Genomic DNA, 104,730 nt, shown 5'->3' on the forward strand with positions numbered 1-104,730 from the left:
TCCAATCCGGACGAGGCGCGCAAGGCGGGCATCGAGACCGTGCACCAGAACCTCGCGCTGATCGACGAGCTGACGGTGGCGCAGAACCTGTTCCTCAACCGCGAGATCGTGCGCCGCATCGGCCCTTTCGCGCTGCTCGACCGCAAGGCGATGAAGACGCAGGCGCGCGCCATGCTGTCCAGGCTGTCGATCAACGTGCCTTCGGTGACGCAGCGCGTGCGGCGCCTGTCGGGCGGGCAGCGGCAAGCGATCTCGATCTGCCGCGCCGCCGGCTCGGGCGCCAAGCTGGTGGTGATGGACGAACCGACGGCAGCCCTCGGCGTGCAGGAAACGGCCAATGTCGAAGCGCTCATCCGCAAACTGCGCGAGCAAGGGGTGAGCGTCATCCTGATCAGCCACAATTTCGATCAGGTGCGGCGCCTTTCCGACCAGATCTGGGTGATGCGCGCCGGCAAGATGGTGGCGACGGTGCGTGCCTCCGAAACAACCGGCAACGAGCTGGTGGCGCTGGTCACCGGCGCGGCGTGACGATCAATTGTGACATCAGCAGTTGGCCGTCGCGGCCGGCATAGAATGGAAATGCAAGGGAGTTTGCCGTGGCGCTGATCCGTGTCGGAGTTGTTGGACTTGGCGAGGTGGCGCAGTCGATCCATCTGCCGGTGCTGGCCGACCAGCGAGACCGCTGGGTTATCGCCGGCGTCCATGACGTCTCGCCGAGCTTGGTGTCGCTCGTCACGTCGGAATATCCGTCCGCCAAGGCATTCGAGACCGCCGAGGCGCTGATTGCTTCGCCCGACATCGACGCAGTGTTCGTGCTCTCCTCCGACGACACGCACAGCCGCTTCGTGCGCGCCGCCATCGCAGCCAACAAGCACATCCTGCTCGAGAAGCCCGCCTGCCTGACAGTGTGCGAGATCGACGAGCTGCTGGCGCTCAGCAAGGACTACGGGAAGACGATTTTCGTCGGCTATATGCGCCGCTACGCGCCGGCCTATCTGGCGGCACGGGAGGAATTGCCGACCCACGCCGACATCACCCATGTGCGCATCTTCGACCTAATTTCCGAGGGCAGACATTTCCTGAAGAAGAGCCAGAACGTCCTCTACCCGCAAGACATCGATCCGGCGATGCTTTCGCGCGGCGCCAAGGAGCGCGACGCGCTGATCCGCGAGGTGGTTGGCGAGGGTGCTTCCGCCGACCTGGTGCGGGCTTATCGCGGGCTGACGGCGCTTTCCTCGCATCACATATCGGCCATGCGCGGCTTGATCGGCGAGCCGAAGCGCGTGGTTGCGGCGCACCGGACCAATGGCGGCGCCAATACCAGCGTAACGTTCGACTACGGCCATTTCGCCTGCCTCTATGACGCGGTGGTCGACGATCTCGGCCTGTTCGATGCCATGATCGAGGTGCGCTCGAACACCAAGCGGGTGCGCATCATCTACGACACGCCCTATATCCGCAGCCTGCCGACGCGGTTTGAGGTGACGGAAGCCGGTCCGCTCGGCCCGGTGACGAAGGCGTTCGGCCCACTCTATGGCGACGCCTTCTCCAACGAGCTCGAGACTTTTCACCGCCACATCATGGAAGGCACCAAGCCGCTGACTGATCTCGCGGACTCGCGCCGCGACCTCGCGTTGATGGCCGAGATCATCGAGCGGATGAAGGAGAGCGGCGGGAATTGAGGCCGCCTGCTCCGTCATCGCCGGCCGCCGGCATGGCCTTGGGCTGACGACGCGCCAACAGATAGAAGGCGGCGATGTGCGTGATCATCAGCAGAGGCACATAGATGATCGGGATCGCGTAGGTCGCCCCCAACTGCCCGGCCAGCTCGGGCAGTTGAAGGACCGTGCCGTGATAGTAGTCGACGACAAGGTCGACGATTCCGACAAGATTGAAGGCGACGACGAGCGGCCAGAAGATCGACGGCCTCCTCACGGCCAGTAGCGCCAGCATGGCCAGAAGTCCGGTCGCGAAGTCGCCATAGGCGGCAAAGACGGCGAAGCCTGAGGGCAGGTTCGGACCGACGACGCCCGGAAGCAGGAAGACCAGCCCGAAGAAGCGGAAGCTGTGCAGCGTGGCGATGGCGCGCTGCGCCTCGACGTGGTCCATGAGCTTGAGCCTCGGCCAGATATAGGCGCCGAAGCAAAGCAGCCAGGGCACATAGCCCAGGACGAGATGGATGTTGAAGATCGTCGCCGGCGACATTTTAACCTCCTCTCAGCTCTTGGTCGGAACGGCTTCGAAGACGGCGGTCAGGATGCCGAGCCGGCCTTCCATCAGATTGCGTCCGAGGTTGGCGGCAAAATCCGCGAAACCCGGCCCCATGACGACGCCGAGGTTCAGCGAGGGCGGCGGTCCGGACGCCCGCAGCGCCGCGAACCAGGTCTTGGCTTCGGCGGTATCGTCCCGCTGGGCAAGCGTGCGGAACCCCGCTGCCTCGATCGCCTCGCAGGTCGCGGCGGCGGACAGCAGAAAACTCTCCGCCGGCGTCTTCGCCCAGGGAACTGGATAGTGCGGATCGCCGCCGTTCAGCACGACATCGAAGGTGGCGAATTTTCCGCCCGGCTTCAGCACGCGCCTGATCTCGCGATAAAGCAGCGGCCGGTCCGCGATGTTCATCGCCACGTGCTGCAGCAGCACGACGTCGAAACCGCCGTCGTCGAGGGGAAGCGCCAGCGCGCTGCCGGCCTTGAACGAAACGGCCCCGCCCTGCCCCGTCCGTGCGGTCAGATACTGCGCGGCTTCGACGAACGGCTCGCTGAGGTCGATGCCCGTCACCTCGCAGCTATGGGTCGCGGCGAGAAAACGGGCCGGCCCGCCCACGCCCGATCCGACGTCCAAGACCGACATGTCGGCGGCGATGCCGGCCAATTTGGCAAGCTCGGCCGTCGCGGCGAGCCCGCGTGTGTGGAACTGGTCGAGCGTAGCCAACTGTTCGGGCTTGAGCTGCTGTTCCTCGGGTCCAAACACAGCCAGCGCCGTCTTCAGCCGCTCGGTCAGGCCAGTCGCGCGGTAGTGATCGCGCACGCGATCGAAATCGTCTCTCATTGCCACTTCCCGTCAGGTTTCCAATACACGACACAGATACGTCTGCTTTCGCCCGGCAACTATCCGCTATAATGTCGACAGGCTATGAAGCAGAACTTCACAGTCCGGCATAGCGCGCTCGATGGCGTCGAGGCGTTCCTGAGCGTCGCCAAGCACCGCAATTTCCGCAAGGCGGCGGCGGAGCTCGCCGTCACGCCGTCGGCGGTCAGCCAGGCGGTGCGGACATTGGAAGCGCGCATCGGCGCGGCTCTCTTCACACGCACGACGCGTAGCGTCGGCCTGACCGAAGCCGGCGAGCGTTTCTTCTCGCGCGCGCGGCCAGCCTTCGAGGAATTGATCGCCGCGAGCGAGATCGCACGCGGAATCGGCCAGCGGCCGGCCGGGCTCCTGCGCCTCTCGGTACCGCCCGCGGTGGTGCCTATCCTGCTGGAGCCGATCATCGCCTCCTTCTGCCAGGCCTATCCCGAGATCGAGCTGGAGATCGTCGCCGGCGGCGAACTGGTCGACCTCGCGGCCGAGGGATTCGACGCCGGGATCCGAATGGGCGATCTGATCGCGCCCGACATGGTCGCGGTGCGACTGTCGCCGTCCTTCCCGATGGTGGTGGTCGGCAGTCCCGAGTACTTACGCCACCGAACGACGCCGGAGCGCATCGAGGACCTGCGCCACCACGCCTGCCTGCGCCTGCGCCGATCGAATGGTTCGGTCGCGCCATGGCGCTTCGCAAAGGGCAACAAAGCGATCGAGGCGATCGTCGCCGGGCCGCTCATCGCACACGACTACCCCACGCTCCTTGGGGCCGCGATCCAGGGTGCCGGGCTTGCTCAGGTGCCCAGTCCGATCGCCAATTCGGCAATCGCGGACGGACGCCTGGAGACGCTGCTGACGGCATTCGCCGTCACATCGCCGGGCGTCTTTCTCTACTACCCGGAAAGGCATCAGGTGCTGCCTAAGCTGCGCGCATTCATCGATCACATCCGCTCGCAAGGCAGCGGCGGCGCACGCGATGGGAGGCCTCTCAAAGCTGCGCGCTAGACGTGGTTCCGTTCGCCCTCATTGCGGCGTCCGCGGATATTCGAGCTGCATGGCAACGAAGTCCGTCGTGCGCGCACCGTAGCGGGCCGATATATCCCGAAGAGCCTGGTCGAGCGCCATTGCCGGCCGCGGGTCGGCCATGGCCGGGGCAAGGCGCTCCGCCGGCCAGTTTGCCGCAACCTGATCTGGGAGGATGCGGATGCCGTCGCGACTGAGGATCGCGCCACCCCGTCCGGCAAAGGTGACCGCGCCGGAGCGATAGGTTCGCGACCACGCGTCGGCCACCAGCGCCAGCGAGACCTCGTCCATGCCGGGCGTGAGCTGGATGCCGAGCTGCTCGTGATTGAGGAAGGCGAGCGTGTTGCCGATCGCGGTCAGCGCGAAGGGCCGGGTGAATTTGAAGGCGCCGCTGTCGTGCCGCGCATCCCAATGGTCGAGGCCGAGATCGCGGGCGACGGCTTCGGCCTTGTCGCGGCCGGCGATCGCCTCGATCAGGGTCAGCATCATCGGCATCGAGGCGGTGATGCCGGTCGTCGTCGCGACACCTTGGTCGACGACGTAGCGCCGGTCGGCGACGTAGCGGATCGTCGGATGCTTTTTGCGCAGTTCATTCAGCGAATACCAATGCGTCGTCGCACGCCTGCCGTCGAGCAGGCCGCTCTCGCCGACCACCTTGGCGCCGGCGCAGATGCCGATCACCGTCGCGCCCTTGGCGGATTGGCTTCTCAGCCATTCCATCACCTCGGGGTCGTCATCCCGCATCATGGCGGGGACGATGACATAGTCGGCGCCTTCCGGATGCTGCGCGTCGAACGCCGCTGTCGTCGCGTCGGGCTCGACCTGCAAGGCCGGATGCAGCTTGACGGACCCCGGCCACGTCGCCAGGGCGACGACATCGGCGACATCGGCGCGGCGCAGGATGCCGTAAGGCATCAGGTAATCGGTGGTCTCGGTGCCGTCGTTGATGCCGACGATCGCGATCAGCGGACGCTTGCGCTTCGTCGCCTTCAGCGCCGCCAGCGTGGCTTCGGCTTCACCGGCTTCAATCGCGGGCTGCACGGCGGCCACGGATGCCAAAGGCAGGGACAGCAGCCACGCCGCGCCGACCGCAGCGAAAATCAGGACGGCGCCGAGGGCGCTCCACAACACGATACGCAGGATCATGGCTCGTCTTCCTGTCGAACAGCTTGACCATAAGCCTAGCCCCGTTAGGCTTTGGCCGAAATGACATATATCGGGCAAAAACTGCCATGCGACGCACGATAGGCATCATCATCCATCCGGGATTCCAGTTGCTGGATGCCGCCGGACCTGCGGCGGCCTTCGAACTGGCGGAATACTACTGCCCCGGCAGCTACAGTCTCGACATGCTGGCGCCTGGCGGCGGCGAGATCGAGAGCTCGTCAGGCATGCGGCTTGCGGCGCGGCCCCTGTCCGTCGACATGCCACTCGACACCGCCATCATCTCCGGTGGCGAGATCATCCGCTCGATGACGGCAGCGCAGGAAATCGTTGCCTGGCTGCGGCAGGCCGGCGTGCGCAGGACGGCGAGCGTGTGCACCGGCGCCTACCTGCTGGCGGAGGCAGGTCTTCTCGACGGCCGGTCCGCCACCACGCATTGGTGGAGCACGGACGACTTCGCCCGCCGCTATCCGAAGGTGAAGCTCGACGCCGAGCGCATCTTCATCCGTGACGGCAGCGTGTGGACCTCGGCCGGCATTTCGGCCGGCATCGATCTGGCGCTGGCGCTGATCGAGGACGACCTCGGGCCGGCGATCGCGCGGCGCACCGCCCAGCAGCTCGTCGTGCACCAGCGCCGTCCCGGCGGCCAGTCGCAATTCTCAGGCCTGGTCGAGCTCGGCGGACGCTCTGGCCGCTTCGTGGATTTGATCGAATGGATGCGGACCAATCTCGACCAGCCGCTGACCGTCGAGCGCCTTGCCGACCGCGCGGCCATGAGCCTCAGAAATTTCGCCCGTGCCTTTGCGGCGGAAACCGGTACCACGCCGGCCAAGGCCGTGGAGCGCCTGCGCCTTGAAGCCGCGCGCATGGCGGTGGAGACCAGCCACGCGCCGCTCGACAGCATCGCCGAGGAGAGCGGCTTCGGCGACGCCGGCCGCATGCGCCGGGCTTTCCTCAGGAGCTTCGGCCAGCCGCCGCAGGCACTGAGGCGCGGGGCGGTGCGAAGCTGACGGATGCGCCGCTAGAGTTTCACCGATCCGACCCTCGCCGCTGAGGGAGGGCGGCTACCCTCTCCCAGCGGGCTCTTCTTCGCCCATTCGGCAGCGAAAGTCATAAGACAAGCGTTTCAGCGATTCATGGAATCGCCGAACCGCTCTAAGCATTTGTTTTTACGCAACTCCGAACGGAAAACCGTTACACACTTTTCCTGGAATTGGTCTAGGCGGAGCGCGACGCGATCAGCGATTGGATGCGTTCGGCGTCCGAGGCGTTTACGGGATTGTAGACCACCATGCCGAGTTCGGGACGGCCGTCGACCGCGAAAACCGAGAACTCCAGCTCGATCAGCCCGATCCCGGGATGCCGGAGGCGTTTCACGCCTTCGCCATGGCTGGCGACCAAGTCATTGTCCCGCCACAGCGCCTCGAACTCGGGGCTGATCCGGGACAGCTCTTCGACGAGTTCGGCGACCTCCGCTCCCGCGCCCGCGCGGGCGGCATCGGCCCTGAAGGACCCTACCACGAAACGGGCGACGCTTTGCCAGTCGTCCTGCGCGGCGCGCACGCGCGGGTTGCCGAACATAAGGCGCAGGATGTTGCGCTGCTCACGCGGCAGCTTTGAATAGTCGGTCAGCAATGCCGTGGCAGCGCGGTTCCAGGCGACCACGTCCCATGTCGCGGTCTTGATGATGGCCGGGCTGGGGTCCAAGGCGTCGAGCACGCGCTGCAGCCGGGGTGTCACGCTGTCCACATTTCTGTAGCGGACCTCCGGCGGCCTCCCGAGGCCGAGCATGAACAGATGCTCTCGTTCTGGCTCGGTCAGCATCAAGCCGGTGGCGATGCGGTTCAGCACATCCGCCGACGGCGCGCCGCCCCTGCCCTGCTCCAGCCAGGTGTACCAGGTCGGGCTGATGTTGGCGCGCTGCGCCACCTCTTCACGGCGCAGGCCCTGGGTGCGCCGGCGTCCGGTGGCGAAGCCGAAGGCGACCGGATCGAGGCGCATGCGGCGATCCCGCAGGAAATTGCCGAGCTTGTTGACGGTCTCCGCAGGCATGGCGATCCTATTGATAATTATACCATGATAAAGTCACTACTTTAACAGGATGATTTATAGCGCGAAAAGGACGTCCGAACAACATAGGAGATCCCCCATGCGTGTATTCCTTACCGGCGCGACCGGCTTCATTGGTTCCAGAGTCGTGCTCGAACTTCTTGCTGCCGGGCACCAGGTGCTTGGCCTGACCCGCTCCGATGCCGGTGCGCGGTCGCTTGCGTCCGCCGGCGCCGAAGCGCATCGCGGCGACCTCGAAGACCTCGACAGCCTTCGCGATGGCGCCGCAAAATCGGACGCGGTGATCCACACCGCCTTCGACCACAATTTCTCGAATTTCGTCGCGAATTGCGAGAAGGACAAGCGCGTGATCGAGGCGCTCGGCGGCGCGCTCGCCGGCTCGGACCGGCTGCTCATCATCACGTCGGGTGTGGGCATGGGCTCTGCCGAACACGGGCAGCCAGCGAAGGAAGACGTGTTCAACACCGACCATCCCAATCCGCGCATCCTGTCGGAGCTTACCGGCGCGGCGATGGCTGAGAAGGGTGTCAAAGTATCGGTGGTGCGCCTGCCACAGGTGCATGACACGGTGAAGCAGGGCCTGATCACACCGCTCATCGACCTGGCGCGCGCCAAGGGGGTCTCTGCCTATATCGGCGAAGGCCGCAACCGGTGGTCGGCGGCGCATGTGCTCGATGTCGCGAAGCTCTACCGCCTGGCGCTGGACAAGCAGCAAGCCGGCGTGCGCTACAACGCCGTCGCCGAGGAAGGCATCTCCGTGCGCGAGATCGCGCAAGTGATCGGCGCCGGCCTCAACGTGCCGGTGCTCTCGCTCTCACAGGAAGAAGCGGCAAACCATTACGGATGGCTTTCGATATTCGCGGGCCTCGATATGCCGGCTTCGAGCGAATGGACGCGTGCGCATCTCGGCTGGCAGCCGACCGGACCTGGCCTCATCGCCGACCTCAAGCGGGTGGACTATTCACTGGCGGCAGCAGCCTAGCCGACTTGCGGGGCGGTTCGGCAATCCCGCTGTACCGCCTCAATGTTGCAAGTTGGGTTAGGCGCGTAACAAATCCGCCAGGCTGTCCGACTTCTCCACCTTGTCGGTGAGGTCAAGCCCGGACAAAAGATCGACCAGGTGGCTGTTCATCAGGGCGGCGGCATTGGCGCTGTCGCCCGCTTCGATCGCGTCGACCAGCGCGTGATGGGCGTGCTTCTCGCAGGTCGCGTCGCGTCGCTTCCAGTAGAGCGCGATGATCAGCGAGGAATGCGAGACGAGGTCGCGCACGAAATTGGTGAACACCGAATGCGCGGCGATCTCGGCGATGCCGACATGGAAGCGCGCCGACAGCATGATGGCGTCGCTGTCGCGGCCGTCATGCAGCGCCTGATGCTCCTTCTCCAGATGCGCGCGCAGTTGTGCGATGTCGGCGGGCACCGCCGCTTTGGCGGCAAGTGCGGCCACCTTCGGCTCGATGAGCGCCCTGGCCTCGAATACTTCTCGCGCCTCGATCTTCGAGGGCTGCGCGACGAAAGCGCCGCGATTGGGCTCCAGCCGCGCCAGCCGGTCGTGGGCGAGAGCCTGCAACGCGGCGCGAACGACGGTGCGGCTTACGGAATAGATCGAGGCCAGTTCGTCCTCCGGCAACTTGGTGCCCGGGGCGAGACGATGGCTGACGATGGCGTCCCTCAGCCCATAGTAGATCGGCGACCAGCGCGCTGCCGGCCTGTCGTCGCGATCGTCTTCCTTAAGTACCGTCAACATGCTTTCAATGCACAGGCCCGATCCGGCCTGATCTGCCCCCAAATCGCCAGCAGCCGGTTCAATCTAATATCGCTCGCGCCCCGGTCAATCCCGCCGAATCCGTCGTGCTAACCTGGCGAATTGGCGTCGATCGGCGACGCCGAGGCGAAGATGCCGGCGAAACGCTTGCCGCGCGGCGCGGCATAGCCGCCCGCCTTCGATGTCCGCAAGCCGAGCTTGAACAGGCTCTCGGCCAGGGTGACCGCGCAGACGACGCCATCGAGCACCGGAACGCCGTGCTCCTGCGAAAGCTCGTGCGCGAGGTCGGCCATGCCGGCGCAGCCAAGCACGATCGCCTCGGCGTGATCCTCGCGGATGGCGCGCGCGATCTCGTGCGAAATCTTGTGCCGCGCGTTCGAGCCGGGCCGTTCGAGGTCGAGGACGGCGACTTCGGACGAGCGCACTTTGGCGCAACGCGACGCAAGGCCGTATTTCGCCAGATTGTGCTCGATGGCGGGAACCGAGCGGGCAAGCGTGGTGACGACGCTGAACTTGCCGGCGATCAGGCTGGCGAGATGGAAGGCCGCCTCGCCGATGCCGATGACCGGAGCCTCCGTCGCGCAGCGCGCGGCGTCGAGCCCGGTGTCGTCGAAGCAGGCGATCACAAAGGCGTCGGCCGCAGGCGCCTTGCCCATCTCGGCGATGATGCCCGGCACCGCGAAGACCTCGTCGAAATAGCCCTCGATGCTCGGCGGTCCGTCAACCGGATTGACGGCGACGATTTCGGTTCCCGCCGACGCGACGCTTTCCGCCGCCTTGCCGATCTTGGCGGTCATCGACGCTGTCGTGTTTGGGTTGATGACGAGTATGCGCATTTTGAAATCAGCCTCAGATCTCGCCGCCGAGATAAAGACGTTTGACCCGGTCGTCGGTCAGCAACTCGGCGGAGTTGCCGCTCAGCGCGACGCTGCCGGTGGTCAGCGCATAGGCGCGCTGCGAGATGCGCAGCGCCATGCGCGAATTCTGCTCGACCAGGAGAACGCTGACCTTCTCGTCGCGGTTGATGGCGACGATCGAGCGGGCGATGTCCTGGACGAGCTTCGGCGCGACGCCCAGCGACGGCTCGTCGAGCAGCAAAAGCTTCGGTTTCGCCATCAGCGCGCGGCCGATGACCAGCATCTGCTGCTCGCCGCCGCTCATCGTGCCGGCGGCCTGCGAGAAGCGCTCCTTGAGGCGCGGGAAGCGCCCCAGCACCATCTCCAGCGACGCGGCGATCTCGGATTTGCTCGAGCGCGTGAAGGCGCCCATCAGGAGGTTGTCCCTGACCGTCATATAGGGGAAGACGCGCCTGCCCTCCGGCACCATGGCGATGCCCATCTTGACGATCTCGTCGGGAGCGGCGCCGTCGATGCGCTTGCCGTTGTAGTGGATCTCGCCCGACCTGATCCTGTTGAGGCCGGTGATGGCGCGCAGGATCGACGACTTGCCGGCGCCGTTGGCGCCGATCAGCGCCACCGTCTCGCCTTCGTTGACCTCGAGCGAGACGCCCTTCAACGCGTAGACGTGATCGTAGTAGAGCTCGACGCCGGCGAAGTTCAGGATCTGGTTCATAGGCCGATCACCTCGTCTTCGCTGCCGAGATAGGCTTCGATCACCTTCTCGTCGGCCTGGATTTCCGACGGCGTTCCCTCGGCAATCTTCTGCCCGAAATTGAGGACCACGATGCGGTCCGATATCTTCATCACGGCCGGCATGTCGTGCTCGACGAGCAGGATGGTGAGGCCGAGATCGCGCAGGCGCCGCACCATCGCCACCATGCGCATCGTCTCCTCGTGGTTCATGCCGGCGAAGGGCTCGTCGAGCAGCAGGATCGATGGGTTGGTGGCAAGGCCGATGGCGATGCCCAAGGCCCGCAAATGGCCGTGCGGCAGGTTGCGGGCGGTCTCGTCGGCGAGCGAGGCCAGGCCAAGCAGCGCCAGGATCTCGTCGGCGGACTGCCCGAAAGCCGCCTCGTCGGCCCTCGCCGTGCCGGTGCCGAGGAAGAAGCCGGCAAGGCTCGCCTTCGAACGCAGATGGTGCGCGATGATGACGTTCTCGCGCACGCTCATGTTCTTGAATATCGTCGTCTCCTGGAAGGTTCGGACGACGCCCTTGCGGGCGGCGATGTGCGGCGCGAGGCCGGAGATACGCTCGCCCTTCAGGCGCACCTCGCCCGATGTCGGCCTAAGGAACGACGAGATCAGCTTGAACAGCGTCGACTTGCCGGCGCCGTTCGGGCCGATCACCGACAGGATCTCCTTCTCGCGCACCGAAAAGGAGACGTTGTTGACCGCGACCAGACCGCCGAAGCGTTTGCTGAGACCGGAGACTTCGAGCATTTCGGCCATGGCTCAAGCCTTCCTGCGGGTCGAAGCTGCGAGGCTGAGCAGGCCGTTGGGCAGCACCAGCATCAGGACGATCATCAGTCCGGAGTAGATCAGGAGCTGGAGCTCGCCGGTCTGGAACAACAGGTCCCAGCCGAAATAGAGCACCAGCGTGCCGAGCATCGGCCCGAACACGTAACCTAGGCCGCCAAGGAAGCAGTTCAGCATGAAGTTGACGGAATCGGTGACCGTGAAGCTCGACGGATAGATCGACTGCGAGATGGCGGCGAAGATGGCGCCGGCGACACCGCCGAAGAAGGAGGAGACGGCGTAGGCGATGACGCGCAGATAGGCGATGTTGACGCCGATCGAAGAGGCGAGCTCCTCGTTCTGCTGCAGCGACTGGCAGAGCTTGCCGATGCGCGAATGGACCAGCCTGTACATGACGCCGAAACAGACCACCATCAGCGTGACCGCCAGCAGGTAGAAGGCGAGCCGCGAGTTCTGCAGCGTGGCGAAATCAGGGATGATCGTCAGGCCGAAGACCGACAGCGCGCCGGGCAGCGGGATGCTGACGATGCCCTTGGCGCCGTTGGTGATCGGCAACGCCAGCGCCAAGAGCCGCGCGACCTCGGTCAGCGTCAGCGTCACCATGGCGAAGTAAACGCCGCGCAGCCGCAGGATCGGCAGGCCGATCAGCACGCTTGCGGCGGCGCAGAAGAGACCGGCCACGGGGAGCGTCAGCCAGAACGACCAGCCGTGGTTCATCACCAGTATGGCCGAGACATAGCCACCCGCCAGCGCATAGGCGCCCTGGCCGATGTTGATGCGGCCGATATAGAAGGTGAGCCAGACGCCGGCGCTGGCGATGCTGAGCAGCGCCACCGAGGTCAGCGTGTAATAGAGGTCGATGCGGCCGCTTGCCGAGATCGCGGCCGGAACGGCGATGAAGACGATCGCGAGGAAGGCTGCGACCGAGGCGATTTTCAGATTGCGACTGCGGGTCATGGTGCGATCAACCCCACGGCTTGCCCATCAGCCCGTTGGGGCGGATCGACAGGAACACCATCAGGGCGGCGAAGATGACGAGATAGGTGACATCGCCATATTCGCGCAGCACGGTCAGGCCGACCGACTCCATCATGCCGAGGATGAAGCCGCCGGCGATCGCGCCACCGACGACGCCGGCGCCGCCGATCATCACCATCAGGAAAGCCTTGATCGAGATCGGGCCGCCGATGCCCGAATTGACGCCGGTGATGGTGACCAGAAGGCCGCCGACGACGCCCGCCAGCATGGCGCCCATGGCAAAGCCGATCATCGAATAGCGGTCGACCCGCACCCCCATCAGTTGGGCCGCGACGCGGTCCTGGGCGAGCGCCCGCATGGCGCGGCCGACCCGGCTGTATTGCATGTAAAGCACGAAGGCAGCGATGAAGAGGATGGCCAAAGCGCCGACGACCAACCGGTCGTAAGGCATGATGATGCCTGCATCGTTGAAGACGCCCTTGACGATCTTTGGGACGCCGCGCTGCTTCTCGCCGAAGATGAGCAGAATGACCGCGTCGAAGAAGAACGCGGTCGCCGCGGCGAGCAGCATCGTGCTTTCCTCGCGGTGGCTGCGCCTGATGACGGTGCGGAAGAGGAACTTCTCCATCAGCGCGCCGATGACGGCGAGCGTCACGCCAGAGGCCAGCAGCGCCAGAACGAAAGGCAGGCCGAGCTGGCCATAGACGGTGTAGGTGATGAACCCGCCCAGCACGTACATCTGCCCATGGGCGAAGTTGAGCACGTTCATCAGGGCGAAGATCAGGGTGAGCCCAAGCGCGATCAGCGCGTATTGGGCACCGAGATACAATCCGTTGGCGATGACCTGTTCCATGGAGACCTTCGATCTTCCGCGGGGCCCGGGACAACACCCGGACCCCCGGTATGCGGGAGGAAGTAACCTAGGAACCCGACCCTAGTCGACGGAGCCGACGAACAGGGTCTGGAAAGCGCCGTCCTTGTATTCGTTGACCACCATCGGCACCGCCAGCTGGCGCTTCTGCCCGAAGGATGTCGAGCCGACATAGCTCAGCTTGGCGTCGCCCTTCAGGAAGGGATTGGGCGCCGAGAAGGTGTCGATGGTCTTCTTGAATTCGGCGACATCGTTGATGGCGGCGGGATTGGCCTTCAGCGTGTCGAGAATATATTCCAGCGCGTAGACCTTGGTGTTGGACTCGTCGTTGTATTCGCCAAACATCTTGGTGTAGCGGGCGACGAACTCCTTCATCTCGTCGGAGGCGATCTCCGGCGTGGAAGCGCCGCCGACGGAGATGAAGCCGTTGGCGTATTCGCCGGCGCCCTCTTCCAGAACCTTGGCGTCCTGCGCCGTTTCGGTCGAGATCAGGCCCTCGTAGCCGAGCTCGCGGGCGGCGCGGATGAGCAGCGGCGCGTTGGCCGGCGCCACGCCGGACAGCACCAGCAGATCGGGTTTCAGCGCCACGATCGGCGTCAGCACCGGCGTGAAGTCGCGGGTGTCGTTCTGGTAGGTGTCGTTCTGGGCGACGACGTCGAGCCCGAGTGCCTTGGCCGCCTCGACGCCGCTGTCACGCTGGCTGAGCGGGTCGGATTCGTTTGCGGCGACAAAGGCGATCGTCTTCACGCCCTTGTTTTCCTTGAGGTATTTGTAGATCGCCGGGCCCGACTGGTAGTTGGCGATCATGCCGAGCACCGCGTTAGAGGCCGGCTTCTGGTAGAGCGCCTTGGGGAAGGCATAGGGGAAATAGATGATGCCGTTGGCCTCGGCGACGGGGCGCACCGCGGCGGCGCCGTCATCGACATTCGGTCCGACGACATAGTGGATGCCTTCCTGCGCCATCTTCTCCATACCGGCGATGGCGCGCTTGGGGTCCTTCTGGTCGTCGAAGGTGACGATGTTGATGTTGTAGGTGTCGTCGCCGATCTTGACGCCGCCTTTTTCGTTGAGCCAGGCGGCGCGCGTCTGCATCGAGCGCACATTGGAGGTGCCCCAGGCGGCGGCAGGGCCGCTGGTGACGCCAACGAAGCCGATCTTCAGTTCCTTGTTTTCAGCCTGCGCGGACGGAATGCCGACAGCGGCGATGGCCAGGGTCGAGACGGCGCCAAGCACCATCGATTTCAGAGTCGAGCGTCGATTGATCATTTTGCGGTTCCCCTTTGGTTATCGCGCCTTGTGTTTTGCTCTCAGGCTGCGCGGATAGCTAAAGGGAAACCGACTGCGAAAGATTGTCAACATCATTCTTCATTATTGTATACAATACCTGGGCCAAATGTGTGCGATGGCCTATGGCGCGCGCAGGGGGCGGCAGCAACCAGCAGTTGGCCGTCCGACCAGCCAGCCCTCGGCAAACCCGACCAGGATTGACAGGAGTAGCCGTGGTCGCGACTTGTCGAGCGGCCGTGCGGTGTAAAAAGCCGCCCTGAGCGGCAGCTATTTTCCGCAGTGATGATCGTTGATCTTGTTCAACGCATTCGCGTCCGGCCCGGTCCGGTGATAGGAGCAGGCACCCGCCGCCGTAGTGACCAGCATGGCGTCATAGTAGCGAGGTCCGCCGAACAGGATATCGATGAGGTCGCCTTCGGCCGGAACATAGCGTTCCTGCTGGACCGGGTGCCTGTGGTGCCGATCGCCGGCGAACGCCGTGCCAGACACGCCAATGGCCGCGGCTAGAACGAAAGCGGAGATCGCAAGGTTTTTCGTCATTGTCAGCACCCCTTCTGGCCGTCTCGGTACCCAAACATATAGCCAAAATCGTCAACGGGACAAAGGTTCCGACAGCCGTGTTGCAGGTGGGGTTCTCTCCGGTCGCTAGTGCAGATGCCGCAGCTTGTCGGGATTGCGCATCACATAGATCGCCGCGATCTTGCCGTCCTCGATGTCCAGCGCAGTCGTCTGGAGCTCGCCATCGGCCTCGAGCGTGACGAAGCCGGGCAACCCGTTGATGAAGCCAAAGCGGACAAGCTGCGAGCGATTGCCCTTAAGCCAGGCGATGACGGTCTCGTACTGTTTCATCACGGCATCGAATCCGAAGACCGGCTCTATCGCCGCCGGGCGCTTGCCGCCGCCGTCGGCATGGGCGCTGACGTCGGCGCTCAGCATGGCGCCGAGCGCCTTCATGTCGCCGCTGCGCGAGGCGTTGAAGAAGGCTTCCGCAAGCTCAAGGCCGCGCTCTTTCTCGACCTTGAAGCGCGGCCGCGCCTCGCGGACATGGCTGCGCGCGCGGGCGGCGAGCTGACGGCAGGCGGCGGGATCGCGCTCGATCTCCGCCGCGACCTCCTCGAACTGCAGCCCGAACACGTCGTGCAGCAGGAAGGCCGCCCGCTCGAGCGGCGACAGGCGCTCCAGCGCCAGCATCAGCGGCAGGCTGACATCATCGACCTCGTCGTCCTCGACGACTGGCTCGGGAAGCCAGGAGCCGACATAGCTCTCGCGCTGGCGGCGGGCGGATTTGAGCTGGTCGAGGCAGAGGCGCGTGACCGTGCGGCGCAGAAAAGCCTCAGGCTCGCGCACCGCGGCGCGGTCGGCCCTCATCCAGCGGATGAAGGCCTCCTGCACGATGTCCTCGGCATCCGCCACAGAGCCCAGCATGCGGTAGGCGACCCGCATGAGCTTCGGGCGCAGCGGCTCGAACGCCGCCGCCGCGCCCGCGGATGATGCCGGCTCCGTCGTCAAGCTGCGGCCGCCTTGTTGGAGGCCTTCGCGTTGGCAGCCTTCACGGCCGCCGGATCGACAAAGCCGCCGAAGCCGACCGCGATGCGGTTCCAGCCGTTGATGATGTTGATCATCAGGGTGAGCTTCACCCGCTCCTCCTCGGTGAAATGGTCCTTCAGCGCTACATAGGCGGCCTCGTGGGTGTGGCCTTCGCTGATCCGCGTCAGCGCCTCGGTCCAGCCCAGCGCGGCGCGCTCGCGGTCGGTGTAGCATGGCGCCTCGCGCCAGGCCGACAGCAAATAGATGCGCTGCTCGGTTTCGCCGCGTTCGCGGGCATAGGTCGAGTGCATGTTGATGCAGTTGGCGCAGCCGTTGATCTGCGAGGATCGGATCTCGATGAGCTCGGCGAGAGCCGGATCGAGGCTGGATGCGATGGCCAAAGAGGCGCGGTGCCATTCCTTCATCAGCGAAGGGGCGGCGGCAAGGGGATCAAGTCTGGCAGTCATGGTCGGTTCCTTTCGTTGGTTCCGACCTCATGACGAGCGACGACCCGCCGAATGTGACATCGACGCCAATTTTTCTGCGCCCAGCCCCCGCTACTCGAAGGAATAGGTGAACCCTTCCGCCGAGGCGCCGACCGTGACCTTCGTCATCTTCTCGCCGTCCAGCGAGCGGTTGAGCAGGCCGCGGCTGAGTTCCGGGAGCAGCGTGTTGGTGAGGATGGCGTCGATCATGCGACCGCCGGATTCGATCTCGGTGCAGCGCGCCTTGACCAGATCCATGACGCCGTCGCCGATGACCAGCTCGGCATCGTTGGTCGCCTTGAGGCGCCGCGCGATCTTGGCGAACTGGTGGCGGGTGATCGCCTCGATCATGGAATCCGACAGCGGATAGTAGGGAATGGTCACCACCCGGCCGAGGAACGCCGCCGGGAAGACTTTCAGCAACGGGGTGCGCAGCGCGGTGTCCAGATCGTCGATCCCGGTCCGCACCGCGCCGTTCTTCGTACGCTCCATGATGACGTCCGAGCCGACGTTCGAGGTAAGCAGGATCAGCGTGTTCTTGAAGTCGATGCGACGGCCCTCGCTATCGTCCATCATGCCCTTGTCGAAGACCTGGAAGAAGATCTCGTGGACGTCCGGATGCGCCTTCTCGACCTCGTCGAGTAGGATCACCGAGTAAGGCTTGCGCCGCACCGCCTCGGTCAGGATGCCGCCCTTGCCGTAGCCGACGTAGCCGGGCGGCGCGCCCTTCAGCGTCGAGACGGTATGCGCTTCCTGGAACTCGGACATGTTGATCGAGATCAGGTTCTGCTCGCCGCCGTATAGCGTCTCGGCGAGCGCCAGCGCGGTCTCCGTCTTGCCGACACCTGAAGGCCCGCAGAGCAGGAACACCCCCACCGGCTTTTCCGGGGCGCCGAGGCCGGCCCGACTGGTTTGCACGCGCTTGGCGATCATCTCCATCGCATGGTCCTGGCCGACCACGCGCTCGGACAAGGTGGCCGCGAGCTTCAGCGCCTTCTCGGTCTGGCTGGAGAGCATCCGTCCGGTCGGGATACCGGTCCAGTCCTGCACCACGGCGGCGACAGCATTGCGGTCGACCGAAGGCAGGATCAGCGGCGTCTCGCCCTGCGCCGCGGCAAGTTCCGCCATCAATTCGCGCAGCCGCGCGAGATCGGCGGCGGCTTCATCCACCGGCTCAGCGGAAGCTGCTTCGGCCTTTGCAGCCGCCTTGGTTTTCGAAGCCTTGGCTCTCTTGGTCTCGACAGTCTTGCTCTCGGCGAGCTTTTGCTCAGGTGCTTTTGCTGCACCCGCCACGCTCTCCGTTTCCGCGACAGCCTCTTCGGCTGCCGCCGCATCGAGCGGCACCCCTTCGCCGCGCAGTTTGGCGCGCAGGTCGAGGATCTCGGCGACCAGCGCCTTCTCCCGGTCCCAGCGCGCCTGGGCGGCGGCAAGCGTCGTTTCGGTTTCGGCCAGCCCGGCCGCGACCCTGGCCTGCCGGTCGGCGACGTCGATGCCGATCGCCGCCTCGCGGCCGATGATGCCTTGCTCGACCTCCAGCGCCTGGCGGCGGCGCAGAATGTCCTCGACCTCGGCGGGCGTCGCATGCTGCGAAACGGCGACGCGAGCACAGGCGGTGTCGAGCAGGCTGACGGCCTTGTCCGGCAGTTGCCGCGCCGGGATGTAGCGGTGCGAAAGGGCAACCGACGCCTCGATCGCCTCGTCCAGGACCTGCACCTTGTGGTGCTGCTCCAGCACCCCGGCAACGCCGCGCAGCATCAGCACGGCCACCGCTTCGGACGGCTCCTCGATCCTGACCACCTGGAAGCGGCGGGTCAGCGCCGGGTCCTTCTCGATGTGCTGCTTGTATTCGGCCCAGGTCGTGGCGGCAATGGTGCGCAGCTCGCCGCGCGCCAATGCCGGTTTCAAGAGATTGGCGGCATCGCCTGTTCCCGCAGCGCCCCCGGCGCCGATCAGCGTATGCGCCTCGTCGATGAACAGGATGATCGGCACTTCGGATGCCTGGACTTCGTCGATCACCGCCTTCAGGCGCTTCTCGAATTCGCCCTTGACGCTGGCGCCCGCCTGCATCAGCCCGACATCGAGCATGCGCACGCTGACGTTCTCAAGCGTCGGCGGCACGTCGCCCTGCGCGATGCGCAGTGCAAAGCCCTCGACCACCGCCGTCTTGCCGACCCCCGCCTCGCCGGTGAGGATCGGGTTGTTTTGCCGGCGTCGCATCAGGATGTCGACGATCTGCCGGATCTCCGGATCGCGGCCGACGACCGGATCGATCTTGCCGTCGCGGGCGCGCTGGGTGAGGTCTGTCGCATATTTCGCCAGCGCCGAATCCCCGCCAGGACCGCGCTTCATCGGCGTCTCCGTGACGGCTGCGGCGGGAGGTGAGCCGGCTTCGAGCGAGCCTTCGGTGACATCGGCGAAGCGGGAAATGACCCCGTCCGCATCGATCCTGTCGAACTCGGCGCTGATCTTGGAGACCAGGCCTTCCAGCACCGGCGTCTTCAGGCAGGCAAGCAGGATGTGAGAGCTTCGCACCTCCTCGACGCCGAATTCCAGCGTCGCAAGGTTCCAGCCTTCCTGGATGGCGTGGAAGATATGGTCGGAGAATTCCTCCACCGAGGTCGCACCATAGGGCAGCTTGTCGACCGCCCGGGTCAGGTCGGCGGTGAGCCGGCTGACATCCAGCCCGGCGTCGGCGACGATCATCTGCACGTCCGAGCGCTCGGAGAGCACCAACTGCTGGATGAAATGGACGAGCTCGACATAGGGGTTGCCGCGCAGCTTGGCGGTGTCGGCCGCGGCCTTGAAGGCGCGCACCCCCGTGGCGTTGAGCTTGGCGACCAGTTCCTTACGCTTGAAGCTCTGCGATGACCGGCGCTGTTCCATCGAACCTGCTCCCGCAATCTGCCGACCGTACCCTGCCATATAAGCGGCTACTTGACAAAGTCGTGTGACGAATAAGGCGTTCGGATCCCCCCGGGCGGCACCGCCCGGTTACACAAGCCTTGCAAACTCGTCCAACAAACACCGGATTACTGTCCGGGCTATGCGAGCCATTTCACATACCGGGCCCGGCAATCGCGCAATGGGTTTCGCCGAAGAGAACGGTCGCGTTTAGCTTCCGTTAGTTTTTGAGCGGCTGCTCAATTGTGATAAAGTGAGGCCATGTGATAACGTCGCGTCACATAGGGGTCTCAGGGCCGCTGGCTGGGGGTTAGTGTGATTGATCTCGCACTCTGGCTCAATCCTCTGAACGGTGAGAATCCGTCGGGTGAGGATTTGCGCAACGACCCGGCCTTCCACGAGTTGGAGCGCCTGACCGAACCCCAGGTCAAAGTCGTCCATGACGGCAACAACAAGCCTACCTCGCAAGCCAGCCCGGTCGACTGGGCGGCCGTCCTCGACAAGGCGGAAGAGCTTCGCTCTCGCGGCCGGGATCTGCGCCTGCTGGTGATCGTCGCGCGCGCTCTGGCCAACGAAGAAAGGCTGGCCGGGCTCGCCCAAGGCCTGACGCTGATCGCCAGGACCTTCGACCAGCATTGGGAGACGATGCATCCGGCATTGCGGCCCAACGCGCAGCCGCGCGACGCCGCCTTGCGCCGCATCAATGCGCTGCTCGATCTCCAGAACGCCCAGGACGGGCTGGTGGCGAACCTGCGCGAGACGATCTTCTTTTCGCCGCGCCAGATCGGTCCGATCAGCGGCCGCGATCTCGAACAGGGCGCGCTCGACGAGCGCGTCATGCTCCAAGAAGCGGCTTCCGGATTGGGGGCTTCCGAAAAGGCGGCGCTGGCGAGTGCCCACAGCCAGCTCTTGAACCGGGTACGCAGCGGCTGCGCGGCGCAGATCGATCAGGCCGGCGACGCGATGACCTCGCTGCTCGCCGACGCCCGTGCGGCGATCGCCGCCCTCGACGAGGTCGATGCCGCCCTCAACAAGCGTATCGACGGCAACGGGCCCACCATCCCGGAATTGAGACGGTTCCTGCAACGTTTGCTGACGACGCTGGAGCGGAATTCGGCCGCCGGCGCTGCCGCGAATGGGGCCGCAAAGCCAGTCATGCAGCCGGCGGAAACGGCAGCGCCAACCGGAAACGGCTATCAAGCCGGGGGAGCGGAAGCGATGGGAGCCGAAACGATGGCAAGTGTCGCAAGTCATGCCGAACCGGGCGCCAGACTGCCCGACCGGATCACCTCGCGCGACGATGTCGTCAGGTGCCTCGACCTCGTCGTCGCCTTCTATGACCGCACCGAGCCGTCTAGCCCTATCCCGCACCTCGCCCGCCGCGTGCGCCGCATGGTCCACATGGATTTCGTGGAACTGATGGAAGATCTCGCCCCGTCGGGGCTGAAGGAGTTCCGGCAGCTTGCCGGTGTCCCCGATCCCAAGAAGCCGGCCCAGAAGGATGAAAGGTAACTAGCATGCCAGCAGAGAGCAAAGCGAAGGTCATCGAAAGAAACCGCGCGCCGCGCGTGCAGATCGCCTACGACGTTGAAACCTACGGCAGCCCGACGACGATCGAACTGCCGTTCGTCATGGCCGTGATGGCCGATCTTTCCGGCGCCTCACAGACCAAGGAAGCGATGAAGTCGGTGCTCGACCGCAACTTTGTCGAGACCGACGCAAACCGCTTCCCCAAATTCATGGAGGCCATGGGGCCACGCGTGAAGGCACGGGTGAAGAACACCCTGCCGCAGGCCGAGGGCGCCGAGCGCGACGAGGAGCTCGCGGTCGACCTCACCTTCTCGAAGATGGGCGATTTCGCGCCGGACAAGGTCGCCGAACAGGTCCCGCAGCTGGCCGAGATCCTCAAGATGCGCCGCCAGCTCGAGGAGCTGCTCGGCTTCATGGACGGCCGCGTCGACGCCGAGAAGCGCATCGCGCAGCTTCTGAACAACGAGCCGCTGCTGAGCAAGATCGCCAGCCAGGCGATATCTGACGGCAAGGGCGAGGAGTAAGTCATGGCTGAACAGCAAAAGACCGCAGCCGCCACCGCCGAGGCGGAAGCAATAGATCTCGGCGAATTCAGCGGACTCCTGGAAAAGGATTTCAAGGTCAAGAAGGACGACTCGGAAAAGCTGCAGCAGCTGGTGCGCAACCTTGCGCTCGCGGCGCAGTCGCGCTCCGAGACCACCACGATCTCGTCCAACGCGATCAAATCGATCAAGTCCCTCATCGCTGGCATCGACAAGATGCTGACGACGCAGGTCAACGAGATCATGCACGCGCCGGAAGTGCGGGAGATGGAAGGCACCTGGCGCGGCCTCTGGTATCTCATCAACAACACCGAGACGGATGCGAAACACCTCAAGATCCGGGTGATGAACATCTCCAAGGAGCAGCTGGCCGACACGCTCGAAGACTATGAAGGCCAGATGTGGGACCAGAGCCCGATCTTCAAGAAAGTCTACACGGACGAGTATTCGATGCTGGGCGGCGAGCCGATCGGCTGCATCATCGGCGCCTACGAATTCTCCAACCATCCGCGCGACGTCGGCCTGCTGCGCAACATTTCGGGTGTCTGCGCCTCGGCGCACACGCCCTTCATCGCCGCCGCCTCGCCGCGCCTGTTCCGCATGGACAGCTGGCAGGAACTGCCCAACCCGCAAGACCTGCAGATGATCGTGAACAACCCGGCCTATGCCTCGTGGCAATCGCTGCGCGAGAGCGAGGACGCCCGCTATATCGGCCTCACCATGCCGCGCGTGCTGGCACGGCTGCCGTACGGGACGGAGACGGTGCCGGTTAAGGGCTTCACCTTCGAGGAAGAGGTGGGTGGCGACCACAACAAATATGTCTGGATGAACGCCGCCTTCCCGATGGGTGTCAACATCAACCGCAGCCACAAGCTCTATGGCTGGGGCACGCAGATCCGCGGCGTCGAAAACGGCGGCACGGTGCTCAACCTGCCGGTGCATGCCTTCCCGACCGACGACGGATCGATCGCGATGAAATGCCCGACCGAGGTCGCCATCGACGACCGGCGCGAGGCGGAGCTCGCCAAGCTCGGCCTGATGCCGATCCTGCACCGCAAGAACACCGATCTTGCCGCCTTCATCGGCGCCCATTCATTGCAGGACGACGAAACGCGCGCCGGTCGGCTGGTCGATCCAGACGCCCAGTCGAACGAGCGGCTCTCGGCCAACCTGCCTTATCTCTTCCCGGTGTCCCGTTTCGCGCACTACCTCAAGGCGATTGCGCGCGACAAGATCGGCTCGTTCAAGGAACGCACCGACATGCAGATCTGGTTGACCGAATGGATCAACCGGTACGTGCTGGCCAATCCAGCCTTTGCCGACGACAAGGCGCGCGCCAAGCGCCCGCTTGCCGCGGCCGAGGTCCAGGTCGACAGCGTCGAAGGCCGGCCCGGTTACTACAATGCCCGTTTCTATCTGCGTCCCCACTACCAGCTGGAAGGCATCAACGCCTCGCTCCGGCTGGTGTCGGAACTGCCGTCAGTGAAGGGCTGAAATCGTAAGCAAAGTTATCTTGTTTCGTTTGAAAGCGGTGGAGAAAGACAATGTCAGTGAAGATCGATGGTTTTTTGAAAGTCCCCGATATCAAGGGCCCCAGCAAGCGTGACGGCCATGAAGACGAGATCGAAGTCCATGGCGTCGACTACAAGATGGTGGCTCCCTACGACCCCAATTCGCTCTCGCGGCGCGGCCGCGTGTCGATGGGGATGATCAAATTCACCAAGCACTACGACAAGTCCTCGCCGTACCTGAAGAAGGCACTGTTCGAGAACAAGGCGCTCGACGAGGTGGTGTTTTCGGCGCGCCGCACCATCGACGGCGAGACCAGCGACTATCTGGTGGTGACGCTCACCGATGCGTCCGTCATGGAATACGACATGAGGCAAGCGGAGGACGAGGCCGATCTGATCGAGGAAGACGTCAGCTTCGCCTACAAGAAGATCAAGTTCGTCTACAACAAGGACGACGAGATCGAAATGGATGTCTATGTCGGCAAGTGAGGCCAAACGGCCCGGCGCGAAGGCGCAGCTTGCCGGCAGTTCGCGGGCAAAGCGCGAGGCGGTCCAGCCCTCCCTCTGGGACCGCCTCATCAACGACCTGCCGGGCCTGACCTCGGAGATAGACGGGCTGCGTCGCCTGCTGGAAGAAGAACTCGGCGCCGAGCGCGTCGAGGCTCTTCTTGCCGGCAGCGCGCGCGCCATCGATGCCGATGCCGAGTTGACGGCAGACCAGAAGCGGCGCCTGCAGCGGCTGATCTTCCAGACCGAGCACCGCACCGAGATCGAAAGCCGTGGCGTGGTGGTGTCGGCACGCGTGCTTCGGGAAGCCGTGCGCCGCGACATCGAGGCCCTGTTCAACACCGAGCGCTTCGAGTCGGTGCCGATGCTCTCCGATGCCGAGCACGAACAGCCCCTCCACGAGCTGCCGCCGCTGGCCGACTTTCCGGAGGTGCGCCGCAGCGTCGTCAACTATGGCGTGCCGTCCTTCTCCGGCCGCTCGTCGCGGGACTTCGACCGCGATATTTTGGCGCGCGAGATCCGCTCGGTACTCGCCACCTTCGAGCCGCGTCTCAAGGAGAGCGCCACGACGGTCAATGTCACCCTCGGCGACAAGAGCGTCGGTCTGAAGATCGAGATCGACGCCGTGCTGATCATGACGCCGACGCCGGAACGCATGCGCCTGCGCACCACGATCAATCTCGACAACGGCCTGGCACGAACCGAATTCCGGGAGACCTGAGATGGATCGGGTCTTCGTGGAATATTACGAAGAGGAACTGACCCATATCCGGGCGCTGGCCGCCGAATTCGCGGACATGCATCCGGCAGTCGCCCGCAATCTCTCCCTCGACACCGTCCCCTGCCCCGACCCCTATGTGGAACGGCTGCTCGACGGCGTGGCCTTCCTTGCCGCGCGCACCAGGCTGAAGGTCGATGCGGAGCGCTCGCGCTTCTCGCGCGCCGTGCTCGATGTGCTCTATCCGGATCTGGTCACGCCTGCGCCGGCAACGGCGATGGCGGTGCTTAAGCCCGGCCAGCAGGTGCAGTCGATGACCGCCGGCCATGCCGTCGCGCGCGGCACGCGGCTGGTTTCCAGCCTGCGCCCGGGGCTTTCGACGCGCTCGACCTTCACCACGGCGCAAGAGGTGACGCTGTGGCCGATCGCCATCACCTCGGTCAGCTATTACCAGGACCGCAGCGGGCTGGCGGCGGCGGGCATCGGCCCAGTCGGCGGCGTGCGTGGCGAAGCCGCGCTCCGCGTCGCGCTTGCGCGGACCGGAAAAGGCAAGCTCTCCGAACTGTCGCTCGACCGACTCGACCTCTATTTCGCCGGCCGCGCCAAGGCGCCGCTCCTCTTCGACGCCATCTTCGGCGCCTGCTCGGCGGTCGGCGCGCGGGCCGAAGGCAAGACCAATCCGCTCGCCGCCCTGCCCGAGCCCGAAATGGTCGGCATCCGCGACGACGAGGCGCTGATGCCGCGGACCCGACCGACCTTCGAGGGCTACCGGCTGCTGCGCGAATATTTCATGATCCCTGAACGCTTCCACTACGTGCGGGTCGCGGGCCTGCAGCCGGTGGTGCGCAAATGCGATGCCGGACTGGAGATCATCTTCCTGTTCCGGCGCCCGGTGCCCGAGCTCGCCGATGTGACGCCGGGCGATTTCGAGCTCTTCGTGACGCCGCTCATCAATCTCTTCGAGCGCGAATGCAACGTCATCGAGATCGATCCGCGCCGGACGCGGCAGGTGGTGCATGCCGACCGCACGCGCGCGCGCGACTTCGAGATTTTTCGCCTCACCCGGGTCGAGGATGCCGACGCCGAAGGCAGCGAGGCCGAGATTCCCGAGCTGTTCAGCCTGGGGCAGAACCGCGGCAGTGGCTGGGTCTATTCGACCGAGCGGCGCCCGCGCCGGGCCACCGAGGACGAGCGGCGCGACGGCCTGACCCGCACCTCCTACACGGGTGACGATGTCTTCCTCGCGGTGTCGCGCCCCACGGGAAGCCCGGCGAACCGTCCGCTCAAGCGTCTCGACATCATGGCGCTCTGTACCAACCGCGACCTGCCGATCCTGGACGACACGCCGACGCTGACGCTGGAGACGGCCGACCCGGTCGAGACGGTGAAGCTGCTCGGCGCGCTGCGGCCGCCGCAGCCGGCGATCCCGGCCTCGCTCCCGGCAGGCGCCGAAGGCGAATCCCGCGCCGACAATCTCGCCTGGCGGCTGGTGGCGCAGCTCTCGCTCAACTTCCTGAGCCTTGCCAAGGAAGGCCGCGGCGTCGACCCGCTGCATGCGCTGCTCGACCTCTATGCCGATCGCGGCGACCCGAGCCTTGCCCGCAACGTGCATTCGATCACCCGCATCGACTCCCGCCCAGTGATCGAGCGGCTCAAGATCGACGGTCCGATGTGCTTCGGGCGGGGCACGGAGGTGACGCTGCATGTCGACCAGTCGGTGCTGGCGGGCCAAAGCACGCTGCTGCTTTCGGCCCTGCTTGCGCGGCTGTTTGCCCGCCACGCCGGGATAAACGGCTTCGTGCGGACGCGCACGCGGCTGCTGCAGAAGCAGGAGGATGTGCCATGGCCGATGACGCCCGGCAATCGCTACCTGATCTAGCGAAGCCTGCCGCGAGCGAAGCCGCGCTGTCGGAGGGCTTCGACTTCTTCGAGCTGCTGCGCCGGCTGGAGCAGAGAGGCGGGCTGTTCGGCTATTCCGGCCAGGCCAATCGCGAACCGGCGCGGCTCGGCCAGCACGTGCGGCTGAGCTTTTCGGCCAGGGATGTGGTCAAATTCCAGGAGGCGGGCGAGAAGGCCCCGGCGCGGATTACCGTCGCCAATCTCGGTCTGCTGGGGCCGGAAGGTCCAATGCCGCTGCATCTGACGCGCTGGGTGCTCGACCGGCTGTCCCAGCGCTGGTTCAGCGGCGCCGATGCCGAGCAGACCAGCGACACAACCTTCGTCGACTTCGTCAACATCCTCCAGCACCGGATGATAGCCCTCTATTACCGCGCCTGGGCGGACGCGCATCCGGCGGTGCAGGTCGAACGATCGGTCGGCGGTCGCGTCCGCGCCATGCTGGAAGCCCTGGCGGGCATTGGCCTTCCGGGTACCCAGGATCCCGAGCTCGACACGGTGCGGCTGCGCCAGGCGGCATCGCTGGCCAACCAGGTCGACGGCGCCGAGCGGCTGACGCTGTTCCTCGCCACGGCCTTCAAGGTGCCGGTGGAGATCAAGGAGTTCGTCGCCGCCTGGATCACTATTCCGGCGGCGCTGCAGAGCCGCGTCGGCAAGGCCTATGCGGCGCTCGGGCGCGGCGCCACGATCGGGCCGCGCGTCTTCAGCCGCCAGAGCCGGATCGAATTGCGCGTCGGCCCGCTCTCCTTCGAGGATTTCAGGTCATTCCTGCCCGGCGGCCGGCGCCTTGCGCTGTTCGGGAAGGCCGTGCGCGACATGATCGGGGAAGCGCTCGACGTCGATGTGCGGATTGTGCTTGCGCGCGAGGCCGTGCCGCCGCCGAAGATCGGAACTGTCCAGCTCGGCCGAACGGCCTGGCTTCCACGGCCTGCTGAACGGGGAGACGCCGACGACCTCAGGCTGCGCACGGTCGTCGGCTGGCGGCCGGAAATGGCGGAGGTGGCGGCATGAGCCTGCTGCTGACGCTCGAACAGGGGCCACGGTCCCAGGTGGTCAGACAGACCCGCCTGGACGAGGGCGAATTGGTGATCGGCCGCAGCGCCGATGCCGGCTGGCAGATCGACGATCCGGACATGTTCGTCTCGCGCGCGCATTGCAAGATCAGCGGCGGCCGCGATGGCTATTTCGTCACAGACACGTCGAGCAGTGGGCTGTTCATAGACGATTCCGACAGCCCGCTCGGCGCCGGCAGGTCGACACGGCTGCAAAGCGGCATGCGACTGCGCATGGGCGACTATGTGCTGTATGTCGAGGTCCAGCCCAAAGCGGGCCAGACGTCGGTCGGTCAGGCGCCGGCGGCCAACCAATCGACGCCTCAATGGTCATCGCCGGGAGCGCGAACGCCGCCCAGCATCGGCGGCGACGATTTCTTTTCGGCCAAGGTCGAGGAAGAGCCGCGTCGGCCGCGGCCGGCCGACCTGCCCGATCCGTTCGAACAGCCTGTGCCCGGCGCTTACGATCGCGCCTCGAACCAGCGCAGCTCGCCTGCCTTCGACGACCCGTTCAGCCTCGACCCGGTGGCAACACCGGCCTCGACCGACGACGCGGCAGCCGGCCGGTCCGACCCGTTCGGCTTCGGCGACATGCCGTCGCGTGGCGATGCGGCCGAACCCACGCCCAAGCCGTCCAGCTTCGATGACGACTTCAGCTTTGGACCGGCCTCGACGCCTGCTTCACCCAACAGCGGCAATCCGCCCGGTCGTGGCGGGCAGCAGGCAGAAAGGCCTCAAGCCGCCGCTCATCCATGGGATATGCCGAGCCAGGCGGTCGAGCCTCCCCCGCCGCCGCGCTCCGTAGCTGCCCCCAAACCGTCGCGCCCGGCGCACGCGGCACCGGCGACGGAGATGGCGCTTCGCGCCGCGTTCCTGCGCGGCATGGGTGTCGAGGAGGCCGATTTTCCCGGCCGCGACGCCATCGCCGAAATGGAGAAATTCGGGCGCGAATACAGGCTGATGCTGGATGGCCTGATGCAGCTCCTGCGCAAGCGCGCCGAGGAAAAGGGCAGCGCACGCGTCGCCCAGACGATGGTCGGGGCCTCCGAGGTCAATCCGCTCAAATTCCTGCCGACGGTCGAGGACGTCATCGTCACCATCATCTCGGAGCGCAGCCCGGGCTTTCTTTCGGGCGAAGCGGCGATCGGCGATGCGGTGAAGGATCTCGCGCAGCATCACGTGCGCGCCTGGCGCGGCGTGCAGGCGGCGCTGCGGCGCATGATCGACCGCTTCGATCCAGCGGCGATCGAGGAAGAGCTCAAATCCAATTCCGCGCTCGGCAACCTGCTTTCGGGCGGACGCAACGCCAAGCTGTGGGAGCTCTACCAGAAACGCCACCGCGACATCGCCCAGAGCGCGGAATCGAGCTTCCTAGGCGAAATCGGCGCCGACTTCAGGGATGCATATGAAGAGGAGTGAAACATGATCGACAGACGCGAATTCATCGTTGCCCTCGGCGCGACGGGGCTGCTTGCGGCTTGCCAGAGCGGCCCGCCGAAACCATCGGTCATCTCGGTCAATGTGACCGGTGGCGCCGGCATGAATCCGGGGCCGGGCGGCGGCGATCGGCCGGTGACCGTGCTGGTGATGCGGCTTGCCAGCACCGGCAAGTTCAATTCTGCCGATTATTTCGCGCTGCAGGGCGATGCGGGCTCGGCGCTCGGCGCCGACCTCATCGGATCCGACGCGATCTCCGTCGCTCCGGGCAAGACCGCCGCCAAGACCATCACGGTCGAGCCGAACGCGACAGCACTCGGCTTCGTGGCGCTGATCCGCGAGCCCGGCGGACGCAACTGGCGCACCACCAAGTCGGTATCGCCGGGGTCGAAATTCACCATCAACGTCAGCCTCGGCAAGGGCGGTATTTCCGCCTGACGGCGCAATAACGGGTGGCAGTGCAGAGAGCAGTGGCATGAGCGACGCAAACAGGGTGCTGTGGTCCGAGGGTCTGTTCTTGAGGACCCAGCACTTCCAGCAGCAGGACCGGTTCTTCGAGGCGATGGTGCGCGGCGCGCTGCAGGCCGGCCAGCTCCATACGTTCGGCTTTCAGCAGGTGACGCTCGACCAGTCGCTGCTCGACGCCGGCCAGGTCGCAATCGTGTCGGCGCGGGGCATTTTCCCGGACGGCACGCCCTTCTCCATCCCGGAGTTGATGGACGCGCCGAAGCCGCTGCCGGTCACGGCCGACACCGGCGCCGGGTCGGTGCTGGTCGCGCTGCCGCTCGAGCCGCCCGGCGGCGTCGGTTTCGATCCGGCGCATGCAGCGTCGACCGGCGCGCGCTATCACGGCAAGATCGTTTCGGTGCGCGATGCCGTCCAGGGCGGCGCCGACCCGGAGGAGATCGAGATCGCCCGGCCGCAGGCGGTGCTGCTTGCGCCCGGCAAATCGGTCGGCGGCTATACCGCGCTGCCGATCGCCGACATCAAGGGCATTCGCGCCGACGGCGGCGTCTCGCTCGACGAGAGCTTCCTGCCGCCGACGCTGATCACGGGCGCGGTCGCCTGGTATCGGCAACTGCTGCAGGAGGTGGTCACCGGCCTCGAACAGATCGCCGAGGCGCATGGCAAGATGGTGATGGGCGGACCCGGCCGCAGCGTCGAGGACCTGTTGATGCTGCACCTCGCCAATGCGGCGCGGCCACGGCTCGCGCATATGCTGGCGCAGGACGTCTTCCATCCGGCCGAGCTCTACCTCGAGCTTGCCGGCCTCGCCGGCGAGATGGCGACCTACGGCTCCAGCTCGCGACGGCTCGGCGAGCTGCCGCCCTATGACCACATGGCGCCAGGCCCGGCCTATATGGCGCTTGCCGACGCCTTGCGCTCGCTGATTCTCAGCCTGCGCTACATCGAGCCGAAATCACGCGCGCTGCCGGTGATGCGGCATGCGACCAATGTCTGGAAGGTCCGCATCGACAACCCGAAGCTGCTTGTCGCCAGCCGTATCGTCATCCGCGTCGGCTCCGAGCTGTCGGAAGACGCGCTGCGCAAGATCTTCGTCAACCAGGCGACCGTCGGTTCGGCCGACCAGTTCGAAGGCCTGTGGAAGTCGCGCCTGCCCGGCATTCCGCTGAAGCCGCTGCATTCGCAGCCGCGCGAGATCCCCTATGACGGGGACCGGCTGTGCCTGGAACTGGACCAGAAGAGCGAGCATTGGGCTTCGCTGCTCGACGCCCCCGGCTTTGTCATCGGTGTTTCCGGTGTGCTGCCGAGCGAGCCGCAGGTCGACTGCTATTCGGTGAACAGGTGAGGCCATGAGCCGGGATGATCCTTTCGGACTGTCGGAGGATCGCGAACGCACGCGCATCAGGCTGACGGGCGCCGCGCCGCGGCCGATGGCGCCGCTGGCGCCAGGGGCGCCGGTGAAGCGGGCGCGCGCCCATCCCAACACGCTGATCAACACATTCGCGCCGCTGCTCGAATTCGCGCCGGAGCTGGAAAGCGCCCTCGCCCCCGAGAACCCGGAAGTGATGCGCACGCGCCTGCTCGACGAACTCGTGCGGGCGCGCGATGCCGCTGTTGGCGCTGGCTCCTCGCTGGAGCGGGCCGATCAGGCCGCCTGGGCGGTGGCGGCCTTGCTCGACGACCTCGCGCTCAACACGCCATGGGGCGGCGCCAGCGCATGGCCGCGACAGCCGCTGGTGGTCATGCTGCGCGGCGACGTCGATGCCGGCACGCAGTTCTTCTCGCGTCTCGACGAGCTGGAGCGGCATCCGAACCGCGACCGCGAAATGCTCGAGCTGCAATATTACTGCTTGGCGCTCGGCTTCCGCGGCAAATATCGCGTGCCGGGCCGCGCCGGAGACCGCTCGCTCAACGCCGTTCGCGTCGCGGCGGCCCGCTTCCTGCGCAATGCCGACGCCGAAGACGCGCCGCTGTCGCCGAACTGGAAGGGCGTGATCGCCTCAGACGAACCACAGCGTTTCATCGTCCCGATCTGGGTGATGGGGCTTGCCGCGGTGGTCATCGCAGCCGCTGTCTATATCGGCCTGTCGATGGGGCTGAGCAGCCAGGCGGTCGAGCTTTCCGCGCTGGTCCGCACGCTGCCCCCGCCCCAGCGAGGCGACATTACCCGCGCCGCGCCCAAGCCCGATGCCCCCGAACCCGAGCCGCCGCAGCCGGTCGATTTCGCGCTGCTGCCGGAATTCAAGGCAGAGGCGCCGGACAGCCTCAAAGGGGCGCTCAGCGGCACCGAAAGCGTGTCGCTGGCCAAGCTCGTCATCCAGTCCTCCAACCCGGAGCTGTTCCAGTCGTCGCGGCCGACGCTCACACAGGGCTACGAGCCGCTGGTCGAGTCGATCGCCAAGGTGATCCTCGCCAACCAGGAGCTGATCGGAAACATCACCGTCGTCGGCCACACCGACAATGTGCGTCTGCAAAAATCCAATCCGCTTTCGTCCAACCAGCGGCTGTCGGAAGCGCGCGCCGAGACCATTGCCGACCTTCTGGTGCAGGCTGGCGTGCCGCAGGAGCGCATCCATTCCGAAGGCCGCGCCGACACCGATCCGGTCGCCGACAATTCCACGCGCGAGGGCCGCGCGCTCAACCGGCGTGTCGAGGTTCTGGTCGAGAAGAGGCTCTGATGTTCATCCTGCGCTTCCTCTGGGCCGTGCTCACCTCGCGTTTTCTTTGGACGCTGATCGGCATCGCGCTGTTGTCGCTGCTGATCTGGGTGTTCGGTCCGATCGTTCAGGTCGGCCCCTACGCGCCGTTCGAATCCGACAATGTGCGCATCGCCATCATCGCCGGGCTGATCATCCTGTGGCTGATCTGGCTGATCATCGCGCAGCGCCGTGCGATCCGCGCCAACCGCATGTTCGTCGCCGAGATCGCCGCGCCTGTCCAGGAAAAGCAGCTCACCCCCGGCGAGGAGAGCGTGGCCGCTGTCGGCGCCAAATTCGGCGAGGTCATGGCGGAGCTCAAGCGGCGCAAGCTCGGCGGCCGCAAGTTCCTGCGCGAGATGCCGTGGTATGTGATTGTCGGCCCGCCTGCCACCGGCAAGACGACGGCGCTGCGCCAGTCCGGCCTCAATTTCCCGATCGACCTCACCGACGACCTGCAGGGCGTCGGCGGCACGCGCAACTGCGACTGGTTCTTTTCGGAGAACGCGGTGCTGATCGACACCGCCGGCCGCTACGTCCAGCAGGAGAGCCAGCCGGATGTCGACGCGACGGAATGGCTTGGCTTCCTTGATCTCTTGAAGAAGCACCGGGGGCGGCGGGCGCTCAACGGCGTCATCGTCGCGCTGTCGATCGACGTGCTTTCGGAGGGGGACGAGGCCATCAAGGCGCACGGCCGAAAGATCCGCCGCCGGCTGGCGGAGCTGAACGACCGGCTCGAAATCCGCCTCCCCGTCTACCTGATGCTGACCAAGGCCGACCTGATCAAGGGGTTCGAAGCCTTCTTCGGCGGCCTGTCGACGACGGCGCGCGAGCAGGTGTGGGGAACGACCTTTCCGCTCGACGCCCGCGTCGATGCCAAGACCATCGAGAAGGAAATCGCCACGCTCGCCGCGGAGCTGGAGCGGCGGCTGGTGCCGCGGCTGGAGGACGAGGACAAGCTTGGCGCGCGCGCGGAAATCTTCCGCTTCCCGGCCCAGCTCGCGAGCCTCTCCGAACCGATCCAGGTGCTGATCGAGGCGATGTTCGGCGAGAGCCGCTATGAAGAGGCGGCCTGGTTGCGCGGCCTCTATCTGACGTCGGCAACCCAGGAAGGCGCGCCCATCGACCGGCTGACCGCGGCGCTGTCCTCTTCCTTCGGCCTGCCGCCCCGCCGCGCGATGCTGGCGCCGCGCGTTGAGAAGCGCAGCTTCTTCTTGAGGAATCTCCTGACCGAAGTCATCTTCAAGGAAGCCGGGCTCGGCACGTTCGATCCGCTGGCGCAGCGGCGACGCGCCTGGATCTGGCGCGGCGCGGCCGCGGCCTGCACTCTGGCCGCCCTGCTCGCCGGCGGGCTGTTCACCTGGTCCTATCTCGACAACCGCAATGCCATCACCGAGCAGGCCGGCCAGTTCGAGGCCCTGCAGGCGCCGCTGACCGAAGTCGCTGCCGCGCCGGCCTCGGTGGAGCAGCCGACGATGGACGGAGCTCTGGCCGCGATGGACTCGGTGGCGACGGCGCGCACCGCGCCGCCGGACGCAGTCCACAACCTGCTCGGCCCAACCGCCTCGGCGGAGCTCGTGCGTGCGCAGACCGATACCTACGACCACGCCCTGCGCAACGTGCTCGAGCCGCATATGGTGGCGCTGCTGGAAGCCACCATGTGGCGGCAGATCCGCGATCCGGATTTCATGCTCGGCGCGCTGAAGACCTATCGCATGATGACGGGCCTGTCGCAGATGGACACCGACTTCGTGCAGAACTGGTGGGTGAACAGCCTGCCGGAATTCGCGCCCGCCCCACCCTTCCCGACCGCCGACGCCGAAGAGCATCAGCTTGCCGCGATCCGCGGCATGGCGGTCGACGACAGCTACATCGCCCCGGACAAGGAGCTGGTCGCCGAGGCGCTGAAGACGGTGTGCACGATCTCGCTGCCGGAGCGCGCCTACAAGCAGCTGCTCGCCGATCCGGAAGTGGCAGCCGTGAAGGAATGGGTACCCGCCAATTTCGCCGGACCGAACGGTGCGAAAGTGTTCGCGCGCCGCTCCGACAAGACGCTGCGCGTCGGCGTTTCCGGCGCCTTCACCTATACCGGTTTCCACGACGCCGTCCTCGACCGGGTCGAGGATGTGGCGGCGCAGGCGGCGCTCGACCGGGCGGTGTTCGCCGGCGGCTGCTCGGAGAACTCCGAGACTTCCGTGTCGGCGCTGTCCGAGGACATTCTGAAGCTCTACTATGACGACTATATCGCACAGTGGGACAGCTTCCTGCGCGACATGCGGCTGGCGCCGCTGAGCGACCTCAATGTCGCCAGCGAAAACCTCAAGGACCTTTCGAGCGCCGATTCCGCGCTGAAGCGGCTGCTGAAGGCGGTGGTGCAGGAGACGGACCTGACCCGGTCCGACGAAGCGCCGGCCGACGACAAGGGCGGCGCCGCGAAGACCGGATCGAAGCTGCTCTCCAAGCTCGGCAAGCTGGGCAAGGTGGTGAAGACAGGGGCGAAGCTCCTGCCCCGCGCCGGCTCGGCCGATCAGGTCGACATGACCGGCAGCCTGGTCGCCGAGCATTTCAAGCCGCTCAAGGGCACGATCGCCGAGGTCGATGGCCAGCCGCCGGCGCTCGACGCCGCCGTGGTGGCGCTGACCGCGCTGTCCAACGTGCTGCAGACGGTGACCGCCAATCCCGATCCTCAGGACGCCATCAAGAAACAGGGCGGCCTAGCCGAACTGACGGGTGCGGTGGCGAGGCAGGCGCAGATCCTGCCCTCGCCGATCAACGACTGGCTGGGCGGCATCGCCGGCGACACCAGCGGCCTGTCGCAGAAGGCCGTCACCAATGAGCTCAACGCCATCTGGCGCGCCGACATCCTGCCCTTCTGCCAGGCGGCGCTCAACAACCGCTATCCGTTCAGCCCAGAGAGTGCGGTCGACGTCAACGTGCGTGACTTCCAGCGCCTCTTCGGGCCGGCCGGCCTGATCGACGCCTTCATCAACGACCATCTGATCAACTATGTCGACACGGCCAGCCAGCCCTGGAAATGGCGCGCCGATTTCGGCCTCGACCCGGCGGCGCTGGCGGCGTTCGAGCAGGCAAGGCACATCCGCGACGACCTCTTCCCAGGCGGCACCGGGCCGGTGATGAACTTCACGCTGGAGCCGAAGGACCTGTCGCCCAACGTGGCGCGCGTGACGCTCAACCTCGATGGCCAGAACCTCGTCTATTACAACAACGCGACCAGGCCGCAGCCGATGACATGGCCGGGCAAGGACGGCACCGGGGTGATCTCGCTCGCCTTCCAGCCGGTCGACGGCTCGCCCGAGGTGATGCTCAACGAGACCGGCAGCTGGGCGTGGCTGAGGATGCTGCGCGGCGGCAAGTTCAACGGGACAAAGCTCACAGACGTCTACAGCCTGAGGCTCGGCACAAAAGGCATGTATGCCGATTTCGAGCTCAAGGCAGCCAGCGTCGAGAACCCCTACACGCTCGAGATGTTCAAGAAGTTCACATGTCCACCGCAGATCTGATCGTTCCCGGTTTCTACGGCAAGATGCCCGCCGCCGGCGATTTCGTGACGCGGCGGCTGCCGGGCGATTTTGTGCGCCCGTGGGATCGTTGGCTAGCGCAGCATATCGTCCCGCTATTCGGGGCAGAGGCCTGGCCGACGAGCACGGCACTGCGCTTTCTCAGCGGCCCCGGCTCCTTCGGCGCCTCGGCGGGCATCGTGCTGCAAAGCGCCGACCGGGTCGGCCGGCAGTTTCCGTTGAGCGTCGTCGCAAGGCTGTCGGAAGCACCCCTCAAGCTGGCTTATGCAGACGCGTGGTTCGAAGGGGTCGAGAATGCGGCGCTGGCCGCGCAACGCGGAGAGCTGACGCCCGACGAACTGGACGCGGTGCTTGCGGCCCTGCCCGTTCCGCCCGTCGAGGATGAGGGCGATGTCATCGACGACCTCGTCATGTGGACGGCGCATACGGACATCTTCGACGTCGATCCGCAGGCACCGCAAAAGACGGTGGAGCAGATCTTCGCCAGCAGCTGGGCGACGAGCTGACGCAGATCTGGAACCAGATGGGCTATCCGCCAGCTGCGAAGAGCTGTTCTCTTATCGACACAGAAGTTTGCCGCGGATCATGGCTGTTAGAAAAGTACAAGCCCCTGCACGGGCGATGAAGTTGCAGAATGCATTTCACACAATATTTGATGCGAGAAGACATACAGGGGATCCAGAATTCACAGTCTTCACTTGCGACGTCGAGAAAATCGCCTCATCCCTGATCGTTGGAACGGAAGGCCAAGCTAAGCCGCTCAATCTCGGCACTGCGTAACGTCAGTATAGATCAACGCGCCGAATGGCCGCGTGATCGCTCGCAAAGCGATCGAGCATATTGATCAGCACATCGAAGGCCTCCTCGGAGGAGTCGAACCTGTCCACGACGATTTCAATCGAGTCTTCTTCGAAGAGCTGAACGCCGCCGAACACATTGGCGGCAATCTCCGGATCAATATGCGGCAGTACAAACGCTCCGTTTACCAAAGCGTTGGCCCATGGAGTTATCCAGTCTTCGACCGCCGCTATTTCGGTAGGGGACCGAGGGCCTCCCATCGTCAGCACGAGACGTCGCATTCGCGACGTTATCGTAGCGTCGATCGTCAACACGAACTGGAGCTTAATGCGACGCGCCGGGTAAACCGGGCGACCGTCAACCTCGTCGGGATACGGCAATTCGTAGCGGTTGCCGTTCGCAGCGGCCAGTAATTCCAGAGCGATATACGCATCGGTTTTTCCGGACGCCACCAAGCTCGAACGCAGGCACTCCAGGAACCGACCGTCGATGGCGGCCATTTCGAGATCGGCTCGAAGCGTGTGCGTATCTAGATTCGTCCTGTGGACGACGAACTTTGGCGCAATCGCTCCCGCAGTGAAACCACCCCGCGCGCCGATGTCGGCAACGGCGCTCAACATCTCAAGGATCTCGGCGCCGTCGACGGCTTCAACGGCGGTTGCCTGAAACAGGAAACGTCCGTCCAATACGGGCTGACGGGGGAGAATGGCGCGCATCAGCTTGCCGTGTTGAACCGGTTATACCAGCGCTCTGTGGCGGTGCCGTCGTCGGTTTCCACGTCGAAGCTCTTCGCAAGTGACCCAGCGCGCTCGATGAGCGGGCGCAGCAGCCGATCCACCTGTTTGTAGCCGGGAAGAGTGTCACCCCGATTGACGTCGCCCAGTTGCGGCAGCTTGTCGGCTCGAAACACCAGCCCCGTTGGAAGCTCGGTCACGGATACCGGATTGGAAACGGATCGGGCGAGCGTGGAAGTACCCCCAAGCTCGCCGGCCAACTCCGTGTCGATCATGGTCAGCCAGTTCACAGTTTTGACGCCATCGCGGCCAACTGCCCAGAGATCGTTGATTCCCACTAGCAGATCGAGACCATGATGGCGTATCGATTTGGCCCACGCGAACGACTGGCTCTCTTCTTCGAAATAAGGCGACGTCTGCAGAGCATGTCCAGCGGCGGCATATCGAACCGGCAGCGAATGGCACGTGTCGAAAAAGTAATCCTGTATGACTTCATGCAGCCCTTCATCGGCTGGCACAGTCAGTTGAAGAAGCGCAAGGCGGCCGAATTCCGGGTCGGCAAATCGCGCTTCCTCCGAGTGCACCTTGAACATCCAGCGCGGCGTATCATTGTAGGCTTCGCCATCCTTCAGTTCGATCGATATGAATTCTCGCGTGGCGCCAGCTTCCGCTAGCCAGGAAGGCAGCATTTCTAGGGTCTTGGCGTTAACCTTGGCATGCTTGCTCATCGTCTCGGTCGCGTAAAACCGAAAGCGTTTCTCGCCGACGACCGAAATCCAGCGCCGGTAGGCGGCGAGAAACGCGGAGGCCTTTTCCCGCAATGGACCGGCAATGAAAAAATTCATAGCCAATACGTGGCGCACTTCGTGCAGCCCCTCGGATTCAAGTTCCAAACTTGACGGTTCCACGCCTACGTCCTTCCGCAAAGACTATACATTGGTGCAGTCACAATTGCCCTTTTTGGCTTGCGCGTCCTGCGGCGTCATACAACGCACCTTGTCTACTTGCTGGCCGTCGACCTCGAAGTCATTGTAGTCCCCTTTCTCTTTTGCGGTCATCATCGATTTTCCCGATTTGCCGATGGATTTCATTGACAACTTTGTAGCGCGGCCTGCCTGACCGGTGCCTTGTGGATCCAGTTTCTTGTTGAGCGCTTTAGAGTCGCACGGGAATTTGGCGTCGACGATGTCCCATTTTCCGGTCTTGGGATTCTTCACCACGGTGTCGGGGATGCGCATTTTCCCGTTGATTTCCTGCCGGGGTGAGGCGCGCACCTTGTCCGCGGCGCGATTTTTGGTCGTCAGCTTGCCGGACTCCGTCTTTTCGCGCAGTTGGTGAGCAACGCAGGAATGCTTTCTGTTCGCCATTCGCTGGCAGCTTGCTGCGGCGTCCCGCTTTGCTTTGAACGGGTATGCCTTCTCGTCGCAGCATGAGATAACGCATGCGATCATCTGTTCCCCGGTCATGCCTGCAAGCGGAATCTGTACGTTTGGCATCGAAGCGTCCTAGAGGCAGACCGTGTTCTTGTTGTTGCTGGTCATCTTGTCCGATAGCCTGCACGCGCCCTTGCCTTCGAGGTTCACGTCGAACGAGAAGGATATCCATTCGGCGGCCTTCATGTTGACGTTGGATACAACCCCGCCGAGGGTGCCGGCCTCATCACCATTGCTGCTCGCATACTTCGACGGCTGATGCGCACACATGTTGCCGCCATCCGCCTTCACGGTCGTCGTACCGCCGCTGAGCGAGTCCGACCGAGCAATATTCGGATAGGGCACGGGAACGGGAGGTGCGGGAGGCGCGGGGGTCTTGCAGACATCGGGCGCCGTGGCCATCGCAATGCCGTTCGAGCCCTTATGCGCAAGGCTGAGATTGTTGATCGCGACTGTCACGCTCATTATGTTGGTCTTTCTCCCAGGTCCAGCAGAACAGCGGCTCTTGCGCCGCCGGACGTTGCAGATCCGCAAATGCAGGCGAAACGTCCCTCAAGCATACGGGTCCTGCGGCCGACCGCAGCTAGGATCCCTGCCAGCACTCCGAAGGCCGCACCGGTCTCGCCAACGCGATTTGCCGTGACATTGAAGCTTTCGCCCAGTGCAAACCGCGAAGAAGCCCTCATAAGCGCGTTGCCGAAACTGTCCGTACGCCAGATCTCGCCGTTCAAATCCACAAACAGATGTCGGATCGGCGTTTCACGCTCGACAAGGGGGGCTGTCGCATCAAGCAAGGCGCGCGACAATGCCCGGCCGAGATAGGGTCCCGGCGACTCATCTGCGATCTCCCGTCTCAGCCCGCCGCCGATTACCTGCACGCGGTTCCGCGATGTCGCGGGTCCCACAAGCATCGCGGCCGCCGCTTCGCCTGGTATCAAACCGAAGGGGTTGGTAACCGTCTTGAGACGCTGGTGCGCCTCGATCCAGTCCAGCGAGTCGGCGCCGATGTAGCTGTCTGTGGCGACGACGATGCAATGGCGCCGGCCGCCGTTGGCGATCCGGTTCATTGCCGTGGCGATCGCCATGACGCCACCAGCCTGGTCGTATTGGCCCGTCACCACTTCTCGGAGCGAGAATGCAGATTCGACCGAGCCTCTGATTTTCTCTACGAGCGCACGCGCGTCTTCGGGACCAAATCCGGGCCGGTAGGCAGGCAGAGACAGTAGCAGGTCCGCTTCCTGACCTCCCCCATCCGGTTGGGTGAGCATGTCGCGAATGGCGGCCAGGGCGAGTTCCGCCATTCTATCCGCTTCGCGTGTACTTTCGACTGCCTCGACGAAGGCCATGCTGACGCGCTCTCCACCAGTATCGATGAAGCGAGGGTGAAGCTGGATACCCGAAATCTCGCTGAAATACGCAGCGGCGGCTGCCTCTGCCCAAAGACCGATAGGGGTACAGGCCCCCATGGCGACGATTTCGCTCATGAACGGCTCCCGGAAACGGAGATTGCACGAACGATGGGCTTATCCCAGACGTCGATGCTCAAGATGCGTTCGCGGTATCCCTGACAGTTCAGCGATCCTGACCAACTGACGGAAAATCGCCGCTGCGTCGGGAATATCGTAAGCGTTGAGATATGCAGCCTCATCTGCTTGGTGGATCTGTTGATGGTGAGGTCGGCATAGGGGCGGAAAACTGGAAGTTTGAAGCCCAGGAAGCCGGAGTTGGTCATGTTGATAACCCGGACCTCTTCGTTGCCGTTGAGGTAGGGGTAGCATTGTTGGTCCGCGGGTGCTGCCATGAAGTAGCGGTCATCGAGATCTCTTGCCCAAAGCGGCGCACGATTTTTGACCCAGTCATCGTCGTATGTGCCGGCATACTGACGGCGGGGCATCCAATGTCTTTCGATGGCACAAAAGGAAGCAGGTCGCGGACGATGGTTCCAACTCGAGTAAGCTTCGCCTGGAACGAAAACCGACGGCGCCTTCAGGCCTTCAATTCCTTTGGTTCCGCTTGCGAGTCCAGTGCCAATCGGGTTCCGTGAATCGACATGGCTACCGTCCTCCGGCCATGCGATGCCGCCAAAGGTGTTTTCCCAGACTACAGGCAATTCCCTGAACGGCGCTGGCGCAGACAGGACGGGAGACACCGCGCCGTGAAGCCAGATACGCTCGCCGACAACCCGCAGCCGCTTGCTGACCGACCCGACGCTGAAGCCGATATCAACCTCCCGGCGGGACTCCGGCTCGGGATTGACCGCATTTCCGATCACCAGGATGTCGGTTCCGGGTTTCATGAAGTCGAAGTCGGTGTCGCCAAGCATGGTTGAAGGCTTCGACGGGTCGAGGTGTCGCGGTGCATAGTCGGGCGGCACCTGCACCCGTGAAGGCTGGCACAGGCCATCATCGTCGATGTCGTAGGTCGCCTTGACGCAGAGCACATAGTTGTCCGCGCCCTCGCGGTCGGCAAGGAAAGTATGGTTGGCGGCGAACGGGGTGTTGTTGTTGAGGATCCACATACGTCAGGCGCTCAGGCAGTAGCGCTACGCGCTTCGGCGCGATAGCGATCGAGGGTCCGCGCCCGCAGCGATCGCTCCTCGCCCAGCAGAGGCGACAATCGTTCGGTAGCCAGCGCGATCCGAAACTGCTGGACGTCCGGAAGTATGGCGAAATCCACATCATATTGCGCGGCGACTTCATCGGACACCCGCATAGGATCGTCCGTGAAAAACGTGCCGATGGTCAACTCGCAACCCAGCATGTCGCAGGCGGCGAATCCCGCGATTTCGGCTGTCGCCCCTTTCTCCATCTGGCTGATCAGCCACGGCCATGACGCGGCATCGCCATGGATCCCGACGACACGAATGGCCTGCGCATCGAGCTCGCCTTTCGCGAGCATCGTGCGCACCCAGTCCTTGATTTCGTCATCGTCAGCCAGCGTTGCTGCCCGGTCGAGAGCCCGTTGCGCCACAGCGTCCGCAGTCTTCGGATCTTCGACCAATGCCTTGAGGACCTCCAGCGCCCCTTCGCGATCACCGGACTCAGCGAGCAAAAGAGCTGCCTCCAGCCGAACATTCGGATTTTTGTCGATCTTCAACTCGGCTAGCAACTGCGGCTCGAAAGCGCCTGTTCGGGCGAGAAGACGAACTGCATGCATCCTGACTTCCGGATGCCGGTCTGAAAGCAGAACAGGAAGTCTGGAGCCCAAATCTTGCCCATGCCGCGCGCATGCGGCAAGCGCTGCCACTCGCGCAGGCCATTGCGGCGATTCCAGCCAACCCTGCACGAAAGGCGAAAGCCATTTTACCGGTGCGAGGGTGACTGCGCCATTCACACCGACAATCGATTCGGGATTTTCGGCGACCAGATCGATTACCTTGCCGAGCCGCTGACGGTCCGAAACCACCAGGGCCAGCCATGTGAGAATAAAGAATTCTCCAGCCTCCGGGAAATCTTCGGCTTGGGCGAGCGACAGTTCCCATCCAAGATCACCGGACAGTTCGGCGCCACGCAGGTTTGCGGACAACCGGCGCCAGGCGTGCTGAACGATGGTGTCATCTTCGGGAAGCGCTTCGCGTAGTTCCTGATATTGGACCCAGAGACTTGCCCCGTTTTCGATATGACCGCGTACGATTTCCGGTATCGCGGGTCTCTTTTCGCTCTGCCAACTATGTGATGAGTTACCCGACATTGCGACGTCTACCCGATTGGATCTATCGCACGACCTTGGGCTTCCAAGCGACGGTCAACGCCAGCGATCACGCGAAGGTCGGGCGAATCGTCCATCATCAGCTTGTCGCGCTGCGACCAGAAGAACGCGGCCTGCTCGGCATGCTGCGTGACAACATCCGCTACTATTCGCCGCTCTGGCGCGCCTTCTGGTTTCGACTTTCCGGTTGCTGCCGACATCAGTTGAGATCGATCGAGCCGCCTCGGATACGATTGGCGGCGCTCGCATGGCTGGTGACGTAGGTGCCGCGAATGGTGATGCGACCATCTTTTTCCATAAGGATCGTCGCCTTGCCGCAGCGCAGCTCAAGCCGCTCGTCCGCATGGATCCGCACCCGTTCACCATCACGAAAGACCTGAGCCCCAGAAGATTTTTTGGCAGGCGCCACAATGCAGCCGACGATCAGCGGCTTTTGCGGGTTGCCGTCCTCGAACAGCAGTGCGACCTCCTGTCCGATCATGTCGGAACTCAACTCGGCCAAGCTGCGCGCCGGCAGCGCCCTGTCCTGCGGATTACGGGGGAAAACCACCAGTGGCCCGTCGTCATCAAAGCCAAGAAACTGGCCAATGACAACACCTTCGATGCGATCACGAACCTTTGCCATACGCCCTCCTAGTTCTCCGTAATCTTCGAGCCCTTCATGGCGATATCGCCTGATGCCTTGATAGAGATCTTGCCCGATCCCTTGACGAAGATGTCCTTGCCCTCGATCGCGATCGTGCCGTCCTTCTTCATCATGATCTTGGCCGATCCGGTCTGGATCAGGATCTCGTCGCCGGCATCAATGACCAGCTTCTTGCCTACCTTGATCGAGCTATTCCCGCTGACGCTGATCGAACTATCCTTTGCGACACTCAGGGAATAAGCACCTCCTACACTTGTGGAATCGTCGGCCGCGATGCTGGCGCTGCGCGCAGCACCAACGTCGAACGATTGGGCGCTTCCAACGGTCACGCTCTGGTCGGCGCCGATATTGACGGTCTGCCCGGCTCCGACGTTCCAGCTGTCGCCGGCCCCGATGTCATGGCTCTGGCTGATACCGACGCTGACGGCGCGGGTCGCGCCGATCGTGTTCGTCTGCGAGGCGCCAACGGTGCGCGCTTCGGCCGCCCCCACCGTATCGACGCGCGCCACACCCACCGTGACCGTCTGATTGAGCCCTACCGTCTGCGAGTGGTTCGCGTCGATGTTCTCCGTCGAGTTGGCGACGACGTGGATGGTCTCGTTCGCCATAACCGTCAGCGAACGGTTGGCGCCCACCGTCTCGGTGTCGTTCGACCCGATATTCGTCGTCTGGTCGACGCCGATCTTGACCGTCTTGTTGTTGCCGACGTCCTCGTCGAGGTTGTGGCCGACGGAGTGCTTGGCGTCGTGGTCGATGCGGTCGGACTGGTCGTGCTGCACGGTCTTGTTGCGGTCGTGCTTGATCAGAAGATGGTGGTCCTTCTGGGCCTGGAAATTGACCAGCTCGGAGCCAGCCTTGTCCTCGAACATCAGCTCGTTGTAACCGCCGCCGCCTTTCGAGGAGTTCGACTTCCAGCCCGATTGCGTGGCGTTGCCCGGCAGTCCGTAGGGCGGCATTTCTGCGGCGTTGTAGACGCGGCCGGTGATGATCGGCAGGTCCGGATCGCCCTCGATGAAGTCGACGATGACCTCCTGGCCGATGCGCGGGATCTGGATGAAGCCCCAGCCGCTGCCGGCCCAGGTCTGCGACACCCGCACGAAGCAGGAGGAGTTCTGGTCCTTCTTGCCGAGGCGGTCCCAATGGAACTGCACCTTCACCCGCGCATATTTGTCGGTGAATATCTCCTCGCCGGAAGGACCGACCACTGTCGCCGTCTGCGGTCCGCGCATGATCGGTCGCGGCGTGATACGCGGCGGCCGGTAGGGCAATTTGGTGGGCGCGACGCCCAGCACGGCCCTGAAATTCTCGCTATGGGCCTCGTTCTGGGTCCTGTAGCCTGGATCGAACAATCGGTATTCCGCGCTGATCACCAGATATTCCTGGTTCTGGTCGTCGCGCGGAAAGCTCTCGAGCGTGAACTTGCAGCCGGAAAAGAGGCCGCGCACGGTGCCTACCGCCGTGCTGCGCTGGTGCACGGCCTGCAGCTCCTCGCGGCGAATCCCGGCAATCGTGTCGCCCCGCCCGACGTCAAGATGCGCCCCGGGCTGGCGGTAGTTCTCGCCCGCGGCTTCCTTGTGGGAGAACGGCTGCGCGGACTTGGCCATCAGGTCGGCGCCCGGCTTCTCGAAATCATAGTCGGTATGGGCATAGGCGCCGGGCCGCACCGAACTGCCGGGGATCCATTCGGTTATGTATTCGACGTCGCGGCGCGAGGCCTGCCCCTCGAAATTGTAAAGCACCTTCTCGTAGCCAGGTGCGGCCTTCAGCTTGCTCATCGCATCGCAGAGCACCAGCGTATGCTTGCCCTCATCATGCTCGAAGAAATAGAAGATGCCCTCGTGCTCCATCAGCCTCTGCACGAAATCCAGATCGCTCTCGTCATACTGAACGCAATATTCGCGCTGGGGATAAGACCCCTGCAGCCGCTTCTCGAATTTCGCGATGCCGTATTTCGAGAAAATCTTCTCGACGATCTCGACCGCCGTCATGTGCTGGAAGATGCGGCAATCCGTGGTGTTGCCGAGGAACCAGAGCCATGGCCTGACCACCGCTTCGTAAAACGCCAGCCGGTCCTCGATCCGGGTCAGCTTGAAATCCGAGACGAGACCGCTGAACCAGCGTTTCGGATCGGATTCGCCTTCCACCGAAACGACACCGCCCAGCATCTTCAGCGGATCGACGTCATGGCTCTTCGAGACGAAGCCGACGGTATAGGCGAAACAACGGCTGATCTCATCGCGGCCGATGAGATGGGTGAAGGTGAGCACATCGCCGCCAACCGGCGTCTGCACAACCGTGGCACGTTCGTTCGGCATGGGTCGTGCCCCTCCTGGACGCGGCCGCCAGTGTGATGGATCGAAGCCCCCGCTCTGTAAACTGCATCACGTTCGGGAAGTTTTCGAATTCACCGCTCCGGACCGGCTCAGCCTAGCACATGTTTGGTGCCGGCCAAACAATGGCGGACCCTGCCGGAGCGCAGGTGTGAAACGCTCCTCTCCCGTCGCTCTCGCAAGCTGCTAGAATGCTGGAGCAATTCCAGAAAAGGCGCGTCGCGCGCTTTGCGTCCGGAATTGCGTGAAGCAAGTGTTTGTTTACCAAGTTCGGCGACGCTTCCGGATGTTCATCTCGCTCCAGATCAGCAATGTCGACAGGCTGCCCGCGGGCACGACGGCGAGCTACGCCGCCCGCGACCGCAGCTTCGAGATCGGCCGCGAGAATTGCGACTGGACGCTCACCGATCCGGACAAGATCATCTCGGGCCGGCACTGCGAGGTCCGCTACCAGGCGGGCGCCTTCTGGCTCTACGACATCTCGCGCAACGGCACCTTCATCAACGGGTCCAGCCAGCGCGTGGCCGGTCCGCACCGGCTGGCCCATGGCGACCGGGTGCTGATCGGCCGCTATGTCATCGCGGTTTCGATCGACGAGGCGCGCATCGCCACCGGCCATCCGCAGACCCGGGCGGGGTCGACGCAACGCGAGCTGCCGCAGTCGACGGGAAGGCCTCTCGAATTGAGCAACGAGCCGTTTTTCAGTCCGGCGGAGCAGCGCAGCGGACAGGGGGCGCCGGTGTCGAGGTCTTCGGCGCTGCAGCAGCCGGCCCCGGCCGCGCCGGCCGGCCGAGCCGCGGACGCCGACGGGCTGTTGCGGGACATCGCGAAGGCGGCCGGCATGCCGCCTGACGTGCTTCGGTCGCGCGATCCGCAGGAAGTGGCCGCCGAGATCGGCACCGTGCTCAGAACCACGGTCGAGCAATTGTCCCTGCTGCTCAAGGCACGCGCGGCGGCCAAGGTGCTGGCCAAAAGCACGCATCGCACGATGATCGGCGCCGAGAACAACAATCCGCTGAAATTCGTTCCCGGCACCGACGACATACTGGAGATCATGTTCGCGAAACGCCGGGCCGGCTATCTCGACGCCGCGCACAGCGTCGAGGACGCCTTCAGGGACCTCAAGACGCATGAATTGGCCACTTACGCCGCGATGCAGGCCGCGCTCTCCAGGCTGCTCGACGACCTGTCGCCGGAGGCGATCGCCAGGAAGCTGCCGCCGGCCTCCTTCTCGTCCAAGAAGAGCCAGGCATGGGATGCCCTCGTCGCCACCTGGCGCACGATGGAAGAGAAGCACGAAAACGGCATGCTCGACGTCTTCCTGGCCTATTTCAGCGAAGCCTACGCCAAGGCCGGCAAGCAGAAGTAGCGAGCAGGCCAGCCGCGCAAGGCGCTATGTGACGGGTCTCACAGAAGAACCCGTCGCTTTGAGCATCCTGCTTTCCGATTTCGATAAGCTGCCGATTTTATTTGCGTGCTTGGACGGTTAGGATGACGAATGGAAGCTTGCCTGGCGGGCAAAGCGGCGTGGCTTGGGGCGTGTGCAGCAATGTCATGTTTCGGCGAGATGAGCTTTTCCATCCGGCCCGCCGCCAAATCCTGGCATGAAAAGCGCGAAGCCGCTCTCTTTCCCCGCCGAAAACCAATTCGCTGCATCTCGACGGTGGACCGCCGATGAGCTCGAAGGACGATCCCTCCCGGCCGGCGGACAAGACCGTCATCCGGGCGCCACGGCCAAAACAACGGTCGCCTGCGGCGCTTCAGGGCTCCGCTGCGGGCAGCGCTGCGCCCGCTCCGCCGGCCGCTCGGGAACCGACGGTGTTCGACCCCGGCGTCGGCCGGCAGATGCCGACCGGCTGGGCGTCCGGAACCGTGGTCGTTCAGGGTTCGCCACCGGCAGCAGCCGCGTCAGCGCCAGCATTGCTGCAGGAGATCCTGCTCGGCGCCACGGATGGCGTGAAATACGCCGCGGCAAATCCAATTCTCGCGGCCGCGGCGCCGCTCCTCGTGCTGTTCGGCCAGCTGCGGCTGATGCCGGTCGAACGGCAAGCGGCCCCCCTGGCAGAGCATATCGCCGAAGCGATCGAGGCGCTCGACCGGGAGATGGCGAAAGCCGGCATCGCCGAGGGGGACGCCAGGATCGCGAAATTCGCCCTTTGCGAGACAGCTGACGATCTGGTCGGCAACCTGCCCTGGCCGAAGGACGACGCCTGGAGCGGGCACAGTCTCGTATCGAGGTTGTTCCACACCAGGCCCACCGGCGCCGGTTTCTACCAGGCGCTGAACCAGATCCTGGGCAGCCCGGAGGGCCATCACGACCTGCTCGAACTGATGCATGCCTGCCTATCGCTCGGGTTCGAAGGCCAGTATCGCGGACGGGCCGGCGAACGGGACGCTCTCGAACACATCCGGCGCGACGTCTACGACACGATCCGCTACTTCAACCCGCGCGCGGAGGACGACATCTCGCCCCGTTGGCAAGGCATGGCGGCGACGCTGTCGAAGCCAAGGGCGCTGCTGCCGCTATGGGCGGTTGCGGCTGCCGCCGCGACGCTGGTTACGGCGGCGTTCTTCGGATTGCGGGTGCTGATCACCGACGAAGGCGACGCGACCGCCGCCGAATTGCTGGCGCTCAACCCGTCGACGCCGGTCACCATCGAGCGCGCCAGCGTCGCGGCGCCCGCCGAGCCCGCGCAAGCCGCTCCGCCGCCGCCCGCCGTCCCCACCACCACCCAGATCGACCGCATCCGGGCGGCTTTGGCCAAGGAGATCGACGGCGGCGGGCTGACGGTCGGCACGAAGGGCAACTTCATCGTGGTGGAGGTCAACAACCAGCTGTTGTTCGCGTCCGGCCAGGCGGAGCTGAAGGCGCAGTTCCAGCCCGTTGCGGCCGACATCGCCGCGGCGCTCGATGCCGAGCCAGGTCCGATCCGGATCATCGGCCATACCGACAATGTCAAGCCGAAGAAATCGGGCCAGTTCAAATCCAACTTCGATCTTTCCGTCGCTCGCGCCAAGGCCGTCCAGGAGATGATGGCCAAGCAATTGAAAGACCCGTCGCGGCTGAGCGTCGACGGCAAGGGCGAGGACGAGCCGATCGCCGACAACGGCACGGCCGAAGGCCGCGCCGAGAACCGCCGCGTCGACGTGATGATCCCGAAGGAGGAGACGTTGTGAGCGGGCGCGGCGGGAAGCGGCACTGATGCGCTGGATGCTCAGGATATTCAGCCTGCTCGCGCTCGCCGGTTTCTCGGCAGCGGTCTGGTACGCCGGACCATTGATCCGTTTTGCCGATACACGTCCGCTCGGATCGGTCTGGCTCAGGGCAACGATCATCGGGGCGAGCGTCGCGCTGCTCGCGCTCTTCTACGGCGTCCGCTTCTGGCAGAGGCGCAAGGCGCAAAGGGCGCTCGAGAAGGCGATAGCGCGCAGCGATGAGCGGAGCGACGATGCACAGGTGCTCGAGGCGCGCATGAGCGAGGCCATCGCGACGCTGAAACAATCGAGCGGCAAGCGCAATTTCCTCTATGACATCCCCTGGTACATCATCATCGGACCGCCGGGAGCCGGCAAGACGACCGCGCTGGTCAATTCGGGCCTGAAGTTCCCGCTTGCCGGTTCCGGCACTGCCCAGCCGGTGGCCGGCGTCGGCGGCACGCGGTCATGCGACTGGTGGTTCACCGACGATGCCGTGCTGATCGACACCGCCGGCCGTTATACGACGCAGGAGTCGGACGCCAAGCGCGACAAGGCGAGCTGGCTCGCCTTCCTCGGTCTTTTGAAGAAGCATCGCACCAGCCAGCCGATCAACGGCGTGATCCTCGCCATCAGCCTCGCCGATCTCATCGGCCTCGACGACCAGCAGCTCGACGCGCATCTCACCGAGATAAGAAGCCGTCTGCGGGAGCTGCACGAGACGCTGAAGATCCAGTTCCCGGTCTACCTGCTCTTTACCAAGGCCGACCTCGTCGCCGGCTTCATGGACTATTTCGGCGATTTCGATGAGGTCCGTCGGCAGAAAGTGTGGGGCGCGACGTTCCAGACCACCGACCGCAACAGGAATATGGTCGGCGAGGCTCCGGCCGAATTCGACGCGCTGGCCCGGCAGCTGGCGGAGGAGCTCGCCGACCGCCTGCAGGACGAGGCCGACCCGGTGGCGCGCATCGCGATCTTCGGCTTCCCGGCGCAGTTCGGGGCGCTGAGGGCCCGCATCGTGCGTTTCGTCACCAGCCTGTTCGACCCGTCGCGCAGCCAGGTCAACGTCAGCCTGCGCGGGTTCTATTTCTCCTCCGGCACCCAGGAAGGAACGCCCATCGACCAGGTTCTGGGGGCGATCGGCCGTAGTTTCGGAGGCGCTTCCCAGGCGCATCTTTCCGGCACCGGCAGAAGCTTCTTCCTGCACGATCTCCTGGCGAAGGTGATCTTCCCTGAGGCCGGCTGGGTCTCCTTCGACAGGGCCGCGGAACGGCGCGCCAGGCTCGCCAGATTTGGCGGCCTCGCCGCCATCGGGCTGGCGGCCTTGGCGGCGCTCGGCGTGCTGAGCCTCAGCTTCTCGGCCAACAAGTCGCTGATCGCTTCCACCAGGCAGGCGATGGCGCAGTATCGCGACAGCGCCGATTCGCTGCTCAAGAGCACGACCGTGACCGACGTCGATCTCGAGAACGTCATCGGCCCGCTCGACCAGCTGCGCAACCTGCCAGCGGGATTCGAAACCGCCGGCCAAACGAAGCCGGTCGAGGAGCGTTTTGGGCTGAGCCAGCGGGAGAGACTTCTATCGGCGTCCAAAACCGCCTACCGGCAGGCGCTGGAACGAAGCTTCCGCTCGCGTCTGCTGGTTCAGGCGGAGCGGACGATCCAGGCCAAGATGGCCGATCCGATCGCGCTTTACGAGCCGTTGAAGATCTATCTGATGCTGGGCGGCAAGGCGCCGAAGGTCGACGACGAGCTGATCGTCTCCTGGATGAAGCAGGACTGGGAGGAGAACCGCTATCCGGGCGAGAACAATCGCGAGGGCCGCGCGCAGCTCGAAAAGCATCTGCGCGCCATGCTCACGCTCGACGATGCCTATGACCCGGTCTTCGAGCTGAACCAACCGCTTGTCGAGGCCGCGCAACGCTCGCTTGGACGCATGAGCCTTGCCGACCGCGCATCGGCGCTGATCAGGTCGGCGGTCTACGGGGCAAGGCTGGAGGACTTCTCGGTTTCCGCGAAAGCCGGCTCGGAGGCGCAGCTTCTGTTCGAACGCATGGATGGCAGCGAACTTTCCGACCTTCGCGTTCCCGGCCTCTACACCCGGGCCGGCTTCAACGGTTTCTACCTGCCGCAGCTCTCGCGCATCGCGCAGATGCTGGTCGACGACCAATGGGTCCTCGGCGGCGGCGGCGAGCAGGGCGGCATCGACCAGGACCTGCCCAGGCTCGGCCCCGAGCTCGTCGACCGCTACGGCAAGGAATTCGCCGCGGCCTGGAACGGCGCGCTCGACCAGTTGAAGTTCAAGGCGATGCTGAAGGACAAGCCGCAATACATCGCGCTTTCCGCCGCCGCCTCGCCGGACTCGCCGCTCGACCGGCTGTTCACCGCGATCGCCGATGAAACCGCCCTGACGAAGGACAATACCGCCTTCGACGCCGAGACCGGTGCGGCACAGCAGGACCCGGCAGGCATGGCCAAGGGCCTGGCCCGTATCGGTCTGCAGATCGCCGGCGGCAAGTCGCAAAGCCGTGCCGGGGCAAGCTCGTCCGCCACGCAGAACGCCGGCGCCACCGTGGAAGCCCAGTTCAGGCCGTTCCAGGCGCTGGTGAGCGGCTCCAGCGGCCGACGGCCGATCGACGCGCTGACGCAGAATTTCCGCGATGTCTACCAGAGTGTGAAGCTCGCGGCGGATGTCCCTTCGCAGACGGAGCGCGTCAACGCGAACCTGAAGCTGCAGATCTCGACGATGCGCGCCAATGTCTCGCGCCTGCCCAAGCAGCTCGCGCGCATGGTCAACGCGGCGGCGGACGAGTTCGAAGGCAATGTCGCCGAAACCTCGGTGGCCAATCTCAACCAGACGCTTGAAGAGACGGTCACCCGCCCCTGCGAGGAAGCCGTCAACGGCCACTATCCCTTTGCCGCCGACAGCACGGAGGAAATCTCGATGGCGGATTTCGCCAAGCTGTTCGCTCCGGGCGGCATGATGGACCGGTTCTTCGCCCAGAACCTTGCGCCGCTGATCGACATGACGGGCCAGGACTGGACCTGGAAACAGAATGCCCGCTCCGGCCGCGATCTCGCCAAGTCGACCTTGAAGGCGTTCCAGTCGGCGGCGGAAATCCGCAACGCCTTCTTCCCATCCGGCGGTTCGGCGCCGTCGGTCTCGATCACCTTCACGCCCGTCTCGCTGAACAGCGAGGTCGACAGCGCGGTGCTCAATGTCGACGGACAGACCGTCCAGAGCGCCCAGGCGGGCAACGCGCCGAGCACCGTGACATGGCCGAGCGGCGCCGCTTCCGGATCGGCGAGCCTCAGCCTGACGCCGGAGATGCCGGGTCGCGAGTCCGCCCTCAGGTTCGAGGGACCTTGGGCCTTGAAGCGCCTGCTGGACAAGGCGACCGTCACCGGCAACGGCGGCGACGCCGAAGCGCGCTTCGTGATTGGCGGACGCGACGTCGCCTACAAGATGGAGACCGGGCCGGGGGCCAGTCCCTTCCTGCTTCCGGCATTGTCGGGCTTCAGCTGCCCGAAGGCGTTCTGAGATGGCGCAGTCCTTCCCAGCCCGCGCCGGCTCCGGCCTTCATTTCGGTACTCTAATCTATGCGCTTGTGGCAAACTGGCCTGGGCACGCGGCCCATGGTTCGTCACGGAGGACGCTCGCAAGGCGCTTGGTGGCAAATTGAGCACTGTCGCCCTTCCCATCGAAAGCTTCGGCGTGAGCCACAAGGGTTGCGTGCGCGACCACAACGAGGACAACTACCTCGTCGAGCCGCGCACCGGCCTTTGGGTGGTGGCCGACGGCATGGGCGGTCATGAGGCCGGGGAAGTCGCCTCCGCCAGCATCGTCGACCATCTGGCGACGATCGGCATCGCCAGCTCGGCGCCGGACCTTCGCGCGCGCTTCGAGGACCGGCTGAGCCGCGCCAATGCCGAGATCCGCAACATATCGCGATCGCGCGGCATCACCATCGGCTCGACCTTCGCGGCCTTGCTTGCGATGGACGGCCGGTTCGCGGGGCTGTGGGCCGGCGACAGCCGCATCTACCTGGTGCGCGGCGGCGCGATCTCGCAGATCTCCAGGGACCATACGGAAGTCCAGGAGCTCCTCGACCGTGGCATGATCAGCGCGGAGGAAGCGCTGACCTGGCCGCGCCGCAATGTGATCACACATGCCGTCGGGGTCAGCGACGAGCTCGAGATCGATTTCCAGCAGGGCGAGCTGATGCCGGGCGATGTTTTCATTCTCAGCACCGACGGGCTGACAGCACATGTCAGCGACGCCGAGATCGAGGCGGCGGTCAAGTCAGCGACGCCGCAGGCGGCGTGCGAAAAGCTCCTGGAGACCGTGCTGGCGCGCGGCGGAACGGACAATGTCACCATCGTGCTGGTGAGGGTCGGCGACGGGCGCAACGGGCCGCGGCATGCGGGTCGGTCAGGGGCGGATCGGTCGGGGGCGGATCGGCCCAGGGCGGAAGGCTGATAAAGATGAACGACGACGACAAGACGCGGATTTCGCCGAACCTCGCCTATACGGGCGTCGGCACGCAGCTCAGCGGGATCTACGAACTCGACGAGCGCATCGCGTCCGGCGGCATGGGCGAGGTCTATCGGGGTCACAACATCCAGACCGGCGACCACGTCGCGATCAAGATCGTGCTGCCCGAGTTCGCGCGCGACCAGACGATCCTGTCCTTGTTCCGCAAGGAGGCCTCGATCCTCAACCACCTGTCGCATGACGCGGTGGTGCGATACCACGTCTTCACCATCGATCCGGGGATCGGCCGCCCCTATCTGGCCATGGAGTTCGTCGACGGCCAGTCGCTGTTTGACGTCATGCGGCGCGGCCCGATGTCGCCGCCGGATGTGCGCAGGCTTTGCCATCGCCTCGCCTCCGGCTTGAGCGCCGTGCATCAGGCCGGCGCGGTTCACCGCGATCTCTCGCCTGACAACATCATCCTGCCCGGCGGCAGGGTCGAGCGCGCCAAGATCATCGACTTCGGCATCGCGCGCTCGGCGAATGTCGGCGGCGAGACGCTGATCGGCGGAAAGTTCGCCGGCAAATACAATTACGTCTCTCCCGAGCAGCTCGGCCTCTATGGCGGTGAGGTCAGCGAGCAATCCGACATCTACAGCCTCGGACTGGTACTGGCCGCGGCGCTGCGCGGAAAACCGCTCGACATGAGCGGTTCGCAATATGAGGTGGTCGAGAAGCGCCGCACCGTGCCGGACCTGTCGGACATCGACCCCGATTTCCGCTCTCTCATCGAAGCGATGCTGCAGCCGGATCCGCAAGACCGCCCGGCAAGCATGGCCGAGATCGCCAGGGCAACGCGCGACGACGATTTCGACGCGACCTTGCCGCCGCCGGCGTCTTTCACCCCCCGCGAGCGCTCGGGGTTGCCGCGCGCCGGATGGACGGCGCTGCCGGACGCCGGGTCCCAGCCGTCGGCCGTCCCCGGCGAGCAACGCTTCGTCCCGCATGTGCGACCGGCGCATCTGTCTGAGCCACGGCCTTCGCCGGCGGCCGCTCCGCCGCGAGCCGCCGCGCCCGCGGCTTCCGAGCAGCCAAGGCGCTCGCAAATCCCGGTCATCGCAAGCGGCGCGGTGGCGCTGGCTGTCGTGGCGGGCGCTGGGCTCTATTTCAGCGGCGTCATGTCGCCTCCGCCGCCGGCCATCGAAAAGCCGACGCCTCTCGCGCCCAAGCCTGCCCAGGAGCCGGTGATAGAGACGCCCAAGCCTCAGCCGGAGACGCCGAAGCCCCTGCCCTCGAACAATGCCGCCGGCAATGAGCCGGCAAAACCTGTTTCGCCCGCGCCGCCCCAAGCGGAAGCCAAGACCGCCCCCGAGGGAAAGCCGGCGGATGAAGCGGCGGAGCAGAATCCGGCGCAGCCTGCCGAAACGCCTGCGCCCAAGCCTCGACCGCCGGCGGAGATCCAGAAAACGACTGCAGCGCAGCCGGAAGTCGACGCCAACAATCGGGCGGAGACCCCGCAGCCGACTGAGACCGGGCCTGCGAAACCGTCGACCGAGACACCGACGCCCGCTCCAAAGGCTGCGGAAAGCCAGAAGCCGGCGCAACCGGCCGGCGAACCGCCGGCGGCCAAGGCGTCGGGATCGAGCCAGACGAAAGCGGAAAACTCCCCGTCGCCGGAAGCAACACCGTCGGCTACCAAGCCCAGCGCATCGGACCTCGTCGAGGCTTTGTCCAAGCTCCCCAGACCGAAGGTCGCCCCGCCTGCGGAAAGCCAGGCACCGGCGTCGTCAACCAGCCAGCCGACAGCGCCCGAAGCGGGTCGCCAGCCGGCAACTCCGGGCGCATCGACGCAACCGGCGCCACTGCCGCAGCCGCCGCCTGCAACCGGGAAGCCAGGGAATACGGACGTCGCCATCGACGTGCCCAAGCCGCAGGTTCCGCCGGTAAGCAAAAACGACGAGCTGGCGCAGCGCGCCACCTGGGTGCGCGGCTTCAGCGGTGGCGATTGTTTCTATGCGAGCCTGACATCGGCGACGGACAGCGCCGCCGCGATCGAAGGCTTCGGGACGGCGGTGCAGCCCTTCGAGCAGATGCTCAACGATTTCCAGGCGAAATTCCATCTCGAGCCGGACATCAGCGTGCGTCTCATCGACCAGCCGCAATGCGAGGTGACCAGCTTCCTGCGAGTTCTCGACCGGAGCGGGGCCGAGCGGCCGCAACTCGTTCTCGACCGGACGTCGGTACCGGACGGCTCGCCGATCAGCGGCACGCTGGTAACGCGTGGCGGGCTGGTCTCGAACGTGATGCTGATCGACCACAAGGGCATCGCCTTCAATCTCGACGAGCGCATGGTGGCGCAGCCAGGCAAGGCGACGTTCAGCATTCCGATCGGTCTCAGCGCCGCCGACAAGGCGACCGGCAAGGCCCTGCCGCAGATCATGCTGGTGATCACAGGACCCCAGGATATCCAGGCCGCGATGTTCTCGCGGCCGATGCCGGCCTCGGAGCTGTTGCCCAGGATCCTCAAGGAGATCGAGGCCGACGGTTCCCAATTCTCCGCCACGGCCAAGTATTTCCGGCTTGGCGGATAAGCATGGACGCCGATGGAACTCCGCCGCCCGCGTTCACTGTTCAAGCCGCCGCCACGCAGGAAGCGTGGTTGGCTAGCTCTATCTCACCGCACGAGGCTTGCCGCGTTTCTGGAGCGTTTCACCGTTTCACGGCGAGCCGCTTCACCTCTTTGCCTTGACGCAATTCCGGACAGAAAACCGCTACGCACTTTTCCTGGAATTGCTCTGGGCGCGGCACTGCTCTCGATCTTTCTGACTGGGAGGGCCCATGCCGAATTCACGGTCTGCAACCAGACGCTCGACGTCGTCAACCTTGCCGTCGGACAGAAGGTCGACGACGCCGACCAGACCGACGGCTGGTGGACGATCGGCGCCAACCAGTGCGTCAATGTCATCCGCGAGGAGCTGACGAACCGCTACATCTACATCTACGCGACGGACGTCTTCGGTCACGCGATCCTGAACGGATCGACCGAGATGTGCATCGACCGGCGCCGCTTCTCGATACGCGGCATCGATGAGTGCTGGCAGCGCGGCCATATCGCCGCGCGCTTTGTCGAGGTCGACACGCTCGAGCAGGTCCGCTGGACCTATTTCCTGACCGGAAGCAGCCCGTGACGCACAGCATCGACACGAGCTTCAAGTTGAAGAAGCAGGCGCGCCTGGCCGAGCGCCGGCGCAAGCTTTGGCGCTGGATTCTGTCCGGCGTTGGCGCGCTCGCCATCGTTTCAATCGCCACAGGATTCTACCTTACCAAGGACTACTGGTCGTTCGGCGACGAGGACGAGGAGCTGCACCCGGTCGAAGGCATGGAAGACGTGCCGCCCGACGCCTCGGTCTATGTTCCGGCGATCATCGACCTCGCCGGCGACCCGATGTGGATCACGCTTGCGCCCGATGCCGACACCGCAACGAAGGGCCACACGGTCGCGCGGCCGGCCGAGCTCGACAGTTCCGGCGCCTCGCCGCAGATCGAGATCCTCTCCGACGTGATGCTGAGCGCCAGCGAGAAATTCATGACGACGATACCGTCGACGCAAGAGGATTTCGCCTTCTTCCAGGCGCAGCGGCAGACCGTGCCGAAATCTCCGGCGACGGCGCCAGATGATCAGCAAGCCGCCCCAGCCGCTCCGGCTGCACCGGAAGATCAGCAAGGCGATCTGGAGAACGATCTTCAGCCGGCGCCGGACGAGAGCGAGGCGCCGGCCGGTTCAGCGCCCAAGGCGGAAGCAGACGATCCGGAAGCCGGCTGGGGCGAGACCATCGATCAGGGCGAGGCGGCGCTTCCGGCCTTCAAGAAGACCCAGATCGAGAACAACACGACCGTCGCGACCGTCGCCAGCGAATACCAGCGCTTCGAGGCGACCGAGGATACGTTCGTGAAGATCCTCAACGACCGCAGCCTGGACAGTGTTGTCGCAGACGCGCATTTCTCCGCCGACGACGCCAAACTGGCGGGCGAAGCGCTGAAGGCGCTCTTCAGCCGCGACGGCCTGCAAGCCGGTTATGTGGTGGCCATGCGCGGATCCAGGCCGAACCGCGAGACGACCACCATGTCGCTCATGCAAGTCTCGATCTATGCCAAGAACGTCTATGTCGGCACGCTGACGCGCAATGCGGCAGGCGCCTTCGTGTCGGGCGTCGATCCTTGGGTCCGCGAGGACCTGTTCAACTATTCCGGCGCATCCGACGAGGGCGGGCCGAAGCGCCAGTATCGCTTGCTCGACGCGATCTATTCGACGGCCGCGCGCAACAAGGTTCCGACCAGCGTGATCGGCGAGGCGATCATGTATCTGTCGCGGGGACAGGATCTCGACGCCTTCGCCAGCGAGGACCAGCGGCTGGTGCTGATCTACTCGCAGACGCCGCGCGGCCAGGGCGAGATCTCCGGACGGGTCCTCTATGTCGGCGTCCAGGGCACTGAGAAGAGCCTCGACTGTTTCGTCTTCCAGCAGAGCGACGGCCAGTATGCATGCGTCACGGGCAATGACGAGGTTCGTTCGCTGGCCGTCACCAACGGCATGGTCACGCCGGTCAGCGGGGTGATGACCTCGACCTTCGGCCCGCGCAAGCACCCGATCCTCGGCACCGTTCGCATCCACAAAGGCGTCGACTGGGCTGCTCCGGTCGGCACGCCGATCATGGCCGCCTTCGACGGCGAGATCACCTTTCAGGGCGATGGCGGCGGTTATGGCAACCTGGTGAAGATCGCGCATGCCAACGGGCGCGAGACGCGTTACGCGCATATGCAGAAATTCGCCATCGCGAGCGGCGTCGGCACCAAGGTGAAGGCCGGCGACGTCATTGGCTATATCGGCACCACGGGTCTATCGACCGGTCCGCATCTGCATTTCGAGCTCTACCAGAGCGGCGAGGCGATCGATCCGCTGGGGACGGTCACAACGGTTGCCACCTATGCTTCGGGCGGCACCGGCGGTTCCGGCGACGCCGCCGTCGAGACGCTGACCGACCGCATCGTGCATGTCGAAAGCGGCGGCAGCGCGCGGGCCAAGAACCCGCTTTCCTCGGCGACCGGCGCCGGCCAGTTCATCACCAAGACGTGGATCCGAATGATGAACACCTACCGGCCCGATCTTGCCCGCTCGCTGTCGACCGCCGATCTGCTGGCGCTTCGCTACGACGCCACGCTGTCGCGCGAGATGGTGCGCAACCTGGCGCGCGAGGGCGAAGCCTATCTTCGCGCCCGCGGCCACGAGATCACCGCCGGGCGCCTCTATCTCTGCCATTTCCTCGGCATGGAAGGCGCGGCCCAGGTGCTGGCGGCGCCGGGCTCGTCGCAACTGAGCGCAGTGCTGGGATCAGCCGTCATCCAGGCCAACCCTTTCCTGACGGGCAAGACCACCAGCTACGTCATCGACTGGGCCGAACGGAAGATGGGGCAGAAGGTGACCCGCCTGGCGTCCGACCAAAGCCAGCAGACGACCACGACCCAGATCCGTCAGACATCGCCGGAGTTCGAAAAATACAAGCAGGCAATAACGGCGCTGGTCAATTCGATTCAAAGCACGCTGGAGCCTGGTTAACCCCTGGTTTCGGTCGCCTGCGGATCGCGCCAGGCAGCAGAGCCGTTTGGTTTTGGTGCCTGCGAATGGTATATTCGCGCATGGTTGCAAAGTTTTTTGTGAACCAAAACTGTGGTCGAGATCACATACGTCCAGAAGCCATTTTTGGCAGAAGCGACTTTGTCGCGAGCGGAATTTAGCATGCACAGAAACCGATAGCGCGCCCCTAGGGGCGGAGGGCTGATCCATGAAAGCGTTCGCCGTCCTTTTGAGCGGAATTGTTCTGTTCGTCCTTGCCGCGTTCGGCGCCGAGGCCGCCACGCCAGAAGCCGCCAAGCGCGTGGCGCTGGTCATCGGCAACAGCAAATATGTCAACGCCGTCCCCCTGCCCAACCCGGCGAACGACGCGCAGCTCATCGCATCGACGTTGCGCAACGCCGGCTTCGAGGTGATCGAAGGCGTCGACCAGGACAATCAAGGCATGCACAGCCTGATCAGCCGGTTCACCGAGGAATCCTACAATGCCGACCTCGCCGTCATCTTCTATGCCGGCCACGGCATGCAGGTCGACGGCAAGAACTACCTGATCCCGGTCGATGCCGAGCTGACGTCGCCCGCCTATCTCAAGACCCGCACCGTCCAGATCGACGAGTTCATGGCGGCGCTGCCGCCCGACCCGGCGGTCGGGGTCATCATCCTCGACGCCTGCCGCGATAATCCGCTGGCAAGGACGCTGGCCGCCTCGCTGCCGAAGAGCCGCTCGCTCGGGGCCGGCCTTGCCCCGGTCGAAGCGAAAGCCGACGGCGTCGGCACCGGCGGCGTGCTCATCGCCTATGCAACCGACCCCGGCGCCATCGCCTTCGACGGCAACGGCGTCGACAGCCCCTATTCGCTGGCTTTAGCCAAGCACCTGACCGAACCCGGCGTCGAGATCCAGAGCGCCCTGACGCGAGTGCGCGGCGAGGTGACTGAAGCCACGCAAGGCCGCCAGCGGCCCTGGCACAATGCTTCGCTCGGACGCGAGGTCTTCCTCGGCAAACCGCAGACGGAGGCAGCACCCGCCACGGCCCCCGTGGCCGATGCGTCCAAGACGACGGCGGCGCCCGCCCCGGCGCCGGTAGCGAGCGAACCGCCCTCCTGGGAGGTCGAGCAGCGCCTGTGGGACGAGGCTTCGAAGAAGAATGCCATCCCGTTCTACGAAGCCTATCTCGAACAGTTCCCGAACGGGCGCTTCGCCACGGTGGCCAAACTCAACATCGACCAGCTGAAGGACCCGAACGCACAGAACAAGCAGGTCGCGGCCCTCGATGCCAATGGGGCTGACGCCAATGCCGGTTCGGCCGTGCGCACCTCGGTCGGCATCACGGACGCAATGAAGCAGACGCCGGGCACCGAGCAGACGGAACAAGCGATCGGGCTCGATCGCAACGGCCGCATCGACCTGCAGCTTCGCATCGAGGCGCTGGGCAACGAGCTCGGCCAGGCCGACGGCAATATCGGTCCGAGGACCCGCCAAGCGATCGGCGTCTGGCAGGGCAAGAACGGCCTGCCGCAGACCACCTATCTGACCGGCGAGCAGCTGGCGTTCCTGGTGATCCAGACCGACCCGATGATGGATGCGGTGCGTGCCAAGAACGCCGCCGACCAGGCGCGCGCGGCGGCGCCCAAGAAGCCGGTGGTGCAGAAGACCCGCACGCTGAAACCGGTAGCCCAGAAACCGCGCAGGAAACAGCAGCAGGTCGTCCAGCGGCGGCGCAACAGCGAGACCGTGGTGCGCGAGGAAGGCCCGCCGCCGAACGACAACAACGATTTCCTGACCAAGGCGCTGATCTTCGGCACCGGTGTCGCGGTGGGCGGCGTGCTCAACAAGAACTGACAGAAACGGGAGTCCGGCCTGTCGAGGCTTGGCTCCCGTTGTTCGCTCTGCGCAGGTCGGTGACTTATGCCGGCCCTCTATTCCGTCCTGATCCGCATCTCCACACGGCGGTTGACCGGATCGTAGGGATTGGCGACGCGCGGGTGCGATTTGCCCAGGCCGATCGCCTCGAGCCGGGTGGCCTGAACGCCGTTCGCGGTCAGGAAGGCAGCCACCGATTGCGCCCTTCGTTGCGACAGATCCTGATTGTAGCGCGTTGAGCCGGAAGCATCGGTATGGCCTTCGACAACGAAGCTGAACGTGCTCAGCCGGTTGTCCTTCAGCGCCTTGGCGAACTCGTCGAGTTCCGTGCGCGCGGTCTGGTCGAGCTGGGCGGAATCCAGCCCGAAATTGATCATCATATCGAGCCCGGTTTTTGTGGAGCCCGCGTTCTTGTCGTTCTTGCTCTTGCACTCTTCCTCGGTGCCGACGCAGATCCCGCGCGACGCGCCGAGTTTGCCCTGGCCGGTGAAGAACTTCACGATGTCTTCGGATTTCTGAAGCGGATCGGCGGAAACGTGCGTCGAAAAAAGCACGGCCGCCAATGCAAAGGCTGAGCTGGCCAACCTCATGACCGTTACTCCTTGTTTGAGCGGATCTCGCTGCGGCGGAAAATATCAAATTTTGCGGCGGTTGTCTGTGAACAAACACACGCTTGGGGCGGCGGTCATTTGTTAAGCTAATGCTTGACCAGCGCCGCGCTGGGGCTTCAGTATCTTCTTCCTAGTGGGGGCGTGGCAGCCATGGCCAACGGGCTTCGGTTCAGGACGGCGCGGGATCTCTTCAGCGCTTGCCCTGCCGTCGTCCACGACATGAAAGCCGCCCCTACCGACCAGCCTTCGATCGAGTTCTGCCGTGCGCTGCTGGCCGGGCGCGTGCCCGAGGAGGCAATCACCTTCTGCGCCTATCTGCTGCCCGAGCGGGCCGCAATATGGTGGGCGCATGAGTGCCTGGGCAATCTTGCGGAACTGCTCGGCGACAGGGACCTCGAGCTGCTGGCGCTCGTGGGCGACTGGGTCGGCGAACCCGGCAATCCCGACCATCGCGCGGCGGTTGCCCAGGCCGTGGAGGTGCCGCCGCCAACGCCGGCGGCCTGGATCGCCCTGGCTGCGGGTTGGCGCGACAGCGACCAGGCCATCGACCGGGCAGCAACCGGATTTCCAGCCGCGCACGCCGTCGGCGCGGGGATCCTGGCGGGGCTCGCGCGGGTATCGCTGGCGGACCGTTTTGCAGTGCTTTCGGCCTTCGTCGAAATGGGCATCCAGATGGCGGAGATCGAGGCGCAGCAGCTATCGGCCGATGCCTATTAGCTCCGACCTTAAGACGTCCCCTTCGCGCCCGTGCTCGGCAACCCGCGACAGCAGCATGCGGCGCCGCTCACGGACCCAGCGCCTGACGAGCAGTTCCAAGTACGCGGAACGATATTGCTGTTAACGGGAGTTTATCCCCAACCACCGCCGCCGCCACCGCCACCACCGCCACTGCCTCCCCCTAACGGGGCAATGACAGGCGCGGTTTCTTCCTGAACTGGTTTGATCAGTTTCTTGGCAGTGACTTTCTTCTGTTTGACGACCTTTGGCGCAGTCGTCGTGCGAACGACCGTCGTCCTGTGCTTCACCGTCGGGGTCGGCTCGACCCCGGGCACCACGGTCGTGCATCCCGCGGCAGCCAGAGCGCCGGATAGGATCGTTGCGATGATTGCCTGTTTCGATGCCCAGCCCACCACCTTGCCTCCTTGCTGATCAGAACAAGTCCCGGCGCGGATTGGCTTGTTCCCAGACCGCCCTGGCCGTCTTGACCAGTTGATCGTCCAACGAGCCGTTCGCCGAAATCTTCGATTTGAGTTCCCCACGCATCTGTTTCAGAGCCGCTGTCTTTGCCTTGGCTCCGAATTTCGCCAGCGTGTTCCTGGCGTCCGGAATTTCGTTGCGAAGATCGAGCGCGGCCGCGAAGGCAAGGTAGCGCGCGGCCACGGCCTGGTCGGCCTTGTCGCCCCTCTGCATCTCCAGCGCCGCGCGATCATACGCAGCCGACTGATCGCCGCGGTCGGTCGCCAGCTCGAACAACCTTTGCGCTTCGGCCATATCCTGCTGCACGCCGACGCCGTCTCTGTACATGCGCGCAAGGCTGCCAGGGGCGTAGGGCTGGCCGAGATCCATCGATTTCTGGAACAGCGAGAGCGCGGTCTTGGGGTCCTTCTCGACCCCCGTGCCGGCGAGATAATTGCGGCCGAGCAGGTTCATCGAATACATGTCCTGCCGCTCGACGCCGGCTTTGAGGAAAGCCACGGCGCGAGCCGGATCGGCGGGCACGCCGTTGCGGCCCTCGGTGAAGATCGCGGCGAGATCGTTCATGGCATAGGTGTGCCCCATCGCAGCCGCTTTCAGCAGGAGGTCCAGCCCCTTGGTTGTGTCACGCTCGACGCCGTAGCCGTTGAACAAGGCGCGTCCCCACGACGTCATCCCGTAGGGATCGCCCTTGTCGGACGCAGCCGCGTAGAAGGTGTTGGCCTGCTTGCGATTGGCGGGCATCCCCGTTCCCGTCGCGTTGAGATAGCCAAGCTCGAACACGGCGCGGACGTGCCCCTTGTCGGCAGCCTCCTGGATCGCCTTCTTCGCCTCCTCGACCTTGCCGACAACAAGCAGCGCCCGCCCGAGCTCGTAGCGGAAGCGAGCGACGTCCGGATAGGCTTTCACCGCCGCCCGGCAGACGTCCACGGCGTTGCTGCTGATTTCGTTCGGCAGCAGGCCGGGAACGACGCCCTGCAGGTCAAGAGGCTCGCCGGCCTCCCTGTCGCAGGGATCGACGCTGGGCGACAGCTTCATCGTCGCCTGCTTCGACGAGGTGTTGTCAGCCCTGATCTCGACGCCGACGATGAGCGGTTTGACTTCACCTATCTGGGGTTCGTAGCGCAAATGGTCGACCTCGTCGGCCATCAGGCTGGAATCCGGAGACAGGGTCCGATCCGGCAGCGACAGCGTTCCCGTCGCCGGATAGCTCGCCAGCTTCAGGCTGACTGCGGGGTCCTTGGTCGGGAAATCCAGCTTCAGCGGAACAGGACCGACGCCGACCGGAACGCTGATGTCGCGCTTTTCGATCGCCTCGGCTGCGCCGGCGATGTGGAGCCCGCGCTCCAGCACCTGTTGCTTCTGCTCGGCCTCGAGCGAGGCCATGAGCTGCTGCCCCGCGGCGCCCTCGGCATTCCTGACCCGGAACACCAGGATGCCCTGGGATTCACCACCCCAATTGTCGCGCGTGGCATAGGCCAGCATGTCGACCTCTTCCTGCGCGCCGGAGCCCTTGGGCACATCCATCTCGAGGCGCGGCAGATCCTTGCCCGCGATCGGCTCTCCGGTTGCTACCGGCTTGCCGTCCAGCATCAGGCGTCCGAGCGCCGGCGGCCTCTCGATGCTGACGGTGACCACGCCGCCGTCGACATCGACCGGCTCCGGCAGGTCCAGCGCGACGGGTCCGACGCCTGACGGCACTACTTTCTCCAGCACCGGCGGCAGCGCGGGGCGGCTGGCGCGTCGCATCAGCACGACGTCGTCGATCAGCGAGGAATTCTCCCACGGAACCTGCTTGCCGTCTGTCGCCTTGACCACGTCGCGGCGCACGGCAGACATCACCGTACGGATCTCCTGGTTCGGCGCCAGCGCACGGCGGGAGAAGGCGGACGAGAACGGGCTCAGGTCACCCGTCCCGTCATAGGCGACCGCTCCAGGCTCGGTGGCGAAGGCAATCAGCGTGTTCAGCGAGCTTTTCACCTGCGCGAGGCCGGCGCCGCCGGCGGCGATCAACTGGTCGCGCAGCCAATAGTCCTTGCGCGGAAACGGATTGTTGCGGCAGGCATCGAGGATGATCACCTGGATCTTCGACTTCGAGCGCAATTGCTGCAGCACGTCATCCAGCTTGATCGCCTGGACCTCGATGTCGGCCGCATCTTTCAGCGAGGCATCGACCGGGATCAGGAAATTCTCGCCGCCGATCTGAAAGCCGTGGCCGGAATAATAGACGACGGCCAGATCCGCGCCGTCGGCCGCGGCGAGATAGTTGCGGAACTGCTCCTCGAACTGAAGCTTGGTGAGGTCCTTGGCGACGAACACGTCGAAGCCGGCCAGGCGGAACGTGTTCGACACATCCGCGGCATCCTTGTCCGGGTTCTTGAGCGCCGGGATGTCGCGGTATCCGGAATTGCCGATGACAAAGGCAACCCTGCGATCGGCATGGGCTTCGAACGCAGTGAAGCCCACGAGGATCAGGGCTGCAAGGAAGGCGCAGCATCGCAGCATGGCAAATCCTTAACTGCTATGACCTGTCTGCCGTAGCAATGCAGCTTGCGGGGCCGAGGTCTGTTAAAGAGTTCACAATCTGCCGGGACCGGGCAGAACGCATGCATAACGAAACCGGGCATGCGTCTCATCCAATCGCGTTCTAAAATACTCCAGAGGCACAGGCGCTGCAATGACGCTGCGCCGTGTCGAGGACCGGCGTGGCACATTTGCGCGGCGCCGATCATGGGATAGATGATAGGGCATGACAGCCAGAGTGATCGTCCTCGACGCCAGGCCGCTCAGCGCGACGGATGTCGCCGAGATCGCGCGGCGCAATGCCCGCCTCGTACTTGGCGAAGAGGCCATGCGCCGCATCCGCGCCAGCCGGGCGCTAATCGAGCGCCTCACGCAACTCGGCAAGCCGCTCTACGGCGTCACCACCGGCCTCGGCGCCTGTGTCGACACGCCGCTTGCCGAGGCCGATCTGATCGCCTTCCAGCACAGCGTGCCGCTCAGCCACTCGATGGGCGCCGGCCCGGCCCTGCCGACCGAAGCGGTGCGGGCGCTGTTGACAGCGCGCATCTGCGGCATGGCCGCCGGCGGCACCGGCGCCTCCGAGCGGGTCATCATGGGATTGCTTGCCGCGCTCAATGCCGGCGTCCATCCGGTGATCCCTAGCTGGGGTTCGATCGGCGCGGCGGACCTTGCCCCCCTCGGCCATCTGGCGAGGGCGCTCGGCGGCGATGGCGAGGCCGAGTTCCAGGGCAGGATCATGCCGGCCGCCGAGGCGCTGAAGCTTGCCGGGCTGGAGCCGCTCGACCTGCGCGAGAAGGACGGCCACGCCATCATCGTCGCCAACAGCCTTTCAACCGGAACGGCGTGCCTCGCCCTCGAAGACGTCGCCTGCCTCATCGACTGGTCGCTGGCGGCCGTGGCTCTCAACTATGAGGCGTTCCGCTCGTCCCTCAAGGCCATCGACCTGGATGCGCTGGCGGCGCGGCCGGCATTCGGCCAATGCGAGATCGGCGCGCGGCTCAGGGCGGAGCTGGCCGGAAGCGGGCTGTGGCATGAAAACGCCGCGCGGCGCCTCCAGGACCCGCTGAGCTTTCGCTGCGTGCCGCAGGTATGGGGAGGCCTGCTCAACGCGTTCGAGCAGGCCAGGCTGGCGACGGAGATCGAGCTTGGCCATTCGGGCGACAATCCGGTGATCCTGCCGGCGACTGAGCGGATCGTCTCGAACGGCAATTTCGACCTCACGGCCTTCACGCTGGCGTGGGAACAGCTTGGCCAGGCGCTTGCGCATTGCGCGGTCGCCACCGCCAACCGCTCGCTGAAGCTGATGTCGCCGACGGTGGCCGAACTGCCTCGGTTCCTGTCGGCCAGAGGCGGCAGCCGCCAGGGCTACGCGGAGTTGCAGAAGCCGGTCGCGGCGCTCGAGGCCGAGATCCGGCACCTCGCCAACCCGATGTCGCTCAGCCCGCTGGCCGTCTCGGACGGCATCGAGGACCAGTCGTCGATGGCGCCGCGGGTGGTGGCCAAGACCGCCGGCATCATCGAGCGCTTGCGCTATCTCGTTGCGATGGAGCTGATCTTCGCGGCGACAGGCGTTGAGTTGCGCGGCGTGGTCGACAGCATGGGTGAAGGCCCGCAACGCAGCTACGCCGCCGTGCGCGCGCTGGTCGCCCCGCTCGACGACGACCGCGAGATGAGCGCGGACATGGCGCGGGTGGCGCGGATGGTGGCGGGGCCGCGGTTCTGAAACCGATCCCGCGCCGCCCCGGCTCCTTCTACTCCTTTGACGCAATTCCGGACGGAAAACCGTTTCACACTTTTCCTGGAATTGCTCTAGCTCGCCAGCCGCGCCGCGTGCCACTTCAAATGATCGTCCATGAAGGTCGACATGAAGTTGTAGGAATGGTCGTAGCCCTCCTGCATGCGCAGCGTCAGCGCGATGCCGGCCTTCCCGCATGCATCCTCGAGCAGCCATGGGCGCAGGCCATCCTGGAGGAAGCCGTCAGCGGTGCCCTGGTCGACGAGCAGCTCGCCGAAGCGATGGCCGTCCTCGATCAGCAGCGTGGCGTCATAGGCGCGCCAGCTTTTCTCGTCCGATCCCAGATATTTCTCGAGCGCCGGCCGCGACCAGCCCGCGGTCGTCGGCTGCACGATCGGCGCGAAGGCCGAGCAGCTCCGGTACCGTTCCGGGTTCTTCAGCGCGATCGTCAGCGCGCCGTGCCCGCCCATCGAATGGCCGAAGATCGACTGGCGTGACATGTCTACCGGAAAGTTCGCGGCGACGAGCGCCGGCAACTCCTCGGTGACGTAGGAGTACATGCGGTAGTTCTTCGCATAGGGCGCCTGCGTGGCATCAACATAGAAGCCGGCGCCGCAGCCGAACTGCCAGTTGTCCTTCTCGTCCGGCACGCCGGCGCCGCGCGGGCTGGTGTCGGGGCAGACGATGACGAGGCCCAGCTCGGCCGCCATCCGCCGGTATTCGCCCTTGTCCATGACATTGGCGTGTGTGCAGGTGAGCCCCGACAGGTACCACAGGACCGGCAATGGCCCGTCCTTGGCCTGGGGCGGCACGAAGACGGCAAAGGTCATGTCGCAGGCGCAAACTTCCGAAGCGTGCGAATAGACGCCCTGGATGCCGCCATGCGATTTGGAATTGGAAAGGACGTTCATCGGCTCTGCCTCGCGTCAGGAAATACCAGACCCGGCATAGCCGCCGAACCTCGCGCTCGCAACCTTGCGCCTCGCGAAAACGATATCGACGGTGGCAGCTTTCGGAGGTAGCAACGTGCGGCGGCAGGACGCGGTTACCTTGGGTTCACAAGAAGCATTGACCCGCTCACAGGCAACTCGAATTCGGTCAGCATTGAGCTTCGCGTCGAACGATGGAACCGGACGGACCGCTTCCGGCATGGCGCTTACCAAGGCCTGCGCCATTCTGCACAGGTTGTTCCATGAGGCCGCACCCGGCGCTGGCAAGTGCCTCCGAGGCAGCAGGCCCTCGCGAGGGCCTAAGCAGTGGCTACCAATCCAATCGCCAGTGCCACTGCCGCGTAGAGCACCGGCAAAACCTTGCAGTTCACACCGATCCTCAGCAAGGTATGACCAAGGTGGTCCGTGCCGCCGATCCATGGCGGGCGCCCCTGCCGCAGTCGGCGAATTATGACGAACATGGCATCCAGCAGAGGAACCGCAATCCAAGCGAGCGCCGATCCAAAACTCGCCTCCGAGGCATGAAGCACGATTGCCGCGCCAAGCAAGAGGCTGCCGCTATCACCCATAAAGACGCGTGCGGGTGGATAGTTGAGGTAAAGCAAACCGACGCAGGCACCCGCCCCGGCCATTCCAACGTCACCGCCAGCGCCCAGGAAGGCGGCTGCGACCGTGCTGGCAGCAAGGCCATCGGCATGGTCGAGCATGTTAACGGCATTGCAGGCAACCCAGATCACGATCGGGATCCACCAAACACCAGTAATGACCCCAGCAAGTATCGCCGCGCCAGCCAATGCCGCTGCCTTGGGCCCGGCGGAAAGCGATCGGACGTCATCGAGTGCGCCTATAAGACAGAACAGAGCCAGCAGGACGACATGGGCTCATCGGAAGCCATGGGAACATCGCCATCAGAAAGGCAGGCCCCGCCAGTCGCGGAATCTCGCCCGATGTGTGCCAGCGGTCGCTCTTGACTTTGGAGACAGCCCCGATGCGCTTCGCAAGACCAGCAAACAGCCAGACGCAAGGAACCGCGATAAGGTTTTCGCGGCCCGAAACCCAAGCCTGTCGCTTGTTTTCCACAACATCGATCAACAGGGGGCGGATGGCGTACAAACATTTGTCGTGAACCACTTTTTGAGTGGAGACTGTTGCCTTCGCTGCGGCGCATCGTTGAATTGGCCGATGGCCTGCCATACAAGCCTCGACAGGTAAAATGACTTGAGGAGATCCGCGGATGTCCGAACGCATCGCCGTAGTCGGCCTGGGATATGTCGGCCTGCCGGTGGCTGTCGCGTTCGGGAAGGTTTTCCCGGGGACGATTGCGTTCGATATCAGCGAGCGCCGGATCGACGAACTGCAAAACGGGGTCGATCGCACCGGAGAGGTCGACGCATCGGCGCTCAAGGAATCCTCGATCGTGCTGACGACCGACCGGGAGATGCTGAAAACCGCGACTTTCTTCATTGTCGCCGTGCCAACTCCTATCGATATCAACCGCGCACCCGATCTTGCCCCTCTGAAACTGGCATCCGAGCTTGTCGGCGAAGCGGTAAGCGAAGGCGCGGTCGTCGTCTTCGAATCGACCGTCTATCCAGGCGTGACCGAGGATTTCTGCGGGCCGATCATCGAGCGGATTTCCGGCCTGCGGCATCCCCGCGACTTCGCGCTCGGCTATTCGCCTGAACGAGCCAATCCCGGCGATCGCGAACACTCGCTGCGACGGATCGTCAAAGTCGTCTCCGGCGAAAACCCCGAGACACTGGAGCGCGTGGCGAGTGTCTATGGCCGCATCATCGATGCCGGCGTCTATCGTGCTCCCTCGATCAAGGTGGCCGAGGCGGCGAAGGTCATCGAAAACACCCAGCGCGATCTGAACATCGCGCTGATGAATGAACTGGCCATGATCTTCGAGCGGCTTGATATCCGCACGCAGGACGTCCTCGATGCAGCGTCGACGAAATGGAACTTCCTACCCTTCAAGCCGGGCTTTGTCGGCGGCCACTGCATCAGCGTCGATCCCTACTATCTGACCGCCAAGGCAGAAGCCGAAGGCTACCACCCGCAGATCATCCTAGCCGGTCGCCGCATCAATGACGGCATGGGAGCCTTCGTCGCCCAGCAGGTCGTCAAGCAGCTGATCCGCTCGGACATTCCCGTCAAAGGGGCCTCCGTCGGCGTTCTAGGGTTGACCTTCAAGGAGGATGTGCCGGATTTGCGCAACAGCCGCGTTTTCGACATGGTCAAGGAACTGAGACAATTCGGAATTGTCCCCAAAGTCCATGATCCTGTTGCCGATCCCGAAGCCGCCCGACGCGATCATGGCGAGACGATCCTGCCGCTCGAGGAGATAAACGATCTGCAGGCGCTTGTTCTGGCGGTGCCCCACAAGCATTATCTCGCTGGCGAAAGAGCGCTTCTTTTTCAGATGATCAGGCCAGGCGGGACGCTCTTCGACATCAAGTCGGCCCTCAAGCCCAATGAAGTTCCCGACACGATAAGATATTGGAGCCTGTAGGGCTCAGCCTTTAACCAACGCTGGGATACGCCGTTGACTTCAAGCAGGCCTGTTCTGATTACCGGCGCCGCCGGTTTCATAGGGTTTCATCTGTGCCAAAGGCTGCTTGCCGAAGGCCGGGAGGTTATCGGCCTCGATTCCATGAACAAGTACTACGACGTCACCCTGAAACAGGCGCGGCTCGACCGGTTGAAAGCGTCCGCGAATTTTCATTTCGAGCATGTCGACCTCACCGACCGCGACCGCATTTCGGCGCTGTTTCAGTCGGCCGTGCCGGAGACCGTCGTCAATCTCGCTGCTCAGGCCGGCGTACGCTATTCACTGACCAATCCGCACGCCTACGCGGAAAGCAACCTCAACGGCTTCCTCAACATCCTGGAAGGATGCCGGCATGCATCGGTCAGCCATCTGGTCTACGCGTCGTCGAGCTCGATCTATGGCGGTAGCACGCGCATGCCGTTCTCGGTGCATGATTCGGCCGACCATCCGCTCAGCCTCTATGCGGCAAGCAAAAAGGCGAACGAGCTGATGGCTCATACATACAGCCACCTGTTCGCGCTGCCGACGACTGGACTGCGCTTCTTCACCGTCTATGGCCCGTGGGGACGGCCCGATATGGCCTTGTTCATCTTCGCCAAGGCCATCCTTGCCGGCGAGCCGATCGACGTCTTCAACCATGGCAACATGCAGCGGGATTTCACCTATATCGACGACATCGTCGAAGGCATTGTCCAGGTGATGCGGCAACCCGCGACAGCCAATCCGAATTGGACAAGCGCTGCGCCCGATCCTGCGACCAGCAGCGCGCCGTTCAGGATCCACAACATCGGGGGCAGTTCGCCCGTTCAATTGAACCGATTGATCGAGGTGCTGGAGGACGCGCTCGGGCGCAAGGCGAAACGCAACCTGTTGCCGATCCAGCCGGGCGACGTTCCGGCAACCTTCGCCGATGTCAGTTCGCTCGAGGAGGCGACCGGCTTCAAACCGAAGATCCCGATCGAGATCGGGGTTCCGCGCTTCGTGCAATGGTACCGGGATTTCTATCGGGCATGATCCAGAACTTCGATCCTTCGCGGAGGATGACAGGTGGCCGCATTAGCCGGTTTCGGCAATAGTCAGCACGCCGTCGATCTCAGCCATCACCGCTGCCGGCAGCGGTCCTTTTTCCAGCGCACCGAGATTGTCCTCGACCTGCTCGGGCCGCGTGAAGCCGGGGACCGGCAAGGCGATCGCCGACTTGGCGAGGATCCAGCCGAGCGCGCCCTGCGCAAGCGTGCGTCCGCCCGAGGTGAGCAGGTCGCGGATTGCCGCGAGCCTTGACAGATAGTGAGGGTTGGCGGCGCCATCCCTGAAAAACACCATCCATTCGGCATTCCCACCACGCACGTCATTGGCGGGCACCTTCATGGCCGGCGTGTATTTGCCGGTGAGCAGCCCCATTGCCAGCGGCAGCCGGCTGATCGAAACGAGGTTCTCGCGCGCCGCGACGGCCATCAACGCGTTGGCCGGGGTGAACACATTGAAGTCGTTCTCAACGGCGACGAAACCCACGCGCGGCGCGTAGGCAGCGAGCCGTTCAGGATGATCGGTGCTCCAGCCGAAGCCGCCGATCTTGCCCTCTTGCTGCAGCAGGCCGAGCGTTTCGAACACCTCGCCGGCTCGCTCGATCGGATACTCGTTGATATGCAGCAGCGCGACGTCGATGCAATCGCGCTGCAGGCGCCGGCGCGAGTTGTCGATCGATGCCCGGATCGCGGCAGCCGAGGCATCCTCGGGAGCGATCTTGCGCGTTTCGGGATCGCCGAAATAGCCGACCTTGGTGACGACGACGGCTTCGTCCTTGCCCTTCAACGCCCGCCCGAGGATCAACTCGGCATTGCCAGCGCCATAGGCGGCAGCGTGTCGAACACCCGCGCGCCGATGTCATAGGCCATGGCCAGCGCAGCTTGCGACCTGACGTCGTCGACCTCGCCATAGAAGGTCGCCGTGTCACGCCAGCGCGCGGCGCCACCCGCCGCCCAGGTGCCGATCCCGATGCGTGGTACCGAGCGACCATCCCAAAGTTTCATCTGCATGCCAGCCTCCGTGATCTCAATGACGCAGGCTGGCGTGGCGGGCACGCTCGCGGATCTCTTCGCGAGAAATGCCAGCATCCTCCAAGGTGCTGTCCGAGACCTGCCTCAAGCTCGCAAGCGTCTGGCGATAGGCAACCCAGCGGGCGAAACGGTGTCGAAGTTCGTACAACATGATCATCTCCTTTGGCGCGCAGAGTGCTCGCGCTTGGGTTGCTCGAACGCGCAAAGCATCCGTGCAAGCGCACCCGCGATCGAAAAGACTGTGCTGGCTTCTTGGCCAGCAGGGAAGCTTGTCACTATCCCGGCAAGCGGGATTGTCCAACGCTTCCAATGCCTGCATACTTGCGCGTGATACCCCTTGGCGCTACAGCTACGGTCGCAAGGAGCTTTTCATTTCTGCAAAATGGATATCGGCTGGGACGATCTGAAGCTGTTTCTCGATGTCGCGCGGCTGGGTGGATTGAGCGCAGCGACGAGAACCACAGGCCTCAGCGCAGCCACCCTTGGACGACACGTCACCGCGCTCGAAAAGCAGATTGGCGAACCGCTGTTCGTGCGTCGGCAGACCGGCTACCGGCTGACCACGGTGGGTGAAGAACTGCTGCGGCGCGCTGAAGACGTCGAAGCAGCGATGCAGTCGCTGACCCGCTGGCGCGAAGGAAACTTGCCCGACCGCATTGTCCGCGTCTCGGCCGGGCCATGGACCTCGGCGTTCGTTTCCACCCACATCGGCGAGATCTGGACGGTCGATGACGGCATAAGGGTGGAGCTCGTCACCACCACCGACCGGGTGGACATCGGTCGCCGTGCCGCCGACATCGGCATCCGCAGCGAGCGCCCGACCGAGCAGTGGCTGGCCGGCCGTCAGAGCGGCAAGGTCGCCTACGCCATCTATTCTGGACGCAGGCTGATCAACGGCATCGCCGCCGGGTTGTTCGTCGGCGTCACGGGCGAAGGGGCAAACATCGCCTCGGCACGCTGGCTGCAAGCCCATCATGGCGACCGCATCGCCGTGCGTGGTAACAACATCCATTCGGTGCGCGAACTGGTGGCCGCCGGCGCTGGCCTTTCGATCTTTCCGTGCTTTGTCGGTGACAGCGATCCGCGGCTGGTTCGCGTCGCTCAGCCTATCCCCGAACTCGAAACCGACCAATGGGTCGTTACTCATCACGAGGAACGCCATTCTCCGCCGGTACGAAAAGTCGCGGACCGGATTGCCGCCTTGATGCGGGCGCACCAGCCGCTATTTCGCGGCGAGACGCCGATCCGATAGGCCTCAGGCGGTCGATCGGTCGTCAGCTGAGCCGCACGCTGGCACCGTGGCCAGGCTCCTCCCTCGTCGTGATGCAGCTCGAGCGGATGCGACACGGGACTTCTTGCGCCCTGACCTTGTCACCGATCAACACGGGCCGCCGGTCAACGCGAGGCCACGCGCAGTCCGGCCGAATCGAACAGATGCATCCGCTTCGGCGGCAGGGCCAGGCTGATCGGTCGGCCGTGCGTCTCGATGCCTTGGCTCTTGAGCACGGCGACCAGCCGGTTGTCGCCGGCGATCGTGGCGTGGACCACGGTTTCCGGCCCCAGTGCCTCGGCAAGCGTGACTTGCGCTTCAACCGACCCCTTGCCGCCGTCGGAAAGTTCGATGTCATGGGGCCGGATGCCGAGCGTGGCGTCGTCTCCCGGCCTTAGCGTGGAGCCATCGGCGGCGATCGCCGCCGAGAGCTCGCCCGGACCTTCGACATGCACTTCACCGCCGCTGGCGGACCGCACCTTGACCGGGAGAAGATTCATGCGCGGCGCGCCGATGAAGCCCGCCACGAAAAGGTTGGCCGGCGCGTTGTAGAGATCGAGCGGCCGGCCGACCTGCTCGATCCGTCCAGCCCGCATCACCACGATGCGGTCGGCCAGCGTCATCGCTTCGACCTGATCGTGGGTGACATAGATCATCGTGGTCGCAAGGCGCTTGTGCAGCGCCGCCAGTTCGGCACGCGTCGAGATGCGCAGTTCGGCGTCGAGATTGGACAGCGGTTCGTCGAGCAGAAAGGCCGTCGGATTGCGCACCACAGCACGGCCGATCGCAACACGCTGCTTCTGGCCGCCGGAAAGCTGGCCGGGCCGGCGATCGAGATAGGCCGCGATTTCCAGCATGCGCGCCGCTTCGGCGATGCGCGCGTCGATCTCGCCTTTCGGCATGCGGATGTTCTCGAGCCCGAAGGCGAGGTTCTGGCGCACGCTCATATGCGGATACAGCGCATAGGATTGGAACACCATCGCCAGGCCGCGCTGCGCGGCAGAAACATCGGTGACGTCGGCGCCATCGATCTCGATCCTGCCGGCGGTCGGCCGGTCGAGTCCGGCAATCAGCCGCAGCAGCGTGGACTTGCCGCAACCCGACGGGCCGACAAGCACCAGCATCTCGCCGTCGCCGACGTCGAGATTGATGTCGTGCAGAATCTTCATCCTGCCGTAGGCACGATCGATGTTGGTCAGATTTATCCGGCCCATGGTCGCCTCACTTCAGCCCGGTGCCGGCAATGCCGGAGGTGATGTAGCGCTGCAGGAAGACGAAGACGAGGACGACGGGGATCATCGTCACCACTGTCATCGCCAGGATGTAGTGCCACTGCACATTGAGCTGGCCGGCATAGGTGTTGAGCCCGACCTGGAGCGTGTAGAGCTCCTTGCGCGACAGCACCACCAGGGGCCACAGGAAATCGTTCCAGCGCCAGACGACCGAGAAGATCGCGAGCACGGCGAGCGCCGGCGCAGCAAGCGGCAACACGATGCGCCAGTAGATCTGCCATTCGGAAGCGTTGTCCATGCGCGCCGCGTCGAGCAGTTCATCCGGGATCGTCAGCATGTACTGGCGCAGCAGGAACACGCCGGTCGGCGTCGCGACGGTCGGCAGGATGACGCCCCAGAGCGAGTCGAGCAGCCCGACGGCGCCCACTACCGAGTAGAGCGGCACCAGGATGACCGACAGCGGCACCATCAGCGTGCCGACGATCAAGAGCATGGTGAGGTCGCGGCCGCGGAACTTGTATTTCGACAGCGCGAAGGCGGCCATGGAATTGGTGAGCAGCGTGATCAGCGTCGCCATAACGGTCACAAACACCGAATTGCGCAAATAGCGCAGGAAGTCGAAATGGACGAATGGCTCGGTGTAGTTTTCCGTGGCGAAGCCGATCTCACGCACCGGCTGCCGGTTGGCGATATTGATCTTGACAATGTCGTTCGGCGCCTGAGGGTCCACCATCTGCGCCACGATGCCGACGCGGCGCGCCTCGGCCAGCACCTTGGTCGACCCGTCCGGCAGCTTCACCCTGTAGAGGGTCAATGGCTTGTCGTAGCCTTCGACCGCCGCCTGTTGGCTGACATAGGGCAGGATAGTGGGCGGGAACACGGCGAGCTGCGCCGGCGTCTTGAACGAGGAACCCACCAGCCAGACGGCCGGGCCGAACATGATGACGAGACCGCCGAAGAGCCACAGCCAGCTCACAACATCCGTCCAGTGCCAGCCACGGCCGCCGCGCCTGCGGGTCAGGAATGTCACGACGCCGCTCATTCGCGCTGCCCTTTGCGTTCGCCCCGACGCCCGACCTGCAGCTGAAGCAGGGTCAGCACGACGAGCACCAGCCCCATCAGGATGGAGGCTGCCGAAGCCAGTCCCGGATTGCGCAGCAGCGAAGCGAAGCCGATCTCGTAGATGTACTGCGTGACATAGAGGGTCGAGGTTCCAGGCCCGCCTCCCGTCAGCACATAGACCTCGTCGAAGATCTGCACGGCGCGGATCAGCGCTAACACGATGACGACAAGCAGGTTCGGCATCAACAACGGCAGCGTGATGCGCCAGAACACCCGCGCCGGCCTGGTGCCGTCCATCTCGGCCGCTTCGTAGAGGTCGCGCGGAATCGCCTGCAACCCGGCAAGCAGGATGAGGGTGTAGAAGCCCATATGGGCCCAGACCGAAACGCTGACAGCGGCGGTAAAGGCCGAGAAACGGTCTGTCAGCCAGTTGTACGGCTCACCGCCAAGGTCGTGGACGATCAGGTTGAGCAGCCCCTGGCGCTGGAGGATCCAGCGCCAGATCAAGCCGGTGACGACAGGCGACAGCAGCACCGGAAAGAAGAACACCGCGCGCCAGAAGCTGCGGCCGGCGATCTCGCGGTTGAGGATCAGCGCTGTAATCATCGACACGACCGTCATCAGCGCCACCTGCACGACGACGAACAGGCCCGTGTTGTGCACGGCCTTCCAGAACAGGTCCTCGCGACAGGTGGCGGTGTCCAGATAACTGCCGCAGTCGAGCAGGCGCCGGTATTGCTCCAGCCCCACATAGCTTCGGTCCTGCAGGAAATACGCCGTCCCGGAGGTCGCAGAATAGAAGAAGTTGATGACCAGCGGCACCAGCACGAAAATGCCGAAGATCGCCATGTTCGGGGCAAGGAAGAAGGCGGCCATGCCGCCGGTGCCCGTGGCCCGCTGCCAGGCCTTGAGCGGCACGTTGACGATCGACGCCAGCCAGGCGACCGGCGCTGCCAGGGCAGCACCGGTCCATTCCTTCAGTGTCGCGGCGCCGCTCACTTGGCCTCGGCGACCTTGTCGGCGATATCCTGGTCGATCTTGCCCCAGGCATCGTCGAGGGTAAGCTCGCCGGCCATCACCTGGCTGACGCGCGTCACCAGGGCGGCGAAATAGGCATTGGCCCATTTCCATGGCGGCAGGGCATCGGCCGCAGGCAGTGCCTCACCTGCCGCCTTGACGAATTTGTCGAGCGCCGGACCGACATTCTTGTCGGTCGAAACCCATTTCAGTCCGCCTTTGGCGACGACACCCTTGTGCGCCGGCAAAAACAGCGTGCGTTCGCTGAACTCCTTCACGACGTCTTCACGGGCCAGATACTCCATGACCTTGGCGACGTCCTTGGGGTTCTTCGTGTATTTGATGGCGACCAGCGCAGCGCCGCCTTTCACGCCCGAGCAGCCGGCCGAACCGCAGGGCGAGCCGGTCGCCACCCAGTCGAAGCTGTCGCCGATCTTGGTCGACAGATTGGCGACCTGCCAGCTGCCGGAATAATAGAACGGGATCTGGGCGTTGATGAAATCGTCCGCCGCGGCGCGGTAGGTCGAACCAGCCGCCGAGACCCAGGTGTCCTTGAGCATCAGGCCCTTTGCAGTCCAGTCGACGAGCTTGCCGACGAACGCCTTGGTGCCGTCGTCCACCTTCGCCGGCTTGCCGTCTGATCCGATGTAATTTGCGCCATAGGAGACATTCGGACCGGAAATGCGGTGGCCGGATCGATCGATGGCAAAGGCTGCCGGAAGCTGCTGGCTCTTCGCCACCTGGGCGGCGGCATTGATCCAGTCGTCCCAGGTCGCCTTGTCGCCGGGCAGCGCCACGCCGGCCTGTTCGAACAGCGTCTTGTTGGCGAAGCCGCCGGTGAGTGTGAGCTGGGTCATGAAACCTGGGATGGCCTTGGAGCCGTCAGGTCGCATCCAGTCCAGCGTGTCGGCGAAATTGTCGTCCCAGTATTTCGGGTCGGCCAGCAGCGGCCGCAGGTCCAGCCAGTGCTGTGCGAGTTCCTTGATGTTGGTGACACGGGCGATGTCCGGGCCCTGGCCGGCTTCAAGCTGGATGGGCAGTTGCTCCTGGATCACCTTGTAGGCGACGTTGTCGAGCGTGACGTGGATATCGGGATTGTCCTTCATGAAGCGGTTGAGCAGGTCCTGGATGACATCACCCTCGACGCCGTCCGAGTACCACATGATGCGCACGTCGCCAGCGAACGCGCTGGTCGATGCAAGCAGGCTGACCGACATCGCGGCCAGCAAAGTGCGGGTCTTGGTCATGCTTCGTCTCCTCCTTTTGTCGGGGCCGCGCACCCCAGGCGTCTAAGCCGCATGCCATCTCCTCTCGAAGGCCGCGGCCGATTCCTCCCTATTCCCGGCGTTTCATGCGTGCCGCCTCGCCGCGAACGGTCCAGTTGGCCGGATCAAGCGTCCGCCCCTCGGCGACGATCCTTGCGTCGGCGAGAAAACGCACGGTGCCGTATTCCGGATCCTCGACGATCAGCTCTTCGTCGGGTCCTGGCCGCACCGAAAGATCCGCGAAGGCGGCCGCCCAGGCATCGAGCGACAGTGTGTCGCCGGGCCGGTCGCCAAGGCGGACGATCCATGTCGCCTTGCGTCCCGCCGCCCGCAGCTCGTTGCCGGCCGTCGGCCCGCCCTTGACCTCAGTGAGCGGCACGTCCGTTTTCAGCATTGCGAAGGCATTGCCGGATCGCGCGCATGCCCGATTGCCGTCCAGCTGCGCAGCATCGAAGGCGCTTGCCGGGAACCAGGCGTGCGTAAAGTCCGGCTGTTCGTCCGAACAGGCGAAACTGACGATGGCGAGATCGCGGTACTGATGAACCCGCGGCAAGGTGCCGGAGCCGCCCCAGTAGGACGGTCTGCCATATCCCGACTGCAGGACTTCGCCTGGATGGTTGATCCAGATCTGCGCATCCGGATTGTCGCCCAGCCGGGCGTGAATGACGGTCTCCTGGTAGCCCCACTGGTTCCAGCGATATCCGGCCGCGCTGCCCATCGCGTGGCCGCGCGTCTTATGGTGGTAGAGCCGCGCGAAACGGTCCTGTCCCTGCGCGAAGGTCCATTCCCACGCCGTGTCGTCGGCAAGGGACGCGATCGCGGCGAGCTCGTCCGGGACGGCCAGGCCGTGGTCGCGAAGGCACAATGCCAGCTGCGGCAACGCGTGAAAGCGCATGCCGTAGTTGCCCTTGCCCCAGACCATGCGGCAGATGCCCGACAGCTCCAGCGAGCGCGCGGCGCGCAAGGTGTGCTCATAGGAGCGGCCCTGGGCGCCGGTTAGAATGCCGTGATGGGCCGAGCGCGCGACGATTTCCAGCAGGCGTATGATCGCCTTGCCGGCGCGTTCGGCGATGTCCTTGTCCGGGGCCTGCGCGTAGAGCGCGCACAGGCCCTTGAGGTCGATCGGGAAGTAGGGCGCCGAATTGAATTCGGCCATCTCCCATGCCTCGAAATGTTCGAGCCAGGCCCGCACCCGCGCAGCTCCCACTGCGGACTGTTCGCGGCCAAGGCGGCCCGACCGGGTGAAACGCGCCTCGGGCAGAAGTCCGCCGGCGATATAGGCAGCCGTATGGAAAAGCAGCGCGTGGTTTTCGGAGAAGTACCACTGCACGTCATTGCCGGGCTCGTCCATCCAATAGCGATAGCCGAGGACGGCCTTGTCGATGCGCGCGCGCAGGCTCGCCTCCAGCCGATCGCCATAAATCGCACGGCACCACAGCAGCGGCACCAGGATGAAGTCGGCACAGTCATGGCAATCCTCGATCGCCGGCAGGGCGCCGGAGATCATGGCGTCGGTCTCGGCACCCTGCTGACCGATCGCCAGCCGCGCCAGCGCGCGCACCGTGTCGGCCTCGGCGTGGGTGGCGACTTCGTCGAGCGCCTCGTCGATGCGCGCGGCGAGCGCCTCCGGCGCGTCGCCCTGACGCCGCGCATGACAGATCTCGATGCCGAAAACGCGCGACGCCGCATGGTCGCCAACCGTCAGCGTCACCTTGAAATGGCGGAAGTCGGCGGGCAGTTGCTCCGTGTCGGCGATCGGCAGCCGCGTCTGCCCCCTGGACAGATCGAAGGCGAAGCGGACCGGCGCCTCGATCGACATAAAATCACCCTCGATTTCGACCGCAACCCGGGCGTCGTGTGGCAGGGCCACACCGGTGACCAGCGCCACCTCGCCGCGGTCGTAGGCGGGACGCTCGAAATGCATGTCCCCCAGAGCCGCTTCCATCGCGTCGGCGACGGTTGCCTCGACCTCAATCGGGAGAGCGACAGACGCGGCAGGGCCCGCGAGATAGTCGAGCTGGAAGTAATAGCGGGCGTCGCGCTCGGCGAGGTCGTCGAACCAGATTCGGATGTCGTTTCGTCCGGCCTTCAGGGCGACCCGGAAATCCTGCGCGCTCTCCAGATTGCGCCTGTAAGGCGCCATCCAGCCGGCTTCAGCGCCATTGGCAAAGAGTATGGCGCCGCCGCATGTGCGCAACCGGAGCCGCGCCTCGCCGGTCGAAGCTGCTTCGATGCTCGTTTCGGCCCAGGTTCCAAGCACGGTCGGCCGGAACCAGAAGCCCGACAGGTCGATGCGTGGCGAGGCGAAGGGCAGCCAGGTTCGCCCGGCATTGAATTCGGCGAAGACCTGGGGCCGCTTGCCGCGCCGCTCGGCCGCGAATTGCGTGCGGCATGGATATTCGTGCGGAATGAAATTCTTGTGCTTGGTCAGGAAGAAGAAGGGGTCCATCTCCCCCTTCATCGGCTGGTCCGTCACGTCGTAGCGCTGCTCGGCGCTGGCGCCGAGCCGCCAGTAGACGATCGGCTGTCCCACGGCGATCGTCCGGCGCAGGGCAAAATCGGCTTGGTCGTTTCGGGCGGCCGCACTCATCGCAAATCCTTCACGGCAACCGGATCGACATCGGTGTAGGCCTGGTTCTCGCCGGTCATGCCCCAGACGAAGGCATAGGGGCCGGTGCCGGCGCCCATATGGATCGACCATGCCGGCGACAGCACGACGTCGCCGTCCGCGACCATCAAATGGCGGGTATTGTCAGGCCGGCCCATTAGATGGACCACACGATCCTCCGCGGCGAGATCGAAATAGCAGTAGGCCTCCATGCGCCGCTCATGCAGGTGCGGCGGCATGGTGTTCCACACGCTGCCCGGCGCGAGGTCGGTGATGCCCATCAGCAGGAGGCATGACGGCGTCACCTCGGGGTGGATGTACATGCGCAGCGTGCGCCTGTTGGCGCGGGCCTCCTCGCCCAGCACCAGCGGCTTGGCTTCGCTGCCGGCGATGAGGCGGTGGGCAATGTCGGCGCCCGCCGGCACCGAGTTCATGTAAAAATGCGCCGGCCTCTCCGGATCGTCGCTCGCCAGCGTCACCTCGCGCGCGCCGCGCCCGACATAGACGACGTCGCGGTTGGCGACGGCGAACCGCTCGCCGTCTATGGTGACAGCGCCGCTGCCGCCGAGATTCGCGATACCCATCTCGCGCGCCGTAAAGAAGCGCTCCGTGCCGACATCAGCGCCGTCGCCGAATGTCAGCGGGTTCGCCAGCGGCACCGCGCCGCCGATGATCATGCGGTCGATATGGGTGTAGACGAATTCGATCGCGCCTGGCCGAAACAGCCCGTCGACCAGGAACTCCGATCTCAGCCGGCCGGTGTCCATGCCGGCGATGTCGGCCGGCGAGGCGCCATAGAGCGTCCGCATCATGCCGCCTCCGCCTTCGACCGCAGGTGCAGCAGGCTTTCGGTCAGGCACAGGATCGCCAGCGCCTGTCCGTAGCCGGTCGGCTGGATCGGGATGTCGCGGTAGAACTGCAGGTCGTGGCCCATGCGTGTGCCGTAGGATACGTTGGCAACCACGCCCTTGTCGTCGATGTTGGCCACCACTGCTTCCAGTGCGCGCAGGCCGGCGGCACGGCACTCCGTCGAGCCAATCCCGAGCCGCGCGGCTTTCAACAGGCCGTAGCCGAAACCGGCGGTTGCCGAGATCTCTTCGTAGGACGTCGGGTCGTCGAGCAGCGTGTGCCACGCACCCGAACCTGCCTGCAGCTTCAGAAGGGCCGAGACCTGCGTTTCCAGTACGCCGAGCAGGTAGGCCCGCACCGAAGGCACGATCTCGGCGAATTCAATCACCTCGAGGATGCCAACCGTGATCCAGGCGTTGCCTCGTGCCCAAAGCGCGCGGGCAAAATTGTGCCGGCCGTCGAACGTCCAGCCGTGGAACCACAATCCGGATGCCGGATCGGCGAGATAACGGGCATGGACGAGGAACTGCCGTTCAGCCTCCTCAACGAGGCGGCGTTGACCGGAGGCTTCGCCGTAGGAGGCGAGAAACAGCGCTACCATGAAGAGCGTGTCGTCCCACAACTCGTCGTCATTGACCCGGTCCGAAACATTGTGCTGGAAGCCGCCTTCGGGGGTCCGCGGCATGGCGGTGACCACGCGCTCGGCCCATTCGCGCAGCACCGGTTCGAAGCGCGGCTGGCGCCGGCGGCGCCATAATTCGCTCAGCGCCAATAGGGGCGCGGTGGTGTTGACGTTCATTGCCGGAAAGCCGGCCGCGAAGTGCCGGTCGTACCACGCCTCGATCGTCCGCAGCAGCCCATCGTCGCCGGTCTGCGCCCACAGCCGCACCAGACCGTAAAGCCCGACGCCCTGCGGCCATTCCCAGCTGTCGAAGCTGACATAATCGCCTGGCGTCCCATCGAGATTCGGCTCGTGGAAACGCCCGTCATGGCGCAGGCCGGTCATGCCGGCTACGAGGCTGGCGAGCGCGGACTTCAGGCGTTCGGGCGACAGCGGCATCACTCCTCCAGGTCTTCCGCTCGGGTGAGAACTGTTCCACAGGCATTTTTCTTGCGCAATCTGAAAATTTTTTGCAGACTTGAGCAAACCTTGTCAGAGACCCGAAAGCGCATGACAGTCCAGGGCAAGCGCGGCCGTCCCAGCCGCCGCATTCGACTTGAGGAGATCGCGGCCCGCTGCGGCGTGTCGGTCAGCACTGCTTCGCGTGCGCTGAGCGGCGTCGCCGGCGTGAAGGATGAACTCCGCACCAGGATCATCCAAACAGCAAAATCGATGAACTACGCCATCCCGGCCTCTGTTGCCGGCCGCAAGGTCATCCTTGCGGCAAGCAGCGTGGCCATGGTCGACAGCGCGCGCAGCCAGTTCACCTACCACGTTCTCGACGGGCTCAACGAACGCGCCCGGCTGCTGGGCGTCGAGCTGGTGATCCGGCCGGTTGCGGCGCCCGAGGACGAAATCGCCCTTTTGCGCGAAGCCGAGCGCGACGACAGCGTTGCCGGCTGCCTCTTTCTGACGCTGGACGACGACGAGGTGCTGACGCTGACGGCGGGCTTTTCCAAGCCGATCGTGCTCGTCAACGGTGATGATCCCTCGATGCGTCATTCCAGCGTGACGCCCTGCAACCGCTCCGCCGCCATGCTTGCCGCCCAGCACCTGGTCGGCCTCGGCCATCGTCGCATCCTGTTCCTGATGCGGCGCGGCAGGCGCACGATCGAGCGGCGCTACGAGGGCTGGCGCGACGCGCTGACGGCAAGCGGCATGACCGGCATCGATGATCTCGTCGTCGAGGTTCAGGACTGGCTGCCGGAGCTTGCGAGCAAGGCCGTGAAGGATCGGATCGCCCTGCGCGGCCTTGATTTTTCCGCCGTGCTGACGGCCGGCGACAGCCTGGCCTTCGGGGCGGTTGCCGGCATCCAGGAAGCCGGATATTCGGTGCCGGCCGATGTCTCCGTCGTCGGCATGGACGACCTGCCGCAGGCGGCTTTCTGCAGTCCTCCGCTGACGGCGATGCATATTCCCATGCGCGAGATAGGATCGGCAGCGCTCAGCCTGCTGCTCGACGACATGGCCCAATCGGGCTTGCCGCCGCGCCGGGTCGAGCTTGCGTGCCATATCGTGGAGCGCCGCTCCACCGCACCAGCCAGGGCCGGCGCCGGGCATCATCAGCCTGCGCCCTGAGAGGAAGGCCCGGCACGGGACTTGCCTCCAGCAAACAGCAGCGGCGGCCCGTCTTGCGTCTCCAGCTCGAGGACGCGCCCAAGCAGGATCATGTGATCTCCGGCCGGGAAACGGTCGGCGACGCTGCACTCGAACCGCGCCAGCGCCCGCGGCAGCAGCGGCACGCCGTGCTCGTTCCAGGACAGATCCAGACCGGCAAAGTCGGTCCCCGACTTCGAAAACCGCCAGCACAGATCGATCTGATCTTCCGCCAGCACATGGACGGCATAGTGCGCCGCATTGGCGAAGGCATCGAACCGGCGCGAATGGCGGCCGATCGACCACAACACCAGCGGCGGGTCGAGCGAGACAGAGGAAAAGCTGTTGGCGGTGATGGCGACCGGATTGCCGGCAATGCCGGTGGTGACGACCGTCACACCGGTGGCGAAGCGCCCGAACGCGCTGCGCAACAGGCGAGGATCGCACACGAAATGCTCCATCAACGGCGCTCCCCTGCTCCCAATGGCGTCGCCGGGACCGCGTCCGGCACCCGTCCATAGGCGTGCGGCAACGAACAGGTCCTGAGGCCGGGCAGCACCTTGGTGCCGAAATGGCGCGCCTCGTCGAGATGCGGATAACCGGAAAAGATGAAGGCGCGGATGCCCATCTTCATATAGGCCTCGATCTCGGACAGGACCTGGTCGGCGGAGCCCACCAGTGCTGCGCCGCAGCCGGAGCGGGCGCGCCCGATGCCCGTCCACAGATGCGGCTCGATATAGCCTTGCGCATCGGCGATCTCGCGGTTCTTGGCCTGGTGCGATACGCCAAGCGATCGGGCGTCGAGCGCCCGCTCGCGGATCGCCCTGCCCTGCTCGTCGTCCAGCTTCGAAACCAGCTCGCGAGCATAGTCCCTGGCCTCGGCCTCGGTGTCGCGCACGATCATGTGGACACGCAGGCCGTAGTCGAGCGTGCGGCCATGGCGCGCGGCGCGCTCATGCACGGCTCTCATGCGGCCTGCGAGTTCCTCCTTGGTTTCCGGCCACATCAGATAGACGTCGCACTGTTCGGCGCAAAGCTCGAGCGCTTCGGGCGAATAGCCGCCGAAATAGAGCAGCGGCCCGCCGTTCTGCTGATAGGGCTTTGCCGGCGCGGTCGACATGCCCTTGAACCGGTAGACCTCGCCCTCGAAGTCGATCGTGTCGCGCGTCCAGGCCTGGCGCAGGATCTGCACCACCTCGCGCGAGCGCTGGTAGCGCCAGGCGCTGCCGGCCGTCTCGCCCGGAAAGTCCGACGAGATAATGTTCACGGTCAGCCGGCCTTCCAGCATATGGTCGAGCGTCGCGATCGTGCGCGCCAGCATGATCGGCTGCATCTCGCCGCAGCGCACGGCCGCGAGCAGGTTGATCTTCGAGGTTATCGGCGCGCAGCCGGCGACGAAACTCAGCGTGTCTTGCCCGACCTGATAGGACGATGGGCAAAGGATGTTGCGGAACCCAATCTCCTCGGACGCCTTCACGATTTCCGAGCAGTGCGCCCAGCTTGAGCGCAGCGCGCCGTCAGCCACGCCGAGATAGCGGTAGTCGTCCGAGCAAAGCGCGGCGAACCAGGCGACTTCGGCTGCGTCGAGATCCGGCGATGTGATCGGGACAATAGTCATGGCCGCCCTTTGAATACCTTCATCATCGGTCCCGGACGCTGCGAATGGGGCTTGCGTAGCATCCGTTTTGATGTAGATCAATACTGTATCAATTTGCTGCCGAGAGCCGCGAATGCAGTTGGAAAGCTCATGCAATTGACAAGAGCCGACCCCGGCCACCGCTCCAGCCAGATGCGCGGGCCTCTCCCCGTCCATCTGCAGATCAGCGAAATGCTGATCCGCGAAATCGCCGCTGGACGGCTGGCCGACGGGGCGCGGCTGTCGCCCGAGCGCGAGATGGCCGCAAGGCTCGGCATCGCCGTCGGCACGCTCAGGCGCGCGCTTGCCGATCTGACCGAAAAGGGCCTGCTCGACCGCATCCAGGGATCGGGCAACTACGTGCGGGCGCGCGGCGATCTGCTCGGGGTCTACGCCTTCTTTCGTCTGGAACGCATCGGTGGCGGCGGACTGCCGACCGCAGACATCCTTTCGGTCGAGCGGCTGCCCAAGCCGGCCGACCTGCCGCAATTCGGCAGCGCGGCCAAAGCGCACCGCATCCGCCGGCTGCGGCGGCTCGACGGCGAGCCGGCCGCGGTCGAGGAAATCTGGCTCGACGCCAGCCGCGCCGAGCGGCTCGAGCGCGAGGACCTCTCTGAATCGCTCTACCTCCACTACCGGCTGGCGCTCGGCTTCTCGGTCGTTCGCGCCGAAGATAGCATCGCAGTCGCACCGGCGCCCGACTGGGCTCCGGCAGAGTTCAAGCCGCAGCCGGGGACAGTCGTGGGGTTCATCGAACGCATCGCCTGGGCCGGCGACGGAGCCAGCGTGGAATATTCCCGCACCTGGTTCGACCCTGGCGTGGCGCGCTACGTGACCCGTTTCAGATAGCCGGAAGGACAGCCCGCGTGAACAGATCATCCATCGCTTACGGCATCATCGGCTGCGGCATGATGGGCCAGGAGCACATCCGCAACATCGCACTGTTGCCCGACGCGCACGTAGCCTCCATCTTCGAGCCGGACCCCGGTATGCTGACCGCGTCGCTGGCGATGGCGCCGGGTGCCCGGGCGGCGGCGTCGGTCGCCGACCTTTTGGCGATGGACGAGGTCGACTGCATTCTGATCGCCAGCCCCAATCATTGCCACCTCGCTCAGCTGGAAGAGATCGCCGCGCGCCGCCCGCTACCGGTCCTGGTGGAAAAGCCGCTCTTTACCGACGCCGTCGACGCAAAGCGGATCGAAACACTGGGCAGTCGTCTTCCGCTGGTGTGGGTGGCGATGGAGTACCGCTATATGCCGCCCGTTGCCGCCTTCGTCGAACAGGCCGAAGCAGTCACCGGCGGCATTCGCATGCTGACCATTAGCGAGCACCGTTTTCCTTTCCTGACCAAGGTCGGCGATTGGAACCGTTTCAATCGCAACACCGGCGGCACCTTCGTCGAGAAGTGCTGTCACTTCTTCGACCTGATGCGGCTGATCCTCAAATCCGACCCGATCCGCGTGATGGCAAGCGCGGGACAGGCCATAAACCATCTCGACGAACGCTATGGTGACGAGACGCCGGATATTCTCGACCATGGCTATGTGCTGGTCGATTTCGCAAGCGGGGCGCGCGCCATGCTGGAATTGTGCATGTTTGCCGAAGGCAGCCGCTACCAGGAGGAACTCCGCGCCGTCGGCGGCAGCGGCAAGATCGAATGCCGGGTGCCCGGACCGGGCCGCTTCTGGCCGCCGCATCTGGGTGCCGCGCCCGTGCCGGAGCTGATCGTCAGCCCTCGCAACCCGCCGGGGCCGCGCCTGGTGGAGACCCCGGTCGACCCCTGGCTGCTTGCCGCAGGCGACCACAACGGCTCGACCTATTTCGAGCACGCCTGCTTTGTCGCCGCTGTGCGCGGGCAAGGCAGCGTCGAAGTCACCTTGCAAGACGGCTGGTGGGCCGTCGTGACAGGTCTCGCCGCCCAGCAATCGGCCCGTGAAGGCCGCGCCGTCGAACTCGCCAGCGAATTCGCGGTGCCAACATCGGCTTAGCAATGCTTCCCGGCCTTCGCACAGTTGAAAAACTATTGATTTTGTTGGTGTATCGGCTCGCAGGCTACCCGCCTGCTTTCATGACCCCATAACGTCGCGGATTGATGTCCTGGCAGTTGGAAATCGAATGCCGACCCGGCAACAGGGAGAAATACCCAATGAACATTGACGACAGGCGCCAGTTCCTCCTGTAGCCCGCGCAGCCGTCTGCAATGATTGCGTCGCCAATTGTCCCAGCCAATCCCGCGGGCCAGTAGAACATCTACTTCAGCCGAAATCGCCTGAAACGCTGAACACTATCAAAATCGCCGCCAGAGAAGTCAAAACTGACGGGCAGCCCATTAGACTGACAATCGCCGCCCAAGCGCCCGCGGCCACACCGCCAATGACGGAACGCACAATGATTTCATGCCACCTGGGCACCGGCCATGCTCCCAGCCGGGGATTGATAGGGACCACCTACGATCGCGCTATGATCGAGGACATGCTCTAGGGCCGCAACATAATCGGACGACAGATGAGACAGTTCGATTTCCCGGGCGAGGTCGGCCGCAAATTCGCGGAACGGTGCGAGATTGATGACGGGTACGCCGATCAGCACGGGTACGGAGAGTTCGAGCGCCCTCGCGATCAGGGGCCTGAAGCCACCGCCTTCGACCTCGGTCTTTCCGAATTTGCAGAGAACCAGAAGATCGGTCTTGCTGGACAACCCGGCTCCGGCGACTTCGCAGGCGCGGAGCAGCCGGTCGGTATTCAAAACACAGCCTCGGGCATGCGGCCCCCGATCGTCGGATATGCCGTGGAGCTCGCCTGAAGCAAGGTCCCGCAGATGCATGTCGCATTTCACGCGATCGGGCCTCTTTTCGCTCAGTTGGACAAGGCCGGCCAATCGCATGCCCCGCTCGGTCATGATGGCAGTCATATCCCGCAGGAATGCCTCGAACTCCGAGCCATTTGAATAAACGATCGCGGTGATGGGACCGCCTGGACGAACACGCTGCATGGAGGAGTCTCCTTCGGTTTGAATTCTGCCGGCCGACCGGCCGAGGCGGGATCGGTTTTGATGCAGCGGGATTGTTGAGGCGATGTCCAACACCATCGATCTATCCCCCAAAGCACCCATGGCTGAACGGAAGCACTTCGACGGGCATGCCAGGCTCCGCCGGCGTTGAGGCGCCGGGCATAATCGCGATCGCGTCAGCCGACACCATCGGCATCATTCTGTGCGAACCGTCCGGCCCGCTGCGGCTGGCGGTCAATCGACCCTGCTCGACAGTCAAGCGGACCGGCACCAATTCCGTGCGATCCACCTTGCGGGAACACATGAAGGCCAGCTCGGCCGTAATGCTCCTCGCTGGAGTCCGACCTAGGAGGGTGCCTATGACCGGACGCGCAAAGGCGAGCGCGCCAAAGGCCGCGGCCTGTGGGTTGCCTGGCAATCCGACGAAGCACGCCTCCCCTACCTTACCGATGGCCAACGGCTTGCCGGGCTTCATCGCCACCTTGACGATCTCGAGTTGGCCTCCGGCCCGCGATATGGCGTTGCGCACATGGTCCTCCTCGCCAACCGACATGCCCGCAGTGGTGACAATCAGATCCGCCGACCTCGCGCTGTCCTCGAGCACTCGTGCGATGGCTGTGGTGTCGTCGTGAACGGTCGACAACACAACATCGGTGTTCGGCTCCCTCAGCAGGGCAGCGAGAAGCGGACCGTTGGAGTCATAGATCGCACCGTCTGCAAGCGGCTCGCCAGCCTTGCACAACTCGGAGCCGGTCGTGACAACGGCGATCCTCACGCGACGCGCAACCGGGACGCGGTCAATTCCGATGGCGGCAAGAAGCGCGATCTCTGGCCAACCGATCATGCAGCCTGGGCGAAGGACGCTGGCTCCTTGCCTCACATCCTCGCCGGCCCTGCGAATATGCGCGCCAGGTGCCGCGTCGAACGCGAACTGCACGAGATCGCCACGGCGCGTCGTCTGTTCCTGCATGACGACAGTGTCGGCGCCCTTGGGCAAAGCGGCACCTGTCATGATTCGATGCGCGGCGCCCGGAGCCAGGACACCTTGCGGGTCACCCGCCCTCGTACGGCCTGCCACCGGGAGAACCAGGGGCACGCCTCTCCTGCCGGTCACGCTTATGGCGTAGCCGTCCATCGCTGCCTGGTCGAAAGGCGGAATGGCGCAAGGAGCTTCGATCGCCGCAGCCAGAACACGTCCGACAGCGTCGGCCAACGGCACCATATCCGGCCGGCCCAGCGGCCGGCCCAACGCCATGACCGCGCTCCGAGCCTTTTCGAAAGGCATCGCGCCGGTGTCTGAGCAGAAGCAACTGTCGGGCAGTGTTGCCGGCATGATCATGCCTCGACGTCCGGCAGCGTCTTTTCGAGAATTGCGCGTATGGCCGCGAGACCCGGATCCTGCGCACGGTTCATGATACCGATGAGCTGGGTCCAAAGATCGTCGGATGCGGTGTCAACGAAATTGCGAACGGCCGAGCCGACGATATCGGCCGGTGAATGGCCGGCTGCCTCGGCGGCCGCGGCCAGGCGCGCCAGCAAGCCCGGTTCATCGAAAGCGGCAACGACAGCCACGGCCACAATCGGGTCCTCGAGCGAGGCAATCAGATCTCCGAGCATCGTATCCTCCTCACTGCACCAGCGGCGAGGATGCGCCGTCGATGGCAATGCCTCTGATGTCCGCCCCGCCGACAAGGAGAGACACATATTGTGCGGTCGCCTGCCGGCTGACGTGCTCGGCCAAGTAGGCCGCGATGCGTTCGCGCACGGCCTCGAACGGCAGCTGGCGGCCATCGATGCGCCGCGTCAGGCGGATGAGGTGGACGCCGTAACGCGTCTCCACCGGCGGCGAGATATCGCCTGGGGCGAGATCGACGAGAGCGGCCTCGAATTCCGGCGTCGTGTCGCCCGGCCCGATCTGGCCAAGGCTGCCGCCAAGAGCTCCCGACGGGCAATCCGAGCAGTCCCGCGCCACCGCCGCAAAACGCTCTGGCGCCGCCGCCAGGCTGGACCTGAGCGCCAGCGCCCTTTCACGCGCGGCGTCAAAGGCTTCGCGATCGTCGCGACGGGCCGCAATGAGAATATGGTCGGCTTCATGGAGCGGCGGCGTCACGAAGCGGCGAAGATTGTTCTCATAAAAGCGCCGCAGCATCTCTTCGTCCGCCTCCGGAACGCGGACCTCGCGCTCGATCAGCCCGCGCACCAGCGCGTCCTCGATAGTCTCCCTGCGCCCATCCTGGTCAGTCCGCTGCTCCACGGCGATGTCGAGACGACGCGCCTCTTGCAGAAGCAGTTCGCGGATGACGAGCGCACGGGTCGCCGCACGCCAGCCTTCGCCGGGATTGCGTGCGGGAAAGTTCTGCACCTCGGCGGCAATCGCCTTGCGCGAGATCGCCACACCGTTGACGGTCACCGGCGGCATCGCCACCCGTTCCCGGGACGGCGCGGTGTCGGGAACCGCGGGCCGGTGTTCGTGCGGATGTTCGGACGATTTGCGGCCGGCCGAATGATCGATGACGAGCGCGGCCATGGTCTACTCCGCAGGCTGGTGGGCGGGAGCGGCGGCGGGACGCCGTACCGGCTCAGCCGACCGGAACGCAGGTCCGAGCGCCGGCGATCGGCGGACCGCGAAGCGTGTGCGCACAACCTGATAGCCGGGGCGACCGAGATACCAGATCGGCGCGCTCCAGACATGAACCAGCCTCGTGAACGGGAAGACCAGAAAGATCGTCATGCCGAGCAGGAGGTGCGCCTTGAAGATCGGATTGACGTCGGCGACGTAGGCCGCGGCCGCCGGTTGCAAGGTGAGAATGCCCTGTGCCCAGTTCATGAATTTCACCATCTCGTGGCCGTCCATGTGACCGAGCGAGACGAAGATGGATGAAAGGCCAAGCGTGAGTTGCAGCCAGAGCAGCAATAAGATCGCGATGTCGCCCGGCGCGGACGTGTTGCGGATGCGGGCATCGAACAGCCGGCGATGGGCAAGAAGCGCGATACCGATGAAGCAGGCAATGCCGGCGATGCCGCCGACGGTGATAGCCAGGCCCTGCTTGAAACTGTGCGAGACGCCAAGCGCATCGAAAATCCAGATCGGCGTCAGCAGGCCGACGAAATGGCCGGCGAAGATCGCCAGGATGCCGACATGAAACAGGTTTGAACCCCAGCGCAGCTGGCGCCGCCGCAGCAACTGCGATGAGCCCGTCTTCCAGGTGTACTGCTCGCGATCGAAACGCAGCAGGCTGCCGAGCAGGAAGATCGTCAGGCAGAAATAGGGATACCAGCCAAAGAGCGCGTCGTTGATTGTACTGGACATAGCTTCCCTCCGTCAGGCCGCAGTGTTGCGCGCATCGCGATTGGCGGCACGCATCTGGATCCTCAGCCGATCGACGGAACAGCCGTCGGTCGCATTTCCGGGACCGAATGTGACGGCGGTCTCTTCCCAGGCGGCGTCGATGGCCGCCAGGTCGTCGGACTCGTCGATTTCGGCAGCGCCCACGACCATGGCGGGCTCGCTGGCAATCGAGCGTATGGCCGTGAACACGGCGGCATAGCCTGCGTTGCGCCTGGTGAGCCGCTCTTCCAGCAACGAGAAGATGCGGGCGGTTTCATTGAGCAGGCCGCGCGCCTCCGCAAGGGGACGAGCAGAAAGAAACTCCAGGAAAAGCGGGATGAAGTCAGGCAATTCGTTTGCCGTAACGACAAGCCCGCCACGCCGGTAATGCTCGACCAGATCGACCATCGCCTGGCCGCGATCGCGGCTCTCGCCGTGGATGTGTTCGAACAGATGCAGCGAGTGACGGCGCGTCTTGTCGAACAACTCGACGTAGCGCTCCTGGAGATCGTAGAGATCCAGGGTCGCCAGATCGGCAAGCAAGGACTGCAGCTGCCTGCCTGCTTCGTCCGACACCAAACCCTCGGCTGCAATCGCCGCGTTAATTTCCGGGATCGCCGCGCAAAGTTCCTCGGTCGGATATGAAAGGAGCGCCGAGAGCGCCTTGAAAGTCCTTTTCGGCGTCGCCATCACGCGATCTCCATCGGGTTCGTCGGCCGCTTGGTCGGCTTAGTGCCGAAGAGGTTCGTCTCGGTGGAGCCTCCCGAGCAGCCGTTGCCGAAGGAGAAACCGCAGGAGCCCCGCATGTCCTGGGCGTCCTCGCTCCACTCGCGGTGCGTCGTCGGGATGACGAAACGGTCCTCGTAATTCGCGATCGCCATCACCTTGTACATCTCGTCGATGGCCGCACCCGTCAGGCCGACACGCGCCGCGATCGACTCGTCGAGGCGGCCGTCGATCGTCTTTGCCCGCATGTAGCTTCGCATCGCCAGCATGCGCTCGAGCGCGAGCGCCACAGGCTCCTCATTGCCCGCCGTCAGCAGGTTGGCGAGATACTGGAGCGGGATGCGCAGGCTGCGCACGTCGGGCATGTCGCCATCCACGCCCATCTTGCCGGCGGCGGCCGCCGACTGGATGGGCGAGAGCGGCGGAACGTACCAGACCATCGGCAGGGTGCGGTACTCCGGGTGAAGCGGAAAGGCGATCTTCCACTCCATCGCCATCTTCCAGACCGGCGACAATCTGGCCGCCTCCAGCCAGTTGTCGGGAATCCCGTCGGCGCGGGCCTGAGCGATGACGGCCGGATCGTTCGGATCGAGGAAGACATCGAGCTGCGCCTGATAGAGGTCCTTCTCTTGCGGCGTGCTGGCGGCGGCCTCGATACGGTCGGCGTCGTAGAGGATCACGCCAAGATAGCGGATACGCCCGACACAGGTTTCCGAACAAACCGTCGGCTGTCCCGCCTCGATGCGCGGAAAGCAGAAGATGCACTTCTCCGATTTGCCCGACGACCAGTTGTAGTAGATCTTCTTATAGGGGCAGCCGGAGACGCACATGCGCCAGCCGCGGCACTTGTCCTGATCGATCAGGACGATGCCGTCCTCCTCGCGCTTATAGATGGCTCCCGACGGGCACACTGCCGCGCAGGCCGGGTTTAGGCAGTGCTCGCACAGTCGCGGCAGATACATCATGAAGGTGTTTTCGAACTGGCCGTAGATGTCCTTCTGGACGCCTTCGAAATTCACGTCCTTCGAACGCTTCTCGAACTCGCCGCCCAGGATTTCCTCCCAGTTCGGTCCCCATTCGATCTTTTCCATCCGTTCGCCGGTGATGGCCGAGCGAGGACGGGCCGTGGGGAAAGCCTTCGATTCCTTGGCCGTATGCAGATGCTCGTAGTCGAAGGTGAACGGCTCGTAATAGTCATCGATCTCCGGCAGATCAGGGTTTGCGAAGATGTTGGCAAGGATGCGCCACTTGGCGCCCATCTTCGGCTCGATCTTGCCGTTCTTCTTGCGCCGCCAGCCGCCGTTCCATTTCTGCTGGTTCTCCCACTCCTTGGGATAGCCGACGCCCGGCTTGGTCTCGACATTGTTGAACCATGCGTATTCGACGCCTTCCCGGTTGGTCCAGACGTTCTTGCAGGTGACCGAACAGGTGTGACACCCGATGCACTTGTCGAGGTTCAGCACCATCGCGATCTGAGCACGGATTTTCATTCTGCTGCCTCCTTGGGAGCATCGGCTTGCAGGGGTTCCTCGAGCCAGTCGACGGCCGCCATCTTGCGGACGACGATGAACTCGTCGCGGTTGGAGCCTACGGTTCCGTAGTAGTTGAAGCCGTAGGACTGCTGGACATAGCCGCCGATCATGTGCGTCGGCTTGAGCACGGTGCGCGTCACCGAATTGTGGATGCCGCCGCGGTTGCCGGTCAGTTCGGAGCCGGGCGTGTTCACGATCTTCTCCTGGGCGTGATACATCAGCATCATGCCCTGCTTCACGCGCTGGGAGACGACGGCGCGGGCCGTGAGCGCTCCATTGGCGTTGAAGACCTCGACCCAGTCGTTGTCCACAATGTCCGCGGCCTTGGCATCGGTCTCGGAAATCCACACCACCGGACCGCCGCGATTGAGCGTCAGCATCAGGAGATTGTCCGTATAGGTAGAGTGGATGCCCCATTTCTGGTGGGGCGTGATGAAGTTGAGGACAATCTCCTTGTTGCCGTTGGACCTGAGCCCCTTGACGGCGGAAATCGTCTTGAGGTCGACAGGCGGCTTCCACGTGACGAAGCCTTCGCCGAAGGCCCGCATCCACAAATGGTCCTGATAGAGCTGCTGGCGCCCGGTCAGCGTGCGCCACGGGATCAGTTCGTGGACGTTCGTATAGCCGGCGTTGTAGCAGACCTTCTCGCTCTCGATGCCGGACCAGGTCGGCGAGGAGATGATCTTGCGCGGCTGGGCCTGAACGTCGCGGAAGCGGATCTTCTCGTCCTCCTTCGGGATGGCGAGATGGGCATGGTCGCGGCCGGTCGCCTTGGCGAGCGCCTCCCAGGCCTTCACCGCGACCTCGCCGTTGGTTTCGGGCGCGAGCATCAGGATCACTTCGGTCGCGTCGATATCCGTCTCGATCTTCGGCAGGCCCTTGGCGGAGCCGGCGGGCTGGACGCCGTTGAGAGCGCCGAGTGCCTCGACTTCATGCGCCGTCTTCCAGCTGATGCCCTTGCCGCCGTTACCGACCTCGGTCATCAGCGGGCCAAGCGCGGTAAAGCGGGCATAGAGGTTCGGATAGTCGCGCGTGACGACCGTCACCGCCGGCATCGTCTTGCCTGGGATCGGTTCGATCTCGCCGCGCTTCCAGTCGGCGACATCGAAAGGCTGGGCGATCTCGCCGGGCGTGTCGTGCTGGATGGGGGTGAGGACAACGTCCTTCTCCACGCCCAGCACCTCCGGCGCGACCTCGGAAAAGGTCTTGGCAAGGCCCTTGTAGATATCCCAGTCCGAGCGCGCCTCCCAGGCAGGGTCCACCGCCGCCGACAGCGGATGGATGAAGGGATGCATGTCGGAAGTGTTGAGATCGTTCTTCTCATACCAGGTCGCTGTCGGCAGCACGACGTCGGAGTAGACGCACGTCGTCGACATACGGAAGTCGAGCGTCACCAGAAGATCGAGCTTTCCTTGCGGCGCCTCGTCGTGCCAGGCGACCTCCTTGTTGCGCACCTTGCCTTCGGCGCCGAGATCCTTGCCCATGACGCCGTGTGTGGTGCCGAGCAGGTGCTTCAGGAAGTATTCGTGTCCCTTGCCGGAGGACCCGAGGATGTTGGAGCGCCACACGAACATGTTGCGCGGCCAGTTGGCCGGATCGTCGGGGTCCTCGCATGCAAGGTCGAGTTCACCGGACTTCAGTGCGCTCGCCACATAATCCTTGACCTCGAGGCCGGCCGCAGAAGCGCGCTTGGCGATGTCGAGCGGATTCTGCTTCAACTGCGGCGCGGAAGGCAGCCAGCCCATGCGTTCGGCGCGAACGTTGTAGTCGATGAAACTCTGGTTCCAGTCCCCTTCGGGCGCGGTCGGCGACAGGATCTCCGCTGCCGTCAGGGTCTCGTACCGCCATTGATCCGTGTGCGCGTAGAAGAAGGATGTCGAGTTCTGGTGGCGCGGGGGGCGCGCCCAGTCGAGCGCGAAGGCGAGCGGCGTCCAGCCCGTCTGCGGCCGCAGCTTTTCCTGGCCGACATAATGCGACCAACCGCCGCCCGATTGGCCGATGGCACCGCAGAACACCAGGAGGTTGATGATCCCCCGGTAGTTCATGTCCATGTGGTACCAGTGGTTGAGACCGGCGCCCAGGATAACCATCGAGCGCCCGTTGGTCTTTTCTGCATTGGTGGCGAACTCGCGCGCCACGGTGACGATGGCGTCGCGCTTCACCCCGGTGATGCGCTCGGCCCAGGCCGGTGTGAACGGCACGTCCTCGTCGTAGGAAGAGGCGACGTTGGCGCCGCCAAAGCCGCGGTCGAGGCCGTAGTTGGCCATGAGCAGGTCGTAGACCGTCGCGACCTTCACCGGCCCGTCGACGGTCTTGATCGTGCGGACCGGGATGTTGCGGGTCAGGACCTCGCCGTGCGAGGTGGCCACGAAATGCTCCGACGCCCGGCCGCCGAAATAGGGAAAGTCGACGGCCGCGATATCGGCTCCGTCGCCGGCAAGGGTGAGCTTCAGCCGAACGTCCCGCCCCTTGCCGTCCTTTTCCTCGAGGTTCCACTTGCCTTGCTCGCCCCAGCGATAGCCAGCCGATCCGAGAGGCGCTATCAACGCGTCCGTCGCCTCGTCGATGGCGACCGTCTTCCATTGCGGATTGTTCTTCTCGCCGAACGCTCCCCTGATCTCGGACGCGCGAAGCAGGCGCTCGGGAACGAGCCGGCCGTCGCGCTCCGCAAGCCGCACCAGGAAGGGCATGTCGGTGTAGCGCCGGGCGTAGTCGTCGAAATACGAGACCGTGCGGTCGAGGTGGTATTCGCGCAGGATCACGTGGCCCATGGCGAGCGCCAGCGCGGCGTCGGTTCCCTGCTTGGGATTCAACCAGATATCGGCGAACTTCGTTGCTTCGGCATAATCCGGCGAGACGACCGCGCTCTTGGTGCCCTTGTAGCGGACCTCGGTGTAGAAATGCGCGTCGGGCGTGCGCGTCTGCGGCACGTTGGAACCCCAGACGATGATGAAGCCGGCATTGTACCAGTCGGCGCTTTCGGGAACGTCGGTTTGCTCGCCCCAGGTCTGCGGGCTCGCCGGCGGCAGGTCGCAATACCAGTCGTAGAAGGACATGCACACGCCGCCCATCAGCGACAGATAGCGCGAGCCAGCCGCGTAGGAGACCATCGACATGGCCGGGATCGGCGAGAAGCCGATGACGCGGTCGGGACCGTGGGTCTTCACCGTATGGGCATTGGCTGCCGCGATGAGCTCGTTCACCTCGTCCCAGGTAGCGCGCACGAAGCCGCCATGGCCGCGGATCGAGATGTAGGACTGGCGCTTGTTCGCGTCCTCGACGATCGAGCCCCAGGCCGCAACGGGCGGCATCTTGGCGCGGGCGGCCCGCCACAGCTTCAACAGCCGGCCGCGGATCATCGGGTATTTCACCCGTGCGCCGGAATAGAGATACCAGCTGTAAGAGGCGCCGCGCGCGCAGCCGCGAGGCTCGTGGTTGGGCAGATCGGGCCGCGTGCGCGGATAGTCGGTCTGCTGTGTCTCCCAGGTGACGATGCCGCCCTTGACGTAGATCTTCCACGAGCAGGAGCCGGTGCAGTTCACGCCATGGGTGGAGCGCACGATCTTGTCGTGCTGCCAGCGCTTGCGGTAGCCGTCTTCCCAGGAGCGATCCTCATTGGTCACGATCCCGTGGCCGTCGGAGAAACTGTCGACGGTCTTGCGGAAGAAGGTTAGCCGGTCGAGAAAATGCGACATTGCTTTGTCCCTGGTTATTCGGCCGCGGCCGGATGGGCGGGCGCGCCGCGCTTGGCGCGCTCGATGTCGTGGAGAAGGCCGCCCTTGCGGGAGTAGACACCCCAGGTGATGGCCAGGCAGCTCACGTAGAACAGCAGGAACCCCAACAACGCGGCGTTCGGCGCGCCCGTGAGGGCGATGGAGGTGCCGTAGCTCTTCGGGATGAAGAACGCCCCGAAGGCCGCGATCGCCGAGGTGAAGCCGGTGATGGCCGCGGACTCCTTCTCCGCCTGCTGGCGACGCGCTTCCGCGTTGGCTTTCGGCAACAAGCGGCCCATCTCCTTGGCCATGATCACCGGGATCATCTGGAACGTGGAGGCGTTGCCGACACCGGTGGCGAAGAACAGGAGCAGGAAGGAAACGAAGAAGCCCATGAACGCGCCCGGCTGGTCCTTGATGCCGATGAACCACAAGACACCCGCAACGCCCGCGATCATCAGCACGAAGGCCCAGAAGGTGACCCGCGCGCCGCCATATTTGTCCGCCAGCCAGCCGGAACCCGAGCGCGAGAGGGCGCCGACGAGCGGGCCGAGGAAGGCGTACTGGAGCGCGTTGACATCCGGAAACAGCATCTTCGTGAGCAGCGGGAAGCCGGCCGAATAGCCGATGAAGGATCCGAAAGTGCCCGTGTAAAGCCAGCACATGATCCAGTTGTGACGGCGCTGGAAGATCACGGCCTGCTCGCTGAAGGATGCCTTGGCCGAAGCGATGTCGTTCATGCCGAACCAGGCGGCAAAAGCCGAGAGCGCGATGAAGGGCACGAAAACGAAGCCGGCATTCTGCAGCCAGAGCGGCGCATCGCCGGTCGGTCCCTTGACCATGGCCGGATCGCCGCCGAGCCAGCCGAAGATCCCGGTGGTGATCGCCAGCGGCACGACGAACTGGACGACGCTGACGCCGAGATTGCCGAGGCCGGCGTTGAGCGCCAGCGCGTTCCCCTTCTCCGCCTTCGGGAAGAAGAAGGAGATGTTGGCCATCGACGAGGCGAAGTTGCCGCCGCCGAAGCCGCAGAGCAGCGCCAGTATCAACAGCACGGCGTAGGGTGTGTCGGGGTTCTGCACCGCATAGCCGATGCCGACCGCCGGTATGATGAGCGACCAGGTCGTAAGCGTCGTCCAGAGCCTGCCGCCGAAGATCGGCACCATGAAGGAATAGAAGATGCGCAGCGTCGCCCCGGAGATGCCAGGCAAAGCGGCGAGCCAGAAGAGCTGATCCGTGGTGAAGGTGAAGCCGACGAGCGGAAGCTTGGCGACGACGACCGACCACACCTGCCAGATGGCGAAGGAAAGCAGCAGCGCCGGGATCGATAGCCACAGATTGCGCTTGGCGATGCGGCGGCCGGTTTCAGCCCAGAAGGTCTTATCCTCCGGACGCCAGTCGGTAAGGGCATCGTCCTTTCGGACCCTCGCCACAGGCGCGGGCATATCCTGCATCTCGGGGAAAGGCGGGAGCTTGGCGAGAGCCTCGCCAACGGTTCCGCGTTCCATCTGGCGGATGGCCATATGCATCCACAGCAGAGCGCCGGAGACCAGCAGGAAGAGCGCCATGAAGCAGCTCGTCCAGAGGCCGGTCAGGTCAAGCAGCAGGCCGAACAGGATCGGCAGCACGAAACCGCCGAGGCCGCCGATCATGCCCACAAGTCCGCCGACCGAACCGACATGGTCGGGATAGTAGACCGGGATGTGCTTGTAGACGGCCGCCTTGCCGAGTGCCATGAAGAAGCCAAGCACGAAGATCGTGACGATGAAGCCGAAAAGGCCCATTTCGATGTGGAAGGAGGTCGTCGTGCCGTTGACGCCGTGAACAAGATAGTCGGTCGGCGGATAGGACAGGACGAAGGTCGCGGCGACCGAAACCAGGAAGGTCCAGTAGAGCACGCGGCGGGCGCCAAAACTGTCCGAAAGGTGTCCGCCATAGGCGCGAAACAGGCTCGCCGGCACCGAGAAAAAGGCTGCGATCATGCCGGCCGTCTTGATGTCGAGGCCGTAGACATTGATGAGATATTGCGGCAGCCAGAGCGCGAGCGCGACAAAGGCGCCGAACACGAAGAAATAGTAGAGCGCGAAACGCCAGATCTGCACGTTCTTCAGAGGCTCGAGCTCGAGCCAGGCGCTTTTCGGCTTGATGCCGGAGCGCCGGCGTTCGGCGATGACCGGGTCGTCGTCCGTCGCGAGCCAGAAGATGACGGCCATGACGACGAGGGCCGCGGCCCAGACCTGCGCCACCGCCTGCCATCCGAAAGCGACGAGCACGAACGGGGCGAGAAATTTGGTGACTGCGGCACCGACATTGCCCGCGCCAAAGATGCCGAGCGCCGTACCTTGTCTTTCCGGCGGAAACCAGCGCGAGACATAGGCGACGCCAACTGAAAAGGAGCCGCCGGCGATGCCGACGCCGAGGGCCGCGACCAGCATCTGCGGATAGGTGTGAGCATAGGTCAACAGGAACGTCGCGGCCGCGGCTGCGAGCATGTTCACAGTAAAGACGATCCGGCCGCCGTAGCGATCCGTCCAGATGCCAAGCGCGACCCTGAGCAGGGAACCCGTCAGGATCGGCGTGCCGACAAGCAGGCCGAACTGCGTCTCGCTGAGGCCGAGGTCCTGGCGGATACGAATGCCGATGATGGAGAAAATGGTCCAGACCGCGAAGCAGACCGTGAATGCGGCCGTGCTTGCACCCAGGATTTGACCAGACTTAGCATTGACGGTGGTTTCCATCGTCGGCAGCCCCTTCGACAGTTGGCCTCAAGGATCGGACTCTCGCCCTTTCAAGGCCAAGATGGCTAAGCCGGCGCGATGAGACATTGATCCAAATCAAGGCTCGACGTGACATTTGTCACAAATGATGCGGAAGTGGTGGGAAAGCCCCAATTGGAGAAGAACATTTTGTTGGATGAAATGACGCATGAGGAGATGGCTCCGGACCAGTTGCCGCTGTTTCGGGGGCTACCCGCATCCCGCCGGACCGATCTGCTGCGAAGCGCCATGGTGCACAGCGTGCCGTCAGGCACGGTTTTGTTCGAGCAAGGCGACGTGCCGAACTTCCAACTGATCGTGCTGGCGGGATCCGCGCAATTGTTTGGACGGTCGGCCGAAGGCCGCGAAGTGTTGATCGAGGCTGTTCGAGCCCCGGATCTCATCATCCCCGCCGCCGTCGTGACCGGAGCGCCCTATCTCATGCAGGCTCGTGTGCCCGAACCTTCGCGGTTCTTGTTGATACATGCGGCAGCGTTTCGCGCGGCCGTCGACGCGGATCCCTTGTTGGCGCATGCCGTGATCGGAAGCCTCGCGCAACAATTTCGACGCATGGTCCGGCAGATCAAGAACCTCAAATTGAGAACCGCGACCCAGCGTGTCGGCTGTTATATTCTGGCCCTGTCGAAGCGGCAGGGCACGCCGGACCGCGCCGTTCTGCCGTTCGAAAAGACGCTCATCGCCTCCGAGCTCGGCATAACGCGCGAGTCGTTTTCGCGCGCACTGTCGAGCTTGGGAAAGTCCGGCATCAGGGTCCATGGCCAGACGATCGCAATTCTCGATGCGCCCCGCCTTGCCGCCGAATGCACGCCTGACCCGCTTATCGACGGAGCGGAAAGCTCTGAGGTCTGATCAATACCTTGGATCGCATGGCGCGGCCTCAGTTGGACGCCGGCGGCAGGGTATCACCACCATCCGAAGCGGCATTGCAGCGCGAAGGCAATTGGCCTAGCGCCGCTCGGGCTCGGCAAGTCTTCAACCCTCCGGTGAAATCCGAGTACGCCGCATGATGGCGCTGTCCCAGGCTGAAGCTGCCGACGCCTTGGGGCTGTCGAAGGCAGTATCGGAACGCCCCATGGCGCTGAACCAACGCCGCTTCCGCACCGCTCGGGCCCGTCACTGACAGCTGTCGAATGCGAGGAACTTTTGGTAACATGAGACAGAGGGCCATGCACCAACCTCAGGAAGGGAGGTCCGTCATGAAAGTCAAAGACGCAATGCATAAGGGTGTCGACTGGGTCAGCCCCGAAACCACCGTCACCGAACTGGCAAAATTGATGCGAGCCGAGGACATCGGTTCGATTCCCATCGGAGAGAACGACCGGCTGATCGGAATGGTGACCGATCGCGACATTGTCTGTAAAGGACTGGCGGAGGATGGTTTCGACAGCCGCACCGCGACGGCGCGCGATGTCATGACGACCGGCATTCACTGCTGCCGCGAAGACGACGATCTGGCCAAGGCCATGCGGCACATGGAGGAACTGAAAATCCGCAGGTTGCCGGTGATCAACAAGAAGATGCGGATGGTCGGCATCCTCAGCGTCGGCGACGTCGGTCAGTCGGCGCCGAGGGAACTTGTGCCCGAATACGTCAAGAGCGTTTCCGCCCATCACCACTGAGGGCGGCTCGCCCGGCGGATAGTCGATATCCGTCGGGCTTCGCCCACGCTCTCGATTAAAGACCTCAACGGGCCACAGCGCGCCGGCAAAAGACCCTTTCAACAAACGAATTCCGTGACAGCACTGTTTGGCGGTATCCTCCTGCGCTACCCATTTCTACGCAATGTTGCGCTACGGCAACCGCCTGACGCGGCGAGGTTCCTTTCCGCGCTCAAGGGCGTCTTTGAACCTAGACATCACACCTAGCTGTCCTCCGATTTTGTCGGCGCATTAGGCCACCCGTCTCCCTACTGTAGAACGCGCGCAATCGGCGGACGTTGCGTTAGCGGGGCGTGCGGCTTTGCTGCCATAGCTTCTTTCGCTTCCTCCCTTTTTTGCGACAATTGTCGCAAAAGGGCCTGTCCAAGGCTTGGGGCGCGTGCGGCGCCTTCCTGGCCAATGAGCCGGGGCTGTTTCAGTGTCCTGGTCAATTGTTAAAGCGCGTCGGAACCTTTTCTCCCTGGTGCACTTCTTGTGCATGTCCCACAAGGTTGAACCGCCAATCTTGCCGGAGAACAGTCCGGATCGGGAAGTCAACTGTGAGGTCGCTTTAGAACCTGCGTTCAAAGAGCTGGTCGCAGCGTCACAAGATCGCGGATGGACTGCCCAAGAAACAGCGGCAACTCTCCTCAGGATTGCGAAAGCCCATGCGGACCGGCTCGGGGTTATCGTAGATACAGGCGATTTTTTGAGGCAGGCCAGGTCGAACTCGTTGGATGCAGCCGCAGAAGTCTTTCGCGAGGCAATGCGGCAGACCGTCAAGCGGTATTCGCTTTGGTATCTGGTAGAGGGCGTGTTGCTGGTCGTGGCCGGAACTTTGGCGATGATCTCTCCTATGATCTCGTCGGTCGCGGTGGTGGTTCTGCTGGGGTGGCTGCTGATTATCAGTGGGGGCCTGCAAGGCATAAGCCTCGTCGGTGCGGGCCACGTGCCTCATTTCTGGCTGCAACTCATCTCGGTCATCCTTGCTATGATGATTGGTCTCCTCTTTCTGCGCCATCCGGGAAACGGCCTGCTGACTGTCACTTTGCTGCTGATCGTCTTCTTCATGATCGAGGGTATCTCGAAGCTGGTTTTCGCCCTCACCATCCATCCCTTTCCCAATTGGGGCTGGGTGTTGGGAAGTGGAGTGGTCGGTATCCTTCTTTCCCTGATACTGTGGGTCAGGATCCCCGGGACGGCCGCGTGGCTGATCGGACTGCTGTTAGGGGTAGAGCTGGTTAGCGAGGGTGCGGCGATTGCCTACCTCGCCTGGCAAGTGCGGAAAAGTTGAACGAACTGCGTACAGGCGTTTCGCATGAGGATATGCCGGGCGAGATACAGCCTTGTTTCGAGACCCGCAACTGGCCTCTTGCAGCCTCGCCTGCGCGCGTTTTTGCCGGCCGGGCTGACGTCTTCCTCCTGCCCGCTTTATGCGCTCCAGCGCCCTTTTGCCTGGCAGCAGCCCGGCCGTGGTTGCCCCCGGGAATGTATCGTTTTACTCAATCCCCAATTGGTGGACTCCCACGGCACATCGGTAGTTAGTTTCTGCATCAAAGCCAAAAAAGAGGGCTGAGGGCCTCGACCGGGAGGAGCCACGATGTCTGCGCAAAAAGAGGACTATCGAACCAACAGAGCCGACTATGTGATTGCCGCGATGCAAGGCCGATCGATTCCTGATAACAGTCGCGACGAGAAACTGAAGACCATCTGGCTAAGAGACCGGCGTTTGGCCAGATTAGCCGCAAATCCGTGTGAAAGCTTGCCACCCAGAGCTAGACCACCGCACGGTTAGGCCGCTCTACATCGCCGCCATCACCGCGCCGATGCTCGCCAGCACTTCTGGTTCTTCCGCTACGGCCGCGTGGTCCTGGTCATGGCCGGATTATGCGCCTACCCGCTTTCGCCTGCCCCTCGAAGCCCTTGGGATCTGTCAGTGAGCAGTCCTGGCGGCAGTGGCCTTGGCATCTTCGACTAGCAAACGTTTGCTCGCGGCGCGTTGCCCCCCGTCTGCCGCGACATTCCGTCAGCGGAACCAAAGGGATAGGCCGTTGTTCTCCTTTTGAAGGGATCGCAAACCGTGAGGACACGGCATTATGGTAGAACTGGTAGTCTTGGAACAGGCGGCCGCTAGGCAACGCGTGAAGCGAGCAGAACAATCTCTCAAACAGGCAAAGGCGATGCTCGAAGAGAGCTGCGGGCTTGCCGTCAGCCTTGCCCTTTGCGCCCGTATTCGGGCCGAACAACGGCACGCGAGAGCAGCCAAAAGGCGACTGCTGACGATCGCGTCGCTGACTCAATGAGGAGCCGTCGCCATGCTGTTTGAACCGCTCGATTCAGACGGCGGAAAGCGAAGCGCCATCTACCACGCCGCACGGCTTGCGATGCTCCACAATCGGCTGGCGAAGAAGATCGAACAGGTCGACCATGCGGCCGATCAGGTCGAACAGGCAGCGGCTGTCTTGGTCGAGGCCGCTCATGAGTTGCCCTCGACGCGGCAGCATAGCTCTTGACCTCTGTTCCTTCACGGTGAAGCGCACCGGTCTTCCGCAGATGCTGCTGTGCCTTTGCCATCGACATCGCCTGATGTTTTGGCTCTCCCGCGCGCGTATAGGTGCTAACCCTTCTTCCTTCCTGTGGAACAGAAATTCAACGAAATGTCGAAACGCTCAGCGCTCCGGGCGGCGAGGCCGTTGTGGTACCTAGCGATCTCGGCTCACCGCTCTGGCGTCATGTTGGCGGCGCGCTTCTTTCCACTCATCGAACCAAGCTCTTTGGCGGCGGCGCTCCTGCCGTCGTCGGTTTCCTCGCCAATGGCAATACGCATGACGCGGACGGTATTGCCGATCATGTCGGCGGGGCGCTTTTGGCTTTAGGTCCGGTTGGCATAGGCGCGCTTCTCCTGTGCGCTCTTGCAGAGCTCATCCAATTTGTCTCGAACCCGATCGTTATCAAGCAGTAGCTTG

91 protein-coding genes (1 of these 91 cut by a window edge) are annotated in these 104,730 nt (G+C 64.4%); 38 read left to right on the forward strand and 53 right to left on the reverse strand.

Annotation, left to right across the window (positions count from 1 at the left end; genetic code table 11):
• Together EN853_RS18165 and EN853_RS18170 are read left to right on the forward strand one after the other, a co-directional pair.
• A protein-coding gene (locus tag EN853_RS18165; protein WP_127861010.1) for an ATP-binding cassette domain-containing protein crosses the window boundary here: on the forward strand, positions 1 to 528 show its 3' portion. Its footprint begins 237 nt before the window's first position; only the last 528 of its 765 coding nucleotides appear in the window; the start codon falls outside the window, past its left edge; its stop codon occupies positions 526 to 528.
• A gap of 68 nt (positions 529 to 596) precedes the next feature.
• On the forward strand, positions 597 to 1,682 hold the full coding sequence (locus EN853_RS18170) for a Gfo/Idh/MocA family oxidoreductase (RefSeq protein ID WP_127861009.1): 1,086 nt from the start codon (positions 597 to 599) through the stop codon (positions 1,680 to 1,682).
• Here EN853_RS18170 and EN853_RS18175 read toward each other — a convergent pair.
• Entirely contained in the window at positions 1,648 to 2,205 is a 558-nt protein-coding gene (locus tag EN853_RS18175) for a hypothetical protein (RefSeq protein ID WP_127861008.1), read from the reverse strand. The genes EN853_RS18170 and EN853_RS18175 overlap by 35 nt on opposite strands.
• Before the next feature lie 12 nt (positions 2,206 to 2,217).
• On the reverse strand, positions 2,218 to 3,048 hold the full coding sequence (locus EN853_RS18180; protein WP_127861007.1) for a class I SAM-dependent methyltransferase: 831 nt from the start codon (positions 3,046 to 3,048) through the stop codon (positions 2,218 to 2,220).
• A gap of 84 nt (positions 3,049 to 3,132) precedes the next feature.
• On the opposite strand from EN853_RS18180, the gene EN853_RS18185 reads away from it, so the two are divergent.
• Positions 3,133 to 4,083 carry a LysR family transcriptional regulator gene (locus EN853_RS18185; protein ID WP_127861006.1) on the forward strand — a complete coding sequence of 317 codons (951 nt, stop codon included), beginning with the start codon at positions 3,133 to 3,135 and terminating at the stop codon, positions 4,081 to 4,083.
• A gap of 18 nt (positions 4,084 to 4,101) precedes the next feature.
• Here EN853_RS18185 and EN853_RS18190 read toward each other — a convergent pair whose 3' ends face one another.
• Complete coding sequence (locus EN853_RS18190; protein WP_127861005.1) at positions 4,102 to 5,247, reverse strand: DJ-1/PfpI family protein; 1,146 nt, start codon at positions 5,245 to 5,247, stop codon at positions 4,102 to 4,104.
• An 86-nt stretch (positions 5,248 to 5,333) separates the two neighbouring features.
• On the opposite strand from EN853_RS18190, the gene EN853_RS18195 reads away from it, so the two are divergent.
• Positions 5,334 to 6,275, forward strand: a complete 942-nt coding sequence (locus tag EN853_RS18195; RefSeq protein WP_127861004.1) for a GlxA family transcriptional regulator — start codon at positions 5,334 to 5,336, stop codon at positions 6,273 to 6,275.
• Positions 6,276 to 6,483: 208 nt separating this feature from the next.
• Here EN853_RS18195 and EN853_RS18200 read toward each other — a convergent pair whose 3' ends face one another.
• Positions 6,484 to 7,317: a helix-turn-helix transcriptional regulator gene (locus tag EN853_RS18200; RefSeq protein ID WP_127861003.1), complete on the reverse strand. Its 834-nt coding sequence runs from the start codon at positions 7,315 to 7,317 to the stop codon at positions 6,484 to 6,486.
• Between the two features lie 97 nt (positions 7,318 to 7,414).
• Here EN853_RS18200 and EN853_RS18205 point away from each other — a divergent pair, with 97 nt between their 5' ends.
• On the forward strand, positions 7,415 to 8,317 hold the full coding sequence (locus EN853_RS18205) for an SDR family oxidoreductase (protein ID WP_127861002.1): 903 nt from the start codon (positions 7,415 to 7,417) through the stop codon (positions 8,315 to 8,317).
• A 57-nt stretch (positions 8,318 to 8,374) separates the two neighbouring features.
• Here EN853_RS18205 and EN853_RS18210 read toward each other — a convergent pair whose 3' ends face one another.
• The 11 genes from EN853_RS18210 to tssH all read right to left on the reverse strand — a co-directional run bounded on the left by EN853_RS18210 (position 8,375) and on the right by tssH (position 19,506).
• Positions 8,375 to 9,082: a GntR family transcriptional regulator gene (locus EN853_RS18210; protein ID WP_127861001.1), complete on the reverse strand. Its 708-nt coding sequence runs from the start codon at positions 9,080 to 9,082 to the stop codon at positions 8,375 to 8,377.
• A 107-nt stretch (positions 9,083 to 9,189) separates the two neighbouring features.
• Entirely contained in the window at positions 9,190 to 9,936 is a 747-nt protein-coding gene (locus tag EN853_RS18215; protein ID WP_127861000.1) for an aspartate/glutamate racemase family protein, read from the reverse strand.
• 13 nt (positions 9,937 to 9,949) lie between these two features.
• A complete protein-coding gene (locus EN853_RS18220) occupies positions 9,950 to 10,672 on the reverse strand; it encodes an ABC transporter ATP-binding protein (RefSeq protein ID WP_127860999.1) in 723 nt (240 codons plus the stop codon).
• On the reverse strand, positions 10,669 to 11,448 hold the full coding sequence (locus EN853_RS18225) for an ABC transporter ATP-binding protein (RefSeq protein WP_127860998.1): 780 nt from the start codon (positions 11,446 to 11,448) through the stop codon (positions 10,669 to 10,671). Before EN853_RS18225 ends, EN853_RS18220 begins: the two co-directional genes overlap by 4 nt.
• 3 nt (positions 11,449 to 11,451) lie before the next feature.
• Positions 11,452 to 12,432, reverse strand: coding sequence for a branched-chain amino acid ABC transporter permease (locus EN853_RS18230; protein WP_127860997.1), 981 nt, complete (start codon positions 12,430 to 12,432; stop codon positions 11,452 to 11,454).
• Positions 12,433 to 12,439: 7 nt separating this feature from the next.
• Positions 12,440 to 13,306 (reverse strand): branched-chain amino acid ABC transporter permease, encoded by an 867-nt coding sequence (locus EN853_RS18235; RefSeq protein ID WP_127860996.1) that lies wholly within the window; start codon positions 13,304 to 13,306, stop codon positions 12,440 to 12,442.
• An 81-nt stretch (positions 13,307 to 13,387) separates the two neighbouring features.
• The gene (locus EN853_RS18240) at positions 13,388 to 14,590 is read right to left on the reverse strand and encodes an ABC transporter substrate-binding protein (RefSeq protein ID WP_127860995.1); all 1,203 of its coding nucleotides are present in this window, start codon (positions 14,588 to 14,590) and stop codon (positions 13,388 to 13,390) included.
• 288 nt (positions 14,591 to 14,878) lie between these two features.
• Positions 14,879 to 15,151, reverse strand: coding sequence for a hypothetical protein (locus EN853_RS18245; RefSeq protein WP_127860994.1), 273 nt, complete (start codon positions 15,149 to 15,151; stop codon positions 14,879 to 14,881).
• A 105-nt stretch (positions 15,152 to 15,256) separates the two neighbouring features.
• Positions 15,257 to 16,054, reverse strand: a complete 798-nt coding sequence (locus EN853_RS18250) for a sigma-70 family RNA polymerase sigma factor (protein WP_245517099.1) — start codon at positions 16,052 to 16,054, stop codon at positions 15,257 to 15,259.
• Between the two features lie 62 nt (positions 16,055 to 16,116).
• Positions 16,117 to 16,605, reverse strand: a complete 489-nt coding sequence (locus tag EN853_RS18255) for a carboxymuconolactone decarboxylase family protein (RefSeq protein WP_127860993.1) — start codon at positions 16,603 to 16,605, stop codon at positions 16,117 to 16,119.
• A 90-nt stretch (positions 16,606 to 16,695) separates the two neighbouring features.
• Positions 16,696 to 19,506 (reverse strand): type VI secretion system ATPase TssH, encoded by a 2,811-nt coding sequence (gene tssH, locus EN853_RS18260; protein ID WP_127860992.1) that lies wholly within the window; start codon positions 19,504 to 19,506, stop codon positions 16,696 to 16,698.
• 333 nt (positions 19,507 to 19,839) lie between these two features.
• On the opposite strand from tssH, the gene tssA reads away from it, so the two are divergent.
• From tssA to tagF, 13 genes are read left to right on the forward strand one after another with little or no spacing between them, the layout of a single operon-like run.
• Positions 19,840 to 21,036 (forward strand): type VI secretion system protein TssA, encoded by a 1,197-nt coding sequence (tssA, locus tag EN853_RS18265; protein ID WP_127860991.1) that lies wholly within the window; start codon positions 19,840 to 19,842, stop codon positions 21,034 to 21,036.
• Positions 21,037 to 21,041: 5 nt separating this feature from the next.
• Positions 21,042 to 21,578, forward strand: coding sequence for a type VI secretion system contractile sheath small subunit (gene tssB, locus EN853_RS18270; RefSeq protein WP_127860990.1), 537 nt, complete (start codon positions 21,042 to 21,044; stop codon positions 21,576 to 21,578).
• A 3-nt stretch (positions 21,579 to 21,581) separates the two neighbouring features.
• Positions 21,582 to 23,090 (forward strand): type VI secretion system contractile sheath large subunit, encoded by a 1,509-nt coding sequence (gene tssC, locus EN853_RS18275; protein WP_127860989.1) that lies wholly within the window; start codon positions 21,582 to 21,584, stop codon positions 23,088 to 23,090.
• Between the two features lie 50 nt (positions 23,091 to 23,140).
• The gene (locus EN853_RS18280) at positions 23,141 to 23,596 is read left to right on the forward strand and encodes an Hcp family type VI secretion system effector (RefSeq protein ID WP_127860988.1); all 456 of its coding nucleotides are present in this window, start codon (positions 23,141 to 23,143) and stop codon (positions 23,594 to 23,596) included.
• Positions 23,583 to 24,335, forward strand: a complete 753-nt coding sequence (gene tssE / locus EN853_RS18285) for a type VI secretion system baseplate subunit TssE (protein WP_127861070.1) — start codon at positions 23,583 to 23,585, stop codon at positions 24,333 to 24,335. Before EN853_RS18280 ends, tssE begins: the two co-directional genes overlap by 14 nt.
• 1 nt (position 24,336) lies before the next feature.
• A complete protein-coding gene (gene tssF / locus EN853_RS18290) occupies positions 24,337 to 26,211 on the forward strand; it encodes a type VI secretion system baseplate subunit TssF (protein ID WP_127860987.1) in 1,875 nt (624 codons plus the stop codon).
• On the forward strand, positions 26,175 to 27,239 hold the full coding sequence (gene tssG, locus EN853_RS18295) for a type VI secretion system baseplate subunit TssG (protein WP_127860986.1): 1,065 nt from the start codon (positions 26,175 to 26,177) through the stop codon (positions 27,237 to 27,239). The genes tssF and tssG overlap by 37 nt, the downstream gene beginning before the upstream one ends.
• Complete coding sequence (gene tagH / locus EN853_RS18300; RefSeq protein ID WP_127860985.1) at positions 27,236 to 28,699, forward strand: type VI secretion system-associated FHA domain protein TagH; 1,464 nt, start codon at positions 27,236 to 27,238, stop codon at positions 28,697 to 28,699. The genes tssG and tagH (EN853_RS18300) overlap by 4 nt, the downstream gene beginning before the upstream one ends.
• A gap of 3 nt (positions 28,700 to 28,702) precedes the next feature.
• Positions 28,703 to 29,155 carry a type VI secretion system lipoprotein TssJ gene (gene tssJ / locus EN853_RS18305; RefSeq protein ID WP_040985738.1) on the forward strand — a complete coding sequence of 151 codons (453 nt, stop codon included), beginning with the start codon at positions 28,703 to 28,705 and terminating at the stop codon, positions 29,153 to 29,155.
• 37 nt (positions 29,156 to 29,192) lie between these two features.
• Positions 29,193 to 30,527, forward strand: a complete 1,335-nt coding sequence (tssK, locus tag EN853_RS18310) for a type VI secretion system baseplate subunit TssK (RefSeq protein ID WP_127860984.1) — start codon at positions 29,193 to 29,195, stop codon at positions 30,525 to 30,527.
• A gap of 4 nt (positions 30,528 to 30,531) precedes the next feature.
• On the forward strand, positions 30,532 to 31,860 hold the full coding sequence (tssL, locus tag EN853_RS18315) for a type VI secretion system protein TssL, long form (protein WP_127860983.1): 1,329 nt from the start codon (positions 30,532 to 30,534) through the stop codon (positions 31,858 to 31,860).
• Entirely contained in the window at positions 31,860 to 35,399 is a 3,540-nt protein-coding gene (gene tssM / locus EN853_RS18320) for a type VI secretion system membrane subunit TssM (RefSeq protein ID WP_127860982.1), read from the forward strand. Before tssL (EN853_RS18315) ends, tssM (EN853_RS18320) begins: the two co-directional genes overlap by 1 nt.
• Positions 35,381 to 35,923 (forward strand): type VI secretion system-associated protein TagF, encoded by a 543-nt coding sequence (gene tagF / locus EN853_RS18325; protein ID WP_189343896.1) that lies wholly within the window; start codon positions 35,381 to 35,383, stop codon positions 35,921 to 35,923. Before tssM (EN853_RS18320) ends, tagF begins: the two co-directional genes overlap by 19 nt.
• A 276-nt stretch (positions 35,924 to 36,199) precedes the next feature.
• Here the strand turns inward: tagF and EN853_RS18330 are convergent, their stop codons facing one another.
• Genes EN853_RS18330 through tssI form a run of 10 tightly spaced genes read right to left on the reverse strand, consistent with a single transcriptional unit; the run spans position 36,200 to position 45,051 of the window.
• On the reverse strand, positions 36,200 to 36,931 hold the full coding sequence (locus EN853_RS18330; RefSeq protein WP_127860981.1) for a hypothetical protein: 732 nt from the start codon (positions 36,929 to 36,931) through the stop codon (positions 36,200 to 36,202).
• Positions 36,931 to 37,842: a type VI immunity family protein gene (locus EN853_RS18335; RefSeq protein WP_127860980.1), complete on the reverse strand. Its 912-nt coding sequence runs from the start codon at positions 37,840 to 37,842 to the stop codon at positions 36,931 to 36,933. Before EN853_RS18335 ends, EN853_RS18330 begins: the two co-directional genes overlap by 1 nt.
• A 36-nt stretch (positions 37,843 to 37,878) precedes the next feature.
• Positions 37,879 to 38,445: a hypothetical protein gene (locus EN853_RS18340; protein ID WP_127860979.1), complete on the reverse strand. Its 567-nt coding sequence runs from the start codon at positions 38,443 to 38,445 to the stop codon at positions 37,879 to 37,881.
• Between the two features lie 9 nt (positions 38,446 to 38,454).
• A complete protein-coding gene (locus tag EN853_RS18345) occupies positions 38,455 to 38,847 on the reverse strand; it encodes a DUF4150 domain-containing protein (RefSeq protein WP_127860978.1) in 393 nt (130 codons plus the stop codon).
• The gene (locus EN853_RS18350; protein ID WP_127860977.1) at positions 38,847 to 39,866 is read right to left on the reverse strand and encodes a hypothetical protein; all 1,020 of its coding nucleotides are present in this window, start codon (positions 39,864 to 39,866) and stop codon (positions 38,847 to 38,849) included. Before EN853_RS18350 ends, EN853_RS18345 begins: the two co-directional genes overlap by 1 nt.
• Entirely contained in the window at positions 39,863 to 40,900 is a 1,038-nt protein-coding gene (locus EN853_RS18355; protein ID WP_127860976.1) for a DUF2169 domain-containing protein, read from the reverse strand. Before EN853_RS18355 ends, EN853_RS18350 begins: the two co-directional genes overlap by 4 nt.
• Positions 40,901 to 40,911: 11 nt before the next feature.
• Positions 40,912 to 42,072 carry a HEAT repeat domain-containing protein gene (locus EN853_RS18360; protein WP_127860975.1) on the reverse strand — a complete coding sequence of 387 codons (1,161 nt, stop codon included), beginning with the start codon at positions 42,070 to 42,072 and terminating at the stop codon, positions 40,912 to 40,914.
• An 8-nt stretch (positions 42,073 to 42,080) separates the two neighbouring features.
• On the reverse strand, positions 42,081 to 42,290 hold the full coding sequence (locus EN853_RS18365) for a hypothetical protein (protein WP_127860974.1): 210 nt from the start codon (positions 42,288 to 42,290) through the stop codon (positions 42,081 to 42,083).
• The gene (locus tag EN853_RS18370) at positions 42,290 to 42,715 is read right to left on the reverse strand and encodes a DUF6484 domain-containing protein (RefSeq protein ID WP_127860973.1); all 426 of its coding nucleotides are present in this window, start codon (positions 42,713 to 42,715) and stop codon (positions 42,290 to 42,292) included. The genes EN853_RS18365 and EN853_RS18370 overlap by 1 nt, the downstream gene beginning before the upstream one ends.
• Before the next feature lie 8 nt (positions 42,716 to 42,723).
• Positions 42,724 to 45,051 carry a type VI secretion system tip protein TssI/VgrG gene (tssI, locus tag EN853_RS18375; protein WP_127860972.1) on the reverse strand — a complete coding sequence of 776 codons (2,328 nt, stop codon included), beginning with the start codon at positions 45,049 to 45,051 and terminating at the stop codon, positions 42,724 to 42,726.
• A 301-nt stretch (positions 45,052 to 45,352) separates the two neighbouring features.
• Between tssI and tagH (EN853_RS18380) the strand changes: the two genes are divergently transcribed.
• From tagH (EN853_RS18380) to EN853_RS18415, 8 genes are all read left to right on the forward strand, one after another.
• The gene (gene tagH / locus EN853_RS18380; RefSeq protein WP_127860971.1) at positions 45,353 to 46,435 is read left to right on the forward strand and encodes a type VI secretion system-associated FHA domain protein TagH; all 1,083 of its coding nucleotides are present in this window, start codon (positions 45,353 to 45,355) and stop codon (positions 46,433 to 46,435) included.
• A 449-nt stretch (positions 46,436 to 46,884) separates the two neighbouring features.
• Positions 46,885 to 48,243 carry a type VI secretion system protein TssL, long form gene (gene tssL, locus EN853_RS18385; RefSeq protein WP_348631582.1) on the forward strand — a complete coding sequence of 453 codons (1,359 nt, stop codon included), beginning with the start codon at positions 46,885 to 46,887 and terminating at the stop codon, positions 48,241 to 48,243.
• 25 nt (positions 48,244 to 48,268) lie between these two features.
• Positions 48,269 to 51,799 (forward strand): type VI secretion system membrane subunit TssM, encoded by a 3,531-nt coding sequence (tssM, locus tag EN853_RS18390; RefSeq protein ID WP_189343895.1) that lies wholly within the window; start codon positions 48,269 to 48,271, stop codon positions 51,797 to 51,799.
• Positions 51,800 to 51,937: 138 nt separating this feature from the next.
• Entirely contained in the window at positions 51,938 to 52,738 is an 801-nt protein-coding gene (locus EN853_RS18395) for a protein phosphatase 2C domain-containing protein (RefSeq protein ID WP_127860968.1), read from the forward strand.
• Positions 52,739 to 52,743: 5 nt separating this feature from the next.
• Positions 52,744 to 55,323 carry a serine/threonine-protein kinase gene (locus EN853_RS18400; RefSeq protein WP_127860967.1) on the forward strand — a complete coding sequence of 860 codons (2,580 nt, stop codon included), beginning with the start codon at positions 52,744 to 52,746 and terminating at the stop codon, positions 55,321 to 55,323.
• 12 nt (positions 55,324 to 55,335) lie between these two features.
• The gene (locus EN853_RS18405) at positions 55,336 to 55,920 is read left to right on the forward strand and encodes a DUF1036 domain-containing protein (protein WP_245517091.1); all 585 of its coding nucleotides are present in this window, start codon (positions 55,336 to 55,338) and stop codon (positions 55,918 to 55,920) included.
• Entirely contained in the window at positions 55,917 to 58,346 is a 2,430-nt protein-coding gene (locus tag EN853_RS18410) for a M23 family metallopeptidase (RefSeq protein ID WP_127860966.1), read from the forward strand. The genes EN853_RS18405 and EN853_RS18410 overlap by 4 nt, the downstream gene beginning before the upstream one ends.
• A gap of 226 nt (positions 58,347 to 58,572) precedes the next feature.
• Positions 58,573 to 60,201 (forward strand): caspase family protein, encoded by a 1,629-nt coding sequence (locus EN853_RS18415; protein ID WP_127860965.1) that lies wholly within the window; start codon positions 58,573 to 58,575, stop codon positions 60,199 to 60,201.
• Positions 60,202 to 60,278: 77 nt separating this feature from the next.
• On the opposite strand, the gene EN853_RS18420 is transcribed toward EN853_RS18415, so the two are convergent.
• A complete protein-coding gene (locus EN853_RS18420) occupies positions 60,279 to 60,812 on the reverse strand; it encodes an OmpA family protein (RefSeq protein ID WP_189343894.1) in 534 nt (177 codons plus the stop codon).
• Between the two features lie 171 nt (positions 60,813 to 60,983).
• On the opposite strand from EN853_RS18420, the gene EN853_RS18425 reads away from it, so the two are divergent.
• Positions 60,984 to 61,550 (forward strand): hypothetical protein, encoded by a 567-nt coding sequence (locus EN853_RS18425; protein WP_189343893.1) that lies wholly within the window; start codon positions 60,984 to 60,986, stop codon positions 61,548 to 61,550.
• A gap of 131 nt (positions 61,551 to 61,681) precedes the next feature.
• Here the strand turns inward: EN853_RS18425 and EN853_RS18430 are convergent, their stop codons facing one another.
• Both EN853_RS18430 and EN853_RS18435 read right to left on the reverse strand, forming a co-directional pair.
• The gene (locus tag EN853_RS18430; RefSeq protein WP_245517090.1) at positions 61,682 to 61,963 is read right to left on the reverse strand and encodes a hypothetical protein; all 282 of its coding nucleotides are present in this window, start codon (positions 61,961 to 61,963) and stop codon (positions 61,682 to 61,684) included.
• 19 nt (positions 61,964 to 61,982) lie between these two features.
• Positions 61,983 to 64,532, reverse strand: a complete 2,550-nt coding sequence (locus tag EN853_RS18435) for a caspase family protein (protein ID WP_127860963.1) — start codon at positions 64,530 to 64,532, stop codon at positions 61,983 to 61,985.
• Between the two features lie 244 nt (positions 64,533 to 64,776).
• On the opposite strand from EN853_RS18435, the gene hutH reads away from it, so the two are divergent.
• A complete protein-coding gene (gene hutH / locus EN853_RS18440) occupies positions 64,777 to 66,273 on the forward strand; it encodes a histidine ammonia-lyase (RefSeq protein ID WP_127860962.1) in 1,497 nt (498 codons plus the stop codon).
• Between the two features lie 86 nt (positions 66,274 to 66,359).
• Here the strand turns inward: hutH and fghA are convergent, their stop codons facing one another.
• Positions 66,360 to 67,196 (reverse strand): S-formylglutathione hydrolase, encoded by an 837-nt coding sequence (fghA, locus tag EN853_RS18445; RefSeq protein ID WP_127860961.1) that lies wholly within the window; start codon positions 67,194 to 67,196, stop codon positions 66,360 to 66,362.
• 338 nt (positions 67,197 to 67,534) lie between these two features.
• Positions 67,535 to 68,104, reverse strand: a complete 570-nt coding sequence (locus EN853_RS34620; protein ID WP_348631585.1) for an MraY family glycosyltransferase — start codon at positions 68,102 to 68,104, stop codon at positions 67,535 to 67,537.
• A gap of 365 nt (positions 68,105 to 68,469) precedes the next feature.
• On the opposite strand from EN853_RS34620, the gene EN853_RS18455 reads away from it, so the two are divergent.
• Both EN853_RS18455 and EN853_RS18460 read left to right on the forward strand, forming a co-directional pair.
• Entirely contained in the window at positions 68,470 to 69,750 is a 1,281-nt protein-coding gene (locus EN853_RS18455) for a nucleotide sugar dehydrogenase (protein ID WP_127860960.1), read from the forward strand.
• Positions 69,751 to 69,783: 33 nt separating this feature from the next.
• Positions 69,784 to 70,803, forward strand: coding sequence for an NAD-dependent epimerase (locus EN853_RS18460; protein WP_127860959.1), 1,020 nt, complete (start codon positions 69,784 to 69,786; stop codon positions 70,801 to 70,803).
• A 42-nt stretch (positions 70,804 to 70,845) separates the two neighbouring features.
• Here the strand turns inward: EN853_RS18460 and EN853_RS18465 are convergent, their stop codons facing one another.
• The 3 genes from EN853_RS18465 to EN853_RS18470 are packed head-to-tail and all read right to left on the reverse strand — an operon-like array spanning position 70,846 to position 71,997.
• Positions 70,846 to 71,619, reverse strand: coding sequence for an aldo/keto reductase (locus tag EN853_RS18465; protein ID WP_348631583.1), 774 nt, complete (start codon positions 71,617 to 71,619; stop codon positions 70,846 to 70,848).
• On the reverse strand, positions 71,616 to 71,825 hold the full coding sequence (locus EN853_RS35300; RefSeq protein ID WP_348631584.1) for a hypothetical protein: 210 nt from the start codon (positions 71,823 to 71,825) through the stop codon (positions 71,616 to 71,618). The genes EN853_RS18465 and EN853_RS35300 overlap by 4 nt, the downstream gene beginning before the upstream one ends.
• A gap of 16 nt (positions 71,826 to 71,841) precedes the next feature.
• The gene (locus EN853_RS18470; RefSeq protein ID WP_127860958.1) at positions 71,842 to 71,997 is read right to left on the reverse strand and encodes a DUF1127 domain-containing protein; all 156 of its coding nucleotides are present in this window, start codon (positions 71,995 to 71,997) and stop codon (positions 71,842 to 71,844) included.
• 231 nt (positions 71,998 to 72,228) lie between these two features.
• On the opposite strand from EN853_RS18470, the gene EN853_RS18475 reads away from it, so the two are divergent.
• Positions 72,229 to 73,098: a LysR family transcriptional regulator gene (locus EN853_RS18475; RefSeq protein ID WP_127860957.1), complete on the forward strand. Its 870-nt coding sequence runs from the start codon at positions 72,229 to 72,231 to the stop codon at positions 73,096 to 73,098.
• A gap of 143 nt (positions 73,099 to 73,241) precedes the next feature.
• Here EN853_RS18475 and ugpC read toward each other — a convergent pair whose 3' ends face one another.
• The 7 genes from ugpC to EN853_RS18510 all read right to left on the reverse strand — a co-directional run bounded on the left by ugpC (position 73,242) and on the right by EN853_RS18510 (position 82,209).
• Positions 73,242 to 74,330: a sn-glycerol-3-phosphate ABC transporter ATP-binding protein UgpC gene (gene ugpC, locus EN853_RS18480; RefSeq protein ID WP_127860956.1), complete on the reverse strand. Its 1,089-nt coding sequence runs from the start codon at positions 74,328 to 74,330 to the stop codon at positions 73,242 to 73,244.
• Positions 74,331 to 74,337: 7 nt separating this feature from the next.
• On the reverse strand, positions 74,338 to 75,390 hold the full coding sequence (locus tag EN853_RS18485; RefSeq protein WP_127860955.1) for a carbohydrate ABC transporter permease: 1,053 nt from the start codon (positions 75,388 to 75,390) through the stop codon (positions 74,338 to 74,340).
• Positions 75,387 to 76,391, reverse strand: a complete 1,005-nt coding sequence (locus EN853_RS18490; RefSeq protein WP_245517096.1) for a sugar ABC transporter permease — start codon at positions 76,389 to 76,391, stop codon at positions 75,387 to 75,389. The genes EN853_RS18485 and EN853_RS18490 overlap by 4 nt, the downstream gene beginning before the upstream one ends.
• A 14-nt stretch (positions 76,392 to 76,405) precedes the next feature.
• Positions 76,406 to 77,674 (reverse strand): ABC transporter substrate-binding protein, encoded by a 1,269-nt coding sequence (locus tag EN853_RS18495; RefSeq protein ID WP_127860954.1) that lies wholly within the window; start codon positions 77,672 to 77,674, stop codon positions 76,406 to 76,408.
• Positions 77,675 to 77,762: 88 nt separating this feature from the next.
• Positions 77,763 to 80,282, reverse strand: coding sequence for a hypothetical protein (locus EN853_RS18500; RefSeq protein ID WP_245517088.1), 2,520 nt, complete (start codon positions 80,280 to 80,282; stop codon positions 77,763 to 77,765).
• Positions 80,279 to 81,112 (reverse strand): 5-dehydro-4-deoxy-D-glucuronate isomerase, encoded by an 834-nt coding sequence (gene kduI, locus EN853_RS18505; RefSeq protein ID WP_127860953.1) that lies wholly within the window; start codon positions 81,110 to 81,112, stop codon positions 80,279 to 80,281. Before kduI ends, EN853_RS18500 begins: the two co-directional genes overlap by 4 nt.
• On the reverse strand, positions 81,109 to 82,209 hold the full coding sequence (locus tag EN853_RS18510; RefSeq protein ID WP_127860952.1) for a glycoside hydrolase family 88 protein: 1,101 nt from the start codon (positions 82,207 to 82,209) through the stop codon (positions 81,109 to 81,111). The genes kduI and EN853_RS18510 overlap by 4 nt, the downstream gene beginning before the upstream one ends.
• Positions 82,210 to 82,320: 111 nt before the next feature.
• Here EN853_RS18510 and EN853_RS18515 point away from each other — a divergent pair, with 111 nt between their 5' ends.
• Entirely contained in the window at positions 82,321 to 83,388 is a 1,068-nt protein-coding gene (locus EN853_RS18515) for a LacI family DNA-binding transcriptional regulator (protein ID WP_127860951.1), read from the forward strand.
• On the opposite strand, the gene EN853_RS18520 is transcribed toward EN853_RS18515, so the two are convergent.
• Positions 83,373 to 83,867 (reverse strand): flavin reductase family protein, encoded by a 495-nt coding sequence (locus tag EN853_RS18520; RefSeq protein ID WP_127860950.1) that lies wholly within the window; start codon positions 83,865 to 83,867, stop codon positions 83,373 to 83,375. The two genes, EN853_RS18515 and EN853_RS18520, sit on opposite strands and share 16 nt — an antisense overlap.
• Entirely contained in the window at positions 83,867 to 85,024 is a 1,158-nt protein-coding gene (locus EN853_RS18525; RefSeq protein WP_127860949.1) for an LLM class flavin-dependent oxidoreductase, read from the reverse strand. The genes EN853_RS18520 and EN853_RS18525 overlap by 1 nt, the downstream gene beginning before the upstream one ends.
• Positions 85,025 to 85,153: 129 nt before the next feature.
• Here EN853_RS18525 and EN853_RS18530 point away from each other — a divergent pair, with 129 nt between their 5' ends.
• Together EN853_RS18530 and EN853_RS18535 are read left to right on the forward strand one after the other, a co-directional pair.
• Entirely contained in the window at positions 85,154 to 85,891 is a 738-nt protein-coding gene (locus EN853_RS18530; protein ID WP_245517086.1) for a GntR family transcriptional regulator, read from the forward strand.
• A gap of 17 nt (positions 85,892 to 85,908) precedes the next feature.
• On the forward strand, positions 85,909 to 87,030 hold the full coding sequence (locus tag EN853_RS18535) for a Gfo/Idh/MocA family oxidoreductase (RefSeq protein ID WP_281061502.1): 1,122 nt from the start codon (positions 85,909 to 85,911) through the stop codon (positions 87,028 to 87,030).
• Between the two features lie 406 nt (positions 87,031 to 87,436).
• Here the strand turns inward: EN853_RS18535 and EN853_RS18540 are convergent, their stop codons facing one another.
• From EN853_RS18540 to EN853_RS18580, 9 genes are read right to left on the reverse strand one after another with little or no spacing between them, the layout of a single operon-like run.
• Positions 87,437 to 88,129, reverse strand: coding sequence for a DUF2478 domain-containing protein (locus tag EN853_RS18540; protein WP_210234801.1), 693 nt, complete (start codon positions 88,127 to 88,129; stop codon positions 87,437 to 87,439).
• Between the two features lie 4 nt (positions 88,130 to 88,133).
• Positions 88,134 to 89,390, reverse strand: a complete 1,257-nt coding sequence (glp, locus tag EN853_RS18545; protein ID WP_127860948.1) for a gephyrin-like molybdotransferase Glp — start codon at positions 89,388 to 89,390, stop codon at positions 88,134 to 88,136.
• Positions 89,387 to 89,668, reverse strand: coding sequence for a hypothetical protein (locus tag EN853_RS18550; protein ID WP_127860947.1), 282 nt, complete (start codon positions 89,666 to 89,668; stop codon positions 89,387 to 89,389). Before EN853_RS18550 ends, glp begins: the two co-directional genes overlap by 4 nt.
• 10 nt (positions 89,669 to 89,678) lie before the next feature.
• A complete protein-coding gene (locus EN853_RS18555; protein ID WP_127860946.1) occupies positions 89,679 to 90,578 on the reverse strand; it encodes a peptidylprolyl isomerase in 900 nt (299 codons plus the stop codon).
• Positions 90,579 to 90,581: 3 nt separating this feature from the next.
• The gene (narI, locus tag EN853_RS18560) at positions 90,582 to 91,361 is read right to left on the reverse strand and encodes a respiratory nitrate reductase subunit gamma (protein WP_127860945.1); all 780 of its coding nucleotides are present in this window, start codon (positions 91,359 to 91,361) and stop codon (positions 90,582 to 90,584) included.
• A 12-nt stretch (positions 91,362 to 91,373) separates the two neighbouring features.
• Positions 91,374 to 92,069, reverse strand: a complete 696-nt coding sequence (narJ, locus tag EN853_RS18565) for a nitrate reductase molybdenum cofactor assembly chaperone (protein WP_127860944.1) — start codon at positions 92,067 to 92,069, stop codon at positions 91,374 to 91,376.
• Positions 92,069 to 93,595, reverse strand: coding sequence for a nitrate reductase subunit beta (narH, locus tag EN853_RS18570; protein WP_127860943.1), 1,527 nt, complete (start codon positions 93,593 to 93,595; stop codon positions 92,069 to 92,071). The genes narJ and narH overlap by 1 nt, the downstream gene beginning before the upstream one ends.
• The gene (locus EN853_RS18575) at positions 93,592 to 97,332 is read right to left on the reverse strand and encodes a nitrate reductase subunit alpha (RefSeq protein WP_127860942.1); all 3,741 of its coding nucleotides are present in this window, start codon (positions 97,330 to 97,332) and stop codon (positions 93,592 to 93,594) included. The genes narH and EN853_RS18575 overlap by 4 nt, the downstream gene beginning before the upstream one ends.
• Positions 97,333 to 97,346: 14 nt before the next feature.
• Entirely contained in the window at positions 97,347 to 100,088 is a 2,742-nt protein-coding gene (locus EN853_RS18580) for an MFS transporter (protein WP_127860941.1), read from the reverse strand.
• A 153-nt stretch (positions 100,089 to 100,241) separates the two neighbouring features.
• Here EN853_RS18580 and EN853_RS18585 point away from each other — a divergent pair, with 153 nt between their 5' ends.
• The 4 genes from EN853_RS18585 to EN853_RS18605 all read left to right on the forward strand — a co-directional run bounded on the left by EN853_RS18585 (position 100,242) and on the right by EN853_RS18605 (position 104,067).
• Positions 100,242 to 100,976 (forward strand): helix-turn-helix domain-containing protein, encoded by a 735-nt coding sequence (locus EN853_RS18585; protein WP_245517085.1) that lies wholly within the window; start codon positions 100,242 to 100,244, stop codon positions 100,974 to 100,976.
• A 347-nt stretch (positions 100,977 to 101,323) separates the two neighbouring features.
• Positions 101,324 to 101,746, forward strand: a complete 423-nt coding sequence (locus EN853_RS18590) for a CBS domain-containing protein (RefSeq protein ID WP_127860940.1) — start codon at positions 101,324 to 101,326, stop codon at positions 101,744 to 101,746.
• 517 nt (positions 101,747 to 102,263) lie between these two features.
• Complete coding sequence (locus EN853_RS18595; RefSeq protein ID WP_245517084.1) at positions 102,264 to 103,058, forward strand: HdeD family acid-resistance protein; 795 nt, start codon at positions 102,264 to 102,266, stop codon at positions 103,056 to 103,058.
• Between the two features lie 802 nt (positions 103,059 to 103,860).
• Positions 103,861 to 104,067, forward strand: a complete 207-nt coding sequence (locus EN853_RS18605) for a hypothetical protein (RefSeq protein ID WP_127860938.1) — start codon at positions 103,861 to 103,863, stop codon at positions 104,065 to 104,067.
• 33 nt (positions 104,068 to 104,100) lie between these two features.
• Here the strand turns inward: EN853_RS18605 and EN853_RS33995 are convergent, their stop codons facing one another.
• Positions 104,101 to 104,244: a hypothetical protein gene (locus EN853_RS33995; protein WP_167524514.1), complete on the reverse strand. Its 144-nt coding sequence runs from the start codon at positions 104,242 to 104,244 to the stop codon at positions 104,101 to 104,103.
• Between the two features lie 236 nt (positions 104,245 to 104,480).
• Positions 104,481 to 104,615: a hypothetical protein gene (locus EN853_RS35115; protein WP_281061503.1), complete on the reverse strand. Its 135-nt coding sequence runs from the start codon at positions 104,613 to 104,615 to the stop codon at positions 104,481 to 104,483.
• Positions 104,616 to 104,730: the final 115 nt, after the last annotated feature.

Origin of the sequence: Mesorhizobium sp. M1C.F.Ca.ET.210.01.1.1, from assembly GCF_004791585.1 — a bacterium.
Classification (GTDB): Bacteria; Pseudomonadota; Alphaproteobacteria; order Rhizobiales; family Rhizobiaceae; genus Mesorhizobium.

What these genes read in the sequence shown, in the direction of transcription:
- EN853_RS18255 (WP_127860993.1), bottom strand. Translation starts at nt 16,605, where the DNA reads ATGACTGCCAGACTTGATCCCCTTGCCGCCGCCCCTTCGCTGATGAAG.
- tssG (WP_127860986.1), top strand. Translation starts at nt 26,175, where the DNA reads ATGGCCGATGACGCCCGGCAATCGCTACCTGATCTAGCGAAGCCTGCC.
- ugpC (WP_127860956.1), bottom strand. Translation starts at nt 74,330, where the DNA reads ATGGGCCGGATAAATCTGACCAACATCGATCGTGCCTACGGCAGGATG.
- EN853_RS18605 (WP_127860938.1), top strand. Translation starts at nt 103,861, where the DNA reads ATGGTAGAACTGGTAGTCTTGGAACAGGCGGCCGCTAGGCAACGCGTG.
- hutH (WP_127860962.1), top strand. Translation starts at nt 64,777, where the DNA reads ATGACAGCCAGAGTGATCGTCCTCGACGCCAGGCCGCTCAGCGCGACG.
- tssK (WP_127860984.1), top strand. Translation starts at nt 29,193, where the DNA reads ATGAGCGACGCAAACAGGGTGCTGTGGTCCGAGGGTCTGTTCTTGAGG.
- EN853_RS18420 (WP_189343894.1), bottom strand. Translation starts at nt 60,812, where the DNA reads ATGAGGTTGGCCAGCTCAGCCTTTGCATTGGCGGCCGTGCTTTTTTCG.
- EN853_RS18540 (WP_210234801.1), bottom strand. Translation starts at nt 88,129, where the DNA reads ATGGTGTTGGACATCGCCTCAACAATCCCGCTGCATCAAAACCGATCC.
- glp (WP_127860948.1), bottom strand. Translation starts at nt 89,390, where the DNA reads ATGATCATGCCGGCAACACTGCCCGACAGTTGCTTCTGCTCAGACACC.
- EN853_RS18180 (WP_127861007.1), bottom strand. Translation starts at nt 3,048, where the DNA reads ATGAGAGACGATTTCGATCGCGTGCGCGATCACTACCGCGCGACTGGC.
- EN853_RS18355 (WP_127860976.1), bottom strand. Translation starts at nt 40,900, where the DNA reads ATGTGGATCCTCAACAACAACACCCCGTTCGCCGCCAACCATACTTTC.
- EN853_RS18350 (WP_127860977.1), bottom strand. Translation starts at nt 39,866, where the DNA reads ATGAGCGAAATCGTCGCCATGGGGGCCTGTACCCCTATCGGTCTTTGG.
- narH (WP_127860943.1), bottom strand. Translation starts at nt 93,595, where the DNA reads ATGAAAATCCGTGCTCAGATCGCGATGGTGCTGAACCTCGACAAGTGC.
- EN853_RS18495 (WP_127860954.1), bottom strand. Translation starts at nt 77,674, where the DNA reads ATGACCAAGACCCGCACTTTGCTGGCCGCGATGTCGGTCAGCCTGCTT.
- EN853_RS18195 (WP_127861004.1), top strand. Translation starts at nt 5,334, where the DNA reads ATGCGACGCACGATAGGCATCATCATCCATCCGGGATTCCAGTTGCTG.
- EN853_RS18510 (WP_127860952.1), bottom strand. Translation starts at nt 82,209, where the DNA reads ATGCCGCTGTCGCCCGAACGCCTGAAGTCCGCGCTCGCCAGCCTCGTA.
- EN853_RS18415 (WP_127860965.1), top strand. Translation starts at nt 58,573, where the DNA reads ATGAAAGCGTTCGCCGTCCTTTTGAGCGGAATTGTTCTGTTCGTCCTT.
- EN853_RS18365 (WP_127860974.1), bottom strand. Translation starts at nt 42,290, where the DNA reads ATGTCGGCAGCAACCGGAAAGTCGAAACCAGAAGGCGCGCCAGAGCGG.
- tssF (WP_127860987.1), top strand. Translation starts at nt 24,337, where the DNA reads ATGGATCGGGTCTTCGTGGAATATTACGAAGAGGAACTGACCCATATC.
- EN853_RS18435 (WP_127860963.1), bottom strand. Translation starts at nt 64,532, where the DNA reads ATGCTGCGATGCTGCGCCTTCCTTGCAGCCCTGATCCTCGTGGGCTTC.
- EN853_RS18475 (WP_127860957.1), top strand. Translation starts at nt 72,229, where the DNA reads ATGGATATCGGCTGGGACGATCTGAAGCTGTTTCTCGATGTCGCGCGG.
- EN853_RS18235 (WP_127860996.1), bottom strand. Translation starts at nt 13,306, where the DNA reads ATGGAACAGGTCATCGCCAACGGATTGTATCTCGGTGCCCAATACGCG.
- tssI (WP_127860972.1), bottom strand. Translation starts at nt 45,051, where the DNA reads ATGCCGAACGAACGTGCCACGGTTGTGCAGACGCCGGTTGGCGGCGAT.
- EN853_RS18340 (WP_127860979.1), bottom strand. Translation starts at nt 38,445, where the DNA reads ATGCCAAACGTACAGATTCCGCTTGCAGGCATGACCGGGGAACAGATG.
- EN853_RS18215 (WP_127861000.1), bottom strand. Translation starts at nt 9,936, where the DNA reads ATGCGCATACTCGTCATCAACCCAAACACGACAGCGTCGATGACCGCC.
- EN853_RS18245 (WP_127860994.1), bottom strand. Translation starts at nt 15,151, where the DNA reads ATGACGAAAAACCTTGCGATCTCCGCTTTCGTTCTAGCCGCGGCCATT.
- EN853_RS18580 (WP_127860941.1), bottom strand. Translation starts at nt 100,088, where the DNA reads ATGGAAACCACCGTCAATGCTAAGTCTGGTCAAATCCTGGGTGCAAGC.
- narJ (WP_127860944.1), bottom strand. Translation starts at nt 92,069, where the DNA reads ATGGCGACGCCGAAAAGGACTTTCAAGGCGCTCTCGGCGCTCCTTTCA.
- EN853_RS35115 (WP_281061503.1), bottom strand. Translation starts at nt 104,615, where the DNA reads ATGATCGGCAATACCGTCCGCGTCATGCGTATTGCCATTGGCGAGGAA.
- EN853_RS18520 (WP_127860950.1), bottom strand. Translation starts at nt 83,867, where the DNA reads ATGGAGCATTTCGTGTGCGATCCTCGCCTGTTGCGCAGCGCGTTCGGG.
- EN853_RS18425 (WP_189343893.1), top strand. Translation starts at nt 60,984, where the DNA reads ATGGCCAACGGGCTTCGGTTCAGGACGGCGCGGGATCTCTTCAGCGCT.
- EN853_RS18515 (WP_127860951.1), top strand. Translation starts at nt 82,321, where the DNA reads ATGACAGTCCAGGGCAAGCGCGGCCGTCCCAGCCGCCGCATTCGACTT.
- EN853_RS18405 (WP_245517091.1), top strand. Translation starts at nt 55,336, where the DNA reads ATGGAACTCCGCCGCCCGCGTTCACTGTTCAAGCCGCCGCCACGCAGG.
- EN853_RS18205 (WP_127861002.1), top strand. Translation starts at nt 7,415, where the DNA reads ATGCGTGTATTCCTTACCGGCGCGACCGGCTTCATTGGTTCCAGAGTC.
- EN853_RS18240 (WP_127860995.1), bottom strand. Translation starts at nt 14,590, where the DNA reads ATGATCAATCGACGCTCGACTCTGAAATCGATGGTGCTTGGCGCCGTC.
- EN853_RS18550 (WP_127860947.1), bottom strand. Translation starts at nt 89,668, where the DNA reads ATGCTCGGAGATCTGATTGCCTCGCTCGAGGACCCGATTGTGGCCGTG.
- EN853_RS18530 (WP_245517086.1), top strand. Translation starts at nt 85,154, where the DNA reads ATGCAATTGACAAGAGCCGACCCCGGCCACCGCTCCAGCCAGATGCGC.
- EN853_RS33995 (WP_167524514.1), bottom strand. Translation starts at nt 104,244, where the DNA reads ATGAGCGGCCTCGACCAAGACAGCCGCTGCCTGTTCGACCTGATCGGC.
- EN853_RS18190 (WP_127861005.1), bottom strand. Translation starts at nt 5,247, where the DNA reads ATGATCCTGCGTATCGTGTTGTGGAGCGCCCTCGGCGCCGTCCTGATT.
- EN853_RS18470 (WP_127860958.1), bottom strand. Translation starts at nt 71,997, where the DNA reads ATGTTGTACGAACTTCGACACCGTTTCGCCCGCTGGGTTGCCTATCGC.
- tagH (WP_127860971.1), top strand. Translation starts at nt 45,353, where the DNA reads ATGTTCATCTCGCTCCAGATCAGCAATGTCGACAGGCTGCCCGCGGGC.
- EN853_RS18345 (WP_127860978.1), bottom strand. Translation starts at nt 38,847, where the DNA reads ATGAGCGTGACAGTCGCGATCAACAATCTCAGCCTTGCGCATAAGGGC.
- EN853_RS35300 (WP_348631584.1), bottom strand. Translation starts at nt 71,825, where the DNA reads ATGCAGATGAAACTTTGGGATGGTCGCTCGGTACCACGCATCGGGATC.
- fghA (WP_127860961.1), bottom strand. Translation starts at nt 67,196, where the DNA reads ATGAACGTCCTTTCCAATTCCAAATCGCATGGCGGCATCCAGGGCGTC.
- EN853_RS18230 (WP_127860997.1), bottom strand. Translation starts at nt 12,432, where the DNA reads ATGACCCGCAGTCGCAATCTGAAAATCGCCTCGGTCGCAGCCTTCCTC.
- EN853_RS18330 (WP_127860981.1), bottom strand. Translation starts at nt 36,931, where the DNA reads ATGCGCGCCATTCTCCCCCGTCAGCCCGTATTGGACGGACGTTTCCTG.
- EN853_RS18485 (WP_127860955.1), bottom strand. Translation starts at nt 75,390, where the DNA reads ATGAGCGGCGTCGTGACATTCCTGACCCGCAGGCGCGGCGGCCGTGGC.
- EN853_RS18280 (WP_127860988.1), top strand. Translation starts at nt 23,141, where the DNA reads ATGTCAGTGAAGATCGATGGTTTTTTGAAAGTCCCCGATATCAAGGGC.
- tssH (WP_127860992.1), bottom strand. Translation starts at nt 19,506, where the DNA reads ATGGAACAGCGCCGGTCATCGCAGAGCTTCAAGCGTAAGGAACTGGTC.
- tagF (WP_189343896.1), top strand. Translation starts at nt 35,381, where the DNA reads ATGTCCACCGCAGATCTGATCGTTCCCGGTTTCTACGGCAAGATGCCC.
- EN853_RS18210 (WP_127861001.1), bottom strand. Translation starts at nt 9,082, where the DNA reads ATGTTGACGGTACTTAAGGAAGACGATCGCGACGACAGGCCGGCAGCG.
- tssE (WP_127861070.1), top strand. Translation starts at nt 23,583, where the DNA reads ATGTCGGCAAGTGAGGCCAAACGGCCCGGCGCGAAGGCGCAGCTTGCC.
- tagH (WP_127860985.1), top strand. Translation starts at nt 27,236, where the DNA reads ATGAGCCTGCTGCTGACGCTCGAACAGGGGCCACGGTCCCAGGTGGTC.
- tssB (WP_127860990.1), top strand. Translation starts at nt 21,042, where the DNA reads ATGCCAGCAGAGAGCAAAGCGAAGGTCATCGAAAGAAACCGCGCGCCG.
- tssC (WP_127860989.1), top strand. Translation starts at nt 21,582, where the DNA reads ATGGCTGAACAGCAAAAGACCGCAGCCGCCACCGCCGAGGCGGAAGCA.
- EN853_RS18595 (WP_245517084.1), top strand. Translation starts at nt 102,264, where the DNA reads ATGTCCCACAAGGTTGAACCGCCAATCTTGCCGGAGAACAGTCCGGAT.
- tssJ (WP_040985738.1), top strand. Translation starts at nt 28,703, where the DNA reads ATGATCGACAGACGCGAATTCATCGTTGCCCTCGGCGCGACGGGGCTG.
- EN853_RS18400 (WP_127860967.1), top strand. Translation starts at nt 52,744, where the DNA reads ATGAACGACGACGACAAGACGCGGATTTCGCCGAACCTCGCCTATACG.
- kduI (WP_127860953.1), bottom strand. Translation starts at nt 81,112, where the DNA reads ATGATGCGGACGCTCTATGGCGCCTCGCCGGCCGACATCGCCGGCATG.
- tssL (WP_127860983.1), top strand. Translation starts at nt 30,532, where the DNA reads ATGAGCCGGGATGATCCTTTCGGACTGTCGGAGGATCGCGAACGCACG.
- tssM (WP_189343895.1), top strand. Translation starts at nt 48,269, where the DNA reads ATGCGCTGGATGCTCAGGATATTCAGCCTGCTCGCGCTCGCCGGTTTC.
- EN853_RS18185 (WP_127861006.1), top strand. Translation starts at nt 3,133, where the DNA reads ATGAAGCAGAACTTCACAGTCCGGCATAGCGCGCTCGATGGCGTCGAG.
- EN853_RS18175 (WP_127861008.1), bottom strand. Translation starts at nt 2,205, where the DNA reads ATGTCGCCGGCGACGATCTTCAACATCCATCTCGTCCTGGGCTATGTG.
- EN853_RS18225 (WP_127860998.1), bottom strand. Translation starts at nt 11,448, where the DNA reads ATGGCCGAAATGCTCGAAGTCTCCGGTCTCAGCAAACGCTTCGGCGGT.
- tssM (WP_127860982.1), top strand. Translation starts at nt 31,860, where the DNA reads ATGTTCATCCTGCGCTTCCTCTGGGCCGTGCTCACCTCGCGTTTTCTT.
- EN853_RS18455 (WP_127860960.1), top strand. Translation starts at nt 68,470, where the DNA reads ATGTCCGAACGCATCGCCGTAGTCGGCCTGGGATATGTCGGCCTGCCG.
- EN853_RS18590 (WP_127860940.1), top strand. Translation starts at nt 101,324, where the DNA reads ATGAAAGTCAAAGACGCAATGCATAAGGGTGTCGACTGGGTCAGCCCC.
- EN853_RS18555 (WP_127860946.1), bottom strand. Translation starts at nt 90,578, where the DNA reads ATGGCCGCGCTCGTCATCGATCATTCGGCCGGCCGCAAATCGTCCGAA.
- EN853_RS18500 (WP_245517088.1), bottom strand. Translation starts at nt 80,282, where the DNA reads ATGAGTGCGGCCGCCCGAAACGACCAAGCCGATTTTGCCCTGCGCCGG.
- EN853_RS18360 (WP_127860975.1), bottom strand. Translation starts at nt 42,072, where the DNA reads ATGTCGGGTAACTCATCACATAGTTGGCAGAGCGAAAAGAGACCCGCG.
- EN853_RS18575 (WP_127860942.1), bottom strand. Translation starts at nt 97,332, where the DNA reads ATGTCGCATTTTCTCGACCGGCTAACCTTCTTCCGCAAGACCGTCGAC.
- EN853_RS18250 (WP_245517099.1), bottom strand. Translation starts at nt 16,054, where the DNA reads ATGCGGGTCGCCTACCGCATGCTGGGCTCTGTGGCGGATGCCGAGGAC.
- EN853_RS18525 (WP_127860949.1), bottom strand. Translation starts at nt 85,024, where the DNA reads ATGACTATTGTCCCGATCACATCGCCGGATCTCGACGCAGCCGAAGTC.
- narI (WP_127860945.1), bottom strand. Translation starts at nt 91,361, where the DNA reads ATGTCCAGTACAATCAACGACGCGCTCTTTGGCTGGTATCCCTATTTC.
- EN853_RS18370 (WP_127860973.1), bottom strand. Translation starts at nt 42,715, where the DNA reads ATGGCAAAGGTTCGTGATCGCATCGAAGGTGTTGTCATTGGCCAGTTT.
- EN853_RS18200 (WP_127861003.1), bottom strand. Translation starts at nt 7,317, where the DNA reads ATGCCTGCGGAGACCGTCAACAAGCTCGGCAATTTCCTGCGGGATCGC.
- EN853_RS18220 (WP_127860999.1), bottom strand. Translation starts at nt 10,672, where the DNA reads ATGAACCAGATCCTGAACTTCGCCGGCGTCGAGCTCTACTACGATCAC.